This window comes from Scytonema sp. PCC 10023 (assembly GCF_963920835.1).
In the GTDB taxonomy this organism is placed as follows: Bacteria; Cyanobacteriota; Cyanobacteriia; order Cyanobacteriales; family Nostocaceae; genus Kalymmatonema.
The window spans coordinates 1-95,038 of the sequence record NZ_CAWUDP010000034.1 but is presented as its reverse complement, the minus strand read 5'-3'; the positions used below and the strand labels follow the sequence as shown (position 1 = coordinate 95,038).

General features: G+C 43.5%; 77 protein-coding genes and 2 pseudogenes. 32 read left to right on the top strand and 47 right to left on the bottom strand.

What is annotated here, in order from left to right:
- Positions 1-89: 89 nt before the first annotated feature.
- Together ACM0OZ_RS21190 and psbA are read left to right on the top strand one after the other, a co-directional pair.
- A complete protein-coding gene (locus tag ACM0OZ_RS21190; RefSeq protein WP_414584789.1) occupies positions 90-1,589 on the top strand; it encodes an MBOAT family O-acyltransferase in 1,500 nt (499 codons plus the stop codon).
- 739 nt (positions 1,590-2,328) lie between these two features.
- The gene (gene psbA / locus ACM0OZ_RS21185; RefSeq protein ID WP_414584788.1) at positions 2,329-3,411 is read left to right on the top strand and encodes a photosystem II q(b) protein; all 1,083 of its coding nucleotides are present in this window, start codon (positions 2,329-2,331) and stop codon (positions 3,409-3,411) included.
- 367 nt (positions 3,412-3,778) lie between these two features.
- Here the strand turns inward: psbA and ACM0OZ_RS21180 are convergent, their stop codons facing one another.
- Positions 3,779-3,979, bottom strand: coding sequence for a hypothetical protein (locus ACM0OZ_RS21180; protein WP_414584787.1), 201 nt, complete (start codon positions 3,977-3,979; stop codon positions 3,779-3,781).
- Between the two features lie 166 nt (positions 3,980-4,145).
- Between ACM0OZ_RS21180 and ACM0OZ_RS21175 the strand changes: the two genes are divergently transcribed.
- Positions 4,146-5,537: a malic enzyme-like NAD(P)-binding protein gene (locus ACM0OZ_RS21175; protein WP_414584786.1), complete on the top strand. Its 1,392-nt coding sequence runs from the start codon at positions 4,146-4,148 to the stop codon at positions 5,535-5,537.
- A 111-nt stretch (positions 5,538-5,648) separates the two neighbouring features.
- Here ACM0OZ_RS21175 and ACM0OZ_RS21170 read toward each other — a convergent pair whose 3' ends face one another.
- From ACM0OZ_RS21170 to ACM0OZ_RS21140, 7 genes are all read right to left on the bottom strand, one after another.
- On the bottom strand, positions 5,649-6,683 hold the full coding sequence (locus ACM0OZ_RS21170; RefSeq protein WP_414584784.1) for a PstS family phosphate ABC transporter substrate-binding protein: 1,035 nt from the start codon (positions 6,681-6,683) through the stop codon (positions 5,649-5,651).
- Positions 6,684-6,863: 180 nt separating this feature from the next.
- Complete coding sequence (locus tag ACM0OZ_RS21165; protein WP_414584783.1) at positions 6,864-7,970, bottom strand: bestrophin family protein; 1,107 nt, start codon at positions 7,968-7,970, stop codon at positions 6,864-6,866.
- A gap of 310 nt (positions 7,971-8,280) precedes the next feature.
- A complete protein-coding gene (locus tag ACM0OZ_RS21160; RefSeq protein ID WP_414584782.1) occupies positions 8,281-8,916 on the bottom strand; it encodes a carbonic anhydrase in 636 nt (211 codons plus the stop codon).
- Between the two features lie 111 nt (positions 8,917-9,027).
- Positions 9,028-10,308, bottom strand: coding sequence for a proton extrusion protein PcxA (locus ACM0OZ_RS21155; protein WP_414584781.1), 1,281 nt, complete (start codon positions 10,306-10,308; stop codon positions 9,028-9,030).
- A gap of 1,300 nt (positions 10,309-11,608) precedes the next feature.
- Positions 11,609-13,003 (bottom strand): serine hydrolase, encoded by a 1,395-nt coding sequence (locus tag ACM0OZ_RS21150; protein ID WP_414584780.1) that lies wholly within the window; start codon positions 13,001-13,003, stop codon positions 11,609-11,611.
- Between the two features lie 325 nt (positions 13,004-13,328).
- Entirely contained in the window at positions 13,329-14,075 is a 747-nt protein-coding gene (locus ACM0OZ_RS21145) for a creatininase family protein (RefSeq protein ID WP_414584778.1), read from the bottom strand.
- A 121-nt stretch (positions 14,076-14,196) separates the two neighbouring features.
- A complete protein-coding gene (locus ACM0OZ_RS21140) occupies positions 14,197-14,469 on the bottom strand; it encodes a cupin domain-containing protein (RefSeq protein WP_414584795.1) in 273 nt (90 codons plus the stop codon).
- 85 nt (positions 14,470-14,554) lie between these two features.
- On the opposite strand from ACM0OZ_RS21140, the gene ACM0OZ_RS21135 reads away from it, so the two are divergent.
- Positions 14,555-15,715 (top strand): carbonate dehydratase, encoded by a 1,161-nt coding sequence (locus tag ACM0OZ_RS21135; protein ID WP_414584777.1) that lies wholly within the window; start codon positions 14,555-14,557, stop codon positions 15,713-15,715.
- A gap of 49 nt (positions 15,716-15,764) precedes the next feature.
- Here ACM0OZ_RS21135 and ACM0OZ_RS21130 read toward each other — a convergent pair whose 3' ends face one another.
- The 6 genes from ACM0OZ_RS21130 to ACM0OZ_RS21105 form a co-directional block, all read right to left on the bottom strand.
- A complete protein-coding gene (locus tag ACM0OZ_RS21130) occupies positions 15,765-16,127 on the bottom strand; it encodes a Mo-dependent nitrogenase C-terminal domain-containing protein (protein ID WP_414584776.1) in 363 nt (120 codons plus the stop codon).
- A gap of 750 nt (positions 16,128-16,877) precedes the next feature.
- On the bottom strand, positions 16,878-17,177 hold the full coding sequence (locus ACM0OZ_RS21125; RefSeq protein ID WP_414584775.1) for a hypothetical protein: 300 nt from the start codon (positions 17,175-17,177) through the stop codon (positions 16,878-16,880).
- A 205-nt stretch (positions 17,178-17,382) separates the two neighbouring features.
- Positions 17,383-17,730: a thioredoxin gene (gene trxA / locus ACM0OZ_RS21120; protein WP_414584774.1), complete on the bottom strand. Its 348-nt coding sequence runs from the start codon at positions 17,728-17,730 to the stop codon at positions 17,383-17,385.
- 353 nt (positions 17,731-18,083) lie between these two features.
- Positions 18,084-18,251: a hypothetical protein gene (locus ACM0OZ_RS21115; protein WP_414584773.1), complete on the bottom strand. Its 168-nt coding sequence runs from the start codon at positions 18,249-18,251 to the stop codon at positions 18,084-18,086.
- Positions 18,244-18,534, bottom strand: coding sequence for a hypothetical protein (locus tag ACM0OZ_RS21110; protein ID WP_414584772.1), 291 nt, complete (start codon positions 18,532-18,534; stop codon positions 18,244-18,246). Before ACM0OZ_RS21110 ends, ACM0OZ_RS21115 begins: the two co-directional genes overlap by 8 nt.
- 89 nt (positions 18,535-18,623) lie before the next feature.
- A complete protein-coding gene (locus ACM0OZ_RS21105) occupies positions 18,624-19,211 on the bottom strand; it encodes a Uma2 family endonuclease (protein ID WP_414584771.1) in 588 nt (195 codons plus the stop codon).
- A gap of 120 nt (positions 19,212-19,331) precedes the next feature.
- Between ACM0OZ_RS21105 and ACM0OZ_RS21100 the strand changes: the two genes are divergently transcribed.
- Positions 19,332-19,649, top strand: a complete 318-nt coding sequence (locus ACM0OZ_RS21100; RefSeq protein ID WP_414584770.1) for a hypothetical protein — start codon at positions 19,332-19,334, stop codon at positions 19,647-19,649.
- 34 nt (positions 19,650-19,683) lie between these two features.
- Here ACM0OZ_RS21100 and ACM0OZ_RS21095 read toward each other — a convergent pair whose 3' ends face one another.
- A complete protein-coding gene (locus tag ACM0OZ_RS21095; RefSeq protein ID WP_414584796.1) occupies positions 19,684-19,833 on the bottom strand; it encodes a hypothetical protein in 150 nt (49 codons plus the stop codon).
- Between the two features lie 174 nt (positions 19,834-20,007).
- Entirely contained in the window at positions 20,008-20,151 is a 144-nt protein-coding gene (locus tag ACM0OZ_RS21090) for a hypothetical protein (RefSeq protein WP_414584769.1), read from the bottom strand.
- Between the two features lie 21 nt (positions 20,152-20,172).
- On the opposite strand from ACM0OZ_RS21090, the gene ACM0OZ_RS21085 reads away from it, so the two are divergent.
- Positions 20,173-20,307: a hypothetical protein gene (locus tag ACM0OZ_RS21085; RefSeq protein ID WP_414584768.1), complete on the top strand. Its 135-nt coding sequence runs from the start codon at positions 20,173-20,175 to the stop codon at positions 20,305-20,307.
- A gap of 180 nt (positions 20,308-20,487) precedes the next feature.
- Entirely contained in the window at positions 20,488-21,390 is a 903-nt protein-coding gene (locus tag ACM0OZ_RS21080) for a poly-gamma-glutamate hydrolase family protein (RefSeq protein WP_414584767.1), read from the top strand.
- Between the two features lie 721 nt (positions 21,391-22,111).
- Here ACM0OZ_RS21080 and ACM0OZ_RS21075 read toward each other — a convergent pair.
- Positions 22,112-22,618, bottom strand: a pseudogene (locus ACM0OZ_RS21075) (hypothetical protein); the annotation flags it as partial.
- Between the two features lie 61 nt (positions 22,619-22,679).
- Positions 22,680-26,237: a transcription-repair coupling factor gene (mfd, locus tag ACM0OZ_RS21070; RefSeq protein ID WP_414584766.1), complete on the bottom strand. Its 3,558-nt coding sequence runs from the start codon at positions 26,235-26,237 to the stop codon at positions 22,680-22,682.
- 304 nt (positions 26,238-26,541) lie between these two features.
- Between mfd and ACM0OZ_RS21065 the strand changes: the two genes are divergently transcribed.
- Positions 26,542-27,867 carry a hemolysin family protein gene (locus tag ACM0OZ_RS21065; protein WP_414584765.1) on the top strand — a complete coding sequence of 442 codons (1,326 nt, stop codon included), beginning with the start codon at positions 26,542-26,544 and terminating at the stop codon, positions 27,865-27,867.
- Positions 27,868-28,278: 411 nt separating this feature from the next.
- On the opposite strand, the gene ACM0OZ_RS21060 is transcribed toward ACM0OZ_RS21065, so the two are convergent.
- The 6 genes from ACM0OZ_RS21060 to ACM0OZ_RS21035 form a co-directional block, all read right to left on the bottom strand.
- Positions 28,279-29,049 carry an HAD family hydrolase gene (locus ACM0OZ_RS21060; protein WP_414584764.1) on the bottom strand — a complete coding sequence of 257 codons (771 nt, stop codon included), beginning with the start codon at positions 29,047-29,049 and terminating at the stop codon, positions 28,279-28,281.
- Between the two features lie 173 nt (positions 29,050-29,222).
- On the bottom strand, positions 29,223-29,939 hold the full coding sequence (locus ACM0OZ_RS21055; protein WP_414584794.1) for a DevA family ABC transporter ATP-binding protein: 717 nt from the start codon (positions 29,937-29,939) through the stop codon (positions 29,223-29,225).
- Positions 29,940-30,036: 97 nt separating this feature from the next.
- Entirely contained in the window at positions 30,037-31,191 is a 1,155-nt protein-coding gene (gene devC, locus ACM0OZ_RS21050; RefSeq protein ID WP_414584763.1) for an ABC transporter permease DevC, read from the bottom strand.
- Between the two features lie 88 nt (positions 31,192-31,279).
- Positions 31,280-32,701, bottom strand: coding sequence for an HlyD family efflux transporter periplasmic adaptor subunit (locus tag ACM0OZ_RS21045; RefSeq protein ID WP_414584793.1), 1,422 nt, complete (start codon positions 32,699-32,701; stop codon positions 31,280-31,282).
- Positions 32,702-33,799: 1,098 nt separating this feature from the next.
- Positions 33,800-34,465, bottom strand: coding sequence for an SDR family oxidoreductase (locus ACM0OZ_RS21040; protein WP_414584762.1), 666 nt, complete (start codon positions 34,463-34,465; stop codon positions 33,800-33,802).
- A gap of 178 nt (positions 34,466-34,643) precedes the next feature.
- Positions 34,644-35,381 carry a phycocyanobilin:ferredoxin oxidoreductase gene (locus ACM0OZ_RS21035; protein ID WP_414584761.1) on the bottom strand — a complete coding sequence of 246 codons (738 nt, stop codon included), beginning with the start codon at positions 35,379-35,381 and terminating at the stop codon, positions 34,644-34,646.
- 212 nt (positions 35,382-35,593) lie between these two features.
- Between ACM0OZ_RS21035 and ACM0OZ_RS21030 the strand changes: the two genes are divergently transcribed.
- Positions 35,594-35,848, top strand: coding sequence for a hypothetical protein (locus tag ACM0OZ_RS21030; RefSeq protein WP_414584760.1), 255 nt, complete (start codon positions 35,594-35,596; stop codon positions 35,846-35,848).
- 11 nt (positions 35,849-35,859) lie between these two features.
- On the opposite strand, the gene ACM0OZ_RS21025 is transcribed toward ACM0OZ_RS21030, so the two are convergent.
- Positions 35,860-36,531: an ABC transporter ATP-binding protein gene (locus ACM0OZ_RS21025; protein ID WP_073626870.1), complete on the bottom strand. Its 672-nt coding sequence runs from the start codon at positions 36,529-36,531 to the stop codon at positions 35,860-35,862.
- Between the two features lie 314 nt (positions 36,532-36,845).
- Here ACM0OZ_RS21025 and ACM0OZ_RS21020 point away from each other — a divergent pair, with 314 nt between their 5' ends.
- The 4 genes from ACM0OZ_RS21020 to ACM0OZ_RS21005 all read left to right on the top strand — a co-directional run bounded on the left by ACM0OZ_RS21020 (position 36,846) and on the right by ACM0OZ_RS21005 (position 40,972).
- The gene (locus ACM0OZ_RS21020; RefSeq protein WP_414584792.1) at positions 36,846-37,784 is read left to right on the top strand and encodes a Sll0314/Alr1548 family TPR repeat-containing protein; all 939 of its coding nucleotides are present in this window, start codon (positions 36,846-36,848) and stop codon (positions 37,782-37,784) included.
- A 180-nt stretch (positions 37,785-37,964) separates the two neighbouring features.
- The gene (locus tag ACM0OZ_RS21015) at positions 37,965-38,420 is read left to right on the top strand and encodes a DUF3531 family protein (protein ID WP_414584759.1); all 456 of its coding nucleotides are present in this window, start codon (positions 37,965-37,967) and stop codon (positions 38,418-38,420) included.
- Positions 38,421-38,428: 8 nt separating this feature from the next.
- Complete coding sequence (locus ACM0OZ_RS21010; protein ID WP_414584758.1) at positions 38,429-38,857, top strand: NUDIX hydrolase; 429 nt, start codon at positions 38,429-38,431, stop codon at positions 38,855-38,857.
- A gap of 180 nt (positions 38,858-39,037) precedes the next feature.
- Complete coding sequence (locus ACM0OZ_RS21005) at positions 39,038-40,972, top strand: S9 family peptidase (protein ID WP_414584757.1); 1,935 nt, start codon at positions 39,038-39,040, stop codon at positions 40,970-40,972.
- 13 nt (positions 40,973-40,985) lie between these two features.
- On the opposite strand, the gene selD is transcribed toward ACM0OZ_RS21005, so the two are convergent.
- Positions 40,986-43,295, bottom strand: a complete 2,310-nt coding sequence (gene selD, locus ACM0OZ_RS21000; protein WP_414584755.1) for a selenide, water dikinase SelD — start codon at positions 43,293-43,295, stop codon at positions 40,986-40,988.
- A 555-nt stretch (positions 43,296-43,850) separates the two neighbouring features.
- On the opposite strand from selD, the gene ACM0OZ_RS20995 reads away from it, so the two are divergent.
- From ACM0OZ_RS20995 to ACM0OZ_RS20980, 4 genes are all read left to right on the top strand, one after another.
- Positions 43,851-44,054 (top strand): hypothetical protein, encoded by a 204-nt coding sequence (locus ACM0OZ_RS20995; RefSeq protein WP_414584754.1) that lies wholly within the window; start codon positions 43,851-43,853, stop codon positions 44,052-44,054.
- The gene (locus tag ACM0OZ_RS20990) at positions 44,054-44,326 is read left to right on the top strand and encodes a hypothetical protein (protein WP_414584753.1); all 273 of its coding nucleotides are present in this window, start codon (positions 44,054-44,056) and stop codon (positions 44,324-44,326) included. Before ACM0OZ_RS20995 ends, ACM0OZ_RS20990 begins: the two co-directional genes overlap by 1 nt.
- A 68-nt stretch (positions 44,327-44,394) precedes the next feature.
- Positions 44,395-45,813: a pentapeptide repeat-containing protein gene (locus ACM0OZ_RS20985; RefSeq protein ID WP_414584752.1), complete on the top strand. Its 1,419-nt coding sequence runs from the start codon at positions 44,395-44,397 to the stop codon at positions 45,811-45,813.
- A gap of 204 nt (positions 45,814-46,017) precedes the next feature.
- On the top strand, positions 46,018-46,692 hold the full coding sequence (locus tag ACM0OZ_RS20980; protein WP_414584751.1) for a response regulator: 675 nt from the start codon (positions 46,018-46,020) through the stop codon (positions 46,690-46,692).
- 5 nt (positions 46,693-46,697) lie between these two features.
- Here ACM0OZ_RS20980 and ACM0OZ_RS20975 read toward each other — a convergent pair whose 3' ends face one another.
- Both ACM0OZ_RS20975 and ACM0OZ_RS20970 read right to left on the bottom strand, forming a co-directional pair.
- Positions 46,698-47,534 carry a type II CAAX prenyl endopeptidase Rce1 family protein gene (locus tag ACM0OZ_RS20975; RefSeq protein WP_414584750.1) on the bottom strand — a complete coding sequence of 279 codons (837 nt, stop codon included), beginning with the start codon at positions 47,532-47,534 and terminating at the stop codon, positions 46,698-46,700.
- On the bottom strand, positions 47,500-48,990 hold the full coding sequence (locus ACM0OZ_RS20970; RefSeq protein ID WP_414584749.1) for a sensor histidine kinase: 1,491 nt from the start codon (positions 48,988-48,990) through the stop codon (positions 47,500-47,502). Before ACM0OZ_RS20970 ends, ACM0OZ_RS20975 begins: the two co-directional genes overlap by 35 nt.
- A gap of 50 nt (positions 48,991-49,040) precedes the next feature.
- Here ACM0OZ_RS20970 and ACM0OZ_RS20965 point away from each other — a divergent pair, with 50 nt between their 5' ends.
- From ACM0OZ_RS20965 to ACM0OZ_RS20950, 4 genes are all read left to right on the top strand, one after another.
- A complete protein-coding gene (locus tag ACM0OZ_RS20965) occupies positions 49,041-49,628 on the top strand; it encodes an SH3 domain-containing protein (protein WP_414584748.1) in 588 nt (195 codons plus the stop codon).
- Positions 49,629-49,790: 162 nt separating this feature from the next.
- A complete protein-coding gene (locus ACM0OZ_RS20960) occupies positions 49,791-50,339 on the top strand; it encodes a HEPN domain-containing protein (RefSeq protein WP_414584747.1) in 549 nt (182 codons plus the stop codon).
- Positions 50,340-50,532: 193 nt separating this feature from the next.
- Positions 50,533-50,820, top strand: a complete 288-nt coding sequence (locus tag ACM0OZ_RS20955; protein WP_332997064.1) for a DUF433 domain-containing protein — start codon at positions 50,533-50,535, stop codon at positions 50,818-50,820.
- On the top strand, positions 50,817-51,185 hold the full coding sequence (locus ACM0OZ_RS20950; protein WP_332997030.1) for a DUF5615 family PIN-like protein: 369 nt from the start codon (positions 50,817-50,819) through the stop codon (positions 51,183-51,185). The genes ACM0OZ_RS20955 and ACM0OZ_RS20950 overlap by 4 nt, the downstream gene beginning before the upstream one ends.
- A 75-nt stretch (positions 51,186-51,260) precedes the next feature.
- Here ACM0OZ_RS20950 and ACM0OZ_RS20945 read toward each other — a convergent pair whose 3' ends face one another.
- Complete coding sequence (locus ACM0OZ_RS20945) at positions 51,261-54,806, bottom strand: eIF2A-related protein (protein WP_414584745.1); 3,546 nt, start codon at positions 54,804-54,806, stop codon at positions 51,261-51,263.
- 471 nt (positions 54,807-55,277) lie between these two features.
- Between ACM0OZ_RS20945 and ACM0OZ_RS20940 the strand changes: the two genes are divergently transcribed.
- Positions 55,278-55,538, top strand: a complete 261-nt coding sequence (locus ACM0OZ_RS20940; protein ID WP_414584744.1) for a beta/gamma crystallin-related protein — start codon at positions 55,278-55,280, stop codon at positions 55,536-55,538.
- Between the two features lie 406 nt (positions 55,539-55,944).
- On the opposite strand, the gene ACM0OZ_RS20935 is transcribed toward ACM0OZ_RS20940, so the two are convergent.
- From ACM0OZ_RS20935 to ACM0OZ_RS20915, 5 genes are all read right to left on the bottom strand, one after another.
- Complete coding sequence (locus ACM0OZ_RS20935; RefSeq protein WP_414584743.1) at positions 55,945-60,450, bottom strand: caspase family protein; 4,506 nt, start codon at positions 60,448-60,450, stop codon at positions 55,945-55,947.
- 983 nt (positions 60,451-61,433) lie between these two features.
- Complete coding sequence (locus ACM0OZ_RS20930) at positions 61,434-61,577, bottom strand: hypothetical protein (RefSeq protein WP_414584742.1); 144 nt, start codon at positions 61,575-61,577, stop codon at positions 61,434-61,436.
- Positions 61,578-62,010: 433 nt separating this feature from the next.
- On the bottom strand, positions 62,011-65,535 hold the full coding sequence (locus ACM0OZ_RS20925; protein ID WP_414584741.1) for a caspase family protein: 3,525 nt from the start codon (positions 65,533-65,535) through the stop codon (positions 62,011-62,013).
- A gap of 375 nt (positions 65,536-65,910) precedes the next feature.
- On the bottom strand, positions 65,911-66,390 hold the full coding sequence (locus ACM0OZ_RS20920; protein ID WP_414584740.1) for a hypothetical protein: 480 nt from the start codon (positions 66,388-66,390) through the stop codon (positions 65,911-65,913).
- An 11-nt stretch (positions 66,391-66,401) separates the two neighbouring features.
- On the bottom strand, positions 66,402-67,472 hold the full coding sequence (locus tag ACM0OZ_RS20915) for a hypothetical protein (protein ID WP_414584739.1): 1,071 nt from the start codon (positions 67,470-67,472) through the stop codon (positions 66,402-66,404).
- A 488-nt stretch (positions 67,473-67,960) separates the two neighbouring features.
- On the opposite strand from ACM0OZ_RS20915, the gene ACM0OZ_RS20910 reads away from it, so the two are divergent.
- Positions 67,961-69,163: an MFS transporter gene (locus ACM0OZ_RS20910; RefSeq protein ID WP_414584738.1), complete on the top strand. Its 1,203-nt coding sequence runs from the start codon at positions 67,961-67,963 to the stop codon at positions 69,161-69,163.
- Between the two features lie 32 nt (positions 69,164-69,195).
- On the opposite strand, the gene ACM0OZ_RS20905 is transcribed toward ACM0OZ_RS20910, so the two are convergent.
- The 8 genes from ACM0OZ_RS20905 to ACM0OZ_RS20870 form a co-directional block, all read right to left on the bottom strand.
- Positions 69,196-69,999, bottom strand: coding sequence for a hypothetical protein (locus ACM0OZ_RS20905; RefSeq protein ID WP_414584737.1), 804 nt, complete (start codon positions 69,997-69,999; stop codon positions 69,196-69,198).
- Between the two features lie 229 nt (positions 70,000-70,228).
- Positions 70,229-71,152: a macrolide 2'-phosphotransferase gene (locus ACM0OZ_RS20900; protein ID WP_414584736.1), complete on the bottom strand. Its 924-nt coding sequence runs from the start codon at positions 71,150-71,152 to the stop codon at positions 70,229-70,231.
- Between the two features lie 149 nt (positions 71,153-71,301).
- The gene (locus tag ACM0OZ_RS20895) at positions 71,302-72,516 is read right to left on the bottom strand and encodes a M20 family metallopeptidase (protein WP_414584735.1); all 1,215 of its coding nucleotides are present in this window, start codon (positions 72,514-72,516) and stop codon (positions 71,302-71,304) included.
- Positions 72,517-72,568: 52 nt separating this feature from the next.
- Positions 72,569-73,258 carry a dethiobiotin synthase gene (gene bioD / locus ACM0OZ_RS20890; RefSeq protein WP_414584791.1) on the bottom strand — a complete coding sequence of 230 codons (690 nt, stop codon included), beginning with the start codon at positions 73,256-73,258 and terminating at the stop codon, positions 72,569-72,571.
- 131 nt (positions 73,259-73,389) lie between these two features.
- Positions 73,390-75,174, bottom strand: a complete 1,785-nt coding sequence (locus ACM0OZ_RS20885) for a protein kinase domain-containing protein (RefSeq protein ID WP_414584734.1) — start codon at positions 75,172-75,174, stop codon at positions 73,390-73,392.
- Between the two features lie 1,059 nt (positions 75,175-76,233).
- A complete protein-coding gene (locus ACM0OZ_RS20880) occupies positions 76,234-77,919 on the bottom strand; it encodes an iron uptake porin (RefSeq protein WP_414584733.1) in 1,686 nt (561 codons plus the stop codon).
- Positions 77,920-78,073: 154 nt separating this feature from the next.
- Positions 78,074-78,679 carry a Crp/Fnr family transcriptional regulator gene (locus tag ACM0OZ_RS20875; protein WP_332988148.1) on the bottom strand — a complete coding sequence of 202 codons (606 nt, stop codon included), beginning with the start codon at positions 78,677-78,679 and terminating at the stop codon, positions 78,074-78,076.
- Positions 78,680-79,196: 517 nt separating this feature from the next.
- Positions 79,197-81,443 carry a PhoX family protein gene (locus ACM0OZ_RS20870; RefSeq protein WP_414584731.1) on the bottom strand — a complete coding sequence of 749 codons (2,247 nt, stop codon included), beginning with the start codon at positions 81,441-81,443 and terminating at the stop codon, positions 79,197-79,199.
- Between the two features lie 492 nt (positions 81,444-81,935).
- On the opposite strand from ACM0OZ_RS20870, the gene ACM0OZ_RS20865 reads away from it, so the two are divergent.
- Positions 81,936-83,219 (top strand): RNA-guided endonuclease InsQ/TnpB family protein, encoded by a 1,284-nt coding sequence (locus ACM0OZ_RS20865; protein WP_414584730.1) that lies wholly within the window; start codon positions 81,936-81,938, stop codon positions 83,217-83,219.
- 352 nt (positions 83,220-83,571) lie between these two features.
- On the opposite strand, the gene phoU is transcribed toward ACM0OZ_RS20865, so the two are convergent.
- Genes phoU through ACM0OZ_RS20850 form a run of 3 tightly spaced genes read right to left on the bottom strand, consistent with a single transcriptional unit; the run spans position 83,572 to position 86,376 of the window.
- A complete protein-coding gene (gene phoU, locus ACM0OZ_RS20860) occupies positions 83,572-84,258 on the bottom strand; it encodes a phosphate signaling complex protein PhoU (RefSeq protein ID WP_414584790.1) in 687 nt (228 codons plus the stop codon).
- A 10-nt stretch (positions 84,259-84,268) separates the two neighbouring features.
- Positions 84,269-85,582, bottom strand: coding sequence for a sensor histidine kinase (locus tag ACM0OZ_RS20855; RefSeq protein WP_414584729.1), 1,314 nt, complete (start codon positions 85,580-85,582; stop codon positions 84,269-84,271).
- A gap of 41 nt (positions 85,583-85,623) precedes the next feature.
- Positions 85,624-86,376 (bottom strand): response regulator transcription factor, encoded by a 753-nt coding sequence (locus ACM0OZ_RS20850; protein WP_414584728.1) that lies wholly within the window; start codon positions 86,374-86,376, stop codon positions 85,624-85,626.
- Positions 86,377-87,187: 811 nt separating this feature from the next.
- Between ACM0OZ_RS20850 and ACM0OZ_RS20845 the strand changes: the two genes are divergently transcribed.
- Genes ACM0OZ_RS20845 through ACM0OZ_RS20835 form a run of 3 tightly spaced genes read left to right on the top strand, consistent with a single transcriptional unit; the run spans position 87,188 to position 88,956 of the window.
- Complete coding sequence (locus ACM0OZ_RS20845) at positions 87,188-87,571, top strand: hypothetical protein (protein WP_414584727.1); 384 nt, start codon at positions 87,188-87,190, stop codon at positions 87,569-87,571.
- Positions 87,561-88,274 carry an amino acid permease gene (locus ACM0OZ_RS20840; RefSeq protein ID WP_414584726.1) on the top strand — a complete coding sequence of 238 codons (714 nt, stop codon included), beginning with the start codon at positions 87,561-87,563 and terminating at the stop codon, positions 88,272-88,274. The genes ACM0OZ_RS20845 and ACM0OZ_RS20840 overlap by 11 nt, the downstream gene beginning before the upstream one ends.
- Complete coding sequence (locus ACM0OZ_RS20835; RefSeq protein WP_414584724.1) at positions 88,222-88,956, top strand: hypothetical protein; 735 nt, start codon at positions 88,222-88,224, stop codon at positions 88,954-88,956. Before ACM0OZ_RS20840 ends, ACM0OZ_RS20835 begins: the two co-directional genes overlap by 53 nt.
- A gap of 239 nt (positions 88,957-89,195) precedes the next feature.
- Here the strand turns inward: ACM0OZ_RS20835 and ACM0OZ_RS20830 are convergent, their stop codons facing one another.
- Positions 89,196-89,519: a hypothetical protein gene (locus ACM0OZ_RS20830; protein WP_414584723.1), complete on the bottom strand. Its 324-nt coding sequence runs from the start codon at positions 89,517-89,519 to the stop codon at positions 89,196-89,198.
- Positions 89,520-89,848: 329 nt separating this feature from the next.
- On the opposite strand from ACM0OZ_RS20830, the gene ACM0OZ_RS20825 reads away from it, so the two are divergent.
- From ACM0OZ_RS20825 to ACM0OZ_RS20815, 3 genes and pseudogenes are all read left to right on the top strand, one after another.
- Positions 89,849-90,487 (top strand): cysteine hydrolase family protein, encoded by a 639-nt coding sequence (locus tag ACM0OZ_RS20825; RefSeq protein ID WP_414584722.1) that lies wholly within the window; start codon positions 89,849-89,851, stop codon positions 90,485-90,487.
- A 111-nt stretch (positions 90,488-90,598) separates the two neighbouring features.
- Positions 90,599-90,769 (top strand): hypothetical protein, encoded by a 171-nt coding sequence (locus ACM0OZ_RS20820; RefSeq protein ID WP_414584721.1) that lies wholly within the window; start codon positions 90,599-90,601, stop codon positions 90,767-90,769.
- Between the two features lie 508 nt (positions 90,770-91,277).
- A pseudogene (locus ACM0OZ_RS20815) lies at positions 91,278-91,566 on the top strand (DDE-type integrase/transposase/recombinase); the annotation flags it as partial.
- 920 nt (positions 91,567-92,486) lie between these two features.
- On the opposite strand, the gene ACM0OZ_RS20810 reads toward ACM0OZ_RS20815, so the two are convergent.
- The gene (locus ACM0OZ_RS20810; RefSeq protein WP_414584720.1) at positions 92,487-92,639 is read right to left on the bottom strand and encodes a hypothetical protein; all 153 of its coding nucleotides are present in this window, start codon (positions 92,637-92,639) and stop codon (positions 92,487-92,489) included.
- Positions 92,640-93,059: 420 nt separating this feature from the next.
- Here ACM0OZ_RS20810 and ACM0OZ_RS20805 point away from each other — a divergent pair, with 420 nt between their 5' ends.
- Positions 93,060-93,260 carry a helix-turn-helix domain-containing protein gene (locus ACM0OZ_RS20805; RefSeq protein ID WP_414584719.1) on the top strand — a complete coding sequence of 67 codons (201 nt, stop codon included), beginning with the start codon at positions 93,060-93,062 and terminating at the stop codon, positions 93,258-93,260.
- Positions 93,261-93,893: 633 nt separating this feature from the next.
- Positions 93,894-94,904: a response regulator gene (locus ACM0OZ_RS20800; protein ID WP_414584718.1), complete on the top strand. Its 1,011-nt coding sequence runs from the start codon at positions 93,894-93,896 to the stop codon at positions 94,902-94,904.
- Positions 94,905-95,038: the final 134 nt, after the last annotated feature.

Genomic DNA, 95,038 nt, shown 5'->3' with positions numbered 1-95,038 from the left:
AATGACTAATGACTAATGACTAATGACTAATGACTAATGACTAATGACTAATGACCAATGACTAATGACTAATGACTAATGACTAAAACATGAACTTTATATCAATTCTCTACGGGCTGTTCTTGCTGAGTGTGCTAGGAATTTACTGGTCTGTCGCACAACAAAAGTTACGGCTATGGACGCTGCTAATTGCTAGCATTGTGTTCTATGCATCTTTGCAAGTTCATTACATCCCATTACTACTAGCACTCATTTTTATTACCTTTCGTCTCGGACGAGAAATGGGTGAAAGCACTATACCAGAACCAAATACTTTAGATTGGCAGCTGAAGAGCGAAGAGTGGCAATATGCTCAAATTGATTGGAATCTTCGCCGTTTAAAACTTTTGTGGCTGGGTATAGTTTTGAATGTTTTTTTACTACTGAGTTTTAAATATCTGCTGCCTTTCTTAAGGTTTATTTTCCCCAGTATTATCACCTCCGAAGCTGAGTCTTTTAAATTGATTGCACCTTTGGGAATTTCATTTTTCACCTTTGAGTGCATTGCATATTTAGTTGATGTCTACCGTGGCGCACCTGCTGCAAAAGAATTTCTCCAATTTGCTGCATATAAGTTTTTCTTTGCCAAACTGATTTCAGGTCCCATTACTCGTTTCCATAACTTAGCGAATCAATTTAAAAATCTGGGCTTGCTGAGTCCTGATATTGTGGCAGAAGGACTATGGCTAATTGCTAGGGGTGCGGTCAAAAAAGGTATTGTAGCAGACCACTTAGGAATTTTTGTTGATTTATGTTTTAGCAACTTGCAAAGAGCGGGTAGCATGGATTTATGGTTGGCGACTTTTGCCTACGGCTTCCAGTTGTATTTGGATTTCAGCGGTTACGTAGACATCGCCCGTGGAAGTGCTTTACTATTCGGGTTGTTTCTACCTCAAAATTTTGACTTTCCCTACTTCAGCACCAGTATTGCAGACTTTTGGCGACGCTGGCACATCACTTTAGGGGATTGGCTGCGTAATTACCTGTACTTCCCTTTAGGTGGTTCCCGCCAAGGATTGGATCGCACCTGTTTGAATTTGATGATTATCATGCTGATTGCGGGTATTTGGCACGGAGCAGCATTAGGTTTTGTCGTCTGGGGTTTATTTCACGGGTTAGCTTTGGTAATTCATCGATTTACTGATGCTATCAGCGATCGCTTTGAGGATTTGGAAAATTTTTGGCAACAGCCATTAGGTACAATTTTGGCTTGGCTCCTCACGCAGTTCATGGTTTTCACCTCTTGGATCTGGTTCCGCCTACCGAACCTCGAAGAATCTTCTTTTGTATTTCAGCATCTTTGGGGTTATCCTGCAGATGAGCAATTTGCTCAAAAGGTGTATGTCGATGCCCTCAATCTAAGCCAATACCAACTGGTGATGCTGCTCATTGTATTAGCTACTGTCATGGCTGTGATCTACGCCTTTCACCGAACATTCAAGTTACAGTTCAACTGGCCCGTAAAGCTTGTGTTCGTCCCTTTGTGTTTCTACAGTGTTTGGTTACTCGCTCCTGAAGGTAGCTTGCCTTACATATATTTTGACTTTTAGTTGAAATTGGGTGTGGGATATGCGGCAATACTTCCAAAAAGCCCAAAAAACATAGATAAAACTCATATACGAATGCTATGTCATGTCTGACTAACTTTGTAGTGAAGACTTTAGTCCTCTTCCACGAAAACAAGGACTAAAGTCCTGACTACATAAAAGTTTTATTATGGGTAATTTACCGGTTTTGGTATAAGAACTTCGTTGATGAGTGTTTAAAACTCGTACACGAGTATTAAAACTTAATACGGTTCAGTTAAAGATTTTTAGTGGGATTGGCTTATTTGTAGAGACGCGCCATGGCGCGTCTCTACATTGTGTTCCTGATAAGGGTTCTGGTTTTATCTGAACCGTATTGTATTAAAACTTCGTTGATGAGTGTTTGAAACTCGTACACGAGTATTAAAACTTCGTTGATGAGTGTTTGAAACCCGCACACGAGTATTAAAACTTCGTTGATAAGTCTTTAAAACTCGTACACGAGTATCACCATTCAAACAGTATTGGCAGTGTTCTTACGCTCAGGTGTATTTCATACAAAAGAGACCGCTATAAACTTGTTTTCTTTTAAAAAAACTTAAATTTTTTAAACAAAACTACAAAATGTAAATAATCATTAAGTCACCACTTCAACTGTCAGTAAATTCATGTAAATATAGCTAGTACAGGTAAATAACTGAATTACCTGATTTATATTTTTCAAAAAGTTCAAAGCACTCAGTTCAAAGCACTCATAAGAACTATGACCACAACCTTACAACGTCGCGAAAGCGGTAACGTATGGGAGCGGTTCTGCGAGTGGATCACCAGCACTGACAACCGTCTATATATCGGTTGGTTCGGTGTGTTGATGATTCCCACCCTGCTAGCCGCTACTATCTGCTTCGTTATCGCCTTCATCGCTGCACCTCCCGTTGACATCGATGGTATCCGCGAGCCTGTTGCAGGTTCCTTAATCTACGGCAACAACATCATTTCTGGTGCTGTTGTTCCTTCTTCCAATGCTATTGGTTTGCACTTCTACCCCATCTGGGAAGCAGCTTCCCTCGATGAGTGGTTGTACAATGGCGGTCCATACCAGTTGGTAGTCTTTCACTTCCTGATTGGTGTTTTCTGTTGGCTGGGTCGTCAATGGGAGCTAAGCTATCGCTTAGGGATGCGTCCTTGGATTTGTGTAGCTTACTCTGCTCCTGTAGCTTCTGCGACCGCAGTATTCTTGATTTACCCCATCGGTCAAGGTTCCTTCTCCGACGGTATGCCTTTGGGCATCTCTGGCACCTTCAACTTCATGTTGGTGTTCCAAGCAGAGCACAACATTTTGATGCACCCCTTCCACCAATTAGGTGTAGCAGGTGTATTCGGTGGTGCCCTGTTCAGCGCAATGCACGGTTCCTTGGTCACTTCTTCTCTGGTACGTGAAACAAGCGAAACCGAGTCTCAAAACTACGGTTACAAGTTCGGTCAAGAACAAGAAACCTACAATATCGTTGCAGCACACGGCTACTTCGGTCGTCTGATCTTCCAATACGCGAGCTTTAACAACAGCCGTTCTCTGCACTTCTTCCTGGGTGCATGGCCCGTAGTTGGTATCTGGTTAACCGCTTTGGGTATCAGCACTATGGCGTTCAACCTCAATGGTTTCAACTTCAACCAGTCAGTTATTGACTCTCAAGGTCGCGTGATTAACACTTGGGCAGACGTCCTCAACCGCGCTAACCTAGGTATGGAAGTGATGCACGAGCGCAACGCTCACAACTTCCCTCTCGACTTGGCTGCTGGTGATGCTGCTCCTGTTGCAATGAGCGCTCCTGCAATCAACGGTTAATTTTGAATAATCCACAGACGTGATGTATCGCGTCTGTACAAGTGGAAAGCGTCCTTCTCAAGTAAGAAGGGCGCTTTTTATTTTGAGTACAGATGCGAGTACAAGCAGATCGGGGCAATGCCTCCAGAGCCACATAAAATAACAATTCCCTGGAGTTACCCCCCTCAATCCCCCCTTGCAAAGCAGGGCTGTTTCATTCTATAAGACAGGTAAAATTGCAAGTGTTGAGGGGATAAAAAATCATTTTAATTTTGCAGTTATTTAAGGTTGATTGCGGACAGCGATCGCCTCCGACAGGTACTTCGTGCCATTGCGACTATGCCGCAGTGGTCAATATCTTCTACTCTGATATCTAATGGTGAAGCTGTCATGCTTCAAAAATACAATGCGAGTGCGATTGCCCTTTCGGCACTACGTGGAGCGCAATCGCACCTGCGGTAATCCTCCGCATCTTGCCAATGATTTGCCTGATTGCTTCCATCACCCCATTGAGATCCTCATAAACTTTTTGGTTGGTAAATCTCACGACTTTCGTTCCTTTTCGCACCTCATGGGGAAACATCCTCATGATTCGTTGGGTTGATGCAATGACTAAAAAAAATAAGTATAAATAGGTACAATAAGTAAATTTTGGCTAGTTCACAGTAGATGGTTTGAGATTTTACGGTTTAACTATAATTTAACCCATCAATTGCATCTAAAATCTAGAATCTGAAACCCACAATCAACAAAGCATGGCAGACCTAACCCCTAATTCTAGTTTTGGCTTGACACTCCGCGTGGAAATTCCCAACCGCATCGGGATGTTGGCTACCGTGACCAAGGCGATCGCCACCAGTGGCGGTAATTTCGGTCAAATTGATTTAATCGAGCAAACAAGGGCTATTTCGATTCGTGATATCACCGTCGATGCAGCTAGCACGGAACACGCTGAGACGATTGTCCAAGCAGTGAAAGCTCTGCCAGATATTAAGGTGTTGAATGTCTATGACCGCACGTTTAATTTGCATCGCGGCGGGAAAATTAGCATTGCTAGCAGAATTCCTCTCAGGAGTGTGTCCGACTTGGCAATGGCTTACACGCCAGGAGTAGGACGAATTTGTAATGCGATCGCCCAAAATCCAGAAGAAGTTTACAACTTAACCATTAAACAAAATACTGTTGCTATTGTTACCGATGGCAGTGCTGTTTTAGGATTGGGAAATCTTGGTCCAGCAGCCGCATTGCCAGTTATGGAAGGCAAAGCTATGCTGTTTAAGGAATTTGCTGGCATAGATGCTTTTCCCATCTGCCTTGATACCCAAGATACAGATGAAATTATCCGTACGGTAAAAAATCTCGCTCCGGTATTTGGGGGTGTGAATTTAGAGGATATCGCAGCTCCTCGCTGTTTTGAAATTGAAGCGAAACTACGACAGGAATTAGATATCCCCGTTTTTCACGATGACCAACATGGTACCGCAATTGTCACTTTAGCAGCGTTGTTTAACGCCTTAAAGCTGGTACATAAATCAATGGCAGAGGTCCGCATCGTAATTAACGGTGCTGGGGCTGCGGGGATAGCAGTCGCCCGGTTACTTCAGAAAGCAGGGGCAGAAAAAATCTGGATGTGCGACTCAAAAGGTATTCTTTCCACAAGTCGCACTGACTTGACAGAGGAAAAGCGCGAATTTGCAGTGAAGGCTCAAGGGACTTTGGCGGGTGCATTGCAAGCTGCAGATGTCTTTATCGGTCTCTCAGGACCAGGAGTTTTAACACCAGAAATGGTGCGTTCCATGGCGAAAGACCCAATCGTGTTTGCCATGGCAAATCCCATTCCCGAAATTCAGCCAGAATTAGTCAAAGACGATGTTGCAGTCATGGCAACAGGACGCAGTGACTATCCAAACCAAATCAATAACGTCCTAGCTTTTCCTGGCGTGTTCCGTGGTGCTTTGGATTGTCGGGCAGCAACGATTACCACCACAATGTATCTAGAAGCAGCCAGTGCGATCGCCTCCTTAATTAAACCTTCAGACCTTGACAAAGAACACATCGTTCCTTCTGTCTTTGATGAGCGCGTCGTGACTGCTGTTGCTGGTGCTGTACAACGTGCAGCGCGTCAAGAGGGTATCGCTCGTAGTTAATTAACTCAATAATGAGTTTTGTGGGATGGGCGTCTCGCCCATCCTATAAACTAGGCGGGCGCTTAGTGCCACTCCCTACTCTCATTGGATAATTTATTTGTTGAAAATTCCCTAAAATAAGGTTGTTCGTTTGCGTAACACTTCGGCAAGGGTCAGGTTTAACTGAGCTTGCCCATTAAACACTGTCCCAACCTCACCTTTATGGAATTGAACAAAATCCAGGTGATAAACTTCCTTTGATAAAGGGATATAGCCAACCTGACCAACCAACTTTGGAGCTTTGTCGAGATAGAAATCTACAAATTCCCTCACTGCGGGTTTGTTTTGAGCAGACTTGTAGTTGACGTAGATAAATAGTGGGCGAGACAGGGGTTGATATTGAATTTTCTCCACCGTCTCACGTGTAGGCAGCACGGGACCTTTGCCGTTGTTAACCGCTAAAGCTTTGACTTGACTTTTGTTGCCTTCGTAGTAGGCAATGCCAAAGTAACCCAAAGCATTCGGGTCTTGGCTAACTCCCTGGACCAGTACGTTGTCATCTTCATTAGCTGTGTAGTCGGTGCGCGAGGCTTTGCGTTTACCCACCGTTGCTTGTGTGAAGTAGTCAAAGGTGCCAGAATCGTTGTCTGGACCATAAAGGTTCAGGGGTTTGTCGGGCCAGGTGCTACGAACCTGGTTCCATTTGGTAATTTTGCCTTGGGCGGCTGGTTCCCAGATTTTCTTTAACTCAGCGATCGTGATGTCCTTTGCCCAATCATTTTGGGGATTCACTACCACAGTGAGGGCATCAAAGGCAATAGGGAGTTCTATATAGCCGACCTTGTTTCGGTTACAGATTGCCATTTCCTCTTTAAGGATGGGGCGTGAGGCATCGCTGATATCGGTTTTCCCTTCGCAGAACTTTTTAAACCCACCGGTGGTACCGGAGATGTCAGCCTTAATTTGTACTTTGTTTTCTCGGCTATCGTTGAACTCCGCAGCCATCAAATTTGTGATTGGATAGACTGTGCTAGAACCATCAATTGCAATTACCTGCTTTCTTTGCGGCTGGGCGTTACTGAATGGATTGTTAATTATTGCCGTAATAATGGTCATGAAACCGAGAATTCCAAGCGGGATACCCCATCTTTGTAGTGTTGTGCTCATAACCTTAATCTCATGGTATGAAATAAATTAGGTATCTTGCCTGTCGTACACTTGATTTTGGTATGAATTGATCCTCGTATTTGAGAATACTGTACTTCGTTAAATTTTTAGAGCCGCTGAAACAAAGCTGAAAGAAAAATGTGTGCTTTGAAGAATTTGCTTGCAGCAACGTCAGCCTAGTTACTTGATTGGGCAGGAAGAGCAAAGATCGTAGGTATTGCGAAGCATCACCTTGCAAATGACATCTAAAGGTAAGTCGTTGGGATCCTGACCGAAAGGCTGTTCAATTTCCGCCCCGATTTCATCAATAGCAAGCAAAATACAGCTCAAGAAAGCTACTATCGGTCCAGTCCACCAAGTAAAACCACTGACCAATTGCCAAGGAAGTAGCAGGAAATAGATCGTCAACAGCATCTTGAGAGTAATGGTATACACCAGAGGCACTGGTGTTTTTAAAATGCGCTCACAGCCACCCAAAAGATTCACTAATTCATCCAGCAATGAATGTAGAGCATTCAACTCCATGACATCGACACATTCACGTTGATGCTGATGCTGGAAATAATCCCCAACCCAGTAAGCAATCTGGAGCGGGGGATGATTTACCTCTTGGAGTGTTTCATATTTAGAGGATGACATCAAGGAAGCTAATTCAGAATTCACAGGTTCTCTTCGCAGATGCAGCTTCATTGCCACAGCAAAGGCAACGACGAGTCGCAACATAGTTTCTTTTTCTGTTCTATCTTCTGGCTGGCGTTCTTGAATGACGATGGAGATTCTGCGAGTTAGGTTGCGAACAGTGTTGACCATTCCTCCCCACAATTTACGAGCTTCCCAAAAGCGATCATGCGCTGTATTTGTTCGGAAAATTAAGAGTAACGATAAGACGATGTTGAGAGTAATGACAACATTGGGAATAGCTTTAATGTCAATATTAAATTTTGATGTCTTCCCATAGTAGTTAAGCAGTGAAATGAGAAAGCCATATCCTCCCCACAAGATGACCCAGGGAAGAATTGCCTGAAGTACTGACTCGGTAAGGCGTAAGGTTACTTTAATTGCAGAATGTTCTTCGCCAGTGTAAAGTCCAAACCTTTCTCTGAATGATCTCTTGGCAACATTTTTCTCTCCCGAGAAAAACTTTCTTTGAGATTCTGCCAATAAAGATTCTGCCAATAAAAATCTTTTTTGAGAACTCAAACTCGAAGATTTTTCTCTAGATTCTTTAGAGTTATTTTTCTTCTCTCCTGGGGGAGAAGCAGTTTTTTTATTATTTTGTCCTTGCATCTGTAAACCTCCAATATAATGTTCTGGCTTTAATATTTGACAGAAATTTAGGCTATTACGACCAAAAGATAATATCGTCAATTCAGTAGCTTTGAGGATGGATAGACTCTGGCAAAGCCGGAGTCAGGCGTAGATGCGCCCTGCATCCTACCTTAAACCTTACTTTTCACGCCATATGGTAAACCTTGCTTCCATTCCTCTCTCCTAGAAGGAGAGAGGAACCTTGATTTTTCCCCCTTCCCTACTAGGGAAGGGGGCTAGGGGGTTAGGTTTTTCGTGGATTTTTCCACATACCGTGAAAAGTCAGATTTTAAACTGCTGCAACAGATAATGAACGCAATCCCCATTGTTTGGTTGAAACGTCCAGGTCTTTAATCAAGCCGGTGCGTATATCCACCACCCAGCCATGAACCTCAGGCGCTTTTTGCTGTTGGAGTGCCTGACGCATAACAGAAGTTTGGTAGAGATTTTTGACCTGCATTAGCACATTCAATTCTGCTAGGCGATTCCAGCGTTCTTGTTGTGTTGGTAAGGCATCAATTTCGTCTTGTTTTTGTAAATAGACTTCTCGAATTGGATTTACCCAATTATCAACAAGTCCGATCGCTCGTCCTTCTAACGCTGCCTTAATTCCACCGCAAGCGTAGTGACCAGAAACAATAATGTGTTTTACCTCAAGATGGACAACTGCGTATTCTAAAATGGCTAAAAAGTTAATATCCGTGAGAGAAACTTGATTGGCAATATTGCGATGGACAAATAACTCTCCGGGTTCTGTACCAGTAAATCTTGTCAGGGCTAGACGACTGTCTGAACACCCAATGTAGAGATAAGGCGGTTTTTGTCCAGTTGCCAATTGTTCAAAGTAAGTGGAGTCTTGGGCTACTTTTTGTGCAGCCCAAGCCTGATTATTTTTGATGATTTCTTGAATGTTGTTGTATTTCATACTTGAAACCTCGAATGTATGTTGTTGATTGTTTTTTGTTCGGTACAAGTTTTATCTAGGATGAAACTTAATAGCAGTCGCACTCTTGCTGAATTTTGTGGATTATAAATATCACTCATTCATGGTTTTCAGAGTTGCAAGTGCCGAAGGAGAAATGCGACTGAGGTATCGGAATACCCAATACTTAAATATGGAATCTAAAATGACTGGGAATGTCGCGATGAAAAGAAAGATCAAATTCCGATTTGCTGGGACACCCAAATGGTCTGCTATTCCTTCAAGAATCACTTCCCATCCGTGGGGTGAGTGAAATCCTACAAATACGTCGGTCAGCAAAATGATGATGAAAGCCTTAGCACTGTCGCTGAGACCATAGACAATATCATCCATAAACGACTTCAAAATGGCGATTTGTCTCCTGTTCACCAACAGCACTAAACTAAAAGCCAGGACTCCTAGTAAATCTGCGAAAACATTACTGATAGAACTATTGCTTTTGTGCCAATACTCTTTGGCTATTTCAGCCGCCCTGTATCTTACTCGCTCTTCAATTACTTCTTCTGACAGTCGAGGAGCGAGATTTATGATATTGTCAAATTTGATTTCCTCTTCAAAACTTTGTAAATCTCGCAGAGCTGACTCTTTCATTTCAGAATGTAAGAAAAGTCGCGGGATAGTTTCAACTCTTACACGGTCAACAATTGGATTGATTAACAAGTTTTTCGATAACTGCTGAGTCAAGAGCGGCACAAGAATCAGCGTGAGCAGAAACTTAACAGCAGTTTTTGTCTTAGCTCTGGAGCTACGAAACTTTCTGACAACATCTTCTTCCTTCTTCGGATTGAAGTCACTTTTGATTTTATTAATCGTTCTCCCAATTGACCTAGGTATCACTCCTGTTTTATCAGTGACAGTCTCAACGTCAATCGCATTTTCAGGTGGTAAATATGCCTGATTGTTAGCTTTAATGAGACTATGGTTGACAGATTCGGAAAGCCGTACTTCGGCAAGTGAACTATTCTCTTGGTCTGTATATTTATATTTATCTAATACTTCATCCACCAACCTTAGCTTTGCCAAATGATTACCGTTGAGATTATCAAGGACGAAGCTACTCACTCTGAATTCTAGCAGTCTCAGCTTGGCAATATTCAAGTTTTTCTCTAAATTTACCCGCAGATAAGAGATGACGGAAGCAGTGTGATTGGTCGATTCTGTGGATATTTTGCCACCATTAAAGTACTCATCTTCAATGGCTTTAATTTTTAACACAGCTTGATAAGCTTGCTCAAGCGATCGCTCTGGTGTTTTCTGCAAGTGTTGATTAGCCGATTGGAAAGAGTTTTTGAGCTTTGTAAGTAAGTGATTTTTATTTGGCAAGGTAGAAGCCATGACAAAACTCCAGTTAGTGTATGCAGCGTCTCCACTCGAAATAAATAAGTGTTATTCACACTCATAATCAGTAAGTTTCAAACTTATAACTGCTATTTTTATAGTCCTTGAACGACGCTTTCACACCACTTTTATGGAAATTAGCAGAAATCAATTTTTTAAGCGTTGGAATATTTTTTAATAAAAACCTACCACTACCACTAGACTATTTTTTTTTGCTTTTTATTTTTCGTTAAAAGCCACACTTAATATACTACAACACATTTACTTTTTAAAAAATCACATCATTTAATAAAAGTCAGATAAATAATAAAAAAAATTAGTAGTTCAAAACCATCTCTCTCAAGTTACATATTAATTTTACAGAAATATAACTTACAACAGATACGATGCTTGTTTTCTTTTTTTGAAGCGAAAGTACCTTTTGAGTAGTGCCAATTTTAAACAAAATAGTCTTGCTCTAAAGAGCATTTAATTTTTTCTTAAATTAGATTTAATTTAATTTAAATTATAGTTTTCAAACAATCTATCAACGCTTGCAAGAGTTGAACCTAGTAGTTCGCGACAGCAAATTTGTGGAGTTATAAAGTCGAGTATAAGCGCTCTTTGCTGACTGCGTAAACTCGTAATTTTAAAGCGCTAATTTACACTTGCTCTTTAGTGCTTTTATGATGGGAAATTAAATGGAATTGATATAAGAAGGCGAGCACACAGGTAATAAATTTATCATGCTATTGCAATCGGTCATCAAAAAAAATTGGCGATCGCTTCTCAGTAGGGGAGACGCACTCGCGTTCGGCACTGCGCTCCGCTACATTTTTCCTTTGACTTAACTGGACAAGCTATGGCAATGAACGTGCCACACTTCCCTATCGCAGTAGTCTTGCTTACACGCGCGAAATTTACGCCGCTTGTAAATACAGGACTACTGCGTCAGTAGCGTCAACTCTAACTAGTAATATTTGTAAAAGGAAGTCCCGGGTTTTGTCATGGGTTCACCCTTCCCTGACTCCCTGGCGTCAACTCAACCTACTAATACCAATTTTCTGTAACAATGCGCTTAATAATTACCCCCCGCCTATGCCCAGTGGGTACGGCCACGGCTATCGCCGTATGCGCAAAGCGAACGCCGTCCCCCCGATACCTTGAGGGGACTACAGTTCAGTTGAATTACAGCTATTTTCAGTTAATTGAACCACAGATTTTTGTAGGGGCACGGCATTGCCGTGCCCCTAAAGGGTGGTTTATTTATTTGAAAAGCGCTGTAAGCTCAACTTCATAGAGAAATGGTATAAGAGTACTATTGAATCTTTTTTGCCTCTAAATCTTGTCCATTTTGGTGCAGAATTAAATGAGTGACTTGCCCTTTTATATTTTTAACAAATGTGATTTGAGCATCAACTTCTTTAATAAAAAACTCCGTCTCTGATTCAGGAAATAACTCGAACCTAGGTTGACCCGTTGCTTGGGCATATAGTTTATCCTGCTCTTTAGATATTGTAAGAATAAAGTTTGGTGCAAGCTGATATTGCCCTATATAACTATCATAAATTTTTGGGTCTAACACAATAGATTTGCCTTCTTTTGGAGGAGTACGTTTTGCTAGTTCAAATTTTGGCTCCAGTAGGTGTAATCCAATATCATCAATATCATTGACAGAATTAGAAAGGACAACAACCCCCAAGCGCTTCTTTTTATCAAACCCAATAAAGCTATGGTAGCCACCAGTACCGCCATTATGCCAAATGATTTCTCTGCCATACCTTTTCAAAATATGCCAGCCCAAGCCAATCTTTAAATCAGGAATATTTGCATCATGTTGAACCAGATGGGTTCTCTGTATTGCTGGCGATAAATGAGATTTGCTCAAATCCAAATTAGCAGCTAGGAATTTCAGTAAATCGTTAGCCGTAGAACGTAACGCTCCTGCACCTGCGAGAGTGGGAATATCCCAATTTTTTACAGGTTGTCCAAGTTGATTGTGTCCAGTTGCAAAGCGCGCTTGCATTTCTGGGGAGAGTTGAATGCTTGTACTGTCCATTTTGAGTTGCTGACAAATACGTGTAATGACCAGCTTTTCGTAATCCATTCCTGCTTTGAGACTGAGGATATGTCCTAACAATCCAGCGCCCAGATTTGAATATTCATATTCAGCACCAATGTCTCTTGTCAACTGAGAATTTGATAAGAATGAATAAAGCTGTTCGACTGTATAATCAGAGTAAGGATTTTCTATATCCTTAGGATCCAAATTATTCGGCAATCTAGGCAGACCTGAAGTATGAGTTGCTAAATCTAGTAGTGTAATTTCTCTGCCTTTCCTTGTTGGTACTTTTACAGATTTAGGCAAGAATTTTGAGATAGGGTCTTGCAGACTCAGTTGTTTACGCTCTACCATGTCTGCTAACACAAGTGACGTAAAGACTTTACTGACAGAGCCGATTTCAAATACAGTGTTACCGTCAGGTTGGCGGGAACTTGTTTGATTTAACTTGCCATAGCTGACTATTGTGCTACCTTTAGGATTGATGAAGCCAACGACAATTCCAACGCTCTGCTTCTCTTTATCGATGCGTTGTTGAAGAATTGCTTGGATTTCAGTATGAGACGGAATGTTTCCAGAGGCAAGAAGGGGTTGAATTGAAATACCTGTGATAAATAAAATTACAATGAGTAACAGCACAGATGACTTCATAATTTGTTACCTTCTTATTCTTTGTTCAAATTGTCAATCATCCAGGACTTACCCTGAAAAAAAACCTAAAAGCTTGATCCTCCCCAATACGGTTCGGATAAGATCCCCCCGCCTAACGGCGACCCCCTTTTTAAGGGGGTAAAGAAGGAAAATAGCCCCCCTTTTTTAAGGGGAGCCACTGCGTTGGGCGGCTCTCTCTGCCGACAATCCCGCAAGTGGCGTGGGTTGGGGGGATCTTCGCGCGATAAACAAGCTAACCGAACCGTATTGTGATCCCCCCTAGCTCCCTTTTTAAGGGAGTTGGGGGATCAAGTCCTATCATCGTTCAATCTGCGTTTAAAAACTCCAGATACCCGCTGCTGAGTTCCTTCACCGCCAACTCATAAAACTGCTGACCGTGTTCGGGTGTCGCCAAAGCGGGATTTGATCCCATTCTGCCATCTGGATATTTCTTTTGAAAGTCAGCAGCACCATAAATTCTATGTCCAGTGCCAACTTCTTTTGAAAGAGGCGCTTGCTTAATCGCCTCTGGATAGACATACTGAGTTACAGCAACTTCACTGGGCGTTGCATGGGAGCCTTCTTGGTCGCCGTATAATTCCTTAGCAAGCTTGTAAACTGAACCGCACATAAACCAGTTACCCACTTGGCATTGCACCCGTTGGGCGTTGGGAATTTGCAAATCTTCTAAGTGTGCGTACGTTTCAGAAAAAGCCGCCTTGAGGGTGGCGATGTTACCCCCGTGTCCGTTGATGAAGAAAAACTTGGTAAAACCAGCTTTGGCTAAACAAGTGACATAGTCTTTTACCAGCAGAATCAGAGTGCTGGGACGCAGACTTATTGTGCCGGGAAAGGCGGTATGATGCAATGCCATCCCCACATTAATTGTCGGACCAACAATTGCTTGAGTTGCTTCACCCACACCACGGGCGATCGCTTCTGCACAAATCGCATCTGTGCCAATTAAGCCTGTGGGTCCGTGTTGTTCTGTGGAACCAATCGGCAAAATAATACCCTGAGATTGCTGTAGATAAGCCTCAACTTCCTGCCAGGTGCTTAAATGTAATAACATTTTTTATCAGCGTCCTTATTAAGATTGCACCTTTTCAAGGATAGATGATGGATGCGGAATTATGAATTATGGCAATGCTCTTGCTTCCATAATTCATAATTTATAATTTATAATTTCTTTGCTAATCAAAACAATAGTGTTTCTTCACATCGCTTCTAATTTCCCAGGTGCAAGACATCCCAGCAGGAAAAGTGACTAAATCTCCTTTGCCCATTTGCACTGGTTGTCCGCCCTCGGGTGTAACGAAGACATCACCTTCCAAAAAATAGCAAGTTTCTTGAGTGTCATAAGTCCAAGGGAACTTTGAGACTTCCTTTGTCCAAATATCCCATTTGGACACACCCAGTTCGTTGAGCCGTTCTTGGCTAGGTTGACTCTTTACCTTAATTTCCATCATTTGTCTCCTCCCAAAAGGGGGATATGAAAAATACGTAATTATGCGTACTCTTAAAAGTACGTGGTTATAAACAATATCACCTATGTACAAACAAATCAGCAAATATACTCACATTCCTCTCATAACTTGCATTCTCCTGTTTACTCTTACCATGGGGCAAGTTGTACTCTCAGCTCAAAAAACTGGCTTGGTTAGCTTGTTGCGTCCGTTGACTGTTGTGGTCAATTCTAGCTTTATCAGTCCTTTGGTCGAACTCTTCGGTGATGTCTCCGTAGGTCAAAAAGTTTTCGTTGCAAGCAATACCGTTCTACGGGCAGACCCTGATACTCGCATTTGCATTAATAGTGAAACGAACCTGCAAGATAATATTGCATTCTTGGCGCTACGTAATCAAAAAGCTCCTAAATCAAAGTGCGGTGAACTCTCCAGTAGTACTGGAGAACGAGTGAGCATTGCCCATCAAGCAACGATTAGAAACTCAAAAATCGGTAACTTCACCTTTATAGGTTTCCGTGCCGACCTCAATAATGTGGTGCTAGAGGATGGTGCTTTTGTGTTACATGGTACAAAGCTGTCTAATGTGCGTATCGGCAAAGACCGCTTAGTGCCAATTGGAGCAGTTATCACCACGCAAGCGCAAGCGGATGCGCTTCCCTTAAAGACTGAGGCGAATTCACAATTCCAGAAAGAAGTGTTGGAAGTCAATGAGGAATTTGCCGAAAACTACAGCGAACTTTATGAACAAGAGGGATACGATGCTGTGACTGGAGTCACCCCTGCACCAAGAACTTCTTGGAATCCCCAGCCTGTTGAGCCCACTCTTGGTAATAACGTGCAACTTGAAGAATTTGCTCGCATTGTTGGCGACGTGCGGATAGGAAACAATAGTGTTGTTGGACGGCGCACTTCAATTCGTGCCGATGAAGGTTCACCTATTATTATCGGCGAGAATGCTAAGATTGAAGACCGTGTTACCTTTCATGCTCTTAAGGGTACTAGCATTACTATCGGTAATAATTTAGATACAGATGACAATATTGTTTTTCACGGTCCCCTTGTGGTAGGAGACAATCTGACTATTGGAGATAATGCAATCCTATTCCGCTCCCAGGTTGGTAATAATGTAACCATTGGGACTGGGGCAGTGGTCGTTGATGTCACTTTGCGTGATGGTGTGCAAATCCCAGATGGTGCGGTCATTACGACACAGGAACAAGCAGATGCCTTGACATCAATTAAATAGCTCAAAGTAGACCAAACTACCTGTTCTACATCAGGTACTTTTTCACACTTTAGCAGTAGGATTGAATATCCTCACCGCAGACATCGGCTAGATAACACAAAGCGCGAAAACGTAACCCCACAAGTTCGTCGTACAGCGGATTTAGCTTGCACATAGGGGGAATGTGCGCAATTTTGCGACCAAAGAGAATAATATCCCGCTCAAAAGGACATTGAGCGGGAATCATTGTAGCAATAAATCTCGCCAATTTACGATTTTGAATGTCCAAAGAATCGAGCCAATGACGTAATGGTTGCAGTAAATCAAGTTTAGGCTGAGCAACTTGATTTTGATTTACTGTTTTATGAGTTTCTAAACCAGAATGAACAAAGGCAGAGAAGATAATATGCTGATGATTGTTGGTTTTAAGCATAGTTTTAAATAGGTTTATCCTTGGGTTTGGAAGTGTTTGGTTGCGGCTCCTTGGCTGCTTATACAACTATTTCAGTAGGTTTGAAAATAGTTACATGCAACACAAAATATATGTATATACGAAATATTTACATTTGTAAATACCGTATATCATTTTCATTAAAACTGACGGCAGGGTGGAAAACTGTCCTACTGAATACAATACTATAAAAAAAGTCTAAAGATATTTTTGATACTTACCGAAAGCTAATATTGGTAATAGCCATTTCATATCTTGAATGTAAATGAGTTCACCTCAAACTACACAGTATCTTGAGGTATAAATTTTTAGGTCAAAGAGCCGTTTTGCTCATACTTCGGCTATATTTCACACCGATTTTACGGAAGAAAGGCAGAGGGCAAAAGGAAAAAAGTAATTTTTAATACAAACATGAGAAGGAGTCAGAAGACAGAATTCAGAATTCAGAATAACCCCACGAATGAATTCGGGGGTTTCGGTAAAGAAGCTATCGCTTTTCTTTTTCTCCACGGATAAATCCGGGGGATGCGCGACCATTATTCATCCACCAGTCGCCCCAAGAGTTCATTCTGACTCCTGGCGACTGACGCCTCTATTCTTTTTCGGTAACTCCTCTGTGCTCTGCCATATGGTCTAAAGACCAAAGCTCCTCATGCGCGGAGGGACGGGCACTGCACTATGAAGAATTAAGGTTTATATGACGCCAACAACATCGTTTTAAGCATGGGAGTATCAATCAATAGCATCAGGGTTAACGCCAAGCGATCGCCTTCGGCGCACCGTAGGTGAACGCAACCTTTCCTTCAATTGTTGAACCTGTAATTCTGCTTGTTCTGCGCGTTGGCGTTCTTGTTCTGCGCGTTGGCGTTCCTGTTCTGCCTGTTCCTCTGCTTGCTGCCTTGCCAAAGCCTCTTGACGTAACGCCTGTGCGAGTTCATCGGGGATCAGTAGCTTTTCCCCTCCAGGATGAACCTGAGAGGGGTATCGGGTAGAGGGATTTTTGACTGCTAAACCAGCTAAAACGCTCCGCATTTGGGCTTGGGCTAACTAATGTCCTGCGCGAACCGTTGCCAGCAGGCATGGCAAGGTACTTTTTACCGATACCAGTAAAAACCCGATGCGATCGCCTTTGGCGGGGCTGCGCCCATCGCAGTATTCGGCTATTGGGAATTTCGCTATCGAATTTTGATAATGAAAATGCCGCTGTATTTGTTCAATTTTGTTTGGTTACTTACTACTATTCTTTAACAAGCTTCATATGTTTATCAACAGCGCTGCTGAACTCCTCGTAAGAAGAAACTCCTACAATTGTTTCTGCTAAGGAACCATCAAAGAAAATTAAAACCGCTGGAATGCTGCGAAGTCCGAATTTTTTGAACATCGGCTTGTTGTTATCCACGTCTACCTTAACAACCTTGGCGCGACCTTTGTATTCCTGGGCCAGCTTATCCATTAATGGACTAATCAGGCGACAAGGACCACACCAAGTAGCAGTAAAGTCAACAATAACAACTTTGTGTTCATTTAAAAGAGCATCAAATTCGCTTTCTTGAATGTAAGCAACTATCTCAGTTTCAGTAGACATTTCTTAATTCCTTAATATCAAACTAAAGTTTTAGTAACAAGGTGACTCTATAAACTATACACTACGAGCGATCGCTCACTTTGCAACAGAACCATAGTTCACAAGTCGCAAGTATGCTCCCACACTGCCCTCAACTGCTCTCACAACTCATATCTTGCCTTCCGGTTCTGAGGGATAATCAGCGGGAGCATGTCACTTGTAATAACTCAATCCGAGAACCAGAACGCGGCTTAGTTGATTCTGCCCTAGTTTCACGATCCATTATTTCATCTGAGAGTGCAAAGAGTAAAGCACACAGCCAAATAAGAGATAAATATCTTCGCCAACGCTGCTTTTCGATATCTGCACGATAACTACGGCTCTATTCCTTCATCAATCCAAACATCAATTGCTGTTTTTACCTCTAATTCAGTCACGCTAGACCATTCTTTTTCGTTAATAGTTGTTTGAAATACCGCCCTTTTCCCGTGACCAACTTTTTCTATTACGTGTCCGCGATACAATTTTTTAGGCTTAATCATTTTTATTGACTATTTTAACCAAAATACTACGAGCAAAACTGAATGTAGTGAAGCTACAATCCAGATGAAGTGCGATTGCCTCCGGCACTGCGCTGCGCGCAATCGCCGTATCCGGCGGGGCTGCGCCCATCGCGCTTTGGGCGTCCGAACTTATATAGCGGTTCTCAGTTGGGTGCAATATAGTAGCAACAGTGGGTGAAGCATCCAATAATGTTTTTAGGAGTGATTGCGGCAAGGGCATTTGTAATATAGCGGTTTTCATCTTGATGAAGTACATTTTCATCTGCGTTTATCTGCGTTTATCTGCGGTTCCTTAACTCTTTGGCGTATTCCACTCAATTGAAAAGCGTTATGGCACGTTAAATATGTTTTTTACTCTTCACTCTCTGCAAAATTTACGCGATCATAAATATCCTTGAAATTCATCTGAAACTCAATAGAACCTAATTCCAAAACCGCCTCTTCAGATTCATAGTCAGTTAATAGCCATTTTCCATCAAAGGTTTTAGTATGCTGTATGACATGATGCCTCGTCTGGTCAATTAAAATATATTCATACAACTCAGGAATTGACCGATAGTAGAGAAACTTATCACCTTGGTCGTAGTTTCTAGTAGATTTAGATAATACTTCAACAATCAGCAACGGATTGACCACTGTAGTCGTACCTCCTCCTGTATGGAGGGGTTGACCCTGGATGACCATGACATCGGGATAAATATACTGGCGATAACGAGGTATCCACAACCGTATGTCACTGATATAGATATCGTAATTTTGCCCCATTAAATAAAACTTCAAGTTGGCATAAAAATTACCAGCAATTTTATTGTGATTTGTTGTAACACCTGTCATCGGCATGATTTCTCCGTCGCGGTATTCACTCTTATAATCAGCCGCCTGCACGAGTTCTAAATATTCTTCTGGGGTGTAGTGGCGTTTGGGTATTTGTACTTGCATGAGTGATATAGAATATAGCTTTACTTCTATCTTTACTTCTATTTAGAAAAAATACTATTTTAACTGCATGATCCCTATTTCAGATATCGCTACTTCCAAAAACTCAGCCCGCATATCGGCTTGGGGTTAGAAAGCCCAGGCAAGGACGACACAGAGGCGATCGCCACACTAAGTTCCATGCCGATGGTTGTGCAGGCGTGGGTTGAAGCCCAAAACACCCATAACGCAGCCGCCTCTGAGCCTTCTACTCAAATGTTCGCTGCAACGTTGTACGCTATACAACACGTTAACGGATTTCTACGATTTGACATGGCGCACAGAAGAGGGTGCGCCAATTCATTATTGGACAAATTACCCAGCGAATTGCAGATTCACAACATCGGCTCAGACAGGCAAAGCTTTTGTAATCTCTTACCGTTTGGCAGAAAATCTGTGTGATGTTCAAGCAGTTGAATGATCACGGGGATTGCTTTCATTGCAACTCCACTGCTCCCAACGCTTGTAGCGTCGCTTTTTGTGCTTCAGTTAAACCTGTAGTGCCAGTGATGTTGATCCCTTCGTAGGGTCTAAGTACCAACAGTGTTTTTAAGCACTCTCCCGTGTTGACCTTTTTTGAATTCAAAGTTCAAAGTTCAAAGTGTGTCCTGAGTCCTTACGGACACGCTGCGCGAACGGACACGCTACGCGAACAAAAATTAAGAATCTTTTTTTGAATTGATTAATTCTGGGTACAAGCCCCCACCATGCGGATGCAGATTTGGTGGTCAACTTTCTGAGTGGCGCTTCCTTGCTCCCACTAATTAATTTTGAATGAGCGAATGCGTGAATTTTGAATGTTTGAGAAGCGAGTGACATCCCAAAGCTTAATCGTCTCATCTGCACTACCATTAGCCAAGGTACGACTATCCGGACTGAAAGCGACTGATAGTACCCAACCCAAATTCTACGAACAGCTAGGGGTATGAATGTTGATTTAGTGAATAACCCGGAACAAGCAACGCAACCAGCAATCGCAGGATTTATCATTGCGCATGGCATGAGAAATGGAGTGTTCACAGGTCAACGGCTTTCAGAGTTTGGAGTTGATCCAAGATAGGACTTTGTAAATGCGAGAAAAATTGTAAATGGACTGGACAGAGCTAAATCAATTACTGCTATTGCTAGGAGATATCGAGCAATTATGCCCTAATTCGGTTGGTGTCAGTTAAAAGCCGTTTCGGAATCTGCTGTTGTTTCTTTGTAGGTTAAATAGTTCATAATTAGTCTTTCTTGTTTCATGTCTATGAAAATATTTAGGAGTGGCTTGACTTTCCGTGTCAATGCAATAAGAAAAAGTATTGGCATTTTTGTCTCAACAATTCCCGTTGGGATATTGCTTGTTTTGATGAGTTTTGCAGTGTTGCCCGGTTATGCATCTGCAGACGTATTCGATTGTTTTGATGGCAAAAAATGTGTGAATGCGCTCTCCACTTCAGTTGATTGCAAGCAACCAGAGGATTACGAAATTACTCGTCCAAATGCTCCCAGTTCGAGAACGGACGTTACAGTACTTTCTTTTCACGGTGGTAATATTGAAGCTGAAACTAGTGCCATTAGCAACAAGCTTGCTACGATGTACGGTTGGGATAGGTATGATTTAAATGGTCATGTTAAGACTAATCAATGCGGTTCGTTAGGTCAGAACAGCTTTCAAATCCTGCACATTACTTCGACTCACTTCGACGACCCAGAAGCCCTTGCGCTTGTCAATGCACACCCAAAGTCTGTAGCTATTCACGGCTACAGCAAATCTAGGACTGATTCTAATCCCAATTATTCTCAAGGCACTATTTGTGTGGGTGGAGCTAGTAAAGCTCAAATTAGCGCATTTATTAACTCTCTCAACAGCAACAAATCGGTTTTTGAGTCGAGTCTTGAAGGTTATCCCCTGATTCCCATCAACGCCCCATCTGTTAACGAGCCTCTCAAAAATCTGCCAGAAAACCAAAAGCCAGCTTGTTACGACTTAAAGGGAGAGGATAAAAATAACATTGTTAACCGCAACGCAAGCACAAAGGGATTGCAATTGGAATTGAGTTGGGATATGAGAAAGGATTTAACAAATGATAGTGCTAAGTTTGACAGTTTGAGAAGCGTAATTTACGGTGCAATTCGATACGCAATGTCAGTAACACCTTGAATAACGCCTGTAGAACATTTGCCACCATTGTTGAAGTTTTTTTCATCTCCTAAGAAACACATTTTGTAATCCATATACAGCAAGGCTTTTAGAGATTTAAGTGAAATGTGTTTCTTTCATATTTCACGGGAGCGAAAAACGCGCCCGTGAGAGGCTCAGATCTTGCACACCGTTAAGTAGCGTAGGTGGGGTTATGCCCTACAATGCTCAAAACCCTTATTCTGAGGTTGGTAGGCAGTGCCCCTGTTGTTACATCCAATGTAACTATAGGCGCTTTCTTAGGCTTTACAGTTTTATTAGAGCCAAATCTTTTGTATAAAATGACATTTGTATAAGCTAGCCTAGCTTTTCTAACTGTAGTCTAAGCAATAAAGAAGGCGCGCGATCGCACCTAAAAAGGAGGGGCGATCGCATTTTGTTCTCAATATCTTTTGCCTTTCGCGGCTAATTTGACTTATTCAAGACAAGAGCGGCGAACTTCTCGCTGTGCGAGACATAGTCCACCGGGAAACTACGGTGGTATTAATACGTAGTCATTAATCGTAAATCGGTAACAAGTCAGTAAAAACTCAATATATTCTCAGTTCTGTACTCAGTAATTATCAAGTTTTAATCAAGTTGTAAGCAGGTGATGTGCTTTTCAAGGCACAACTGCAAAAGAGCAAACAGCACTGTCAAATCAATACCAACACTGACTTGACATAGATACCATTTTACCTTATAACTTCAAAAACTTCCAAAGTTCCGCCGTTGTGACGACACCATATATTGTTTTAATATCATTTCCTTCCCTTTCATTAAACATTTGTGCGGCAATCATTTCTGCAACACACTGTCCTAAGCCTGCTTTCATATTTTCATTCTTTGCTTCTACTAAAGTAATTACTGGAGCGCTGACAAAAAGCTGTTCGGGAGAAAGACTTATGATATAATCAAAAATTCCATTTAAGCCTTTTTCAGCGTCTACGTTAAAATCTGTGCCAGAAAATAAACTGATTTGATAATTTAATCGTCTTCTTATCTCCAGTAGTATTGGGGTAATAATCATTTCAGAACGTGCTTTTTCTGTACGAATCGCCACAGCTAATGGTATATTTTCTTTGAGGTTAAAAGCCAAATTTTCGCTGCATTCAACAGCTTCTATATTTGTAAACAAGTCAGTGGTTTCTATAAGAGTTAAACCAAATATCTTGATGATTTCATTTAATTTAAAGTCACTGTAAGCCATTGAATTTGTGATTTTTCATTTTGGATGGTAAAGACGCGATGTTCCTCGCGTCTTTACAATTTCAAACAACAGCCTCTTCCACAACCGCACCCTGCATCTTACCCAACGCATCAATCAACGTTTGCAATTGTTGATCTGCTTTCATAACTCCTAAACCTCGCACTGTCACTTTACCAGGTGAGTAAACAAAGCGTGACCTGAGGCTTTCCGGCAAATTTTCTGCCAAGTTCTTCCAACCAGGTTCTTCCATCTGCGTTTCTAAAACGATGTGCTGCTTGTTTTCTGGTTTAATGCGGCTAAATCCTAGTTTCTTCGCAAGCTGTTTGAGTTCCATCACCCGCAATAGTTGAGTCGCTGGTTTAGGAATTGCACCGTATCTGTCATTCCACTCAGCAGCAATCTGCGATAATTCTTCTTTAGATTTCGCAGCTGCAACTGCACGATAAGCACTCATCTTTTGATCCAAATCGGTGATGTAATCGGCTGGGACAAACGCTGTGAGGTTGAGGTCAATCTGTGTATCATCAACTTTGGGAATTTCTTGCCCTCTAATTTCACGGATAGCTTCTTCGAGCATTTCCATGTATAAATCAAAACCTATTGCTTCCATTTGTCCGGACTGTTCTGCACCCAGCAAGTTACCTACACCCCTGATTTCCATATCGCGCACTGCCAATTGATACCCAGAACCCAACTGTGCGAATTCCTGTATCGCCCGTAACCGCTGGCGGGCGGCATCGGATAGCGTCCGCTGTTTAGGATAAAATAACCATGCATGAGCTTGAATTCCCGCACGACCAACACGACCCCGCAGTTGGTAAAGTTGGGATAATCCGAAGCGGTGAGCATCTTCAATTAAGATAGTATTGACTCGCGGAATATCCAAACCAGATTCAATAATTGTCGTACAGACGAGGATATCTGCTTCCCCATTGCTGAAGGTAAGCATCGTCGATTCTAACTCGCTTTCTTCCATTTGACCGTGGGCGATCGCAATTCTCGCCCCTGGTATCATCTGCCGCAACTCTCCTGCTATTTCCTCAATTCCCTCGACTCGCGGAACGACATAAAACACCTGTCCCCCTCGATCAAGTTCTTGACGAATTGCACTGCGTATGCTTTCCGGATTCGTTGGTGACAAATGAGTTTGAATCGGTCGTCTGGATGGGGGTGGTGTGGCAATCAAACTCATTTCCCGAATCCCCGATAAAGACATATACAAGGTACGGGGAATCGGAGTTGCAGAAAGGGTCAGCACATCAACCAGAGTTTTGAGACTTTTGATTTTCTCTTTCTGGTTCACCCCAAACCGCTGTTCTTCATCTACCACCAAAAGCCCCAAGTCGCGGAAGGTTACGCCTTTACCCAAAAGTTGATGTGTCCCGACGACCACATCTAACTCCCCTGTTGCCAGTCGTTTAAGAATATCGCGGCGTTCTTCGGCGCTGCGGAAGCGGTTGAGTAACCCCACATTTATTGGGTAAGGAGCAAAGCGTTCTTTTAGGGTGTGGTAATGTTGTTGAGTCAGGATAGTAGTTGGCGCAAGCAGCGCGACTTGTTTTCCGCCAGAAGTAACAGCTTTGAAAATGGCGCGAATTGCCACTTCTGTTTTCCCGAAACCGACATCCCCACAAACGAGACGATCCATTGGGCGATCGCTTTCCATATCGCGTTTGACATCTTGCGTAGCTTTAAGCTGATCGGTTGTCGGTTGGTAAGGAAAGGAGTCTTCCATCTCCTGCTGCCAAGGTGTATCCTGTGGGTAGGCATTGCCTTTTTGTTGCGATCGCGATGCATAAAGCTTGAGTAAGTCCACCGCCAATTTCTTGATTGCCTTACGGACTTTGTTCTTGGTATTTTCCCAAGCCTTACCCGTCATTTTGTTGAGTTCTGGTGGCTTATCGGCTGCCGTGCGCAACCGCGACAAAACACCCACTTGGTCAGCTGCGACACGCAATAAGCCGTCCGCATACTGCACGACCAAATACTCACGGGTTTCGTCGTTAAGTGTAAGACTTTCTAACTTGAGGAATTTACCTACACCGTGGTTTTTGTGAACCACGAAATCCCCTGGACGCAGCTTATTGGGATCAACTTGTTTAGAAGCAGCTTTTCGCCGCTTACGGATGTAACTGGGAGTCGCGAGCGAGTGCTGACCGTAGAATTCTCGGTCAGTCACGACGACTAGCCGGAAGGTAGGCAGAATGAAACCTTCGAGTTCCGCTAGACCAGAATATTTCAGGGCAACTGGTGTGTGATTAAGTTGCTGCTTGTCAATCGCTAGGTAGTCGCGGGGGTTAGGAATAAACTGGGCAGGACAGTCGTGTTCTTGCAGTAGGGAGACAGAACGCGAAGGCTGGGCGGAAAGCAACCAAACCGAGAACTTGCGATCGCGTTCTTGTCGCAGTGTTTCTGCAATTTTGGCAAATTGGTGCGGCGTGACCGGCAATCTGCGACTGGCAAGATTAATGCCGCTGTTTTCCTCGACGAGTTCCGATAAATTTAATTTTTTAAATTCTGCCGTATCAGCCAAACATTCATCAAACGAGCGATGGACTCTCGGCAATGAAGTGGAAATCTCTTCATCTTCCTGGCTTGCCAGCAATTGCCATTGTTCTTCTGCATTTTCTACCCAGCGATCGCTATGGGCGTGGCACTGTTCTGGTTCATCAACGGTAATTAGGGTGTTTTCAGGTAAATAATCTAATAGCGAAGCAGGTTTATCAAAAGCTAAGCCCAAAAAGCGACGGCTTCCCTCCAACAGTTCTGAGTTCTCAGTAGTCCTGAGTTCTGAGTCATCATTTAACTCAGCGCTTAGGACTTGAAACTCAGCACTGTTTTGCACTGCTGCCATAACGATGGGAGCAAAACTTGTAGGAGTTAGAATAAGCTGGTCAATTTTGTCAAGAGCGGCGGAACGTTGGGTTGCTGGGTCAAATTCCCGTAACTGCTCAATTTCGTCGCCAAACCAATCTAATCGTACGGGCAACTCTGAGGAAACTGGGAACACGTCAACAATATCGCCGCGCCGACTCCACTGCCCTTCTGTTTCCACCAAAGGCACTCTTTCGTACCCTAGTCTGGTGATTTGTTCACTGAAGGTATTTAAGTCAAATTCCATACCACGCCTTAGAGTGATGCAGAAAGGTTTAAAGGCTTCTGCTGGTGGTAGATGAGGTTGTAGCGCTGCAACAGTGGCGACAATCGCCATCTTAGGTGAGGGGGATGAGGAAGGTTTTGCTTGCTTATCTCCCTCATCTTTTTTATCTCTGTCTGTGCCGAATTGCACCAAATCCGCAAGGACTTGCATCTGTCCCCAGGTCATCTCGGTTTCGGGGTCAAATGGTTCGTATGGGGATGCCTCAGAGGTTGGGTAGAAATGTACTGTTTGCCACCCCATTGCCTCGAGTTGTGTTGTCCAGCGTCCGGCTTCTTCCAAAGTCGCACAGACCACGAACAAATTCTTTCCCTCAGTTTGAGCCAACGCCGAAGCTACTAAGCCTTTTGGCAAACGAGGAATGCCACTTAACAACAACTCTTGTTGCCGATTTAGCTTGGAGAGGAGTTCAGTGGTGAGCGGAGACCGCCCCAAAGCACGCACAATGGAAGAAAATGCCATAGGTTACAAAATATGAGGAAGTCCTTCTCGCAGGCAAGCATAATAGTAACGCCTACCTTAACTTATTTTAAAAGTCCAGAGCAGGGGAACAAGCCTGGCTATAGAGTCATTAATACCTAGTACAATGACGACTTACAAATCCACGGACTAATCGTTAATATACGAATCAGTGTTAAGAGCTAATTTATGACTCATGGTTGATTGCTTTTCTGTATTGAGAGTGTTTCGTAATTACACCTTAGATACCAGATACTAAGAAGTTAAGGTTAAGCACAATTTGCCAGGAGCATCGGCAATTTTAGAAATGTCCCCAACAATCGAAATTCTAACTATTCTTCTTTTGATCCTCGCCAATGGTCTGTTTGTCATGTCAGAATTGGCGATTGTCTCAGCACGAAAGGTACGTCTACAACAGCTTGCCGAACGGGGTGATGCTAAAGCCCGCGCTGCTTTGGAACTGGGATCTTCGCCGAATCAGTTCCTGGGAACCGTTCAGATTGGGATCACACTCCTTACCATCCTGTCTGGTGCCTATGGCGAAGAAACTATAGCTAAGAGACTTGCACCTATTTTAAGTTCTATCCCTTTGCAGCAAAATTATAAACAACAGTTGGCAAAGGGGTTAGCGATTTTAATTATTACCTATTTAACGCTGATTATTGGCGAACTGGTACCCAAGCGGCTGGCGTTAAGCCGTCCGGAACCAATTGCTTCTATTGTTGCCATACCGATGCAGATGTTGGCAAGAATTGGCTCCCCCATCGTTTATCTATTGACCATTTCTACGGAGACGGTACTGCGGATATTGGGGATCAAACCGTCCACTGAACCACAAGTGACAGAGGAAGAAATCAGAGTCTTGATTGAGCAAGGTACCGAAGAGGGTACATTTGAAGAAGCAGAACAAGATATGGTCGAGCGAGTGTTTCGTTTGGGCGATCGCCCCGTAAGTTCGTTCATGACACCTCGACCGGATATTGTTTGGCTTGACTTGGAAGACACTCCTCAAGAAAACCGCCAAAAGATTATTGATGGTGGTTATTCGCGGTATCCCGTTTGTCAGGGGGGACTTGACAACGTACTGGGCATTATCCCAGTCACTGGCTTGTTAGCCCGGAGTTTTTGTAATGAGCAGTTGGACTTGACGGTGGGATTATTACAGCCAACATATGTGCCAGAAAGCACACGTGGTCTAAAAGTTTTAGAATTATTTAAGCAAACTATCACTCACATGGCGCTGGTCGTCGATGAATATGGAGTGATACAGGGAATAGTGACTCTTAATGACGTGATGATTGAAATCGTTGGTGATGTGCCTTCTATTGATGACCAGGAAGATCCTGAGATTGTCCAGCGAGACGATGGTTCCTGGTTATTGGATGGGATGTTGTCTGTAGATGAGTTTTTTGAACTATTTGATATTGAGGAGTTGTCACCTGAAGACCGAGGAAGCTATCAAACGTTAGGTGGTTTTGTGATTACTCACCTCGGTCGCATACCCTCCGCAGCAGATCATTTTGAATGGCAAGGTATGCGGTTTGAGGTCATGGATATGGATGGTAACCGTGTTGATAAAGTTCTCGTCGTGCCAGATGAAGCTAAATCTGGTAATAATAACAAACCAGATTAGCAGTAGGTGAGGAATAAAGCTGTTTTAAATTGAGTGCAATATAAGCGTTTGTACGGGCAAAAGCAATGCTCATTGGTGTCAATTTAAGCCAAAACCGTTCTAAAATCTCGTTAAAATCTCGTTTCCAGGTTCTACCTGGAAATGCCCTTGAAGCGGCTCTGCCGCAAGTAAGGGAGGCAGAGCCTCTCACTAGGCATTCCCAGCCTCAGGCTGGGAACGAGGCAATCTCTAAAAGCTTGTTCTATACTGGTTTTCACCTTAAGTTGACACCAATGAGCAATACTGTGCCCCTACGTGTGGTATATGCAAAGGCATAGCCTGTCTGCACAACTTACGGCACTATGCTTTGCGCGATGGTACGGAGTGTCCGCCTGCGGCGATTGCCCAAGGGGCAGTGCCGGAGGCAATCGCCTATCTAATCATTCGTGCCAATTCACAAAAACCCTCACCTTCAGCAGCAAAAGTCACATATGCAGGCTGATGCTGAAGTTTATCAGCATATTCTAGCACATTTGCCACCCCCACAGAGAGAGGAAAATAACGCTCATCAAATAAACTTTCATCGTTGGGACTATCGCCAACAGTCACAACTTGTTCTGGAGTGTACTGGGGGAAATATTCCCGCAACACCTGTAATAACCCAATTGCTTTATCTTGTCCCAAAGGTTTAATGTGGCACTGTACGTTGCTGTAAGTGAAACCCCAACCCATTTGTTCACAAAGATGACTCAAAGTTTTTATTTCATCTGTGGTTAACCCTTTCACATCAAATGTCCAGTCAGTAACGCGGAAACGATTATCAGCAGATTCTTGGATGTGCGGAAATTGGGTTTGTAATTGTTGAAAAGCCGATGCTAATTGCTGACGATGTGCTACTAAGTCGGGAATGGGTGTTAAAGCGACTGGTTTCTCACTTTCACCAAAGAAAAACAAACCGCCATTTTCCGCTATAGCACCAACGATGGGCAGATAATACGCTAAACCACTCACCCAACCAGCACTGCGTCCAGTGACAATCACTACCTCAATCCCCGCTGTTGCTAAATCCTGCAAGCTTTGCAATAGTTCACTGGTAAATTTTCCTTTCTTGGTTAGGGTACCATCCATATCTGTCGCCACCAGACGAACATTGCTAAAGCGGTTTGTCGATGAAACCTCTGACAAAGGCAGGAGTCTATGCATAAGAGTTTGGCAAAAAGCTGTAAAGAATACTAATTTACAGCAAGATGATCCTCACTGCGCTCAAATTCAAAAAGCTTAGATTCCCGACTTCTTCAAGAAGTCGGGAATCTTGTTGTTCACGAATTATTTACCATTGCTTAGGCTATTTAATTTTGAATTTATAATTTTGAATTTTAAATTCCCCCTTTGGGGGTGACTTTAGTTTGTGAATCACGAGCTAAAATACCATCTTCCATTTCCACAATGCGATCGGCTATATCCAAAATGCGGTTGTCGTGGGTGACTAGCAATATAGATGTTCCGTTTTCTTTAGCAAGGCGCTGCATCAATTCCACAACATCACGTCCTGATTGTTTGTCCAAAGCTGCTGTGGGTTCGTCTGCTAGCACCAACGGTGGACTATTCACCAAAGCGCGGGCGATCGCAATCCTTTGTTTTTGTCCTCCAGAAAGATTTTCTGGATAATAATCAATTCGTTCTCCTAAACCAACTGCTTTGAGCATACCTTCTGCTTTGGCGATCGCTTTTTGCTGAGAAATATACTTATTCAGTTCCACCGCCATTTGCACATTTTGCCTAGCAGTTAAAAACTCCAACAAGTTATGAGCTTGAAAAATATAACCAATTTTTCGCCGGATATTGACTAGTTTGTTCTGGCTAGCCCTATAGAGTTCAACACCTAAAAATTGTAAACTTCCCTCTTGCACAGACCGCAAACCACCAATCAAGCTCAGTAATGTTGTCTTACCTGAACCTGATGGTCCCGTCATAATGACAATTTCTCCGGGATAAATTTCTAGATTAATATCAAATAGAATTTGTTTTTTCAGTGCGCCTTTTCCGTAGTAGTGGTTGAGATGTTTAATTGAGATGACAGGTTCTTTACTCAGCATATGTTAATCTTCTTCAATTCTTATTATTAATATTTCGCTATCTGACAAGCATAAATTTATTTTTTTTCATTCTTTATTATTTACCCTTCATTCTTTAAAAGATATCGGCTGGGTCAGCAGACTGCAATTTCCGTACGGCGATAGTACCAGAAGCAAAGCACATAATCAGAGTTAAAATGAGTACCATAATAGCTCTTTCACTACTCATAAAAACTGGTAATAGTGTTGCATTTCTGGCACTATCATACAAAAACATAGTGACAGCAAATCCAGGTACATATCCTAAAAATGCTAAAATCAAAGCTTCTTGTAGAATCACAAACAAAAAATAATTGTGTGTATAACCTATCGCCTTGAGGGTTGCATACTCAGCTAAATGATCCGCCACTTCTGTATAAAGTATTTGATAGACAATCACAGTCCCTACAATAAAACCCATGATTGTGCCTAAAGTGAAAATAAAACCTATTGCTGTACTACTTGCCCAGTAATTTCTCTCATAATCAATAAATTCTTGCTTAGTGAAAACCTTGATATCTTTCGATAAATAATTCCTTAAACTTTGAGTAACAACGGTTGCATCTGCTCCTGGTTTTAATCTAACCAGACCAATGTTAATTAAACCTCGTTGATGTTGGGGAAATATCCGTAAAAAGTTGATATCACTTGTAATTAAGTTACCATCTGCTCCAAAGGATGCACCTAAAGTAAACAGTCCTCCTACTTTAATTTTTCGACGATTGACTTCAGCTATTACAGTTTTTCCTTGTTGAAAGTCAGCAGCAATAGGTCCATACTCCTGCCTAGAGGAACGGTCATATAAAACAACATCTGCTAGTTTAAGTTTATCTAAATTTTCCTGAACTCCAGCTAAATTAAAAATATTAATTTCCGGGTTCATTCCAATGACTAAGAGATTACGAGGACGACCTGTTACAGGATTTTTCCAGGCAGTATAGTCTACATAGATTGGGTGTACAGTTTGGACGCCAGGTAAATCTAAAGCTTTATACAACCGTCGTTGAGAAAAAGTTTTCATTGACAGCAAAGCGTTAGATTGATTGTTGATTAAAACAATGTCACCTTGCAAGCTTGTATGAAATCGAACGTTACTATAATACAGAGAATCCCGAAAACCAAGCTGCATAAACATGAGAATATCGGCAAAGGCAATTCCTGCCAGTGCCACAGCTAAACGAGTTTTTTCTCGCTTGAGTTGTAACCACGCCAGAGGGATTTTACCCATCATTTTCTATCCTCAGTTATTAGTCATTCGTCATGAGTTATTAGTCATTAGCTAATAACCAAGAAATATCAAGTGATTTTTGAAATATCTTTTAAATATCAATGTCAATAACCACCTTGGCGTAGGTTAAGCCTGCAACTCTTTCGATATCTTGTGGAGTCAGGGCGATTTTCACTTCCACAACTCTGGCATCAACATCTGCTGCTGGATCTGTATTTAAGACATCTTTTTTGCCAATTTTTCTACCAATTTCAGCAACAGTTCCTTGTAATTCTCCACTAAAAGCTCCATTATCACTGGTTATGGTGGCTCGTTGACCAAGACGCACTTTACCAATACTGTCTTCGGGAACTTCAGCAATCACCATCATCTGATCGGTTCGTCCAATTTCAGCAATGCCATTTGCGCTCATACTTTCTCCGGCTTTAGTATGAATTTTTAAAATTTCGCCAGAGGTTGGCGCTTTAATGTAGCTCAAATTCAATTGAGCTTGTACTTTTCTCATAGTGGCGACTGCATTGCTAACTTGTGCCTGTGCTACTAGCAAATCAATTGGACGGACTTCTCGAATTCTGCTAAGTTTGGCTCTTTCTTCTTCAATTTGTCTTTGCAAAGTTACGAGAATTTTGTTCCGATTCACCCTCGCTTCAACGAGTTGCTGTTGTAAAGTTGCTATAGTTTTTAGCTGGTTAGCTCTAGCTTCAGTCAATTGCTGTTGCAAAGTTGCAACTGTTTGCCTTTGATTTGCCTGGGCTTCTGCAAGCTGCTGAGTCGAAGTTTCCTTACCCAATTGCCTTCTGTCGCGTTCCTGCTGGGAAATTGCCCCTTCTTTATATAACATCTCATAGCGTTCAGCATCGACGAGGGCATTACGTTGTTCAGCTCGTATACGCGAAACCGTTGCTTTGAAAGCATCTCTTTGCCCTTGGAGTTCGGCTTTTATCCGATTAAGAGTTGCTTGTAGAGCAATTTTTTCCCCGCCTAATTGTGCTTCTATGCGAGCAATTGTTGCTTCCTGAGCATCTAGTTCCCCACGTAATTGTGCTTCTATGCGAGCAATCACAGCGCTTTGAGCCTGGATATCTCTTGGTGAACCTGCTTTGACATTTGCTAAATTAGCACGCGCTTCTTGCAATTTTGCTTTAGCTTCTTCCACTGCGGCTTGGTTGCTTGAGAAACTATCCAAAATTGCAATGATTTGGTTTCTCTTAACCCGCTCTCCTTCTTTGACAAAAATTTGTTCCACTCGCGACGTCCCTTGCAGCCCTGCTGGGGCAGACAGTTTAATAACGTCCCCTTGAGGTTCCAAACGCCCCAAAGCATTGATAGTTGTAGCGACTGGCGCACTGGGTGCAGGTGTGTTCAACTGTTTCAATTGCTCCATTTTGGCTATGCTTAGGACTCCAGTAGCAACTATGACTGGCAAGGATACAGCAATTAACCACCAAATCTGTGGTTTCTCATTCTCAAGTAATTGCTCCCTTGACCTTGGTTCTTGACTCACCCTTGACATGGTATTGCTCATTATTCGGAATTTTGCATATACAAAGTAAAAAAGCGAGTTAGGCACAATTGGATTCAGTCAAAAAGGGTTTTTAACAAACAGTTATCTGCTTTTCTTAACTCAGATCTTGCACCCAACAAGAGCCAGAGGCTCTAATATCTCGTTACCAGGTTGAACCTGGTAACGAGGGTTTGGAGGCTGAGCCTCCTGACTGTTGCAACTCTTGCAAGATCTCAGTTAATTGAAAAACCCTTATTTTGGCAAGCATCCAGGCGACAAGGAGGTGCGTTACAGTGTACAAGTTATGTACTGCAAATAACCAAGCACTTAACGCAACCTACGGTAAATTAAATACAGGACTGCATAGGAAAGTGACAGAGGTTTAAAGGTGGGTAATACTTAAAATCCACTGCTTAAAGCAGGCTCATTGTCATAACAAACGGAAATTTTCTTGTGGATGGGCGACACGAGCCGTGTTAACTATATAGCGCTTCTCGTTTGGATGAAGTAATTATTTATCTGTGTTCATCTGTGTCCATCTGTGGTTCTTATTTCTTGATGTATTGCACTCAACACCACCAAGCGCTATATAGCAATCCTAAGTGAGTCATGAGAATAAAAAAACCGCCAAGACGAGCCAGCGCTGCAGGAGGGTTTCCCTCCGTAGGCGACTGGCGTCGCCAAGAGCGCCAAGAAAAATAAAAGAAAATCTCACAAATGATTTAGGACTGCTATAGGCGCACAAGATGTCCGCCCCACAAGAACTGTATTGAATGCAAATGTAACCGGCGTATTTCCTACAGACTTTTGAAATACACTGGCAACAGTTTGGTTTGTCTATCTCATAAACAGTTTCATAGATAGCGAACAAAACTAAGTAACAACTGCATTGCCTTTTAGAGAAAAACTATCACCAACGGGGTAAGTTGATTGCCTTTCAATGAACAGCAACTCATTTCAACTTGACCAAGAACATCATAGACAAGCTCTTTGGCGATGAAGGTTACATTTTAGAAAGAACGATTTTGTGGCTCGATTTTGCTCTAGTTAAATGAATTCTACATTTATCAGTTGCGGGAAAACGTAGCAGAATCTACAGTTAAACCTTTACTGTCCGCCTCTGGAACGAATAATCTGCCCTGTTATCCATTGTCCTTGTGATGAGGCAAGAAATAACACTGTACATACAGCATCTTCTGGTGTACCAACGCGACCAAAGGGTGCTTTAACCTCAAGCATTGAACGAATTTCGTCGGTCATCCAGCCCGTATCTGTTGGTCCTGGGTCTACAGCATTGACAGTAATCCCTTTGCTTGCCAAACTAGCACTTAAACTCAAAGTCAGTGCCTCTACCGCTCCTTTGGTAATGGCATATGGTAGGTTTTCAGGCATTGGTGCCAAGCTTTGACCAGAAGTCAGATTGATAATTCGTCCTCCTGGTCTTCCATCATGGCGTTTGGCAAACTCGGCACACAATAGTGTGGTACCCCGCACGTTGACAGCGTAATGAACATCGAGCAGTTCAGCCGTCAGAGAGTAGATATCTACTTGTTGGTCATGGGCGGCGTTATTGACCAGAATATCTACTGAACCAAGAGTTTCCTCAACAAAGTCAAACAGCTTTTTGGGCATCAAAGGTTCAGCCAGGTTAGCCTCAAGCCCAGCCGCTTTTACCCCCTGCAATTTCAATGATTGAATGATTTCTTCCGCCTCAGTTAGGTTGCTACCCCAAGGCATCAACTCGTCGTATGGTCGATAGTAAGTGATAAACACATTTGCACCAGATGCAGCAAGTGAACGGGCGATCGCCGAAGGCGGCTCCTTTGGAGCATCGCTGCACCGATTCCAATGTGTCGGCTGACCCCAGTGACTAAGGCAACCTTACCCGACAAACCATAATCTATCATTCCTACCAAACCGTACAAGATAGCTTTTTACTCATTTGTCATGACTAATCTGGCATATCAAACAAAACTGTCGTCATATATTGTTCTGCCCAATCTGGACCAAAAGCTTTTTCCAGTACGCGGCGGGTTTTGTCGTTTTGCTGCTGTTTAGTACAGTAGTTGCGTTGTCCAGCTAAATTTTGCAGCACCTGTTCTGATGGAACTGGTTGAGAGATGCTAGCTTGCGTACAATGTATTTCTAAAAATTCCCGTGTGCGAGAGAGAAATAGACTTTCTTCTTGAGGGGAACCGGGACGCACGAAAATGCAAAATTCTGAGAAAATGTTTCCCCACTCAGGTAATTCTCGCGGTTGGGAAAAGTTTAACTGAGGTAGTGCCGCCAGTGCAGAAGTATATGATTCTGGTAGAGTGTGTTGGGAGTTGACTGGAGAAAGGTCTGCGATCGCCGCACTAATTTGACCCCGACCTCCGACTAAATCGCAACCAAACATTGGTATGTCGTATTCTGGACGGGGAAACATCACGCAATGCAAGATATCTAGCATATTTCCCACCTTTGCCAGTTCTAAGTGCATTTTCCGGAACTGGGGTGTTTGATAACAGCGGTTTTCAATTGTCAGTTTCTCGCCCTCTAGCCGACCTTCCACATAGCCAAACTCACCAGGCAAATGATAAGGCGATAAGTCCAGATGCTTCTGCCATGTTGCTTCTATACAATCTGCTAGTTGACGAATGAGCGGATGTTGTTGCTCGCGCAGCGATGGTAAAGGAGTTGTTGTCATATCTTACCGAATTTATAACCGGGGAATTTGATTCAGTTACCAGTCTACCCCCCACAAAGTCTCACCCGAGCCAGCTTGCAACACAACCAAACACTTGCAACGACGAACGTAAAGTTATAAAACAGTCGCTTTTCAAAAGTATCACTAATTTTGTAGTCTTAGTTACAGAATTAATTTTGTATTAGCCCATTAGTCAAGGCTAGAGTAGAGCCATGAAACTAGATTCAAGTAGACCAGATTGTGCTACACGCCTTGCATGGCACAATCTGGATTGGTCAAGCAAGTCTGACCTCAAATCACGTAAGGATTTCCAACCTAATAGTTGGGTAAAGCTCTCAGAACTTCCCAACCCCTACAGCTTTGATGAAGCACTGCTACTGTGTCAGGTTTCTCGCGATCACTGGTTAGTCTGGATTCCAGATCATGGAGAAGCACAACTGCACATCAGCCAGTTTTTTGGTAACTAGCTGCTCCTACATTACGCTGCTGGTTGAGGTTCTTTTTCTTGTGCTAGTGCGATTGGATCAACTGATTCTAGTTCACCGTGCTTAAGAGTCCAACAACGGTCGGCGATCGCTAACAAATCTCCTGCGTCGTGTGTCACAACCAGCAGCGTCCAATCTTTTTTCAGTTTCGCCAATAAAGTTACCAGTTGCTGACGCATTGACCAATCTAACCCAGCTGTGGGTTCATCCAATAATAATAGATGTGGCTGGCGAATCAACTGCACTGCTAAAGCTAAACGCCGCTGCTGACCTCCACTCAAAGCGTGGGGTGGTGTGCTAAGCGATAAATGCTCTAATCCTACTTCTGTTAGTGCTTGCCTCACTCGCTCTATTCCTAACTCTGGATGTCCCAAGCGCAATTCTTCTAAAATAGTACCGCCGCAAAAATGCCTCTCGGGAAATTGAAAGACCAAGCCAGCCAATTGTTGCACCTGTTCGGCTATCAGTTCTTGTTCGCGCCAGAAGACTGAACCTGATGTTGGTTCAGCAAGTCCAGATAAAATTTCGAGTAACGTACTTTTGCCAGAACCACTGGGTCCGATAATCAGACCCAGTTGTTTGGATTCTAATTCCAGGTTGATTGATTTAAGAATAGCTGTCGGGCAAGCCGTAGGGTGATAAGTTAGGTTTCTAAGATAGAGCATTTGTTGAGTTTACCAAAAAGTCAGCAACTTATTTAATTAACTACACTGCAAGCAACTGCAAAGTTCCGAAAAATTTTTCGCGCATTCGATCCGCCAGCAACGTCATTTTGCAGCAAGAAACATCCTGCTTCTCTTTATTGTGGCAAAATTAGTGTTGAACAATAGCTACAACAAGCATGGGAACCTAGAAAACTTACCAAAGTCGTATAATATAAAAAATTTTGGCTCAAACAGATCCACGTTAAAGCGAATAATCTTTAGAATTATAAGTAAAATATAAAACTTTTTTAAAGGTAAATATGCTGAAGTCAAAAATGACTGTACGGTTCCCAGTTCTGCAAACTATTGTGCCTGCAAAACTTTACCGCCTAGTCACGGTAGCTTTTGCAGCTACCTTGGCACTCAATGTTTGGGCAAGCCCCTCTTGGGCAGCAGACCCCTTTCGGACTAAAGAGCCTCGTAACATTGGCAACAAAACAGAGGCAGCATTCAAAGCCATTTTCCAACAAGGAGACTATCAAAGTGCAGATCGTTACCTACAAGAAGCATTATCTGCAGAGCCAAAAGAACCTTTAGCTTATGCTATGAAAGCATCCTTAGCATATACGAATAATGATTTGGCTACATTAGACACTTACAGCAAGAAAACTTTAGAAACCGCACAAAATTTGATTTCCACTGACCCTTTGCGCGGAAATTTGTATACTGCTGTTGGTCTGTTTTTAGAGGGAGCGGTGATTTTACAGCGTGAGGGTACAGTGAGCGGTGCGCCCCAAGCCTTAAGTAGGCTGCGGCAAGTCTATGACCATTTGGACAAAGCCGAAGCAGTTTCACCTAACGATCCAGAACTAAATTTACTCAGGGGATACATGGATTTAATGCTTTCGGTGAATTTGCCTTTTGCGAACCCAGAACAGGCAATTCAAAAGCTAGAAAAAAATGCTAGTCCCCAATATCTAGTTGACCGGGGTATTGCCCTTGCCTACCGGGATTTAAAACAGTACTCTCAGGCGCTAGAGTATGCCAATCGTGCCTTGAAAGCGACACCCGATAACCCAGAGTCATATTATCTCAAAGCTCAAATCCTTCGGGAACAAGCCAGAAAAGAGAAAAACTCGCAACTGATGCAAGAAGCAGTTGGTCATTTTGACAAAGCCCTAAGTAAGAAGTCTCAACTCCCAAGCGATTTGACAAGACAAATTGAGCGCGAACGGCGGAGGGCGGCGGAAAGCTTGAGTAATCCTGCTAAGTAGGCGCGACTTGTGGGGAGTGAGGGAGTGAGGGACGGAGATGGGAAAATATTTTCTCCCTGTGCTTCCTCTACTTCCCCTACTTTCTTCACCTTTATTTAGGGGAAGCCGCACTCTTGTGACTATGAACTCTTCTACAATGAGCTTTGAGAAAGACTGATTTAGACTAGATATCTTAGGAAAATGCAGATACAGTTTCGTGAAATTAATCCTTTTGATTTGTGGATTTGGTTGGAGTTCAGCACAATTCCTTCTGAACAAGAAAAAAAGTTTGTAGAAGAGGTTTTCAATTCCTGGTTTTATCTGGGCAAGTTGGGTGCGTTTAATGCTGAAAATCTCCAGGTACAGGAAACTGGATTAGACCTCAGCTATATGGATTACGACCCCGAAGGGTATGACAAAAGTTTGCTGGCGCTGATGCACAATATGGGTCAGTTTGAGTATGAGGGGACATGGGCGCGTTGCTGGTTTGACTTGGGAACTTCTGACGCGATCGCCCTCGATATTCTCATTAACGCCCTCAAGCAGCTCAACCAGGAATACGTCACTATTGAGCAATTGTACATCGGCGGCGAAAATGAAGATTGGTCCGTTGAGGATAGTGAAAATGGTCGTTCTTCGTTTATTTACGATAACTAGCAACACAAATGCATAAACCAGGGGAAATTCGTGTCCTAGCATTGGGGCTGATTCGGGATGGTAATCGAATCTTCGTTTCTGAAGGCTACGATCCAGTAAAGCAACAAACTTTTTACCGCGCAATGGGCGGTGGAGTGGACTTTGGTGAAACAAGTTTAGAAGCTCTCAAACGCGAATTCCAAGAAGAAATCCAAGCAGAATTAACAAATATTCGCTACTTAGGCTGTTTGGAAAACATATTTACTTTCAACGGTCAGTCAGGTCACGAAATTATTCAACTTTTTGAAACCGACTTTGTTGACCCCAAATTTTATCAACTTGACAAGTTAGATTTTTCTGAAGGTGAGCGGCAGAAAACAGCTTTATGGGTAGATATTAACCGCTTCAAGTCTGGAGAATTAAGGTTAGTGCCTGAGCAGTTTTTGGATTATTGGTAAAGTACCTTAACGATTGCAAGCATCGGCTACATTAGCTCTTGGGCGATAATAAATTTATCGCCTAACACAAAACAAATTAACTATTTTTTGACAATTTCAGATCTAACTGTCTCCTCAAAATTTACATTGCGAGAGCAGATTCTCAACTTGACAAAGCTTTTGAACAAAGGAGCATAGTGCGTGTTGAAACCACAAGTGGCACCTTACGGGTCTTGGCGATCGCCCATCACAACAGACTTACTGACTTCGAGTACTATCGCATTGGGACAGATTGCTCTCGATGGCGAAGACATTTACTGGAGCGAGTTGCGACCGTGGGAGCAAGGACGGACTGTGGTTGTGCGACGAACTGCAGATGGTCAAACTGAAGACGTTATATCGACTCCCTTCAACGTGCGTACCCGCGTTCATGAGTACGGCGGTGGTTCTTTCCTAGTTGCCGATAGCACTGTTTACTTTTCTAACTTTGCCGACCAACGTCTCTATCGTCAAGATGTCGGTAAGCAGCCCTACCCCATCACACCGGAAGCAACTATGCGCTATGCAGACGGTGTATTTGACCGCCAAAGACATCGGATTATTTGTGTATGCGAGGACCATACTGTTGCCGGACGTGAACCAATCAACACATTGGTCAGCCTGGAAGTGGAGGGGAATGCAAATCCTCAGCTCCTAGTCTACGGCAATGACTTCTATGCCGCACCTCGACTCAGCCCGGATGGCGATCGCTTAGCTTGGATAACATGGAACCATCCGAATATGCCCTGGAATGGTACAGAACTGTGGGTTGGGGAACTCAAAGCAGACGGTTCTGTGGAACACAGCCAACGAGTTGCGGGTGGTTCAGAGGAATCCATCTTTCAACCGCAGTGGTCACAGGATGGCAATTTGTACTTTATCTCTGACCAAACAGGCTGGTGGAATCTCTATCGTTGGCGAGACGGAGGTGTGGAACCACTGACTGAAATCCAGGCTGAATTTAGCAAGCCCCAATGGTTCTTGGGGTTGTCCACCTATGCTTTTGAGTCAACGAACCGTATCATATGCTCTTATACTCAGCAAGGTATCTGGTATTTAGCGAGTCTCGATACGACAAGCGGCAAACTGCAACCCCTAGAGGTTCCCTACACGGATATTGATTCGCTGCAAGCCGCCCACGGGCGAGTAGTATTTATTGGTGCTTCTCCTACCGAACCAAGAGCTATTGTCCAACTAGATTTGAGAACAGGAAAACTTGAGATACTACGCCACTCAACTGAAGTGACAATTAACACAGGTTATCTTTCGCTACCTGAAGCGATTGAGTTCCCGACATCTAATGGACAGACAGCCTATGGTTTGTTCTACCCGCCCCAAAACCACGATTACACTGCTCCTGCTGGCGAGAAACCTCCCCTGCTTGTCAAAAGCCACGGTGGTCCAACAGCAGCAGCTTCTAGTAGCCTCAACTTTAGCATTCAGTACTGGACTAGCCGGGGAATAGCAGTTCTTGATGTAAATTACCGTGGTAGCACAGGTTATGGGCGCGAGTATCGGCAGCAACTGGATGGTCAGTGGGGAATTGTGGATGTCGATGATTGTGTCTATGGTGCGCTTTACCTGGTAGAACGGGGCGAGGTGGACGGTAATCGCCTAGCAATTTCTGGCGGTAGTGCTGGTGGTTATACGACGCTGTGTGCCTTAACCTTCCGAGACACATTTCAAGCAGGAGCAAGCTACTACGGAGTGAGTGACACCGAAGCCTTAGCAAGGGATACGCACAAATTTGAGTCGCGGTACTTGGATGGTTTAATTGGTCCTTACCCACAGCAGCGCCAGCTTTATCAAGAGCGATCGCCAATCCATTTTGCAGACCGTCTTGCCTGTCCGGTGATATTCTTTCAAGGGTTAGAAGATAAGGTTGTCCCACCCAACCAAGCTGAAGCAATGGTCGAAATTCTGCGCAATAAAGGCTTACCTGTAGCCTATGTTGCTTTTGAAGGTGAGCAGCATGGCTTCCGGAATGCCCAGAACATCAAACGCTCTCTGGATGGGGAACTGTACTTCTACTCACGAATTTTTGGCTTTGAACTGGCGCAAGAGGTCGAACCCGTGGTCATTGAAAATCTTTCCTAACTAGCAACTTGGGTTAGTTAATCAGCATAACCGGCTTTTTACCCTCATTTTTCGTCATAACACGCCCGATCGCACAACTCGATTCATATCCCAAGTTTTTGAGTGCAGCCAAACAGCTACTAGCTTGTGACTCTGGAATAGAAGCTAAGAGTCCGCCAGCAGTTTGTGGATCGAATAACAAAGGATAATGCGCATGACTCTCAACTTGCTCTAAGTTATCAATATAACGTGATGCTCGCAGATTTTCTGGATGCAGTGAGCTAAAAATCCCTTTTTCTGTAGTCTCCCTTGCTCCTGCCAACACTGGGATAGCTTCTAGTTGTAACTCAATCGCCACATTAGAAGAAGCTAACACCATCTCCATTAAGTGTCCCAGCAATCCAAAACCTGTGACATCAGTGCAAGCAGTTGCCTGATGTTCCAATAAACACGCAGCAGCAGCTTGATTTGACAGTAGCATCGACTCTACAGCATCATCAATCCAACGACCTTTTGCTTGGCGGCGCATATCAGCAGCAAACAGTGTCCCTGTTCCGAGTGCTTTGGTCAAAATCAGGACTTGTCCTGGTTGCATTCCGCTTTTGCGTAACAGTCTGTCAGGATAAGCTAAACCGTTGCAAGATAACCCAAATCCCAGTTCTGCGCCTTCGGTAGTATGTCCGCCAATCAGAGGTGCTTGAGATTGGTTGAGTACTTTCACAGCACCCGACAATAACTGATAAAGGGTTTCTTCGACTTTGGCTGGTTCGGCGTAGGGAACGGTGGCGATCGCCAAACTACTTTGAGGAATAGCCCCCATTGCAAAAATATCACTCAAGCAATGATTGGCGCTAATTTGTCCAAAGATATACGCATCATTAATCAAACTACGAAAATAATCAATAGTATGTACCATCAACTGTCCTGTTGGGACTTGCACCACCGCCGCGTCATCTGGTGCATCCAAACCAATGACGATATCTGTTCTTTCTTCTCCACTCGGTTGTTCTAATTTGATACGGGACAAAACTCTCTCTAAAACTGTACTACCCACCTTTGAACCACATCCAGCACAACGCATTACCAGGGATTCGGTATTGGCGATTGGGGATTGGAGATTGGGAAAATTATTCCCCCAGTTTCTAGTCCCCATTTCTGGCAAATCATTGAAGCGTTCCATAAAAGAGCGGTCAATCCAGTCTTTGGAGCGCCATAGGAGTTTGCTAGGTGGTAAGGTAAACGAACCGCGTGTAGCGATCGCCCGTCCATCTCCTGTACCAATTAAACTTAAATATTGTTTCTGTGGTTTATAGGGTTTGAGGGGCTTTCCTAACAAAACTCGCTGCAAATTTTCAAATAAGGGCTTACCTTGTCTTACAGCAAACACTCCAGCTTTGGGACGAGGATGATTTACCATTGTGGCAATATCACCAGCAGCAAAGACGTGGGGGTGAGACAAAGATTGCAATGTATCCTCAACCAAAATAAAACCTTGCTCATCAGTCGCGAGTCCGGCTGATTTTAACCACTGGGGTGCTGATGCTTGTGTCACCCAGAAAATTGAATTGCACTCAACTGTCAACCCAGATTCACATATCACTGTATGCGGTTTGACTTGACACACACTTTCCCCAAGATGCAACTCAACACCCTTGTGAAGCAAAACTTGCTTAACTAAACCTTGCACCGACTTGTGATAATGAGGCATCAGTTCCGCTTCGCGCTGAAACAGATGAATTTCCAAAGCTTTTGTCTTGTTTCCAACCTCACTCAAGGCACCAGATAAAATCCGATGTAAATGAGCTTGCATTGACAACGCCAATTCTACGCCGCCTGCACCTCCACCCACAATTGCAATTTTCATGGGTTCTTGAGGTGATGTAGAGACGCGCCACCTCTCGTCTCTACAAATTTCCTCCCAGTGTTGTAGCAATTTAGATACAGGCTTAGCCGCAATTGTATATTCTGCTGCACCTGGTACAGATATTGTGGCGGGAGTGCTACCAATATCAATCGACAGCACATCGAAAGCTACCGCAGGACGGTTAGCACAAATAACTTTGTTGTTCTCTAAATCAAGACCAACAACTCGGTCAATATACAACTGCGCTTGAGCAAAATTCGCTAAGCGTCGTAAGTCAATATGGCATTCGTCATGACTGTAAAATCCGGCAATGTGTCCTGGTAGCATTCCAGAGTACGGTGTATCCGAACTTTCGGTAATCAACGTTAAACGCACTCCGGGTATTGGTTTCATGCCAAACATTCTTAGCACAATGGCATGGCTGTGACCGCCACCAATCAGCACTAAATCTCTAACAATCGGCTGTAAATTTTCCTGCATCTTTTGCGGTGAGGCAAATGCTTACGCTGTTTCTGCTATCAGAGTTCGGGTTACTATGTGTAACACTGTCAGCAAATCATTTCTTTTCTTAACTATTATCTTAACTGTTATATCGGTTAAGTGTTTTGCAATTTTTCATTCTATCGAACAATGCCAGTTTTGACATCATTAATCATACAAGTTACACAATATATTTTTTCTGTTTTGTTGGGTTTAATTATCTGTGTATAGAAATCGCTAGCAAATCGTAAGATCCTCCAAACTCTCTTTAGTCTGTGTCATGTAGGATTTTAAAAAAAAGTCAAGTTCACAAACCAAACAAAACCGCTATATTTATCAAATCTTTATAATTTGAATTTTCTGTAAAAACCGTATATGGTAGGTCAAGTATTAACTATTACTGTCTAATATTAAGGATATTAGCTGTAGTTATTTATTGATGTCCCAGAGAATTAGAAAAATTATTTTAAGAAATCAAATAAAAAAAAGTTTCCTTAGAGGGTTGCGTCATTTCTCAAAATCAATCAAGATAATTACTTTAAATAAAATAGAGGGATGGTAGTCAGACAACTGTTTGATGAAAAGATGGAACCTTCTCAGGGTGCACTTGATTTTGTAGAACAATTCGTAATGGAAATTATTGCTAATTTTTGCGATTCTCCTTTGATGGCTCTAAAGGAGATACAAAGCAATATAGCGGGCAAAGATTTCCGCGAGACAAACGATTTGAAAAAGACAATGTCAGGGCGCAAACTTTAATGATGGTAACCAACAATAAACAATTCTCTACCAAGCTACCCTATTTGCGACAGACCTTTATGGTACTAGAATGTATCAAAAATAAATCAGATAAGTCAGTGTCTATGGGACGCATACCAAAGGCTCTCAACACTTGGAATCACAATAAATATCATCAAATATGGGTGATATCTGGTGAAAGGCAAGCTTTTTGTCTAAGAGCAGATTCTCAAATGGGCAATGCAAAGCAACAGCAGCATCTACCGAGCTTTCGGCAGATATTGAATTTTTGAGACAAATGCTATACTCTTTTTTCAAATAATTTACGTAATACTTCGGTGTTTTGAGGGACACAACAATTATGTCTGCTAGGAAGACAGACGTACTAAAAAATTGGTTGATAGTAATAACAGCGATGTTTACTTTATCACCTACGGTGATATTTTTAACATTTTCCCAAAGCTCGGGGTTGTCAAACGAACAAAAAATAGAAAATAGAACTCAAGCATTATCAACGACTGCAACCTTTTTTTTGGGATTGGCAGTGATGATTCATGCATATGTGGCAGCGAAAGGAGTGGAAGCGAGTCAAAAAAGGGCGATGGCACAGAGTGCCCGCCTTTTGGCGATCGCAGCCGAAAAAAGCAATGAGATTGAAACGAAGAATGCCCTCCTAGGTCAAGAACAGCTAGTTGCAGAACGCTTTATGACAGCAATCACTCAGCTTGGCCATGAAAGTGTTGCAACACGCATAGGCGCAATTTACACCTTAGAAAGAGTTGCCCAAGATTGTCCTAAAGAATACTGGACAATCATGGAAATTCTGACAGCTTTTGTGCGAGAAAATGCTGCTAGTCAATCGCAAGAGGAGGAAACACAACAGACACCAGCAAGGATTCGTACAGATATTCAAGCAGCTTTGAGCGTCATCGCTAGGCGCGATGCCGAAAAAGACCAGCCAAATCAGAGAATTGATTTACGGTATGCCGACATGAGGGGAGCAGACCTGCATAAAGCAAATCTGCAACAAGCAGACTTGCGCGGATCTGACCTATGTCAAGCAGACCTACGAGAAGCGGACTTGAGTGAGGCAGATTTGGAGGGTGCTCAACTGTGTGGGTCAATTCTGTATGAAGCCAACTTGCAATCAACCAATTTAGCAGATGCAAACCTCTGTGGGGCAAACCTCAACCGGGCTTGGGTGTGTGGGGCAAACTTGCGTGCAGCAAATCTTACAGGAGCAAGTCTGCGTGGAGCTAATCTACAGGGAGCTAACTTATATAAAGCCAATTTGGCTGGGTCTAATTTAAAAGTTGCTAACTTACAAGAGGCAAAGCTGTTTTTAGCTAATTTGCAAGGAGCAAAGCTGGGTAAAGCCAACCTTCAGGAAACAGGTTTGATTGGAGCCAATTTGCAACAAGCAAACCTCAATGGAGCGAACCTGCAAGGTGCAAACCTTAATGCAGCTAAACTACAACACACAGAGGTGTTTTTTGCCAACTTTTCTGAAGCAAGCCTCAGAGAAGCTGACCTTGGTGGAGCAAATCTGATGGGTACCAACTTACAAATGGCAATTCTCGATCAAGCAAACCTCTGTGGCGCAAATCTCATGGGAGCCAATCTCAGTGCAACCAAGATGAGTGATGTCAAACTCGAAGGGGCAATCCTGACAGGAGCAAAAAACTTGGAACCGCATCAGATTACATTGGCACTAGGCGATGTCACAACTCGCTTACCAGATGATGTGGAACTCCCAACTCATTGGACGCGCATTGGTTAACGTCGAGCAAATTGCAAGCGCAATCATCTATCACAAAATTTTTTTGCATTTTATATGCAAACAGGGTGCTTCCCTCAATAACATGACATTTAAGATAAAATTTTAAACCGCTGACCTGACTCAGGTCATTCGTGTCTAGCTACTAAAACTAATAAAACGAAATTGTACTCTTCTATTAAGAAAATTATTTAATTAAGCTTTTATATGAGTGAGGAACCTAAGCAACTAACGCTACGAATTTTGATTGTCGAAGATGACCCCATGATGCGGATTGGACTGAAACATTCGCTCTCTAACCAACCTCAGCTTGAAATTGTTGGAATGGCAGAGGATGGATATTTGGGCGTGGAAGCCGCTGTAGCCCTCCAGCCGGATGTGGTTGTCATGGATGTTGGGATGCCGCATATGGATGGAATTGCTGCTACGCAAGAAATTAAGCGAGTCTTACCGAATGTGAAGGTCGTGATGCTCACGTCCCATACCTCTCAAACTGAGGTGATTGCCGCGCTTTCGAGTGGTGCTGAAGGCTACTGTGTCAAAGGAACGAGTGCGGAGCAGTTAGTTAAAGCGATCGCTGTGGTTCATGAAGGAGCAACTTACCTAGATGCCCAAGTGGCTCAGTCTGTGATTGACCAGCTCAAACCACCTCCAAGAGCGACAAAACCCACTCCATCCATACCTCCCGGAACGCTATCAGACCGGGAACTGGAGGTGTTGCGGCTGATTGTGGATGGTTGCAGCAATCCAGACATTGCCAAGGCGTTGTACCTGAGCGAACACACTGTTAAAACTTATGTGCGAGGAATCATGAATAAGCTGCTGGTGAATGACCGAGTGCAAGCGGCTGTGGTGGCGTTGCGATCGGGCTTAGTCGGATAGGTGCCTTAACTACCACCGATGATATGCAGCACGATATCAGCACAGAAATGAGACAACATGGCGTATTCCAACCCCCACTGCCAGTAGAGGAAGCCAAATGCTATCCCCAGCAGGGAGTTTAGCACCATCGTTCGGGCAATGACAATTGGGGTCAACGACCAAAGGGCAGCAGCGCTTGGCAGATGACCAACCCCAAACAGCAGGGCAGAGAGCGCGATCGCTAGCCAGAACGCAAGCCGTGAAGGTTGTTCTCCTTCTCGCAGCCCAATCTTCCAGAAAACCCAGGCAATCAGCGTCATCAAAAATAGGCGCAGTAATAGCTCCTCGGTAATTCCGCCATAAAAAGAAGCCAGTGCGCGCTTCCACAGGGCAATGTTGAGAGTTGTAGACTGTGCTGTTTGCGGCATAAAGGGTTGAAACAGGAAAGCCAGCCCAAGGATGACAAATCCTCCTAAAAAACCGCTGATCAGCGCAAAATTAATGGCACGTTTCGATAGGGCGGGTGGTTTTAACCGATAAACAAAGGCACGCGCAAAGGGAGTGTCGAGTCCCAGCGATCGCCCCAACCGTAGCCCAATCCAGCCCAGGATGAAAAGGAGAACGCCGCTTTGGATTGCGCTGGCGATCGCTAATACAGGTAACGGCAGAGGCAGTGATGCGGTTGACGACTGGTTGAGTGCTACCAGGTAAGGGAAAACAGCAAGCGTCCCCAGCGCACCGAGGACAGCCCAAAAGGCAGCTAGACGGGTGTGCTTGCTGGCGGCTTGATTGGTATGTATATTATTGACGTTCATCGTGAACTCACTACTAAACGGGCAGTGTAAACCAAAACGTGGAGCCATGACCCGGACTGCTGATGACGCCGATGTCTCCACCATGCGCGGTAATAATTTGCCGACACATATAGAGTCCTAAGCCAAGGCTAAGAGACTGTCGCCTGTCGGGACCACGCGTGTAAAGCTCAAAGAGGCGATCGCATTGCTGCTGAGTCATGCCAACACCATTGTCACTCACTGTACAGCGAACCCACTGGCTTTTAGCTGTTAGGTTTTGACTGTTAGCTTTGGGGTGAAAAATTCTCCGCCGCCTAGAACCTTTGCCTTTCTGCTTCCCTTCAATAACTTCTGCACTAAACGTCAAATGCAAGCCAGGACGGTTGTATCGCAGCGCGTTGGAAATCAAGTTCTCGTACACCCGTCGCAGATGTAGTGGATCAGCATTCACCAATGGCAAGTCAGGTGAGATGACCTGGGTTAACGTTGTTTGTGCTTGTGTAAAGAATGGCTGAAAATCAGTGATGATTGAATTTACCAATGTATCCAGTCTGATTGGCTGACGGTGAAGGACAATGCCATGCAACTCAGTGGAATGCGCGGACAGCAGCGAGTTAATGAGTTCAACTTGGCGATCGCCACTGGCAATCATTTGCTCCAGTAGTTCTTGAGGAATCTTTGCATCTTCACCCGATGGCTTCAAAAAGCTTTTTAATGTCATGACCATGCCCAACACGGGATTGCGTAAATCATGAGAAACCGCATGGAGAAACACTTGCAGTTGTTGCCGCATTTTCAATTCCCGTTGCAAGGAACGTTCGTAGAGAAACACCCCTAGATCTGCTACGAAGCAAATCAAAACAGCATAAAAACCTCCTAGCACATAGGTTGCTGAGAGTGACACATCGGGATCTCTCAACCCCAGCAGTACCGCAACGGTGAAGTAGCCCAAAACAACTAATTGTGATATAATGTGCAACCGCCATTGTACCGGAATTAGGATTGCTTGGATGGCATAAAACAGAATCCAATCACCTGCGTCAAATCGGGCTTCTTTATAAAAGGTGTCGATGATTTGAGGTGACAGCAGAACAGACCAAGCAAACAGCAAAAATAACCGTTCTGGGTGAGCGCGGATACTGGGATGCTTGAGGAGCAGCAGACACAGCAGTACACTCACAATCTGAGTTCCACTCGTCTGGACATACCTCAAGGTTCTTTCTGCACCAAATGCCATCTGTGGATTACCCAAAGCATTGAGGCTGGGAATGTTGATTGTCAGGTTGAGGATTGTCACCAACAACAACACAATTAGGACAACCCAAACCAGTAAACGAATACGGTTGAACAAAAAGCGATGTCGCCACGCCAAAAATTCCTGGGAAACCGTAGATTGTGCGGGTTGCCAAATCGCTCGAAGCGTATTGAGATAGCGAGCAAAGGACATCCTGACAGGTAAGCAAAGGTGAACACTTTTCATTATGCGTTTGCCGATTGGTCGCAGAGCGGGAATTGACCTAGCCATTGCTCATTCCAAACAGAGATCATTGATTTCTGGTATAGCTAGAAGGCTCTTTGATATTAGAGTCACTGGTTTCACCACTTCACCACTTCCTGCTAACGCGCCTGTTTGCTCCATCGGTCGATTCACCCGATCGGATGAATCAATCGCGCAAACTGATCGTGCGAGGTGGCAAACAAGCGACAACCATACGATTTAGTTATGACACTAAAGACAGCGCCCAAAGCAAGACAGCGAAGCTAAAAGGGAATATTTCAATGAACCGCATTCAATCTCCCGTTCAATTCACTAGGTTATTAGCTCCTATGAGCCTGAGTGTAACAACACTCCTCACTTGTTTCCTAACCAGTTCTACCCAAATGGCTCAAGCAGGATCTTGTCGCACGGTTGCAAAGCACTGGGACGGCTACGTCGATGTTCGATCAGCACCCAAAGTTCGCTTTAACAACTTGATTACCATGCTGCCTAACGGCACGGAGTTAGAAGTTATCGGACAGCAAGGCGATTGGCTGGAAATTTATGCTCCAGAACCAGGATGGGTGGCAGAAAATCAAACCCGGCGAATCTGTTCTAGGGACGGCAGACCCCGCCGAACTAACCGAGATTACAACTACCGAGATTACGATGGCTATCGAGATTAGCTAACTATCTACTTGACTCTGAACTAAGATCCGAAATCAAGTAATCTGTAAGTGTAGTTTTTCACTTTTCGTGATATTTCAGATAATTTTGAGTTCTTTGTTAAAAATTGGTTTAATAAAGTAAAAGATTTAGGAACAATTTCTGAACTCTATTTTGGAACATTGGAAAATCCTGATTCATATTATCCTCAACAGGAATTTCTTAGCTTGATTCAAGCTCTAGAATCTTATTGTCAAAAGAATCTAAATCCTAATATAAAGAAGATTGAAAAACCTGAAAATGAATATTTAGAAATGGTAGAGGCAATTATTAATCAAGTTCAAGAAGAAAACTATAAAGGATGGCTGAAAAGCAAATTAAAGAACAGCAATCATACCAGTTTAAGTGTAAAAATAATGAGCTTATTAAAGAGTGCAAGCCTTCAAGAAATTATTAAGCATCTTAAAAAATCTGAAAAAGCCTTCAATGTGTTTTTGGATGGTAAATCTAGAGATGATTTTGTTAACAAGATTGTAAAAATTAGAAATAACCTATCTCATGGTAGTGGATATAACGAAGATGTATACGGTAAAGATTTTCGCTTGCAAATTCAGAGGCTAAAGGTTCTTATTGAAATATTGCTGCTAAAGGAATTAGGCTTTGATAAAGAAACCGTTGGAACTCTACTTCTAAGGTCACGGGTAGGATTAAGAATATCTGAAAATGGGTGAAGATAACTACAAGTATATGCCAAGCTGTCTAACTAGTCGCTGCACCAGAACGTACCAGAGTTATCGGTGGGATGCGGAGGTTGTCTCCGGTCAGTGAGATTGATCGTTAGCCTGTTCCGTTTCCCAACCAGTGGAGGAAGGGGTTTCATCTTGCTTGGTTATGATGAAAGCAGAAGGCGAGTCAGTAAAGTTTATGCAATCTGTTATCGACATTGGCACACTGATTGTCCACACACCCGGAATTTGCGGCGGTCGTCCTCGGATTGCTAGCACCAGGGTTTCTGTTCAGCGGATTGCAGCTTGGTACAAGATGGGACTAAATGCAGAAGAAATTGTCGAGCGGATGGGTAATCTGACCTTGGCTCAAGTTTATGCAGCTTTGACCTATTACCATGCCAACCGAGAAGAAATTGAAGCTTACCTGAGTGCTGAAAAAGCAGACTACGAGCGACTTGCTGCCGAGATGGGTCAACTAGCATGAGTCTGATTCGCCTATTTATCGATGAAGATTCAATGGATCGGCAGTTTGTCAGAGCCTTAAGAGCGAGAGGGGTAGACGTTACAACTGTTGGAGAAATTGGTACAACTAGCTTCAGTGATGCAGACCAGTTGATTCTTGCAACTGAGCAGCAGCGAGTCTTGTATACGTTTAACGTTGGAGACTTCTGCCAGTTGCACAGCGTCTACATGGCTGAACGACGAACTCATACTGGAATTGTTATTTCATCACAAGAATACTCGGTGGGTGAGCAAATGCGACGAGTCTTAAAACTTATGGCAGCCAAATCCGCTGAAGAAATGGTGAACCAGTTAGTATTCTTGAGTGCCTACATTCCAAGTGACTGAATCTGCATTTGTAGTTAGTGTGCGCAGCTTAAGAACGTAGCTATTTGAAATATTTGATTGATTCACCCGATCAGTTCAACAAAACTCCACTGCCCCTAAAGCTTTGAGTGTGCCTTTCTGCGCTACAGTTAAACCTGTAACACCAGTGATGTTCATCCCCTCGTATAGCCGATCAGCTATCAGCGTTTTTTTGCACTCATCCGTTTTGACATCCCAAAGCTTGATCGTCTCATCTTGGCTGCCACTGGCGAGTACCAGACCATCCGGACTCCAAGCTATTGAGCGTACCCAACTGGTGTGACCTTGCAAAACTTTGAGACATTTCCCTTCAGCGACATCCCACAAGCGAACTGTTTGGTCAGCACTGCCACTAGCTAGGATACGACCATCCGCACTCCAAGCTACTGCCCATACTCCACTGGTATGACCGTGTAAAACTTTGAGACACGTACCGTCAGCAACGTCCCACAACTTCACCAAGGAGTCATTACTGCAAGTTGCAAGGATACGACCATCCGGACTCCAAGCTACTGAGCATACCCAGTCGGTGTGACCATGCAAAACTTTGAGACACGCACCGTCAGTGACATCCCACAAGCGAACTGTTTGGTCAGCACTGCCACTAGCGAGCGTCCGACCATCTGGACTAAAGCTGACTGAGGGGACCAAACTGCTGTGACCGTGCAAGATATGTAGAACTCTCGGATGCAACGTCTCTACACTAGAACGCACATTCCACAATCGCACCGAGGAATCATAACTTCCACTGGCGAGGGTACGACCATCCGGACTCCAAGCTACTGAGTGTACCCAGCTGTGTCCCTGCAACGCCAGTAGGCACCTACGTTGTGACACATCCCACAACCGTACTGAGGAATCATCACTGCCACTGACCAGGGTACGACCATCCGGAGTGAAGGTGACTGAGTATACCGTATTGCTGTGACCATGCAAGATATCTACAGGCGTTGCATCTGAAAGTTCTACACCGTTACGTACATCCCACAACCGAACTAGGGAGTCTAAACTGCCACTAGCCAGCGTCTTGCCATCTGGACTCCAAGCTACTGAGCGTACTCCATTGCTGTGACCCTGCAAAGCTCTTAAGGCTTCGCCGTCGCGCACATCCCACAACCGTACTGAGGCGTCATAACTTCCACTGACCACGGTACGACCATCGGGACTCCAAGCTACTGAGCGTACTCCACTGCTATGACCTTGCAAACCTCTTAGGCAAGTGCCAGAAGCCACATCCCACAACCGTACCGAGGAGTCATTACTTCCACTGGCGAGCGTCCGACCATCCGGACTCCAGGCTACTGAGCGTACCTCAGTGCTATGACCGTGCAAGATATGTACAGACGTTGCATCCTTTAGTTCTACACCAGAACGTACATCCCACAGCCGTACAGTGGAATCATGACTGCCACTCGCCAGCGTCTGTCCATCTGGACTCCAAGCTAGTGAGCGTACTCCACCGCTGTGACCGTGCAAAGCTCCTACGCAGTGGCCCGTTTTTGCATCCCACAGCCGAACCGAGGAGTCTTGAGAGCCACTCGCTAGGGTACGACCATCGGGACTAAACGTGACTGTCCATACCGAACCAGCATGACCGTGCCACGCTCTGAGGCACGCGCCGTCAGTAACATCCCACAACCGAACACTGGAGTCTTGAGAGCCACTCGCCAGGGTCTTGCCATCTGGGCTGAAGCTGACCGACCAGACTCCACTGGTGTGCTCCTGCAAAACTCTTACGCAACGGCCAGAAGCGACATCCCACAACCGCACACTGAAGTCATTACCGCTACTAGCCAGGGTACGACCATCCGGACTGAAGGCGATCGCCCATACCCAACCACAATGCCCTTTCAACGTCAACAATTGTTGACAATTTGTCACTTGCCATAAACGGATGATACCATCTACATCGCCCGTCGCTAACAGTTTGCCATCGGGGCTAAAGGTCACCGACAAAACACTGCTTAAGGTTTGGGCGAACACAGACTTAGCAAAAGCGGCGTTCTGGAAATTAACACCAGCCAAATTCACCCGCCGGAGATCTGCTTGCCAAATTGTCAGATTTGAAAAGTCGAAGGAAGCTAAATTAATTTTGAGTTGACTCGATAAATTAATTAGATTGCCGCCGCCATATCCAGCAGCGCCAGGAAATTCGGCTTGCAGTTTGACTAAAATGCGCTCCAGTTTAGCTTCGAGATTTTTCTTAAATTTTAAGGTCGTCAGGAGCCTGTCTGCAATCGGTTTTAAAATCAGGCGAATCTGAATTTCTCTGACATACTCCTTGGCTGTTGCTTTGATCAGAGCATGGCTAAGCAATAATCCGGGTTCTTCTGTGGTAATATCTTGACAAACTGACTCAATTATGTTTTCATTCACGTACTCCATCACCACAGGTTGTTGCGTGTAGCGGCAACACTGTTTTTCCAGCAGCGATCGCGCCCATAGACTTTCTAGAGCTTCCAACAAATTTCCCCGAGGCACTGTAGGTACCATGTCTGACTCTAGCTCAGCAATGGTCGTTCCTTCGCGATTAATCGCCAACCAGTACATGATGCTCTTCTCCAGAGGAGAGAGGCGCTCAAAATGCTGGTCTAGCAATCGCCGAATGCCATTGAAAACAAAAGTGTTCTGTTGCAAAAATACCTCAATATCCCCGTCAAAGAGGTCTTGAATTGAGGTAGCTACAATTTTTACTGCTAGAGGATTGTTGCTGTAGCGATCGCACAACTGCTGCTTTTGGGCATCACCACCCACCAGTCCTTTGGTATCGAGCAAAGCGATCGCTGCTTGAGGTGAACCATTCAAACGTAGGGAGCGCACTGGCAGTTTATCGCCCTCATTAACGGCAATCTCCGACGGTTTTTCCCGACTCGTGAGGATTAAGCAACTAGAGTGGGCGGTTTCTCCAATCAATTTGAGCAGTTCGCCATATCCTTCATAACCTGCGCGGAATTGTCCAGCCTCACCTGCCTCCAGAATAGTTTCCATGTTGTCCAAAATCAGCAGGCATCTTCTAGAGCGCAGGTAATAAATCAGCCGTGCTATCTCAGTAGAAGTTTCCCCAAAGTCAGACACAAAAGCGACCAGCTCACCCAGAAGCGTTTCTACGGGTGGGGCATGCAAGAGACTTCGCCAAATCACATACTCAAACTCATGCTGCACTTGTACTGCTACCTTGGCTGCAACAGCAGTTTTCCCAATCCCGCCCATGCCGAGCACCGCCACCAAGCGACAGCGCTGAACCGCAATCCATTGCTCTAATGTCGTCAATTCTTCAGTGCGCCCATAAAATAATGAGACATCAATTGCTTCTCCCCAGTCCTGGTGTTTGTTGGCAATCCTTGCAAATGCCAAATCATCTTTTGTTTGGGAACGAGCGGCAACATCCAGTTGTGCTATCTGTTCGCACTCCAGTGCCAACATCTGACACAGTTCTACAAAACTGGCACGGTCAACAGGTTTACCTGTCAGGAAATTGCTGACTGTGGCTAGAGACAGTCCTGCATCCTCAGCCAAAGCTCTTTGGCTGGGAAAGCCGTTACGCCTGACTGCTAATTTGGCTTGTTCAATGCACCCTTGATTAACCCTGAGCGATCTAGACATGGCTTTTATCTGATGGAAACCATACAGATTGAACTTTGGGAAATTTGAGAGCTTAAGTATTGACAAAACTTAATTTATATGTACTAAACTCTACTTTTGCTGAAAGACAGTTGCTCTGGGGAACTAACTGTTCTGCACTTTCTATGTAGGTGTCAGCAAAAACAACTTATGCACGTGTAGAATTGTCCGCCAAGTAAAAGACAGTATAACTCTGGCGGGAAGTCAGAATAACTCAGCGGTTCTCAGGCAGTAACTCAGTTAGCAGTAGAGTTTAATGATTTTTAGAGCTAAAGAACTTAATAGTTCAGCTTTGAAGAACAATCAATTGGTAAAAGTTATTTTTCCTATCGTAGGAGTAACCTTTCTTAACATTAGCACTCACAGACAATTGGGGTAATAGCTAATCGTTACACTCCCACAGTTTAGAGAAATACGATTGTTAACGCCTGAAACAATTTATGGAGGTAGTATATGGCTGCAATGGTAGTCTATTCACATGTAAATTTCACTGGAGATGAATCAGAGGTCCAGACCCATGATCGCCCTCACGTTGGAGGTTTTTGGAATGACAAAATCTCATCAATCAGAATAATGGGTGGTAGATGGCAGTTTTTTGAGCACGCCAACTTTGGAGGTAACAGTTGGGAGCTTGGAATAGGCGAATACCCTAATGTTGCAAATGTTGGTATCCCACACGATAGCATCTCATCGTTTAGAGTGATTGAGGGCTGATTAATATAGCAGTTTTCATCGTTTTCATCTGGCTGAGGTACACCCAATTGTAGGGGCGAACGGTTGTTTGCCTTTCCAACGTATCTCACTGACTTGCAAAGCGCTATAACTTGAACTTTGGACAAAAAGAAGCTAGAGCGTCGGTACAGTAATCTCAAAAACCCGGTTTCTTCGAGTTTGCTCAACGGAAAATCAATCTTTTCGATGACAGAAACCGGGTTTTTATGTATCGGCGCTCTAGTTGATCGCGCCAAAAATTGCGGCTGACATGAATTCGCTAACAGAATCACAATATTCGCGAACTCACTTATTTTGTCCAAAGCCCAAAAATGCGCGAACCCAGACATAGAGTTAGCCTACCGCCAGAGAATGAACCAGATGTAGAGTATGGTTACAAACCGCAAGTTCATTGAAAAGCTCCAAGATTTTCACAAATATGGCGCGTTTCACGATTTTGGTTTGGGTTGGCTTTAAGATAGTCCTCTAACCAGCGACAACCGCGCACTTCTAAATCATCGAGATTTAAGTTCCATACAGTAATTTTTCCATCGTCACTGCCAAAGAAAAAGGTCTGCCCATCATGGCTGAACGTAACACTATTTATAGGGCTGGAATGTAGAGTGCGATCAGTCAGTTCTTGACCATCTAAACGCCAGAGGTTTATATAGCTGTCCCGACTAACCGAAGCCAGAATTTGACCGTCGGGGCTGAAACTGACATCACTCGTTGTACCACGGTGACCCCGAAGTGTTTTAGGTACCTGACCATCCAAACTCCAGAGTTTAACTGTAGCATCCTGACTAGCAGAAGCTAGGGTTTTGCTGTCTGGGTTAAAACTGACACTCGTAACAACATCATCATGCTGACCTAATGTTTTCGCTTTCCAAGTTTCCAAATTCCAGAGTTTGATAGTTCTGTCCGCGCTAGCTGAGGCTAGCATTTTACGATCGGGACTAAAACTGAGGCTTATTACCTTGCCATTATGTCCAGTCAAAGTCTTCAGTAGCTGTCCATCAACATTCCAAAGTTTAATTGTGTTATCTTCACTACCAGAGGCTAGGGTTTTGCCATCTGGGCTGAATATGACACTTGTTACGGCTGCGCCATGCAGGCGTAGCGTTTTGGATGTCCGACCATCTAAGTACCAAAGTTTGATGGTTTTATCTTCACTTGCTGAAGCCAATACTCTGCTGTCAGGACTAAAACTAAGGCTTTTTACCGTGCCACTATGTCCAGTCAAAGTCCTCTGTAACTGTCCATTGGCATTCCAGAGTTTAATGGTGTTGTCCTCACTGGCAGAGGCGATAATTTTACCATCACCACTGCAAGTGATATCGGTGATAGCACCATCATGCCCAGAAATGATTTGCAGTGATTCGCCCTCTGGACGCCAGAGGGTAATCGAGTTGTTTCCGCTCGCCAACGCTAAAGTTTTGCCGTCGGGGCTAAAGCGGACGCTGTAGATTCGATCATCTTGTAGAGGAAAGTCTTGCGGTTTGTAATCATTCAAGCTCCATAATTTAATAACGCCTTTCTGATCGCTAGAAGCCATAGTTTTGTTATCTGGGCTGAAACTGACACTTAGCACAGCACGCTTGTGCTCCGAAAGAGTCTTCGGTTCCTGACCATCTGTGCTCCAGAGTTTGATGGTTTTGTCGTTACTGGCAGAGGCGATAGTTTTACCATCTGGACTGAAGGTGACACTTGTTACAGCTTGAGTATGTCCTGTCAAAGTTTTGAGTACCTGACCATTTGTGCTCCAGAGTTTGATGGTGTTGTCCTGGCTGCTAGAGGCGATAGTTTTGCCATCTGGGCTGAAGGTAACGCTTGTTACACCTTGAGTATGCCCTGCTAACGTTTTGAGTACCCGACCATCTGTGCTCCAGAGTTTGATAGTTTTGTCCTCACTGGCAGAGGCGATAGTTTTACCATCAGGGCTGAAGGTGACACTTGTTGCACCTTGAGTATGTCCTGTCAAAGTTTTGAGTACCTGACCATTTATGCTCCAGAGTTTGATAGTTTTGTCCTCACTGGCAGAGGCGATAGTTTTGCCATCAGGGCTGAAGGTGACACTTGTCACAGCTTGAGGTTGCTCTGTAAAAGTTTGGAGTACCCGACCATCTACACTCCACAGTTTGATGGTTTTGTCCCTCTTTGACGCTGAGACAAGCATCTGACCATCTGGGCTAAAACTAACGCTTGTCACATCTCGACTATGCCCGAATAAATGGTTATGTTCTTTTATTCTATAGATTCTGGTTTGCAGAGATTTCGCTAATCCATATCTAACCTGGGAATTGGGGGGGAATAGTTTTAGGAGAGGATGCTTTAAATTTTGTGCTGTTCGGATACCATAACTTAGTGATTCTAGTTCGCGGTAGGAGACCCATAATCCTTCCGAGACTCGCCTATCTGCCTCAATCTGTCTGATTTGAGCATTGCGCTGACCAGTTAAAGCTGCAACACTCAAACCACTTCCCAGCATCACCGCGATCGCAATAGTCCAACGCAAGCGAGTATTCCTTTGTTTTCGCCTGACGCTACGCTGCACAAACTCTGCTTCTGCCTGATTCAACCAGTAGTCACTGGACTTAAGTTTCTCATTCAAGACTGCGAGGTAAGGATCGTCATTCCAAAGATAATTTACTGATTTTTCTCTCGGATGTTTTTGGGTATTCTTTATTGACTTAATCTTGCTTTTATTAAACCAGTTTTCAATAAAATCAAATTTCTGCTCAATGCAATTGAGCAGAGATTCAGCCCGAGCTGAAAAACTTGATAGTTGCTCGTTGTTTTTGACACTTTTCCACTCCAAAGCAGCAGGGGTTAAACGGCGTTGTAGTTCCAGGTTTTTCTCCGCGTTGACCCATTCGCGCAACCTATGCCACCCGCATATCAGAGCATCATGGGCAGGTTCCACGTAAAGTTTATCTTCCGCATCTGCCCCACTAATCAGCAAGCGAGCATCACAAAAGTGCTTAACGACTTCCTCGACCCGCTTGTTTTCTGGTTCTGGGTACTCGAGTTCAATTTCTGATACCCGACGGCGAGCGACTTCACCGCCACCAAAAGCAACCATCCGTAACATCACATGAGGTACAGTTTGCTTATAAGCTGAGTTAAGCTCCACCAATGCCTTGTATTCCTGCTCAGCTCGTTGGGTCAGGGATTGGATGACTCCTCCCAATTCTTCATAATCAGCTTGGGTAAGAGCGCGGTCAATGGTTATATTTCGATTGTTAGCCTCCCATTGTCGCTTTAAATACTTTAAGTAAAGTTCACTTAAGGCAAAGGACAGTAACGGCAGTGCCCCTGGCATATCAGCCACTTCGTCTATCAATTGGTCTACCAAACTGTGGGGTTGAAAATACATAACCCTTGTTTCTGCTGGTTTCTCAATTGCTTCCCGCAATTCTGCTCTCGTCATGGCAGACACGATAAATCGTCCTTTTTGCCAATTATTCTTTAGGGCAGTATTTTCTAACTTAATGGTTGTTGGGAGCAACTTTAAAACAAGGTCTCTTAACTGCGGTTCAAAGTCGGAGCGTAATGTCAAAACTACCCGTAATTGCTGAGGATGGGTAATAATTGCCTTTGCAATTTCGTTTAGAAATGCCTTGCGTTCTTCCTCATCGTCACAAAGGGTCACAAGTTCTTCACTCTGGTCAATGAATAACAGTAGCTTTGAGTTGTAATTGTGACTTACCCAAGTAGTAATAATATCAGCGAGAGTATGCTGCCGATTCACCTCTGGTAGATTAGCATGAGCAAGTGCATAGTTCAAAGCCAAGAATGGCGACACCCCAGGGCGAATGGTAGGTAGAATGCTCCACTGCTGATGGGATTGCTGCTGATTTGTTGATTTCAATAGAGGAATTAATCCCGCTTTCACTAAGCTAGACTTACCAGAACCGGAAGCACCCAGCACCACAGTCAGGGGATTGGTAGCAACGAAATTGTGCAGTTTTTTGACTAACTCTGTTCTACCGAAAAACAGATCGCTGTGTTTTTCGTCAAAAGGCTGTAAACCTCGGTAGGGGTTTTTCGACTCGTCTAAAGGCGGTGCTGGTGGTAAGTTTAATGGATGCCCTGGTGTGAGAAAGACATACTCGCCTTTATCGTGCTTTGTCAAAGACCAAATACCAGGGGTTTGCTTTTGGCGATATGCTTCAGTGGCAGGTTCAACTCGGTCACGTATATATAAGTACAGTTCCGTAGCAGTAATGACCCCGTCTCCAGAGGATTTGCCATGAGTCGCTGGAGGATAGATATCAGCAGCACCTGTGAGCGCTTCAAACAATGCGGTAGCAAACGGAGAATGATTACCAATTCGACCGCGTTGAGTATTGAGATGCAACGCATCTAAAGCTTTTTGGTCAGCCGCCGCAGAGGTAATCACCTGCCAAGCGGGATCGCAGATAAAGCGATCGTAACGTTCTCGGTGGAGTACCTTGGGTGGTGACATGACATTTCTGGTAAATGACCAGCGAAACGCACCAGCAAAACAGCAGTCAAAGATACCCAGGAAATGACGACAATTCAAATGAGTCAAACATTCGTGTACCTGAGTCATCGGTAGGTAGGTGTTGATGTCTCCCGCCTTGGCATCCTGTGGGATTAAATAACCTTGCGGACCATCATCACTATTCAGGGCTATCCCGTGACCTGCAAAGTAAAATAGGAGGCGAGCATCTGACTTAACCTCTTGTGGCAGAGTTTTTTCCAGCAGATGATTTAGGTTGTTCAGGGTTGCATCTTCGTCCAAGTAAACCCACACTTGGTATTTATGTTTTTCTTGGAGAATTTCTACCAGTTTTTTGGCGTCATTGATAGCAGTTTGGAGAGGAGAAATACCGTTTTTATAATTGTTAATACCAATGACGAACGCCAAATTGTGTGAAAAATCTGGCATGATACAACCCCTATCTTAGTTATTTTTTATTATTATTTATTTGGGAAAAATAAGGTCTTTGCATCTTCATTGCAAATTGAATTAGCTGCAAGATTTCACGTTTATTAAAAACATTTATATGAAATAGTTTTCATTTTTAATTAATTTTAAACAATTCTTAGAGGAATTTATTAATCCACAAACATTTGTATGCTGACATCTTGCACCAGTTCCATTATTGCAATTGTTGTAGGGTGGGCACTGCTGACCATACGCTCAAAACCTGATTTTTGCGTTATGAGCAGTGCCCACCTTACGCTTAGTGAGAATGGTGCAAGATCTGAGTATGTATAGGCGAGTTTTTCTTGCAAAAAGGACGAATGATTGAGAGAGACACCGCCTTTTTAGCCTTTCCAGGCACATTTGTGCGGTAGTTCATGATTACTCAGGATAAGCGCATTTAAATTACCCTTGACAAAAACTTTAGTTAATGAATCAACTGAATATGTTGTACCATTCTCAACAAGACCAGAAAAACCTGGTTTATTGAAAATGAGGACACTACAAAAGCTTTATTTGCCGTTCAGAAACCTGGTTTTTGACCAAGGTGCAAGATCTGAGTCAACAAAAGACTTCGGATTTATCGTTTGATTGATTTTCCAACAATAAAAGCGAGAAAGCGATCTCCTAAATATTGTTAACAGGAAAGTATTAATTGCATTAGGGACTTCCAACTAAAAAAATAATCAATCGTTTTGGGAAGCAGGGGGAGCAGGGGAAGATGAGGGAGCAGGGGGAGAAGAAATTGGATAGTGACATTCGATGCAGGAATTGAGTAATTTAATTCTTGGACGTCCCTTAATGCTTTCCAAAAAATAAATTATCCATTTTGTAGGATAGGTTAGATACCCATCCCACAAGAAAAAGTTGGATATTTTTTAATCGTTGAAGTCTCTTAATTTAGATTTTATTGACACTGATCGCTTATTCTTGAGAAGATGCGGTTACTTTCCATCATTACTTTGGCTACCCTGGTTTGGCGGTACCGTTTTGTCTGTATTTGGACGAATTATAGTTCTAGGATCTAAAGGAGTCTCAGGATAATTCTCTTTATTACCGCTTTCTTGAGAAGTTTTCTTGTTTGGCATGATTTTACTCCTTTTCTATCAGTAATTGTCTTTTATCCGTTTCTATTCTTTTATAGGTGCCTCAGTTTGAAGCTTATGCAGTTGCTCATTTTAAGCAAGACTATATTAAATTGAAAAGCTATTTAAGGTGGACAATCTTATCATAACTAGGTCGGCACGAAAAAACACAACTATGTAACGAGATGTCACATCTCTAGATTCGGCTTGTAGTAGCGCTTTAGCGCTTTAGCACTACTACAAACCAGTGATGATTATTTACCCCGAGTTACTTACACATTGCCCAGGGTTTAGCATAAGCCGGATAGTAGAGATATCAGCTATGTGCTTAATTTGACGAAAATTTGAATTTGAGTTTGGCTTTTCCTCTGAGTGCTCAGTCATATTTATTATTACAATTTATTTCCCTCCAATGAAACATTTGCCTTACCAGGGTTTAAGAGATGGATTCAAGTGCTTTGGCAACCGCCTCTAAGCCAGCTGGATGAGTAAAGTAGCTAAGGTGGTCGCAGGCAACATCTGGTAATATTTTGGGTTGAGGTGAGCGGTTGTAGTTCACACTTTTAATGCTATCTAGAGTGACCGCAATATCGTTAGGTTGCTTAAAAAATACCAAATTGATTACACTATCGACAGCTTTCCCAAATAGTTTCTGCATGAGTTTTTGCAGGAGAATAGTTTGCTTTTCGATGTCCTTTTGTGATGCTGTAGATGTTAATGACCTGTCACCAGCAATAATCGTGTAAGGAACATGAGGATCTGGATTTTTTGCTATTTCTTGCAGAAAATCACAGTTTGGTTGCATTTGTTCTAGAGAATTGTCGTTTGACTCCAAAAGTTCTACTAATTGCGCTAAAATTTTCACAGGCCAAACAACAGTTGAAAGTTGATTCAACGCCATCCCAAGAAGTGCAAAAGCTAAATCTTGTACCTTAGGCCAAGGGGAACCGGCATTTGGTGTACCTAACATTATTAAATGTTGAACAATTTGATTTCCACCTTCACGCTCAATAAACCAACGTGAAACTAAACCACCCATTGAGTGGGCGATAATATGCAATTCTTTGCCGTGGTTTGAGCCCAAATCAACTGCTTCTAAGCGTTGACGTAATAATTGGGCATTTTCCTGAATGGTAGTGTTGAGATTTTCATAGTCGAAAGTCAGCACTAAATCATATAATTCTTTAATTGATTGTCCCCCGATGTTCGCCGTTTGAACACTACCAACTAGGCTTTCAGTGTCACCAATAATACCATGAATGTAGAGTAAAATTCTCTTAGATTGGGCAACTTTTGCTTTGATATTTTCTAGCTTTTTGATCTCTGGATTAGCAATAAGTTTGCCATCTGTCCCAATATCAGCTATGGCTAAAATTGGGTATTCAAAGGGAGCACCTAATGGTTGAGTGACCAGTTTTTGGAATAAAATTTTGATTGAGCCAGATGCACTACGGCTACTATTTGTTGGGCTCGGTAAACTCTCTAAGCGAATTTCTGTCTTGCCATCTTCTGTTTTTAATCCTCGACCTAAAGGGAGATAAAACTCACCGTCGTAAGCTAACGGTACAATATGTTCCTTTTCTTCCAAGGTTGTATTTACTAATAATTTTAGCGGTGTTTCTGGTGTAACAGATGCGTGATTTTCTACTTCCGTTAACTCTAAAACACTCAGTCCTGGGTCGCTACCTCGACTAGTAGTAAATTGGAAAGGTTGGGATACCGTTGGGTCTTGCACCAAGATAGGTGGTAAAACTGGATTAGCCACATCTCTGGTGATTTGTGGGACGGTAGTTAGGTTTGCGTTTGCCTGTAAACTAGGATGGGGCTGTAGTTCCACTACTTCATCAAGTAAGGTGGTGCTTTCACCTTGCTTAATCTGTTTAGTATCTTGTGGACGCACGTAAGTCAGTGTAACTTGCTTGGTCATCCAATCATCATAATTTCCCCCAGAATTATTCTTGAATTGACGGGAATTTACTTGCTCCATCAATCTATCTAGAATACCTAGCGAACCGACAGAACGAGTTGGGGATGGTGGAGGGTTCAATCCATCTTGCTTCAGTATGCTAGCATCAAACTCGGAAGTGCTGACAATTAATTTCAATATATCTTTGTACTCAGTAATTCCCTGCTTTAAGTATTCTACAGGGATAAAAACAGGCAAATCTTCCGTGCTACGTGTTGAGCCTGCTCCTGAGCCTTTTGGTGTTAATTGAAAACTACTCTCTTCTGAAAAAAAAGGTATACTTACTTCGTAATTTTCTGACAGGACTAGGACATTACAATACAGTGTTTTTCTGCTGTGATTTGTTAGTTTAATTTTCAAGGTAATTGGTTTCCAATGTTCACCAGTGTCTTCATCCCAATAATTTTCATCATAGGTGTACTCTAAACGCATATCTGATATGGATGAAGATGAATCTTTCCCTTCCACAACAAGAATTTCTATTTCCACATCTTCATAGCTAATTTTACTTGTGGCTAGGTTTTTTAGTTCAAGGATATTATTCCAACGGGCGATGGATTCTAAACGTAGAATAGCATCCCTTGCCACTTCCGGCGTGTACCCATTTTGGTCTGGTTTTTCCGGTACGGGAGCAATTAGAGGACGCTTATCATGTTGAGTAATCCAGTATTGACTATTGCGGGCAAACAAGAAATAATCCGCATCTTTTGCTTCTTCAACTTGCTGAACAAACAAAGATGGTTTGTCTCCAAAACTTGCTGTTTTCAATGCTTGAATTGCCAGTTCAATACCTTTTTCTTCACTAACTTCTCCGTGAATATTTACCTTTAATGGTTCGATTGGTAAACTGGTGACAACTGCCCAATAAGTCTCATTTTCCGATAATTTATCACTGCCTTCTGTTATTTCCACTTTGCTAATTTGTGGTAGCACCTGAGTGACTTTTGCTACTGCTAGCTTATTGGACATTTGGCGCAAAGACTCTGTTGTACTTCCAGCAGGGAAAATGGTTAATAAAGTATTTCCTCCTGCATTTGGTTTGGGAATACCATGCAAAGCACCGCCTTGAATTATCCAATTGTTATATTTCTGCTTGTTAAATGCCAGAGTAAAGTAGGGAGGACGTTCACTAATAGCACCACCTAAAAATAGTTGGTTTAAATCATCCTTGAAAACAGCTTCTACTTGCGGAGATTGTCCCTTTTGAGCTTTGCCATTGACTAAAGCATTAACATTTCTCAGTAAATCTTGGTATGTCAAATTTCCATTAGTTTTTTGTAATGTTTCTAACAGGAAATAAGAAAAAACTCCTCTTTTTTTACCATCTTTATCTCTAAATTCTTCTGCTACTTGGTCGGCTCGACAAGCAGCAAGGGAAATGTGCCTTGCTTTTAACCACTCAACACGTGTCGTCTGATTACTTAACAACTGGTTTAATGCAGGTTGGTCTTGAGCAAAAATAAAGCTGTCTAAAGTTCGCTGTTTTGCATTTATCGCTGCCTGACGCACTGTCACTTCTGGGTCTCTTGTTCCCGTAGCAGAGTGACAGCAATCCATGATAACCATCATATGTGGATTTTTCTGCGCCACTTTGGAGATTAAATACCCCAATTCCTTGTCAGCTAAATCCGAAACATTTTCTGTACGACTATCATAGCAGACTATAGTTTCGTGTTGGCGGTCTTGTTCAATATCCCAAAACTCTGGAGGAGTTGTTTCATAAGAACCATGACCTGCGTAGTAAAATAGTGCTACATCATCATTGTTAGCTTTGCATAAGTGGTGCTGAAAACCATTAATAATCGCCTCACGAGTTGCATCTTGATTTTTGAGTATCAAAATTTTAACTTCCCACTTGCCATCTTGAGCAACTCTCTCTTGTAGATATGCTTCTACAGCATCAATATCGTTTACGCAACCGCTTAAGGAACCAACTCTTGAAGCAGGATGATATTTGTCAATAGCAACTAGCAAAGCGTAAATATTTTTAGTCATGGGTATTTTACCTCATTAGCTTTTTTCGACAGCAGCTCTCGCTTAGGTACTGTACGCTTTGTAATTCCACCCCTAACCCCCTACACAACACTCTACAAATGCAGTTAAGGAAAACTTAGAGACGGAGTTCGTGAGTCAGCAAAAAAGCCATACTTCACTAAAGTTATATAGGTGACACTAAATTTGACTTATGCAATGAAGGAACCCGCACCCCAATACTGCAAGGGATAGAGCCAAGAAATAAATTTCGCAGTTTTTAGCTAAAGTCAGATTTATCTGACTGTATATGGTTTTTAACCCGTTTTAACGGGTTTAAGCTTTCAGCCCGAATTTGAATTCAGGGCAAATCCTACGCAGTATTGACTCGCACCCTATCTATATTGTGCCTGGTACATAATCTTCATTATTGCCACCACCTCGCTCTCCTACAGAATTCGATAATTTTATTAACTCGTCAACTAAAGAGCTAATGACAACAACTGCTCCTCCACCTGCTGCTATAACTTGATTAATTCTTGAAAAGACGGTAATTAATTTTGCAAAAATTCCAATAAAGATATTAAACTTTTCTAATTGCTCAATGACTTCTTGTAAATCGATTATTGTTTTTTGTAAAACTTTTGACGCTTCACTGTTCTTTAAGTCAGTAGTTATAGTTTTAATAGCCAGATTTGCTGCTCTATTAGCTTCATTTAAAAGCTTGGCTTCTTCATTAGAAATAAATGTATTTTGGTTGTTATCTATGATATCTAAATCAAGTAATTTTATTCTTTGATTTGTTGATTTGTTTACTAGCTCAACAGTTTTCTTTGTTAAGAAAAGTAAATCTTGTTTTGTCAAAAATTCATTAGACATTTGTAAATCTCCTATATTTTTATATCACTCTCTTTTTCTAAATCATTCTGCAAAATTTTTAATTTCTGAGAATAATGGCTCAAAATTTCTTGAGCTTTTCTCATTTGTTGCTCATTTATGTCCAATTTTGTATTTTGTTTGCTTTTTTCTAAATCACTTTCTCTACCTGCGAAAACACTTTGACATAGTTCTTTTACTTCTTCTTGACCAATTGCATTTTCTCCTTTCCCTAAAAACTCATTTTTTAGCTGATTATGAGCTTGAGCCGTTGCTTGAAGCACACTAATATAATTTTGAGCATTATCATTTTTTTCTTGAACTATTTCCATCGCCTTGTTGTAATCTTTTTCGACTTCTAAAGCAGTAGATATTGGCAAGCCATTTGATTGTCTAATATTGGAAAAATAAGTTTTATAGTAACTGTTAATTTGGGATTTCTCAATCTCAAGTATTCCCTCAATATAACCGTCTTGAGCTAATTTGATTAAACCTTCACTAGGCGGCTGTTTCTCATCAAAAGTAGGATTTCCTGTAATATAGGCTTGTAAAGATTCATTACCACATAAAATGGCTTTTTTAAGACCTCTTCCTCTTTTTTCTTTTGAGAATGTATTAACTAAAATTCGGAAAATACTAGTTCCAGCTTCAACAGTGGGTTTAGGAAATACAAAAGTTCCTACCTTTAAATTTACTAATGCAGTTTGAAGATTATCAATATTTTCATTAAAAGAAACTGTCCGACCACTGGCTACTTGACCAAGTCTTTTCATATATTGAAGTAATAGATCATTAGCGTCTTTTACTCTACTGACATTGGGTTTATTGTCAGTATTACATCCCTCTAATGTATCTTCGCGTATATCTGGCCCTTCAAGAGTCGTTAAAATAATGTAGTGAGTTCTTCTTAAACAAGATTCATAAATATCTTGTGCCAAAGTATCAGAATAATTTTTAATGTTAGTCTGATGCTCATTGACAAAATTTTCAACAGATTTAAAATCTGAGCCACAACTATTTAATAAAATTGTTATCGGTACCCACAGAAGAAATAAATTTAATCGATAATGGAATTTCTCTTTCATATGAGTGCTGTCATGTTAACTATAGAGCCTTAAAACCTTAGTTTATCGTTCAAAAACCTAGTTTTTTTGGTCTTTTTGACAATGGTGCAAGATATCAGGAACGCGTCGTTGCATGAATTCATTTCTCCTGAATTCATGCAAAACGAAAATAGAACCCAACCGTCTAGCAACATACCCTAGAAAAGCGGTAGCTTGTGATACCATCACAGTTTGTTCTCTTTTCTAAAGGTAGTCTTGTTTTTGGGATGAGAGCATATTGTACGAACTTATCTCTACAAATTTATTAAAATCTACTGCTACCTGAGTTACTGACTGACTTGTTCTGACTTGTTCTGACTTGTGAGTGACTTTTACTTGGTTTCCGGTATGAGTCCGCGTAGGCGGACAAGCTTTTGTGTAGCTGCTACTTCCAAGCGCTTTAGCTTGAGAGGGTCGAAAATTTAGTAAGATATCTAGGTGCTGTTGAAATTATTGCAGAGACCAATTTTATGCGATCAGCAAGCACCGAGCATCAGCAAGAGAACCAAACGCCACTCTATCAAGACAAAAATCTGCTCATCATTTTTGCAGTTTCTCTCATCACCTTTCTCGTACTTGCTAGCGTCCCTCCGGCTTTTCCCAAGATTATCCAGGCGTTAAACGTACCTCCACAAAAGATTGGTTTATTAATCTCAGTCTTCTCCCTTCCATCTCTTGTATTAGGACCTGTGGTTGGAGTGCTTGCCGATCGCTTTGGCAGAAAGAAAATTCTTGTTCCTTCTCTGGTATTGTTTGGAATTGCTGGCACAGCTTGCGCCTTTGCCCGTGACTTTAACGTTTTGCTGTTTTTCTGTTTTCTTCAGGGAATTGGTGGTGCTTCTTTGCATTCTCTCACCATTGCACTCATCAGCGATTTGTATTCAGGAACGAGACGCACGACTGCGATTGGTTACAACACCAGTATCATCAATGCCAGCACAGCAACTTATTCCATTATTGGCGGCGCACTAGCAGTTTTGGGCTGGCATTATCCCTTTTTTCTATCCTTAGCAGCTATCCCAGTAGCACTCCTGGTGTGGTTTGGACTCAAAAATCCTGAATCGGCAAGAGAAAAACCTCCCAAAGTGGATTGGCTTTATGCCTTAAAAACCCTTAAAAATCCCCAACTTGCAGCACTTTTCATTGCCAGCACCGCTCAATTCATGCTCCTCTATGGAGCCTTTAGAACTTATTTACCACTTTTGATAGCACATTTATTTCAATCATCCAGTTTCGTCATTGGACTGATACTTGCTAGCATACCTATGGCAATTGCGATCGCAGCTTCACAGGTAGGAAGACTGGCAAGACGGTTTCCAGAAACAACTTTAATTAAAGCATCTTTTGTTTTCTATGCTGTAGCTCTATTGAGCGTGCCATTTGTATCCAATCTTTGGTCACTCTTAATCCAAACCGTGATGTTTGGAATTGGCTTTGGGATTTGTTCCCCCATTATCCTATCACTCGTGGCGGCGCGAGCATCCAAGGAGTATTTGGCTACGGTCATTTCGGTCAACGGGGCATTTTGCAATTTAGGACGAATACTAGGACCGGTGCTGATGGGAATTGCCTTTGGCATTGGCGGAATCAGTGGCGTGTTTTATGCGGGTGCTGGGATTGCCATTGCAACTCTTCTTATTTTTAAGTATTTTCGCTCTTGCTTATGTGCGTGATTTGGGCTAAACATTTTGCATTGCCAATGACATCACATCGAACCCATGACAACACCCCAGAAATAATCCTCGAATGGTTCCTCATCCAGGTCAATATGATATTTTCTCGCCCAAGAGTAGACATCCAAGCTGATGCGTCCCCTTTCTTTGTCTAACCAATCACCCCCTTGAATCGAAATATTTCCAAGTAAGGTAATCCAGTGATTCGGGTAAGGTAAAAGGGGTTTGTTGCCAGTGCCTAGTAAACCTGCGGCGGTGATCAAAGCGAAAACCACACCACCAGAGGCAATAACTGCTGCAGCTTCATTCAAAACGTCGAATTCGCCGTATAGGTAAGTAGGAATGTGCTTTACTTTGCGATAACCTAGTACTTCCTGTGTCCAGCCTTTCATCTCCCAGGATTTGGTCATACCTGCCAAATTTCTCAGTATATCCGGACCGTCTGGTTCAACAGAAAAAAGTAGGTTTTCTGAATCCCGTAGCGTTGCCAAAATCATCCAATCGGCTTGCCCCATTCGTAGTCTGCCTCGGCTTTGACGCAACCTATACAACGTTTCAATGCGTCTGGTTTGCCCTTGAAAACTACCAGTTTCAAACAAACTCCGGCAAATTTGCACATAGCGCAGCGGCTGTTTGCGAACTAACTCAAATAAAATTGATGCAGGACCGCAAAATGGTTGTTGACCTTGGTTGACTTGAAACGGGTCAAGAAGGCGCATTTTTATCTCTGCCAGCACTTGGTTTTTATCTAAACTCGACCAAACACTGGGCGCGTTGGATTTCTCAAAGTCTGCTAGTGCAGAGGCGACAGATGGATCTAATGTTGGGGAATTCATGGATTGAGTAGATGGGTAGAAATAAAAGTACGTGAGTTCGACAGGGTTAAAAAAACACAAAAAAAAGCGCTCGACTGTATTTAAACTAGTGGTTCATGGCATTAATTCTGATGGGTTACAAGATCCCCGACTTCTTAAAGAAGTCGGGGATCTCACTTTTACGACATATCAAAACTAATGAAACAAACCACTAGAAATACGCATGGTGTCTGGTGCGATGCAAGGGAATTCATCGCAAACCAGCCATTTGCTGTTCATGTGCGGACAGCATCATCTGCGCCGACTCTAGGTAGGCGTCATCACCCGTCAGCAACGCGAACATCGCGACCGCGACAGGGCAGGCGCAATACAGTTCGACAATGTGATCGTGCATCCGAGGCCACACCCGACCTCCAGCGTCCTGGTACCGTTGAAGCAGATGAGCAAGGGCAGACTCACCGAAAATGGCGTAGTACGCGGCAAAGTCCGTCGCTGGATCGGCAACCTCGGCTTCTGTCCAGTCCAGCAGTCCGGTTACCCGATGGTCCTGGTCAACCAATATGTGCCCTGGGTGCAGGTCGCCGTGGATCAGTGCTGAGTGCTTGGGCCAGTATGTGTCGTCGGCGAGCCAGTTCTGCCACCTCTGCCAGATCAACTCCGAGACTCCCAGCAGAGGTTTCGCCTTATCCATCTTCTTGGCGAACGACTGCCGAACCTCGGTAGGCTGCAGCACCCGGACGCCAGCTTCGGACGCCGCATCGTGGTCAATCGCGTGCAGAGCCGCGATCGCAAGAGCCAACGAATCAACGAAGGCGACGGGGGGCGACTGCTGGTCGATGTACCAATCGTAATTCTTGGCTACCGGATTCACGGTAGCGGCAGGAGTACCGGCAAGTCTGGGGTAGGCGATCAGCTCTTCTGTGTTCACTCGCCATTCCGGCACGGCGACTCGGAGGTGCTTGCGCAGCAGATCCAGCACTCGGTTTTCGTTGACTGCCCTTTCGATGACGTCGGGTCGCCTGGGTGCTCGTAACACCCATGGAATGCCGTCTTCGTCAGTGGCAAACGCAACGAGGAAATCGACTCCTGATGCGTTGATTTCTACATTTTCGGCGTTCAGTCGAAGACCGTGCTTTTGGGCGACAGCCAGGAATTCCGCAGTGCTGTTGATCATTATCGGCTTCATGGGAGATGAATCTTTGGAGATCGAACTCATGCCAAAAGTAACTGGCAGAGGTTACTAATTGCTAATTGTTAAGTGAACGATTAACCATAAGCCATTAGTCCTCTTACCCGCTATTTATTTATACCCATCTACCTTTATCAATTACAGAATTTTTCGACGCAGCGAGCAAACATCTCTACACCCATCGGCAAGACGGTTTCATCAAAATCAAACCGGGGATGATGATGAGGATACGCCAAGCCTTTTTCAGGATTAGCGGAACCAAGGAAGAAATAGCAACCAGGAACTTCTTGCAAGAAGTAAGACATATCCTCGCCGCCCATTGTTTGGCATTCAGGAACCACACCCACAGGGGTTTCCACGACTTCTTGCGCTACTGAGCGTACCAGCTCGGCTATGGTAGCATCATTAATTACTGGTGGGTAAAGTGACCAATAATCCAAGTCATACCTTGCGCTATGACTTTGACAGATTCCTGCAATAATTTGCTCGACTCGCTGTTGGAACAAGCCTTTCAATTCTGGATTAAAATAGCGTACTGTACCACGCATCCAAGCTGTATCAGCAATCACGTTTTCTGCTGTTCCAGCATGCAATTCACCGACTGTCACCACTGCTGAATCAATCGGATTGACATTACGAGCAACAATGGTTTGCAGGGCATTGATAATTTGTGCAGCAACCACAATCGAATCAATGGTTTGATGAGGCATCGCACCGTGCCCGCCTTTGCCCAACACTGTGCATCGGAATAATTCTACAGCTGCCATCAATGCACCAGCGCGGACACCTATCGTCCCTAAAGGCAAATTATTCCAAAGGTGCAAACCGATAATTGCGTCAACATCGGGGTTTTTCAACACCCCGGCTTCTATCATCGGCTTTGCGCCTCCTGGTCCTTCTTCCGCTGGCTGAAAGATAATTTTGACAGTACCACCAAAAGTGTCTCGATGTTGGTGGAGATAGTATGCTGTTCCTAGGGCGATCGCTGTATGTCCGTCATGTCCACAAGCGTGCATGACTCCATCGTGTTGTGAGCAGTAGGGTACCTCGTTGAGTTCTTGAATAGGCAAAGCATCCATATCTGCCCGAATCGCCAACACTTTTTGAGTGCTGTTGTTACCATGAATGGTGGCGACAATGCCAGTTTCGGCAATGCCAGTTTGATGCTCAATTCCCCATTCTTGCAATTTCTGCGAGACAAACTGGGCGGTTAGTTTTTCTTGGAAACCCAATTCTGGTTTTTGATGCAACCCCCGTCGCCACTCCACAAGTTGTGGTTGCAGTGAACGGATGGAGAGTCGGACGCGAGATAAATCAACAGAAGAGGGATTTGGGAATGTAGAAACCATGTCTCACATTTTTTAAATTTAAATGACGGCTGAGTATTTTTATTTTTACGCTTTAAACTTTTGCAAAAGGTAGCAATCGTTCTAAATCTAAATTTGATGCGACTTGTGCCATTTTTTCCAAATCAGTTAGATTATCCAGATACGGTAAGCAGCCCAAAACCGGAATGTAAGTCAGCGATTCTATCAACTCTATTGGTGTCCAGTCAGCAATTTCTGCATTTGTTCGAGGTTGAACGCAGTTGAGAATAATTCCTTTTAAATTCACTCGTAATTGTCGTGCTAAAGCCACATTCGCGACTGCTTGGGCTATTGCACCCAATTTGACGGGTACAACCAACACCGTAGGTAAGTGCCATTCTCCCGCTAAGTCAGCGACTGTGAGTTCATTTGTGACTGGCGAACCTAATCCTCCTAAAGCTTCTAATAATAGAAAATCACGGCGTTGACGCAAAGCTGTAAAAGTTTGCCACACTTTTGCTAAATCGATAGTTTTATTTTCTTTTGCTGCAGCAATGGGAGGGGCTAGGGGTGCTTGAAAATATAAAGGTGTCAGTTCTTCAGGAGATTGATCTAAAGAAAACAGCTTTTGATACCACTCGCGATCGCCCTCTCCCGATTGCATCAGTTTCATAATTCCCAAGCTGCGGGAAGAATGATATTTTTGCCAGTAAGCTGCCAATGCTGTCGTTAAAACAGTTTTGCCAACCTCTGTATCCGTCCCTGTAACCAGCAGTGCGTTCAACAGTTTATCAGTCATTAGTTATTAGTCATTACTAGGTAATAACTAATTTTTAACAGTAACTATGATAAATCGCTTATCATTCCATACTATGGAAATTTAGCATAAATTTAATGTGATTTTTGCATCAAGCTCTACAGCCTTGGCTGCGTACCTGTTTGACCAGGAACAGGGTTGGGTGTTTCAGTAACAGGCGGGTTATTTTGTTGGTCAAGAGGAGGAACTGTGGACGGCGGTTCTGTGGGTGTGGGTGAAGGTGAGATGTCTGTGGGTGTCGGTGTAGGTGAAGGTGGGGTTTCTGTGGGTGTGGGTGAAGGTGGGGTTTCTGTGGGTGTGGGTGAAGGTGGGGTTTCTGTGGGTGTGGGTGTGGGTTGGACGGGGTTTTCTAATCCAACACTAAAACTGTAATTGCTTTGAGGAAGTTCTGGGACAGGACGTACCTGAATCGTGTATTTCCCAGTAAAAGGCAATGTTCTTTGGTAAAATGAAAACTCTCTGGCAGCATTGTCGATTGGTTCTTGATTTGGAGCCAAAACTGATAGCAAAACACTGCCTTTTTGGGCAAGCAATACTGTTAACTGTTGCCCTTCTTCACCAGAAAAAGTGTACTCAATTGTTTGATTCGCTTTGAGAGTTCCCTCAACGTTAGCAGTGTTAGATGTTCCAAAATTTAGGCGCTTGCTATAGACGACAGGTTCATTGTTGATAGGTGTGGGTGTAGGTGTGGGTGTCGGCGTGGATGTGGGTGTAGGTGTTAACGTAGTTTCACCAGGAATCACAGGTGAAGGGAAAGTTTGCGGCTGTGTTGATGCGGTTTCTGGTGTTGCTTGTGACTTATTACGGATGGACATCACCACCGCCCAAGAAGTGAATCCAGCGACAAGAATAACAATAATCGTGATTCCTAAAAGTGCCAAAGGATTATCTAAAACTGAACGGCTAGTCTGTTGTGGAATGACTGGCTTAGGTTTGTTGGGAGCAGATGGTTGTACTGATGGTTGTACTGGATCAGGGCGGCGACCAACGGCAATTGTTTGTACATTGGAAAGATTAGGAGTTGAAACCTTGGGTTGTTGCGGCGCTTGTAATTTTTGTAATACTTGTAATACATCAGCAGCATTTTGGTAGCGATCGCCCGGTTTTGCATTTAACATCCGATTCAACACAGAGGCAAATTGTGGATTGACGCTCACCCAGGGTTGCCACTTCCAAGTAAGATGGTGTTCATCGAATAAATCTTGAGGTTCTTTCCCAGTCAGCAACACGATTGCTGTCACGGCTAGTGCATACAAATCACTGCTAGGATATGCTCGACCTGTCTGGATTTGCTCACTAGGGGCATAACCATATTTTCCTACAGTGGTTGCTGGCGTTGTCTTATCTGGAGATTTTAACTTCGTTGCCAGTTCTTTGACTACCCCAAAGTCGATTAAAACTGGTAAATTGTCCTTGTCTCGCAGAATAATATTATCTGGTGCGATATCCCGGTGAATAATTCCTTGGCTGTGAAGATACTCCAACACTGGTAACAAAGAGCGCATCAGTTGCCACACTTCATCTTCCGTAAATACACCACCAGAGGCTTTGCGCTCATCAAATAAAGTACGATAAGTTTTTCCGGCAACATAATCTTGTACCAAAAACAAGCGCTGGTCTTGTTCAAATCTCTCCCGGAATTGAGGCACTTGTGGGTGTTGTATTTGATACAAAATTGCGGCTTCTCGCTCAAACAGTTCTTTTGCCTTCTCCCAAGCGTAACCCCCCGTTACTGTTGGAATTAATTCCTTAATGGCACAAAGTTCGTTAAAGCGTCTTTGGTCTTGAGCGAGATAGGTTCTACCAAATCCGCCCTGACCCAGAGTTTGAGTGATCCGGTAACGGTTTTGCAAAACAGTGTCAGCTGTAATGGGTGGTTGCATCGTCAATGAATTGAGTGTAATAGCAACAGAGGAGGACTTCACTAGGATACGGATAGTTTCCAGACCGACACCGTAGATAGAACTTTATATATTTATAGCGATTTTCAATTGGATCGAACACATTCACCTATTTGCGCTGCGGAGGCCTTATACGAATTCAAAATTCAAAATTCAAAATTCAAAATTAAGAAAGCCAGATATAATATCAACTCAGGTTAATTAGTGATGATTCCCACATCTGTACAAAAACCGAAAAACCCATAAATCGATACGCTTGGTGATAAGACCAGAACCCTTATCAAGAACAGAATCTAGAAACGCGCTGTTTGAAGCGTCTCTACATACGTGATTTTTTATATCAGGTTCGGTTGATTACTTATCATTTTTGAAGAACCCCACCCCGCCAAAGCTGCGCTTAGGCTCCCCTCCCCGCGAGCGGGGAGGGGATAAAGGGGTGGGGTGCAGTCAACGTGGAAATCATAACTAATTAGCCGAACATGATATTACACATCAACCTTAACTAAACCGTATTGCCCCATAAGGGATTTCAACAAATAAATTATCCAATCTTGTGGGGTGGGCCGGACAGCCCGCCCAGTTTATAAGACGGGCGTTTAGTGCCACTCCCACAAAAAAAGTTGGATATTTTTTAATTTGGAAGTCCCTAACGACGGTTTGAAAGTGTGTATTTATCTGTACGTAAGAAAATGAGGCGTCCGCAAGTAAGACCCCTAAATTTATGATGCTGTAGGCGAATTTATAGGGGATTAGACCCCCCGATCTCTCGTTCCCAGGCTACCGCCTGGGAACGTTGTCATTCCTAGGCTCTTGCCTCTCGTGTTTGGAGGAGGCAGGAGCCTCCAAAAAAAAGCATTCCCAGGCAAAACCTGGGAACGAGGGAGGGTGAGGGGTAATATCCCTGGCGAATTGACCAACAGCATCATAGAATTTATTTGCTCTGCGCCCTCCGATTTTCGGTCATATTGAAAAAGCCTGCTTTCGCAGGCTTTGTTTGCAAAACCCCATTTCATAAGGGTGAGGGTTGCCGTATCACTAATTTTAGAAAGTGAAGGTGGTACGCAGTGTACCTACATAAATGGTGTCGTTGTTGTCGTTGTGTTCTGGGTTCAAGATAACTAATACACCAGGGGTGACAGCAATATTGTCAGTCAGTTGCAGTTTGTACAGCGCCTCTAAGTGATATGTCGTATCCCTATCTTGACGACGAACGCCATTAGCTTGGACGAAATCGTTACCAGTTGCTTTGGGGGGTTGACCAAAGATAAAAGCAAGCACGCTACCTTGTGGGCCAAAGTCTCTGAAAGAGAGGGTAGCACCATAGTTCTCAAAGTATGCATTATTACCACTTGCAGCCCCCTTACCTTGTGCCTCACTGTAACCATACCAACCAGCAATCGTAATTCTGGGTCCTAGTCTCAAGGCGGCTTCTACGGCGTAGTGGTCAGAACTCAGAGCATTACCACCGAAGGGGTTATTGGCATACTGACTACCAGTGGCGTCAAAGAGGAGATTACCACCAATATTATTAACATTAACAGCACCTCCTGTATTTAGATAGGTATGAGCGTAGGTCAAACCGATGTTGAACGCTTGATTGGGCTGGAAGGCTATCTGACCGATCGCTGCATAGCTACCATCGAAAAGACCTGAGCCATCGTTAGGGTTATTAGCTCTGTTAGCTAGATAACCCGCTGATATAGTGATAGGTCCTTTGGGATTCAGGTTAATTGTCGCACCTGCACCACCATTACCTTGGCGATAAATAGGGTTGAAGCGACCAAAGCGGGAGATAGCACCTCTACCAGAACTGGCGAGGTCTGGGTTGAAGGTGTTGATGTTCTCGTAGAACTCACCACCAAATGCATCAACCTTGATGCGTATAGCCTCACTTAAGTTAAATGCATAGTTAAGTTTGTCAATCTCAATGTCGTTAGCACCGACTTGTCCGTTATTCCTGCCATCTCCATCAAATGCCAAGCGGGTCATGTCTGTACCCGTTACGTTTGTACCGTATGGGGTAGTATTGCGAGCCTGCAAACGGGTTTGCAACTGGTCTGTGCCAAAGAAGCTGGTGTTCAAGTTCAAACGAACTCGGTTAGAGAAAATGGTGTTGGAATCCAAGTCTTGAGCTGTTGCCTGGGGGACACCAGAGGGAACAGCCCGCTCATCGCTACCAAAGATATCAGATATGTTGAAAATTGCTTCCCCAACCAGTTTGGTGGTAGTGGAGAATTGATTTGCTTCCAACTCAGCAGTACGAGCTTCTAAAGCATCGACACGACCGCGTAGGGTAGCCAATTCAGCAGAGAATTCTTCTTGCAAGCGCTGCAAGGTAGCTAAGTCTTCTTTTCTTACCAAATCAGCGGTAGCTGTTGCAATCAGTTCGTTAACGCGATCCAAACAAGCATTCAAACCAGCGGCAAACTCATAACGGGTCAAAGCACGGTTCCCGCGATAAGTCCCATTGGGATAACCAGCAATACAACCGTAGCGCTCTACCAGAGACTGCAATGCTTGGAATGCCCAGTCTGTTGGTTGTACGTCGGAAAACTGAGAAACAGATGTTACTTGGCCGAGGTTGTCAGATTGTGCCGTCAACTGGGACACGGAAGTCACCTGTTCGTTGACTTCAGAAGCCATAGCGCTATTTGCTGCGAAAAATGTGGCGGCGACAACAACTGGACTCAGCTTGAAAAAGTTTTTAGCCTTAAATAGTTTCTTCATGATTTATGTCTCACTCACACCTACCGACTTAATCATGGTATAATTCCCTAAAGCACATAATTTTTTGGGAATTTACTAATGATTTTCTGTCAGAATTGTACCAGATGTGAGTGGTGATTAAAACAAGTTAATCACCACTTATTTTTCATGATCGCTATTTGCATTCTTTATTTGATAAACGCAGAATAATGCGACGTTTGTGACGTACAAGGGTTCCTTCTTCCTCAAACTGCTGGAGCAGTCGAGTTACGGTTACCCTTGTTGTATTTAGCACCTCTGCCATTTCTTGATGAGTCACATTGAGGTCGATGAGCTTTCCTTGCTCGACGTCGCGACCGAACTTTTCACTTAGCCAGACCAGAAATTGCCATAAGCGCAAAGACATTGGCTTACGGTGTACGATGCTCAGTAATTCTTCTGCCTGTTGGATGTGAGACAATAGAGCCTCGACATCCTGATTCCACAAATGAGGTGGTACGACACTCACTTCGACACTAGTCAGGCATTCAATTTGATAAGGCTTGACTTTGGACAAAGGATAACCAACCAAATCCCCAGTTCCCCAATAACCCAAAGTGATAAACGTTCCGTCTTCACTCCAGGTTAATGTGCGAACTGCTCCGCGCTCAATCCGCCACAGTACGTCATTCCGCGCCGGAATAATTTCGCGTCGCGTCAGCAGTCGTTGCGGCAATTGTCCAGTAGAGGAAGAATGATGAGACTGGGCAGAATTTTGAGAACGACTTGTGGAATACATCATGATATTTTGTAGACTAAAACTAATTAAGTGCTCAATTTCTTGTGTTGTGCTCGCCATCTGGGGTAGTTGGCATCAGATGTTGCCTCATGACGAAATTGGTTCAGTGAAACACTGGCCCTCCTTGGGATCAAGCTAAGCCATAAGGTAGATTTCAGCAGTTGGAAGACTTTGATAGCTTAAGAACAGCATTAGGCTAGTTGACTAAAATAGTAAAAGTGGGTTAATAACTAACAATTCAGACTCTATGATTGCTGGAAACACGCTAACCAGTGAAAAAGTTGAGTTGACGGTAGGTATGTAACAACAACTCATACGGTTAACTAGTGTTCAGAGCATACTGTTGTTGTCTGATATGAAATCATTCTCGTGTAAAGTTGATGCCTTGTGTTATTTTTATTTCTAAACATTTGTTTAGAAATGATCTAAAAAGCAAAAATGCGTGTATAAAAAGTAATTCTCTGACCAGAAAAAAACAAATACAGATAGCAGAATACGATAACATTTTTCATGTTATTTGTCAAGTTAATTGGGATTTTGAGATAGCAACAACTGCTGGTTTGGGCGGTGCATCAGGATTTTTGTTGGGCCAATTGGAACCAATAGGAACCTGACGAGATTGTAAAAATTCTTCACCTGTCGTAGTTGTGATCAGAAATTCTCTGGTTTCAGAAGCCTGGTTTTTACGAGTTCCATTGGCTTCTCCAGGATGCTGTATAGAAAGAAACATAGTTTGCTGATCCGGAGCGAAGCAAGGTCCTGTGGTTTCGCATTCCATTGGTCCGATACTAAAGAGAAAAGCTTTACCTGCATCCTCCCCGCTTGTGGGAATGTACCAAAGGGCGTTGTTACCAAACAAACCAGATAGATTTGCTGGTTTTCCCTTGTCATTTGTGCGGCTTTTGACAGATTTATTCATTTTGCTGGTGGACATATCTGTTACCATCCAGATATTGCCGTTGTTATCTAGCAGTAAATTATCCGGATTAGCAAAACCCAAACCACCCACAGATGGCTCACCGCCAGTTGCTACCATTTGCCAGCGAAAGGTATTTGCGGCTGGATTGTTACCGTCTTCTGTGAGGCGCATCACCCAGCCATACTCGTAGGGTGTTTCGTCTTTGGGACCTTTGAAAACTCGTATATCTGGACCACCTTCATCGTCGGGAGAACCAGAGGTGAAGCTAATGTACAAGTCTCCATTAGGAGCAATTTCTGTATCTTCAGGACGAGCTGTGCAGGTTGCACCAGCAGCATTGGCGGCATAATGAGCGTCAATGAGAATGGCACCTTGTTGTTCTTCTGGGTTTCCAATGTAAAGATCGCCCAGTTTTTTGAACCTTTGCTTGTACTGAGCAATTTCCTCGTCCTTACTCACTTCAAAATCACCGCCTTCGACACGCGGCGGTAACGGCTGGAAACTTTGTCTTCCTTTTTCTTGAGCTTTTGCAGGACCTTTGGGCAAACGAATCAGGTTTCCAGCAATTGTGCTAGGAAGGTCTGGATTGATTGGTGTGTCAGCTTTTAAAGGTATCCAACGACCTGTACCATCAGGGTTGAATTTTGCAACGTAGAGCATTCCTTGGGAAAGTAACCGGGAATTCGCTTTGTCTTTGGGGTCGTTCACCTGATCGCGGCTGACAAATTTGTAAATGTGTCCGCCTCGGCGATCGCATCCTGAATAAAAAGCCAATGGTTTCCCCGCCTCTGTCCGCACACCCACCGCTTCGTGGTGATAGCGTCCCAGCCAAGTGTGTTTGGTTCCGTAGTCGTTGGGATTAGCGGGATCGACTTCGACGATCCAACCATATTTATTTCCTGCTAATCCAAAAACGTTACCTTGTCCGAAGAGTTCCTCATCACCTAAAGCGAATGGTTGCTTGCTGGGGTCAAACGACGTGCCATCAGCATACACTGGTTCTGGGACTTGTGCCTGAAAGTTTTCTTCAGCGCTGAGGACTGTACCCCAAGGTGTGGTTCCACCAGCGCAGTTACCATAAGAACCAATAATGCGATCGCCTAACTTATCTACGTATCCTAATCCCTGTTGCTTGCGAAAAATCGCTACTGCAGGTCCAGTTGCTTTAAGATAACGCCCATCTTCCAAACCAGAGATCCCACTAATTCGTCTATCTGCTTTGGAACTGGTACGTTCCCACTTTCCGTCGGTTGTTTTGCGAATCGAGATAACACCCAATCCTTGGTCTAGCAGTGCTTCTTTGCTAATTTCCCGTATTTTCGCTTTTATCGGGTCTGAGTCTGGCAAAGAAAAGGCATTTATCTCGTTTTTTCCTGATTTGTTTTCTTTCAGCGCTGCTTTTACCTCATCAAACGGCAGTGATTTCCCAATCACCTGTTCGTAAGTTTGCATCCAAGGTATGGCGCTGATGTATTCAAAGTTTACTGACAGATACCCTTCATTGTCACCAGTTGGGACGAAAGAGAGATAGTCGTTGTTGTAACCGAAACGAGAATCACCGACTTTATCACCCCATGCGGCAATCACTTGGTACTGATATCCTTGTGGCAAGACCAAATCATCCCGCACTTCATAGGCACTATATTGCTCTTTTTGCTGTTCGGGTCGGAACCCAGCTGTTTCTAAGGGAATCGGACCTTGAATTGGTTGAAATGCAAATGCTGCTTTCACTTCTTTTGTGGTAGGTTGCACTGCGATTTTTTTTTCGCATCCTACTAAAGAATTGAGCGCTACTGCACCTGCGCTGCTTCCCAGCAACAACAGGAAATCCCGACGTGTGATGCTCATCTGGTTTATCGATTACACTGAAGCCATCTGTTGGATAGCTCACAACTTTCACCTGGTCATTGCCTAATCTAAGCGGGAAAGTTTAAGAATAGGTAAGTTTTTTGTAAAAATTTTGTTAAATAGTGAATATTTAAGCCAAAGATAATGTAGTGTCTTTCTATTTTCAAATTAACAAGGAACAGGTTACAAGGAAGAAGGTCTTCTTTCTGACCAAGCGGGGGAAACATCACACGCCTGTTGAAAATTCGCGGTCTATAATTGTGTCTGTGATCCGCTACTAATTGCCTTCTTCGTTCTTTCTTCCATCTTCTTCCTTGGGCTTTAACTTACGGGGAGTTTGAGGGGCGGTAAGTCCCGCGCTGTACATGCAAGGTCAGCGTCGGGATACACGGACCCCTCATGCCAATATTGGGGACTCGATGTCCGCAATATTGGTATTTAGAATCTCGACTTTTCCTGTTAATATGGTTTTCGTTGATAAAAACCTGATTCATGAGCCTAGTTCTGAACTACACCTACCGACTATATCCAGATGCTGAGCAAGAAGCTAAGCTTCTTGACTGGCTAGAGATATGTCGTGGTAGTTACAACTATGCTCTGGGAGAAATCAAAGATTGGTGTAATTCACGCAAGTGTGCAGTAGATCGTTGTTCTGTGTCGTCAGAATATATCATTGCCGCCGATGCTCCATTTCCTGGATACTATCGGCAACAAAATGCCCTGCCTCAGGCAAAGAAAGAATATCCAAGGCTTGGTGAAGTTCCATCACAAGTATTGCAAACCACCATCAGGCGACTTCACGATGCTTGGGAATTCTTTCAAAAACGAGGATTTGGCTTTCCAAGATTCAAAAAGTACGGGCAACTCAAATCAATCTTGTTTCCTCAGATAGCTCCCGATGCTATTACTGGGTGGCAGGTCAAGATTCCTAAATTAGGATTAGTACGCATTAACTTACATCGACCAATCCCAGAAGGATTTGTTGTTAAACAGCTAAGAATCATCCGTAAAGCAGTACGATGGGAAGCTGTGATCACAATTGAATCCGATGTAAAAATCCCTACTGTTCAACCACATGGTCGAGCGGTGGGGATTGATCTAGGGCTTAATAAATTCTTGACAACGTCTGAGCGAGAATTCATCGGTAGACCCAGGTTCTTTGTAGACAAGCAAAGGAAGCTGAAATTGCTCCAACGCCGATTATCTAGAAAGACGAAACGGTCTGCAAATTACGAGAAAGCTCGCTCTAAGGTTGCCAAGCATCACAACAATATAGCCTTCTCACGCAAAAACTACCACTACAAGACGGCACACCATCTGTGTTCCGACAAGCAAGTAGGGATGATATTTGCTGAAGATTTGAATTTGAAAGCAATGAGTCGAGGAATGTTGTGTAAACATACTCTCGACGCTGCTTTTGGACAGTTCTTGAATATCCTTGAATTTGTGTGCTGGAAAAAGGGTGTATTCTTTGCGAAGGTTAATCCGAATGGCACGTCTCAGACTTGTCCAATGTGTTTGGAGGAAACTGGAAAAAAAGACTTATCGCAACGAATACACGAATGTTACTTTTGTGGCTATAAAACAGACAGAGATCACGCTGCTGCTGAAGTAGTGCGACAACGTGGTCTTGAGCTTATTAGTACGCAGGGACTCTGCGGAATGGAAACTGCCTGTGCAGTCGGTCTGCCGGGGGTGGAGGAAACTTCATCTAGGTCAGAGGCGAAATCTGACTCTCGTAAGGGAGGCAGAAGAACCAGGAATGCCCAACCGTAAGATTGGGAAGCCCGCGCTGTACCGTAAGGTCAGCGTCGGGAAGATGTCACTAATATGCAATACGTATTGCCTTTAGCTTGTCTTTTCGATTGAAGGGTGATTGATGCGTTTTAAGGGGCAGCAAGCTAATTTGCAATAATTATATTACATCTAATATTTAACTATCTTGCATACATCTATCTAAAGTACTATTTTGAAGAGAGTAGTCAGCTTGTGACCAATTCGGAGTCCCCACAGAGGAGCCAAGGCGTTCCAAATGAGGGATTGTAGGCAGAGTGGAACTGCTTCGCCATAGCTTACACCCATATCGGCACAATACCTTGCGCTCCTACTTCCTGGCTATGAAGAATATCTAACTCCGTTGACCAGTCACAATATATGCCACACGTTGACCAATGTTGGTTGCATGATCTGCCATGCGCTCCAAACAACGAATCGCCAGTACGAGTAGCAAAATAGGCTCAACGACACCTTGGTCGTACTTTTGATGAGCTAAGGTCTGATAAAGCCGTTCATAAGCACTATCTACAGCATCATCGAGTCGCTTTATACCTCGTCCGTTGACTTCATCTAAATCTGCCAACGCCACTAAGCTCGTTGCTAACATTGCTTGGGCATGGTGAGACATGACTGCAATCTCTGGTACACAGGGATGAGGCGGATATGGAAGGATTTTTATGGCAATTTCAGCCAAATCCTTGGCATAGTCGCCAATACGTTCGAGATCGCGCACGAGCTGCATAAAGGCACTCAAACAACGTAAATCTTGAGCTGTAGGAGCTTGCAGCGTCATGATTGCCGTACAGTCTGATTCTATTTGTCTATAAAAGCGATCAATTTTTTTATCTAATACAGGAAGTTCCTCAGCTGCTGTCAGGTTGCTAGTAAACAAGGCTTGGTGGCTCAGGCGAAATGATTGTTCCACCAAAGCCCCCATACGCAACACATCCTGCTCTAAGCGCCTAATTTCGCGAGCCAGCTGGGGTCTGTCAGGATTGGGACTATACAGGGGGAGTTTCACACTTGTAGTCTCAAACATGAAGATATTTTCAAATATAGTCTTGGCTGTCATAATTTGCCACGATGCCAGGTAGTTCTAGTTGCAACCAAGCACCGCCTGTCTCCGGATGATTCATGGCTTTTATAGAACCGCCATGTGCTAGAACAATTTGCTGGACAATTGCCAAACCCAAACCACTACCAACAGTTCCTGTAGCCGGATTACTATCTGAGGCTGTCACACGGGAGCGTGCTTGATCCCCTCGGTAAAAGCGCTCAAACACATGGGGTAAATCTGCTTGGGAAAAACCCATTCCAGAGTCAATAATGTCAATTTCTAGCGTTGGTTCCTGATTATTCTGTCCCGGAACGATTTTTGCTTCAACGAGAATGGTTGTACTTGGAAGAGTGTATTTGATACTGTTGTCCAGCAAATTGAGAAACACCTGGTAAATGCGAGATTCATCGGCGTTGATCCAGATATTTTCTGGACCACAATACCTTATCTGAATCTGATGTCGCTGTGCTAGGGGTGTTAAAGTTTCCCACACAGACAAAATCAGCGATCGCACTTCCACTTTTTGACGATGCAGTTGGATGGTTGGGTTGGTTTCCAATTGAGTGAGTTCTAACCAACTTTGCACTAAGTGAATCAATCTGTCAACCTCCTGCAACAGGCGGTTAACCCAACGATCCAAGGGCGGTTGCATCCGGTCTTGTAATGTTTCGACAACCAGACGTATCGAAGTTAGGGGAGTTCTGAGTTCGTGAGCCAGATCAGAAAAAGCGCGATCGCGTGCTAAATTCATATCCAGCAAAGGCTGACGGTTTTCTATAAAAACTCCCACTTGTCCCTTGTCTAAGGGTAAGCTTGTCGCCTGTAACATCAAAGGCTTGACTTCTGATATCGCCGCTGCATTCTCGTAAGAAGGATGGAACACCCACTCCTTTGACTGTGGCTTTTGGCGATCGCGAGTTTTCTCAATTAATCGGTCAAGTTCGTAAGACCTTACTAACTCTAGCAACAAGCGCACTTGTCCGGGTTGCCATCTTTGCAGATCCAACATTTTCCGCGCCTGCTCATTACACCAGAGCAGTTGATTTTCTTCGTCAACCTGTAAATACCCCACTGGCGCGAACTCCAGCAGATCTTGGTATGTTTTGAGCAACTGCTGCGATTGTTGCCGTTGTTGCTTGACCAATCGAATTTCGTGCCGCAACCGAGGAATAAGCAGCGCCAAGTCAGAAGAATGCCCGCTTAACGGTCGCAACACTTGCCCTAGGTAGCGGTTCAGTTGAAACTGTTGCCACACCCAAAAACTTACGCCTACCGCTAAACCCAGTAAAAATCCTAGTATAAGCATTGCTAGTTATTAGTTGTTCTCTGACAACTAAAAACTAACAACTATCCAAATCGATAGCCAAAACCTCGTACAGTCACAATATATTCTGGACGGCTCGGGTCTTGCTCTAATTTTTCGCGTAACCAACGAATATGAACATCGACAGTTTTGCTATCGCCAACAAAATCTGGTCCCCAAACTTGATCTAACAATTGCTCGCGTGACCATACCCTCCGGGCATAGCTCATAAACAGTTCCAGCAGTCGAAATTCCTTGGGCGACAAATTCACCTCTTGAGCGCGAACCAGTACGCGACATTCTTGGGGATACAAAGTAATTTCTTTATACTGTAGCACTGGTAGCTGAGGCAAACTGCTTAAGCGTTGGCGGCGGAGCAAAGCACGACAACGAGCCACCAGCTCTCGCATACTAAAGGGTTTGGTGAGGTAGTCATCTGCTCCCACTTCCAGCCCCAAAACGCGGTCTGTTTCACTCCCCTTAGCGCTTAGCATTAAAATCGGTACTGGGTTTCCTTGATATCGGAGCAAACGGCAGATATCTAGCCCATTGATTTGAGGCAGCATCAAATCAAGAATCACCAGATCAAAGGAAAGCTCTCCGGAATTTGGTTCATAACTTTTAAGGTATTCTACAGCCAACCGCCCATCAGCGGCAGTTACCACTCCATAACCTTCCTCTTCCAAAGCTAAAACAAGCATTTCCCGGATAAGTTCTTCATCTTCTACTACTAGGATGCGGCTTCTTTGTCCAATTTCTGCTGTATGGGGATACTTGGGTGATTCGCTGGTATACATTGATATCACAGAATTTCGTGGTTGTGATTGTATCAATATTAATTATCTAATTTCAGTGTATCTACGCTTTTTCAAAGCGATTTTACTTTGCAATTTGTAACATAAGCAACAGGACTGCTTTTATTATAAACCAATACAACACAAAGCTAATAATTGTTTTTTTACAGCTTTGCTTTTTCAACGTTAAAAATACAACAAATAGCCATAGCTAAGCAAACTTCGCGCCTAGAATTTATGACAAAGCTGATATTAATTTATGTAGCAAGTAACTTGATAAATAGAGCGGCACAAATTAAAGTTAACTTGTTCAAGCGGTCATTGGTGAGTCCAGTCCTGCAGGCGGGTCTCCCAACCTAGGGAACTGGCGTTCGCGCAGCGTCTCCGAAGGAGATACCCGAAGGGTCATGAGTCATTAGTAAGAGTGCGCGAGTTTCAGGCGTTTGAACATTTCATTTCTTAACTCACATTTTGCGCCTGGTAAAACAAATGTCAAAGTCATTACATATTATTTGAAGCAGTGTTCTCGTCAGCCTAGGACTTATAGTCCTAGGCTAATAGCTGGAGTTTAGACTAAAAAGCACAAAATAACCCAGCGGCGCTGAGTTGAAAAGAGCCAAACAGAAAAATAAACAAATTAGAAATCAAGAGGATTTTTGCGGCTCCTTAGGTGGTTTCGCAGTACCCTTTATAACAATAGAATAACGGATTCTACGTTGGTGTGATTATCCAGTCTTCCAACCAGGAGATAACCCTTGTGGTTTTGCAGAAGAGGCTGGTGTAGAAATCAGCGCTAAAATTCCTCCCATTGCTTGTGCAACCCAACAAGAGGGTTAAGATAACTGAGATTGTTTCCCTGGAGCAGCTTTCAAAGTTGCGCGTACAGTTAGACCGTTGTAATCGGCAGGGAGGAGCAGTGGCTTGGCGATCCGGATGGCGGCAATGCGAAGTCGTGCATTTGGGCTGCCAGGTTTACGTTGTGGGTGAAACCACGACACCATTAATTCGATCCACCGATTTATTCATCGCTTGCTCAGGATCGGGCAGTACTGAAACTGTGCGTGCGATCGCTGCCACAGCAAAGGCACTCTTGAGCATACCTTGTATCAGTATTACTATGCGGCTGGAACCAACTATCTACGTCAATCGCATTGCTGTTAGAGTAATCAAAAAATTGGGGGTACCTTGTGAACGATAGCGATCGCCAAAATGGACTATCAAAATCGCTCAATAGCTGGGATGTTTTTATTGCTGGGGTTGCGCTAGTTGTAGCTGCCAGCACTCTAATCAGCGATCTGACAGGTTACTTCACGTTTGGAATTGGGTTTGCGATCGCAACAGCGCTTGCGTTTATCGTTAATTTGTTTCTGGGAATGTCAGCGGCTGATCTAGGCGTTGCTTATCCTCGATCAGGTGGACTGTACGATTATGCCAAAGAAATTTTTGGCGGTCGGTTCGGGAAATTCTTGGGTGTATTTCTCGGATTGACTTTCTTTGGAACGATCGCTTTTGCAGTATCAGGAGAAACGGCAGCAGGAGCTTTCGGGTTACGCGCTCTATTTCATTGGGATCTCCACATCAACTTCTTTATCATTGCTATCAATATACTAGGAGTTGTTCCCAACATTTTTGGACTGAAAACGGCTTCTTGGATTAATGGGATTCTGCTTGTTTTGATGTTGGGCCTTCGATGGCTGTTCGGAATCGTGGGCTTCCTGGGGTTAGGCGCAACTGGAACTTGGTCTTTTGCAAACCTCGCTCAAGGAGCCTCTCTAGATTGGTTCGGGAAAGGAGGCATTGTCACAGGCGGGATAGCGCTTGCATTTTGGACTTTTGTTGGAATTGAATTTGTCTGTTCCCTCGCTCTCAGAAGTGCATCAGCCTCGAAAAGCTTTGCCTAGAGGAATGCTTCTCGGTCTGCTCATTATCTTAGTCACTTCCTTAGTGATGGGCTTCGGGATCACAGGCACTCAATCTCTGTCTGCTTGGCAGGCATTAATAACGAGTCAAGCAGCTTGTGCTGGGAGTTGTCCTCAATTGGCAGTGGGCAACGCAATGCTTGGGGACGCGGGCTATACTCTGATGGCACTGGCGACTGTGACGGCAACCTGGGGAACCTTAGTTGTTTCCTATTCAACAATGCCGCGAATTCTTTACAGCATTGCTCGCGATGGTGGTTTCTTTGGGGCTTTGTCTAATCCTTTTAGTAAACTCCATCCTGAATACGGCACTCCAGTGATGGCAACTCTCTTTACCTTATTTCTTTACAGTGTACCTGCACTCCGTAGTGGAGAAGTTGTTAAGTGGGTCTATTCAGCGGCTTATGTTTGGGCGATTCTTTACGTCGTGTTTCATGTGCTAGCACTATTTAATAGAAGACTAAAACCTGAGACTTCGCAAGCCTTCCCTGGCAGCTGGTTCCAACCAATGGCTGTCGCAGGAATTGTTCTGACGATACTCAGCATCTATTATGCGTTTACTGGAAGTCATGTGGAGTTTGGTGGACGCGCTTTGTTAGTTATCCTGGTGGCGCTAGGATCTGCTGTTTTCTCTTTCGCAATGTCGCCCCAATCAAGAACTTGAGCAGGTAGGTTACAGTAGCGATCATATCATCGGTCACCTGACGGGGGGACAACAAGCTGTAAATGAATTAGTTTTGGCAGAAAATCAACGCGTGCTGCAAGCGATCGCTTATCCACCGGTAGAGCAATTCGCACAAAGAATTACGGATGTCGAGCGAATCTTTGTAATCGGCAGGGAGGAGCAGCGGCTTGGCGATCCGGATGGCGGCAATGCGAAGTCGTGCATTTGGGCTGCCAGGTTTACGTCGTGGGTGAAACGACGACACCATCGATTCGATCCACCGATTTATTAATTGCTTGTTCGGGATCGGGCAGTACTGAAACTGTGCGTGCGATACGCATGATTGCGTCTGCCCCTTCATTAAACCTGTAAAAATCTGGGCAACTGTCGCAATTTCGGCGCTTTGGGCAGTTGGTTTTTTGCTGTATATTTGCAATAAAGCGCCGAAATTGCAAAAACGTGGACACTAAATGGTACGTTTTCTCATACGGTTGCCCAGATTTTTCTAGATTTGCCCCAACCCTCCGGGCAATCGCAGCCATTGCAAAGGCACTCTTGAGCATACCTTGTAAACGACATTATTCATGAAATTGGCAGACTTACGCCTAATTGACTGACAAAACTCAAGGGAACCCTGATTCTTTCCGAGGTTGGGTAGAGCGGTAGCGGAACCGAACTAACACAGATTGCTATTGGGTTCTGCTGCGCTGCACCCAACCTACAGAAGAAGATTTGTCAGTCAACCAGCCTCAACACTGTGCAGCTTCAAAGAGAATTGGTATGGCCTATTTGCTTAGGCAAGAAAGCTTATAACTGTGTTAAAAACGTTATCCCAAGTTGGTTTAGGCTGATACAATTCAGACTCAGCAATAGGTGAATAGTAAATAAACCTATGTTAGAAAATAGCATCAATAGAAGAGCTATCCTTCACGGTGCCATCACCTTGGCAGGAACATTGGCAGCCGTCCAACTTGGCTCCCCCAAGAAAGCACAGGCGCACTTTACTCGCTCAAGCCAACGTAAAGGGATTTTGTTAGCGGTAGATTTACAAAATGGCTTTTTGATCACACCTGAATGTCAAGCGGTTGTGCCAAAGGTGGTTGCTCATGCCAGTCAGTTTCATCAGGTTTGGGCAACTCGCTTTTTTAACCGGAATCCTAACTTCTCACGTCAACTGAGCTGGAACGAGATGGTATCGGGACAGGAAACGGAGCTTTCTACAACCTTAAGTCCGGTTGTCAGCAAGACGTTTGATAAGCCTTCATATTCTCCGATGTCACCTCTTCTGCTCCAAGCTCTGCACAGTGACGCTATTACTACAGTCGCAGTGTGTGGGGTTGATACAGACGCTTGTGTGATGGCTACAGCTTTGGGACTATTTGATGCTGGATTTGAGACGTTCGTAGTATCAGATGGCTGTGCTTCTAGCGGTGGGCAGGAATATCATGAGGCGGCAATTAAGATCTTGGAACGCAACATTGGAGCGCAATATGTGATTTCTTTTAGCGAATTACCCGCCATGTTGTCCTAAGATATACGCCTCATTCAGGGAAAACGTCAACTTCCAAAGCATCGCCTGAAACCCTTATTATTTCGTGAAATTTCAAAAGTTTTCGGTCTACTGAATTTGGCAGATCTATCAATGTGTCCAGCATTTTGCCGTCAATGGCCAAGCATCTATGAGGCAATAGAAGATAGTAGACCGCAGCGCCACAAGTTGATGCGACTATACAGTAAAAATTTACCAAAACAAGGACGTATTGTCCTAGCAGGAGACCATACCGCATGGCCAAGACCAGATGCTTGCACTTGAGAGCTCCCAACCTCCCTCTTCTTATAAGAGAGGGAGGAGCAATGTAAAAATTATGGTTTTAACAAGAAGGGAGAGCGCGTTGAATATTCTGACTCCTGAATTCTTTTTTGGTCAAACTATTTTTTTTATGGAGTCAGTAGACTTGTTCTTGGAATCTGAATTCATGAAACCAGCTTCAGTCTTTTTTGGTTTATCTTTTGGTTGTGGTTTGGATTTTTCGTTAGTCATATTTTTTTCCTCGGAATTAAGTACAAATTTATCTACACTCTGTTTATAAATAATTCCGTAAAAAGAACTTTCAACGGGTCGCGCCTCGGAGTCCCCAACCAGATTCGCGCATCCCTTGGGGAGGAACGCCACTCCTCTCCCTGGGTACTGGGTACTGGATACTGGGAAGATGTTCTTACAGGATTTGGGCGGGGTTTGAATCCCCGTCCATAATCCTCCCAGTCCAAGGATCCCCAGCCCGTAATCCCCAATCCCCGATTTAAGAAATTGACTTTCATCAGCTTATCCCAAAGCCACTGACACGCTCAAAGCGGATGACACTCTGCCTCATACAGTAGAACTACGACAGAACAAGTATCTCAACAACATCGTTGAACAAGACCATCGATTCATCAAACGCTTAGTTAATCGGTGGATGGGGTTTGGCTCATTCAATACGGCACGGCGAACATTGAAAAGGATACGAGACGATGAACATGAGCCGCAAGGGACAAATACAGGGACTAGAAAAAGGAGATGTTCAAGCTCAGATAGAATTCGTGTCGAAAATTTTTGGAATTGCTGCATAACCCGCTCCAATTGATGAGGATATTCTGTCTCACGCTCGTTTTTGCAACACAACCTTTTCGCACACGTCACCACAGAACCGACAGATTATTTATGTATTTATACGTATATTAAAGTAATAAATATATTTTTTGTACTGGAGATAGTTTTTAGCAATCGCACGTTGTTTGCCCGACCTCACAAAATCGCGTTGCTCCCCGAATGCCCTGCCTCTAAAAAATTAAGTATTTTATCGTAATTCTGTTCTAATAGAACAGAATTATTGTGTTAGCTTACTCTATTATTGATTATTCTTATAGTTTTAACCAGCTAACAATTAGCTATCAACGTGCTTGATACTATCTACTTAATAGATGTTTTAGATTAATTTTTACTCTTTTAGAGTATCAAAAATTATCTACTGCTTCAACTAATTCAACTAAACATACATAATGTTGATACCCAGTAGATTGTCTGACAAATAAAAGTATAATTATTTACATTTTTGTCTGTGTTTTTTCATATTTCTCCGACTTATTATTAGGATAATAATCATTCTTCTGCGAAGAATATACTCAATTCCAATTCTGACATCTTGTACCAAAAAAAGTTGATAAAGATTTAGCACTCAGTATTAAACCCAAAGCCCCTAATTTACCGAAAAAAACCCAAAAAAGTAATGTAACTTTATCCCACCGCTTTTTACATAGGCTCGGTTCCTACGGTGAGGTGCAAGATCTGAGAATTTGAAAAACAACGATTAGTTATTTTAATAACGAGATAAATGAGTAAACTTAAAGATTTTTTTTTAAAGGTATTTTAAGTTATTCTTTGAGATAGCAATAATCAAAATCACAAAAAGACGACTATACGCGCCCATTCCTTCAAGGGATGGGAGGAGAGCCGCCCCGCCGCCCTCTTTCACATTAGTCATTGGTCAAAATTAATACTTTGGACAAAGGACTTTTGACCCTTCGGCTTCGCTCAGGGTGAACACCTCGGCTTCGCTCAGGGTGAACACCTCGGCTTCGCTCAGGGTGAACACCTCGGCTTCGCTCAGGGTTGACAAATAACACGAAATCCCACGGCTTTCCATAAAAACGAGCAAAGCGATGTTTTTATAGCCGTGGGATGAGTTAACAAAAAGAACTCAGACCACAGAGTAGGAAGTCAGCTTGGGACTTCTGTACGACTGGGTGAGGAGTGCTGGGGTTTAAATAACGACAACAGCAGGGTGTTCACTTTCGTGTTTGGTGCGACAAGAAACGAAAGTGATTCCTAGCTGCGGAGTTCCTACTCTGCGGTCTTCTTCAAGGTAATTTTCAAGAAACATATTCTAAAAGACTTATGTAGCAAAGATTTGGGGGGATTGAGAATTTTGTGTATCTTGAAATTTGGGAACAAGTTCAAGACCAAGAGCGCTAGTACAGGGCGGCGTAAGTAAGTCGGCGTGAAAAAACCTAACTGTGTAAAGATAAATAAATAGGTCGAATGCATCTATCGAGGTGACTGATATATGGGCGTTCGTATAAGAGTCTTGCTCACGCGTGAGCAAGACCAAACCCTGCTAAACCTGAGAACTGCGTATGTACCACAGAAAGTACTAGACCGAGCAGAGGTAATCAGATTAAACGCGCATGGTTGGTATGTAGAGAGAATAGCTGCTCACTTTCACTGGACTTCACAAACAGTTAGACCTTGCATACGCTGTCATTGATGGTATTGAAGCTAGAGGAAAAAGAGGAAACTACAGTAGGCAACGTATTAAATTTTACTCCAATTCCTCCAGTTAAATTTTCGTTACATACTTATAAATTTTCCTGCCCACCTACTTAACCCTGATTTCTATTTTTCCTTTGCTTAGAGTGACAAAAGAGGGTTAATTGGTATTTTGAGCATGGCACTGGACATTTTTTTACTAAAAAAATGTTGATGGATAGAGCGCTTACCTAGCAAGGGTTACAGCCTTAGGGTAACTCTCTGTACGACTGCTCATTTGACTTCTTAGTCGTATCGTCGCTTTAAGAAAGATTATAAGGTTCTGCCAAAAACTGTAGAGGTATTTATTTATGCAGAAATGCTTCGGTTGATATTAAGGCGGCTGGCATAGAATTTCATTTTTTAGGCATTCTCTAAAAGCTCGACTTTATCCAAATTAAAAAACATAACACTTGTTGAAGAGCAAAAACTTTTTCGCTGTGACAAAATCGGGCGATGTCGAAAAAGTCAAAGTTGCTCAGATATAAGGGTTTGGGCGTATGTAATCGCGTTTGGAGATGAAGAAAGTTGAGCTAAAAGCTGAAAGAGACTTATCCAATGATAATCGGGTCTAAATCGTGCGGAGAAGACAATGACAAAGATTTTAGTGATTGAATCGGAGATCGAGAGCCGCAACATCTTCCTCGAATGCCTCAAGGAAAAAGGATTCGACCCCATTGGTGCAGAAAATGGACTTGTCGGCATTCAGCGGGCACAACAATACTTGCCCGATTTAATAATTAGCGACATTATAATGCCGGATATTGATGGTTACGGGGTTTTAACTGCATTGCGCCAAAATCCTATAACAGCAACAATTCCCTTGATTATTGTCACTAACAAAGCGACTCGATCTGACATTCGCAAAGCCATGAATTTGGGAGCAGATGACTATCTTATTAAACCTTGTACAGTAGAAGAATTACTAGGAGCGATCGCAGCCAGATTAAAAAAACAAACATTTTTCAAACAGTGTTATGCTGCTCAGTTACAACAAGTTCCGAAGCCAACAAAGGTAAATAAATTACCGAGGGTAAATGCAGTCGGATTGGAATGGCAAGTCAATCTTTTTCAAGAGAGCGCTGAGTCAATTCAGCAAAAGTTAGAGACGTTCCCACATGGGGTGAGGAAACTAACAGCCACGAAATCAATTTTTCCGTCTATCGATTCTCTCAACGATATCTTTGACTTTATTGAGACTCATTACCACCAACCAATAAGTTTGCGTGATGTGGCACAGTCAGTTGGTTACTCAGCAGCTTACCTAACCGATTTAGTGCGACGTCGAACAGGACAGAGTGTGCATCGTTGGATTACCGAACGTCGGATGGTAGCAGCCTGTTCTCTACTCCTAGAAACCGACCAATCAATAGATGATATTGCCTTAGCGGTAGGGTATCGTAATACTTGGTGCTTCTTTCGCCATTTTCGCAACAGCTTTGGTACGACTCCTGGAGACTGGCGAAGCGCTCATCGTGGCTCTGTTGGAAAAAACTGTGGGGAATTATTGAACCCTCCCCGCTCTGAAGAGACGGGGATTCACGCCACATCCGCATCTGACTTTTTGCCCAATTCGACTATCTGGTCAGCGATTAGTGGCTGATTGGAGAGCCGGTGTGAGGGAGAATCAGACTGCCTGCGTATGCCCTTCGGGCACGCTGCGCGAACAGAGGCGCTTCCCTCTGGAGTTTAGACTAACACATGACAAAATGACCCAGCAGCACTGAGTTTACAAGT

Bases quoted from the DNA above. Each gene is read 5' to 3' on its own strand.
- ACM0OZ_RS21190 (WP_414584789.1), top strand. From the start codon at position 90: ATGAACTTTATATCAATTCTCTACGGGCTGTTCTTGCTGAGTGTGCTA.
- psbA (WP_414584788.1), top strand. From the start codon at position 2,329: ATGACCACAACCTTACAACGTCGCGAAAGCGGTAACGTATGGGAGCGG.
- ACM0OZ_RS21180 (WP_414584787.1), bottom strand. From the start codon at position 3,979: ATGAGGATGTTTCCCCATGAGGTGCGAAAAGGAACGAAAGTCGTGAGA.
- ACM0OZ_RS21175 (WP_414584786.1), top strand. From the start codon at position 4,146: ATGGCAGACCTAACCCCTAATTCTAGTTTTGGCTTGACACTCCGCGTG.
- ACM0OZ_RS21170 (WP_414584784.1), bottom strand. From the start codon at position 6,683: ATGAGCACAACACTACAAAGATGGGGTATCCCGCTTGGAATTCTCGGT.
- ACM0OZ_RS21165 (WP_414584783.1), bottom strand. From the start codon at position 7,970: ATGCAAGGACAAAATAATAAAAAAACTGCTTCTCCCCCAGGAGAGAAG.
- ACM0OZ_RS21160 (WP_414584782.1), bottom strand. From the start codon at position 8,916: ATGAAATACAACAACATTCAAGAAATCATCAAAAATAATCAGGCTTGG.
- ACM0OZ_RS21155 (WP_414584781.1), bottom strand. From the start codon at position 10,308: ATGGCTTCTACCTTGCCAAATAAAAATCACTTACTTACAAAGCTCAAA.
- ACM0OZ_RS21150 (WP_414584780.1), bottom strand. From the start codon at position 13,003: ATGAAGTCATCTGTGCTGTTACTCATTGTAATTTTATTTATCACAGGT.
- ACM0OZ_RS21145 (WP_414584778.1), bottom strand. From the start codon at position 14,075: ATGTTATTACATTTAAGCACCTGGCAGGAAGTTGAGGCTTATCTACAG.
- ACM0OZ_RS21140 (WP_414584795.1), bottom strand. From the start codon at position 14,469: ATGGAAATTAAGGTAAAGAGTCAACCTAGCCAAGAACGGCTCAACGAA.
- ACM0OZ_RS21135 (WP_414584777.1), top strand. From the start codon at position 14,555: ATGTACAAACAAATCAGCAAATATACTCACATTCCTCTCATAACTTGC.
- ACM0OZ_RS21130 (WP_414584776.1), bottom strand. From the start codon at position 16,127: ATGCTTAAAACCAACAATCATCAGCATATTATCTTCTCTGCCTTTGTT.
- ACM0OZ_RS21125 (WP_414584775.1), bottom strand. From the start codon at position 17,177: ATGCGGAGCGTTTTAGCTGGTTTAGCAGTCAAAAATCCCTCTACCCGA.
- trxA (WP_414584774.1), bottom strand. From the start codon at position 17,730: ATGTCTACTGAAACTGAGATAGTTGCTTACATTCAAGAAAGCGAATTT.
- ACM0OZ_RS21115 (WP_414584773.1), bottom strand. From the start codon at position 18,251: ATGATTAAGCCTAAAAAATTGTATCGCGGACACGTAATAGAAAAAGTT.
- ACM0OZ_RS21110 (WP_414584772.1), bottom strand. From the start codon at position 18,534: ATGAAAATGTACTTCATCAAGATGAAAACCGCTATATTACAAATGCCC.
- ACM0OZ_RS21105 (WP_414584771.1), bottom strand. From the start codon at position 19,211: ATGCAAGTACAAATACCCAAACGCCACTACACCCCAGAAGAATATTTA.
- ACM0OZ_RS21085 (WP_414584768.1), top strand. From the start codon at position 20,173: ATGAATGTTGATTTAGTGAATAACCCGGAACAAGCAACGCAACCAGCA.
- ACM0OZ_RS21080 (WP_414584767.1), top strand. From the start codon at position 20,488: ATGTCTATGAAAATATTTAGGAGTGGCTTGACTTTCCGTGTCAATGCA.
- mfd (WP_414584766.1), bottom strand. From the start codon at position 26,237: ATGGCATTTTCTTCCATTGTGCGTGCTTTGGGGCGGTCTCCGCTCACC.
- ACM0OZ_RS21065 (WP_414584765.1), top strand. From the start codon at position 26,542: ATGTCCCCAACAATCGAAATTCTAACTATTCTTCTTTTGATCCTCGCC.
- ACM0OZ_RS21060 (WP_414584764.1), bottom strand. From the start codon at position 29,049: ATGCATAGACTCCTGCCTTTGTCAGAGGTTTCATCGACAAACCGCTTT.
- devC (WP_414584763.1), bottom strand. From the start codon at position 31,191: ATGATGGGTAAAATCCCTCTGGCGTGGTTACAACTCAAGCGAGAAAAA.
- ACM0OZ_RS21045 (WP_414584793.1), bottom strand. From the start codon at position 32,701: ATGTCAAGGGTGAGTCAAGAACCAAGGTCAAGGGAGCAATTACTTGAG.
- ACM0OZ_RS21035 (WP_414584761.1), bottom strand. From the start codon at position 35,381: ATGACAACAACTCCTTTACCATCGCTGCGCGAGCAACAACATCCGCTC.
- ACM0OZ_RS21030 (WP_414584760.1), top strand. From the start codon at position 35,594: ATGAAACTAGATTCAAGTAGACCAGATTGTGCTACACGCCTTGCATGG.
- ACM0OZ_RS21025 (WP_073626870.1), bottom strand. From the start codon at position 36,531: ATGCTCTATCTTAGAAACCTAACTTATCACCCTACGGCTTGCCCGACA.
- ACM0OZ_RS21020 (WP_414584792.1), top strand. From the start codon at position 36,846: ATGACTGTACGGTTCCCAGTTCTGCAAACTATTGTGCCTGCAAAACTT.
- ACM0OZ_RS21015 (WP_414584759.1), top strand. From the start codon at position 37,965: ATGCAGATACAGTTTCGTGAAATTAATCCTTTTGATTTGTGGATTTGG.
- ACM0OZ_RS21010 (WP_414584758.1), top strand. From the start codon at position 38,429: ATGCATAAACCAGGGGAAATTCGTGTCCTAGCATTGGGGCTGATTCGG.
- selD (WP_414584755.1), bottom strand. From the start codon at position 43,295: ATGCAGGAAAATTTACAGCCGATTGTTAGAGATTTAGTGCTGATTGGT.
- ACM0OZ_RS20995 (WP_414584754.1), top strand. From the start codon at position 43,851: ATGGTAGTCAGACAACTGTTTGATGAAAAGATGGAACCTTCTCAGGGT.
- ACM0OZ_RS20990 (WP_414584753.1), top strand. From the start codon at position 44,054: ATGATGGTAACCAACAATAAACAATTCTCTACCAAGCTACCCTATTTG.
- ACM0OZ_RS20985 (WP_414584752.1), top strand. From the start codon at position 44,395: ATGTCTGCTAGGAAGACAGACGTACTAAAAAATTGGTTGATAGTAATA.
- ACM0OZ_RS20980 (WP_414584751.1), top strand. From the start codon at position 46,018: ATGAGTGAGGAACCTAAGCAACTAACGCTACGAATTTTGATTGTCGAA.
- ACM0OZ_RS20975 (WP_414584750.1), bottom strand. From the start codon at position 47,534: ATGGCTCCACGTTTTGGTTTACACTGCCCGTTTAGTAGTGAGTTCACG.
- ACM0OZ_RS20970 (WP_414584749.1), bottom strand. From the start codon at position 48,990: ATGGCTAGGTCAATTCCCGCTCTGCGACCAATCGGCAAACGCATAATG.
- ACM0OZ_RS20955 (WP_332997064.1), top strand. From the start codon at position 50,533: ATGCAATCTGTTATCGACATTGGCACACTGATTGTCCACACACCCGGA.
- ACM0OZ_RS20950 (WP_332997030.1), top strand. From the start codon at position 50,817: ATGAGTCTGATTCGCCTATTTATCGATGAAGATTCAATGGATCGGCAG.
- ACM0OZ_RS20945 (WP_414584745.1), bottom strand. From the start codon at position 54,806: ATGTCTAGATCGCTCAGGGTTAATCAAGGGTGCATTGAACAAGCCAAA.
- ACM0OZ_RS20940 (WP_414584744.1), top strand. From the start codon at position 55,278: ATGGCTGCAATGGTAGTCTATTCACATGTAAATTTCACTGGAGATGAA.
- ACM0OZ_RS20935 (WP_414584743.1), bottom strand. From the start codon at position 60,450: ATGCCAGATTTTTCACACAATTTGGCGTTCGTCATTGGTATTAACAAT.
- ACM0OZ_RS20930 (WP_414584742.1), bottom strand. From the start codon at position 61,577: ATGCCAAACAAGAAAACTTCTCAAGAAAGCGGTAATAAAGAGAATTAT.
- ACM0OZ_RS20925 (WP_414584741.1), bottom strand. From the start codon at position 65,535: ATGACTAAAAATATTTACGCTTTGCTAGTTGCTATTGACAAATATCAT.
- ACM0OZ_RS20920 (WP_414584740.1), bottom strand. From the start codon at position 66,390: ATGTCTAATGAATTTTTGACAAAACAAGATTTACTTTTCTTAACAAAG.
- ACM0OZ_RS20915 (WP_414584739.1), bottom strand. From the start codon at position 67,472: ATGAAAGAGAAATTCCATTATCGATTAAATTTATTTCTTCTGTGGGTA.
- ACM0OZ_RS20910 (WP_414584738.1), top strand. From the start codon at position 67,961: ATGCGATCAGCAAGCACCGAGCATCAGCAAGAGAACCAAACGCCACTC.
- ACM0OZ_RS20905 (WP_414584737.1), bottom strand. From the start codon at position 69,999: ATGAATTCCCCAACATTAGATCCATCTGTCGCCTCTGCACTAGCAGAC.
- ACM0OZ_RS20900 (WP_414584736.1), bottom strand. From the start codon at position 71,152: ATGATCAACAGCACTGCGGAATTCCTGGCTGTCGCCCAAAAGCACGGT.
- ACM0OZ_RS20895 (WP_414584735.1), bottom strand. From the start codon at position 72,516: ATGGTTTCTACATTCCCAAATCCCTCTTCTGTTGATTTATCTCGCGTC.
- ACM0OZ_RS20885 (WP_414584734.1), bottom strand. From the start codon at position 75,174: ATGCAACCACCCATTACAGCTGACACTGTTTTGCAAAACCGTTACCGG.
- ACM0OZ_RS20880 (WP_414584733.1), bottom strand. From the start codon at position 77,919: ATGAAGAAACTATTTAAGGCTAAAAACTTTTTCAAGCTGAGTCCAGTT.
- ACM0OZ_RS20875 (WP_332988148.1), bottom strand. From the start codon at position 78,679: ATGATGTATTCCACAAGTCGTTCTCAAAATTCTGCCCAGTCTCATCAT.
- ACM0OZ_RS20870 (WP_414584731.1), bottom strand. From the start codon at position 81,443: ATGAGCATCACACGTCGGGATTTCCTGTTGTTGCTGGGAAGCAGCGCA.
- ACM0OZ_RS20865 (WP_414584730.1), top strand. From the start codon at position 81,936: ATGAGCCTAGTTCTGAACTACACCTACCGACTATATCCAGATGCTGAG.
- phoU (WP_414584790.1), bottom strand. From the start codon at position 84,258: ATGTTTGAGACTACAAGTGTGAAACTCCCCCTGTATAGTCCCAATCCT.
- ACM0OZ_RS20855 (WP_414584729.1), bottom strand. From the start codon at position 85,582: ATGCTTATACTAGGATTTTTACTGGGTTTAGCGGTAGGCGTAAGTTTT.
- ACM0OZ_RS20850 (WP_414584728.1), bottom strand. From the start codon at position 86,376: ATGTATACCAGCGAATCACCCAAGTATCCCCATACAGCAGAAATTGGA.
- ACM0OZ_RS20830 (WP_414584723.1), bottom strand. From the start codon at position 89,519: ATGCTCAAGAGTGCCTTTGCAATGGCTGCGATTGCCCGGAGGGTTGGG.
- ACM0OZ_RS20825 (WP_414584722.1), top strand. From the start codon at position 89,849: ATGTTAGAAAATAGCATCAATAGAAGAGCTATCCTTCACGGTGCCATC.
- ACM0OZ_RS20820 (WP_414584721.1), top strand. From the start codon at position 90,599: ATGTGTCCAGCATTTTGCCGTCAATGGCCAAGCATCTATGAGGCAATA.
- ACM0OZ_RS20810 (WP_414584720.1), bottom strand. From the start codon at position 92,639: ATGGAAAGCCGTGGGATTTCGTGTTATTTGTCAACCCTGAGCGAAGCC.
- ACM0OZ_RS20805 (WP_414584719.1), top strand. From the start codon at position 93,060: ATGGGCGTTCGTATAAGAGTCTTGCTCACGCGTGAGCAAGACCAAACC.
- ACM0OZ_RS20800 (WP_414584718.1), top strand. From the start codon at position 93,894: ATGACAAAGATTTTAGTGATTGAATCGGAGATCGAGAGCCGCAACATC.